Raw genomic sequence first — 115,343 nt, forward strand, 5'->3', positions numbered from 1 at the left:
CAACGCCTGGCCGTCTCACCAGGTCTCAAAGCGCCCCGACGTCTACGGGGCGATTCACCGACTGGCCGTGAAACCATCACTGCCAGCGTACAAGGAGGAAATTCATGACGCATATTCAGCGCCGGATGGTTGCACGCCGTGCCGTTTTTGGTCTCGCAGCGGGGGTATCGCTGACCCTGGCCCTGAGCGCGTGCGGGGGCGGCGGCGGTAATCCGCTCAAGGACCCGACCACGAGCGCCGCAGCGGGATCCGGCGGATCGGTGATCGTGGGCAGCGCGGACTTCCCGGAAAACGCCACCATTGCCGAGATTTATGCGGGTGCGTTGAATGCCGCGGGAGTCACGGCGACCACGAAGCTCAATATCGGTTCACGCGAAATTTACTACCCGGCCCTCAAGGATGGATCGATAGATATCATTCCGGACTATAGCGGTAATCTCTTGGTCAAAGTCGATCCGAGCAACACGGCAACGGATGCCGCCAGCATCGTCAAGGCGCTCAAATCCAAGCTGGACCCCGGCCTGAGCGTGCTGGACCCGGCGAAGGCCGAGGACAAGGACGCCATGGTGGTGACCAAGGTGACGGCGCAGAAATACAACCTCAAGTCGATCGACGATCTTGCCAAGGTCTGCGACAAGCTCACCCTTGGCGCGCCCCCTGAGTTCGCCGAGCGGTCCAATGGCTTGGCTGGACTGAAAGCCAAGTACAACTGTGTCCCAGCGAATTTCAAAAAACTCCCCAGCGGACCCGTGACGGTGAAGGCGTTGACCAGTGATGACGTCCAGGTTGCCGACATCTACACTACGACCCCTGACATTACCGATCAGGATCTTGTGGTGCTGGAGGACCCGAAGGGCAACTGGGCCGCGCAGCAGGTCATTCCGCTGGTGAAGACAGACAAGGTCAGCGACGCCGCCAAGACGGCATTGAACAAGGTCTCCAGCCTGCTCACCACCGATGACCTGATCTCGCTGAACCGCATGGTCAGCGGCGACCAAAAGTTGGATCCGAAGGCCGCAGCCGCAACCTGGCTCAAGGATAAGGGCATCACGAAGTAGCCCAGATCTATAAATAGCCTGGGCCGATAAGTTGCCCGGGCCGATAACTAGCCCGGACCCGATCGGTGGTCCCGGCACCCGGACCCTTCGGCTAGCCGAAAGCCGGGTGCAGGGGCCACTTTTCGTGGATTGGCCTCTGCGGCGCGCGCGAGGACGACGTCTGCGCCCGGGAGGATATGCAATATTTGGTAGATGGCAGAATTCAGGCAATCCAGCAAGCTTCGTAACGTCCTCTACGACATCCGCGGACCTGTTTTGGAACATGCGCAGAAAATGGAAGCCGAGGGTCACCGGATTCTTAAGCTGAACATCGGGAATCCGGCGCCGTTCGGATTTGAGGCACCGGATGCCATTTTGGTGGATATGATCCGTCACCTGCCGCACGCCCAGGGCTACAGTGACTCGCGGGGCATCTTTTCCGCGCGCACCGCCGTCGTGCAGTACTACCAGACGCGGGGCATCAGCACCATCGATGTCGACGACGTCTACCTCGGCAATGGGGTCAGCGAACTTATCACGCTCTCACTGATGGCGTTGCTGAACAACGGCGATGAAGTGCTGGTGCCGACGCCCGACTACCCGCTGTGGACAGCCTCCGTAAGCCTGGCGGGCGGCCGCCCCGTGCATTACCTGTGCGACGAAAACTCTGCCTGGTGGCCCAATCTGGCCGACCTGGAAGCCAAGATCACACCCCGCACCAAAGGGATTGTCATCATCAATCCAAATAACCCGACGGGTTCGGTTTACCCGCGGCACATCCTCTCCGGCATGGTGGACCTGGCTCGTAAACACGGTCTGGTGGTCTTCTCCGACGAGATCTACGAAAAGATCCTCTACGACGAGGCCGTGCACATTAATACCGCAACGATTACCGGCGACGACGTTCTGTGCATGACGTTCAGCGGTTTGTCGAAGGCCTACCGGATCTGCGGCTACCGCTCAGGCTGGCTGGCGATCTCCGGGCCCAAATCGATGGCTGCGGACTATTTGGAGGGAATAAATCTGCTGGCGAATATGCGCATGTGCGCCAATGTGCCCGGCCAGCATGCCATCCAGACTGCGTTAGGCGGACATCAGAGCATTACGGATCTGATTCTTCCCGGCGGACGGCTCAAAGAGCAGCGCGACCTCGCCTACCGGATGCTCAACGATATTCCGGGCGTCAGCGTCGAGCAGGCTCACGGCGCGTTGTATCTGTTCCCGCGGCTGGACCCGGAGGTGTATCCGATCAAAGACGACGAGAAGTTCGCTCTGGACCTGCTGACGGAGCAGAAAATTCTCATCTCCCACGGAACCGCCTTCAACTGGATCCGCCCGGATCACTTCCGCCTGGTCACTCTGCCCAATGTCACCGACCTGGAAGAGGCAGTTGGCCGGATCGGCGAATTCCTCAGCCATTACCGTCCCTGACGGGGGACTAGGCTGGACCAAACCGATGCGGCGGGGCAGCTGCGGCAGATTCAAGTGCAAAGGTGTGGACCAATGGCGAAGCGGCATAAGGCAACGAAGTCCGGTTTTGTGAAGGACCCTCTCAAGATGCTCAAGGCAGGGGCGGGTTTTGTGCTCGCTGACGCGCCGACCGATGCAGCACCCGGATTCACCGGCAAAAAGCGCGACGGACAATTGCTGTTGGCCGAGCGGACCAAGGCCCTTGGGGTTCTCCAGGAGCAGTTGTTCGCCCAGGGTCAGTACAGCGGTGTCAATTCGGTGCTGCTGATTCTGCAGGCGATGGATACCGCCGGCAAGGGAGGCATCGTTTCCCACGTGGTGGGATCCGTCGACCCGCAAGGTGTTCAGCTGAAGGCCTTCAAAACGCCGACGCCGGCCGAGAAGCGGCACGATTTTCTTTGGCGGATCGAAAAGGAAGCACCAAAGCCCGGGATGATCGGGGTCTTCGACCGTTCGCATTACGAGGACGTGCTGATTCATCGGGTCCATCACTGGGCCACGACTGATGAACTGGATCGGCGCTACAAAGCCATCAACGATTTTGAGTCGAAGCTGACAGACAGCGGCACCCACGTCATCAAAATCATGCTCAATATCACCCCGGAGATTCAAAAGGAACGTCTGGCCGCCCGCCTCCAGGATCCCACGAAGTACTGGAAGTACAGGGAGAGCGACCTGGCCGAACGAGCGTTTTGGCAGGAATACATGGACGCTTACCAGGTGGCAATCGAGCGGACCAGTACAACCCTTGCTCCATGGTTCGTCGTGCCCGCGGGGAAGAAGTGGTATGCCCGGTTAGCCGTGCAGGAGATCCTGCTGGCGACTCTTGCCGGCCTGAAACTGACCTGGCCGGATGGTGACTTCAACCTCGACGAGGAACGTCGAAAGGTCGCCGAGGCCTAGCTTTGGACTTCGCCGGACGTGCCTGACCCGGAAGCGTCGCGCGCAAGCCGGGCCTTGGCGCCCTCCAGCCACTCCTCGCACTTCTTTGCCAGCGCTTCACCGCGTTCCCATAATCCCAGCGACTCCTCGAGGCTGGCCCCGCCGGCCTCGAGCTGGCTGACCACGCTGACTAACTGCTCCCGTGCCTGTTCGTAGCTCAAGGCAGCTACGTCCGTGTTTAGCGCCGGTGCAGCCTGGCTGTTCGGGTTGGTGCTCATGCGGATCCGTTCTTGGATATCGACAGTGGGGGAGGGGACGGCGGGTCGTGGAGGCAGTGGGTTTAAGCCAGCGGGGTTAAGCGGGTAGAAGTGTTTCGGTGGGTAGGGGCATGGAAGCCGGTCCGGCAACCACTGCGGCGAACTCGCCCGCCGCCACGCGAATCCGCAGCGCAGCCTCATGGGAGACCTGATCCGGTGAACGGACAACGGTTCCGTCCGCTAACTGCACCACGGCGTAACCACGGTTCAGCGTCTTCTGCGGTGACAGCGCCGTCACCTGGGCCAACAGGTGCCTGATATTATCCGTGTGCCGGTCCAGGCCCGTGCCGATGGCGGACCTGGCGCGTGAGCGCAGGCGGGAGATGTCCTCGCCCCGAACCGTGACCATGCCGGCAGGATCGGCCAACACCGGGCGCGAATGCAGTTGGTGCAGCCGTTCCGTTTCCCGCTCGATCAATGAATGGATTCTTCGGTGCAGGTGCCCCCGCGCCTGTTGGACGCGGGCTCGTTCCTCAGCGACGTCCGGAACTATCCGTTTGGCGGCGTCGGTCGGGGTGGACGCTCGAAGATCAGCGACGTCATCCAGCAGCGGGTGATCCGCTTCGTGGCCTATCGCGCTGACCACCGGGGTTCGCGCCGCCGCCACGGCCCGGACCAGGCGTTCATGGCTGAAGGCGAGCAGGTCTTCGAGGGAACCGCCGCCACGGGCAATCACGATCACGTCCACGGCCGGGTTGGCGTCGAGTTCCGCCAGCGCGCCGGTGACCTGCGCAACGGCGTTGACACCCTGGACCGCTACCTCCCGGATCTCGAACTGGACGGCGGGCCAGCGAAGCGAGGTGTTACGCAGCACGTCCTTCATGGCATCCGAGTTGCGGCCGGTGATCAACCCGATGCAGTGCGGGAGCAACGGGAGCTTTGACTTCCTGTCCGCGTCGAAGAGGCCCTCGGCGGCCAAAGCATGACGCAGCTGCTCAATCCGGGCCAGGAGATCCCCGAGTCCGACCGGCCGAATATCGCGGCTTTGCATGGACAAGCGACCGGTCTTGAGCCAGAACTCGGGCTTCAGCTGGGCGACGACCCGGGCACCGCGCTCCAGCGGACGCTCCATGGCTGCCATGACCGAGCCCCACACGGTGACGCTGAGCGAAACCTCGGCGTCAATGTCCCGCAGAGTCACGTAACTGACATTGGCGCGACGATTAAGTTCAATGACCTGCCCTTCCACCCAGGCAGACGGCGCCCGCTCGATGTGCGCTTTGAGCTTTTCGGACAGCAAATGCAACGGCCAGGGGTTTTCGGCGGTCGTCTCACCCGCCGTCGCCGGGATGGACATCTGCGCCGGTAATGCGCCATTGGTACTGCCGCCGGATCCGGTACTGCCGCCGGATCCGGAACGGCCGCCGGAACCTGAGCCGGCGTCGTCGGCCCATCCGGTGTCGTCGCCGCCGGATTCTCCGCGAAGCCTGCCCGGAGCAGGGCTACCGCTGGGCGGAAAGGATATTTCAGCCACGGGACGTACCTCCAGATTCGGTCACAATTCCACTCTAACCACATCATGCATCAGCCCACGGACACCGGCGCCCTTTTAGCTCCGTTGCCAGCGGAGACCTCGCGGCCGGATACAGTGGTGCCCTGACCTGCGTGGCATGCCTTGGCGTTCCCTGGCGTGAACGACTACGCACCGACGGCTGAACTTAGGGGAGATTGATGCGCACTCTTGTCGCCGCCATCATGGTCTTACTGGCGTTGGTTTTGACTGCCGTGGCCGTCCCGGCCATTTGGGCTGACCGCCATGTTGTCCAGGAAGACGGATTCGTCGCAATGGCAGCCCCCTTGGGCTCGGATACCGCGTTCCAGCAGGCACTGGCGGATGCGACGGTGAAGACCGTGGCGTCGCAGTTGAAGCTCAATTCCGGTCTGCTGACCCTGGTCCAGCCCGGCATCGAGTCGGCCGCGAAGGCGCTCAGCTCCGACCCGGGCTATCCTGGCGCCTGGACCGAAACCCTGCGCCGCAGTCACCGGCTCACTGTTGCCGATACCCCCGGCTCGGCCGGGCAGGACCGATTGACCTTGGATATTGCGCCGCTGCTGACACTGCTCGAGACCAAGGTGGCGGCGGGCCTTGGCGTGACGGTGACGCCGCCTGACCAGGTTTTGATTGAGGTGGGCCAGCCCGCCCAACGTACGGCCATCGTCCAGTTGAGCACCTACACGCCCCTTGGCTATTGGCTGGCCGGCGGCGCGGTGCTTGCACTGCTGCTGGCCTTGGTGATCGCACGACGGCGAACGGGCACCCTGGTCTTGGCCGGGCTCGGTCTCGCTGTGGTTGCCGGTCTATGGAAGCTGGCCGTGGACCGCGTCAGCGCCACAGTGCTGACGAGTAACAGCGGTAACCCGATCGCGGAGCTCTTCAAGGCACAATTTGTCGCCGCTGCCACCAAGGACTTCGGGCAATGGATCGTGGTCGCGCTGGTGGTCGCCGTATTCCTGATGGTGGTCGGCGTCCTGGGGAGTGTGTTGCGCCGAGAGCATGGTTCCTCCAGAGGGTCTCGGACCAGCACGTAGACTGGCTTTATGACCAGCACTGCCGTTTCCTTCCCCATGCCTGCGGTACCGCGCCGGCGCCGAACGCCCGCCCAGGTCGCGGCTGCTGTGCCTGTTGCGGGACCGAAGAAAGTTCTGCTGGCCGCGCCTCGCGGCTACTGCGCCGGGGTCGACAGGGCCGTGATCGCGGTGGAAAAGGCGCTGGAACACTACGGACCCCCGGTCTACGTCCGTAAGCAAATTGTGCATAACGTACACGTGGTCAGTTCGCTGGAGGCAAAGGGCGCGGTTTTTGTCGAAGAGAATGAGGAAGTTCCCGAAGGCGCTCTCGTTGTCTTTTCGGCGCACGGGGTTTCGCCAGCCGTGGTGGCCTCCGCCGCGGACCGCGGACTGCGCACGATCGATGCAACATGTCCGCTGGTGACCAAGGTCCACCGCGAGGCCGTGCGGTTCGCCAAGGATGATTTCGACATCCTGCTGATCGGACATGAGGGCCACGAAGAGGTCGAAGGAACAGCCGGGGAGGCTCCCGACCACATCCAGATAGTCAATGGACCTCACGAAGTGGGATCTGTCACGGTCCGCGACCCCGAAAAGGTCATTTGGCTGTCCCAGACGACGCTCAGCGTGGACGAGACGATGGAAACTGTCCGGCTGCTCAAGGAACGCTTCCCCACGTTGCAGGACCCACCCAGCGATGACATCTGTTACGCAACCACGAACCGCCAGGTCGCCATCAAGAATATTTCCCCGCGCGCGGATCTCGTGCTTGTTGTCGGTTCGGCAAATTCCTCGAACTCGGTGCGCCTGGTGGAGGTAGCCCTTGAGTACGGGGCCAAGAAATCGTACCGGGTGGACTTCGCCAATGAAGTGGATGAAAGCTGGTTTGAGGGTGTTGCCACGGTCGGGGTCACCAGCGGCGCCTCGGTTCCGGAGATTCTGGTGCAGGATGTGCTGCGGCTGCTGGCTGATTACGGGTACGCAGACGTCGAGGAAATCGTCACCGCAGAAGAAGACCTGCTGTTCTCCTTACCCAAGGAACTGCGCGCCACGCTGAAGGCCGCCGGTGATACCACCCGCGGGCTGGGCGGCAGAGGCACCCGCCCTTCCAACTGACCCAGTTGGGTGCTGCGGGCTAGTTGCGTCCGGCCGGGGCGGCAAGCAGCTCGGGAGCGCTCACTGACCGCGGGGAAACCTCCACCGACGGCGGAGTGGCCAGCGTCTGAGGGTCCAGTGAGTTCAGTTTGCGGGCAGTGGGGAGAACCCGGGCTTCCAGCGTTCCGACCAGCGCGTTATAACGATCTACCGAGGACTTCAGCGACAAGCCAAGTTTGCCTACATTGTCTCCGAGAGTTCCGAGCCGGGTGTACAGCGCGCTGGAGAGCTCGAAAAGTTCCTTGGCGCTCTCGGTCAGCACATCCTGGCGCCAGCTGAAGGCAACGGCCTTGAGGATTGCCAGCAGGCTGACGGGGGAGGCCAGCACCACATTGCGGGCTATCGCATGATCCAGCAGCAGTGGATCCGCCAGCAGCGCCGCGGACAGAATGGATTCCGCCGGCACGAAACAGATCACCAGTTCCGGTGTATTGGTGCCGGATTCCCAATACTTCCTGCCTGCCAGAGCGTCGACATGGGCCTTGAGCGCCTTGGCATGGCGGAGCAGCAGCTCTTCGGCGGTACCCCCGGTTGGGGCGGAGCCCGGGGCGGGGGAGGCACCCGGGGGGGTGCTCTCATGCGCCTGCAAATATGAGGTCAGCGGTACCTTGGCATCCAGGACGATTTCCTTGTTGCCGGGCAGCCGCACCACCATGTCCGGCCGGCTGACTCCGTCCGCAGTGGCCGTATGCACCTGTTCGGTGAAATCCACGTGCGCGAGCATTCCGGCGGCCTCCACCACCCGACGCAGCTGCACCTCGCCCCACTTACCCCGCGCGCTGTTGGACCTGAGCGCCGAGGCCAGGGACGTCGTCGTCAGCAGCAGCTGTGCATCGGCGTCCTTGGCATCGCGCAGCTGCTGGGAGAGCTGGCTGTATTGTTCCACCCGGTCCCGCTCCAGCAATGCGACCTGGCGCTGCACCTCAGAGAGCTTTTCCGCCACCGGTCCCAGCGCATTGAGCACGGAAGCGTCCGTGGCCTGCCGCTCCCCGAGTGCACGGTTAGCCGTCCCGAGCAGCCGGCGTTCGGCGTCGGCTCCGGCCAGCTCGGCGGTCACTTGCCCCAGCCTGGTGCTGACGCCGTCGAAATCCTTTTCCGTCTCCGCCAGCCGCCGGCGGAAGTACACCGCCGCAAGCGCAGCCCCCACAATCAGGCCAATCAGCAACATCAATGACGTTAGTAAAACCACGAATCCATCCATCTGACTACCTTCCCATGCGGCACCGACATCATCCCTGACGCAACGTCCGGGGTGGCTCCCGCGGCGGACCTGCCAGCGCTGAGGACAGCGCCGGCCAGCGCCGGACCGTGCAGGACCGTGCAGGGACGGTAAGCTTTCATATCGTGGCTCTTACTATTGGCATTGTCGGACTGCCCAACGTCGGCAAATCAACCCTATTCAACGCACTGACGCGCAATAACGTGCTCGCGGCGAACTATCCGTTCGCTACGATCGAGCCCAACGTCGGCGTCGTCAGCCTTCCCGATCCACGGCTTGCCAAGCTCGCAGAGGTCTTCGGCTCCGCGCGCCTACTGCCGGCCACCGTCTCGTTCGTCGACATTGCCGGCATCGTCAAGGGCGCCTCCGAGGGCGAGGGACTGGGCAACAAGTTCCTGGCAAATATCCGCGAGGCGGAGGCAATCGCCCAGGTCATCCGGGTGTTTGATGACCCCGATGTGGTGCACGTGGACGGTAAAGTCGATCCACGTTCCGACATGGAAACCATCAACACCGAACTGATCCTGGCCGATCTGCAGACCATCGAAAAAGCCATCCCGCGTATCGAGAAGGCCGTGAAGCTCAAGCAGCGCGAGCCGGCAGAGCTGGCGGCGATTCAGAAGGCCCAATCCGTGCTGGAGCGCGGCGACACCATCTTTTCCTCCGTCGCCTCCGACAAGCTGGAGCCCGAATACCTCAGCGAGCTGAGCCTGCTGACGGCCAAGCCGTTCATTTACGTTTTCAATGTCGACGACGCCGTGCTGGGCAGCCCCGAACGCCAGCAGGAGCTGCGCAACCTCGTGGCGCCCGCGGACGCGATCTTCCTGGACGCCAAGCTGGAATCCGATCTGGTGGAACTGGATCCGGAAGAAGCACGCGAGATGCTGGAAATGAGCGGCCAGGAGGAATCCGGGCTGGACCAGTTGGCCCGGGTCGGCTTCCACACCCTGGGCCTGCAGACCTACCTGACCGCCGGGCCCAAGGAGACACGGGCCTGGACCATCCACCGGGGCGATACAGCTCCGCAGGCCGCCGGGGTGATCCACACGGACTTCCAGCGCGGCTTCATCAAGGCAGAGGTAGTCAGCTTCGACGATCTGATAGCGGCCGGCACGATGGCGGAGGCCAAGTCCCGCGGCAAGGTCCGGATTGAAGGCAAAGAGTATGTGATGGTCGACGGCGACGTGGTGGAGTTCCGGTTTAACGTTTAGGGATATTGACGGTTTTCGTTTTACTCCGGTCGCTTGATCGCATCTTTCGGCAGTAGGAACACCGAGCGGATCTGGCACGAGCAGTCGGGGTCCCGCCCCGACGGATCAATGAGATCGTCCATGGCAAGCGCGGCATCACCGCCGACACGGCCAGCCGGCTGGCGCGGTTTTTCGGAAACATCAGATGAGTTCTGGATGAACCTGCAGTCTAACTTACGAGCTGCGGCTCGAGCGTAGGGACAAGGTCGCCTTGATCACGCCGCTGAAGGTCGCGTAGCCGAGGGTATCGAGGTGCGTTTGATTGCTCGTGATAGACCGCAGCCGTTCGGGATGTCATGGAGGCCAATCCCGGTTATGGGCTGCGTTTGGGAAGCACGAAACCACCGCCGGCTGCAGCGGATGATGCGTTGACGGCCCTACCTCTTGGCGTCGATGCTGTGGGCTGTTGATTACTCTGTGACGGAATGTGGTGGTGTTTAGATTTGACGTGTAGGTGAATTCTGGTCTTCTGTTTTTTTTGGGGCAGGCAGGCATGCAATTCTGACTCGATAGGAAATGTTATGTAAGCGCCTGCATCTGCTGTGTAGCACGGTGCTACCATGGGAGCATGACTAGGACCAGCCAGCCGACCCGTCTTCCCGCAGACGTGTACGATTCTGCGCTTGCAGCCACGGTTGTCACATCCCGCACCGTGCCTCAGCAGATTGCGCATTGGGCCCGCATCGGACGCGAGCTGGAGATGTCGCCGGGGGTGAACCACCGTGCGATCACCCAGGTCCTCGCGGGCACGAGCTCATACGACTCGCTCGGAGAGCAGGAGCAGGCAATAGTCCGTGAGGAATGGGCCGACCGCATGGCTACGCTGCGAGGCGAACTGGACTACGCGGCGCAGTTCGCCGCCGCAGGCGAATCGTACTCAGAGGTCGACGAGAACGGCAACCTCCTCGTTCACCCGGCTCGCGGCTGATGCCGCTGCTGCATCTGCTCGCTGGACCCAACGGTGCCGGGAAGTCCAGCTACGTCCATGACGTCCTGAAGCCGACGACAGGCCTGCCGTTCATCAACGCCGACGAGATCGCCGCTTCGCTGTGGCCCGATGGCCAAACAGCGCATGCTTACGAGGCCGCGCAGATAGCCGAAGCGCGGCGTCGCGAGCGGATCGCCGACGGTGAGTCCTTCATTTCGGAAACGGTGTTCTCACACCCAAGCAAGGTTCAGCTTGTCTCAGACGCCGTGGACGCCGGATACCTTGTGTATCTGCATGTAGTCATCGTCACTGTCGAGCTCACCGTCCAGCGCGTCCTCGAGCGCGTTCGCCGCGGCGGCCATGAGGTGCCTGAGCAGAAGATCCGAGACCGCTACGCGCGTCTGTGGGTGCATGTCGGCGCGGCGATCGGAATTGCCGATATGACCGCGGTGCTCGACAACAGCAGCGCACGAGCGCCATTTCGTCCGTGCGCTTCGTTTGAGCACGGCGTGCTCATCGGTTCACCGAGCTGGCCGACGTGGACGCCGCGCGCGCTGCGGGAAGCTGAAGGCGGTGGCGATGACGGCCAACGCGACGGCGAGTAGACCGGCGATCGGGGAGGCGTTGCACAATTTGTAGCGTTTCCAAACGCAGGAACGGGCCGAGTTCAGACTTAACTCCCGGTTGAGGCGCGCGGAACGCTGTTCGCGCTCATCGAACGCATCAACGAGGACCACGACGCGTGTCTCCGGGAGCCGTTCACTGGCATCGGGAAACCTGAGCAGCTCAAGTACGGTGCGCAGGGCGCGTGGTCACGGCGAATCACCGACGAGCACCGGCTCGTGTACCTCGTCGGCGGCGACGACCTGGTGATCCTTCAGGCCCGATACCACTACTGACATTAGGCTGCAGGCCACAGCTAGACTGGGTGAAACCGGATGGAGACGTATGGATGCTGACGTAATCGTCATCGGAGCGGGCCTGGCGGGTCTGCAGTGCGCACGTCGTGCGCAGCGAAGCGGCCACAGTGTCCTGATCCTTGAGGCTGAGGACGCCGTTGGTGGTCGTGTTCGGACCGACCGAGTCGACGGATTCCTGTGCGACAGGGGTTTTCAGTTGCTGAACCCGGCGTACCCGGCGGTGCGCCAATGGATCGATGTGCCCGCGCTCGAGCTGCAGAAGTTCGGCGTGGGGGTGGTGGTCCGCAAGGGTCAGACCGCCACCACTCTTGCTCATCCGATCCGCCATCCGCGACATGCCCTCGCCACCTTGCGTAGTCAGCTCACCCCCGTCTCTGACGTCGTCGCCTTTGCCCGGTGGATGGTACCGGCCCTGCTGCGTCACTCCACAGCCTCCACGTCCGCACGCGATGAAATGCTAGCTGCCTCATTTGACGCGGCTGGGTTTACCGGTCGGCTCCGACGCGACGTGATCGATACTTTCCTGGCGGGGGTTCTTGCCGATACTTCCGGGGAAAGCTCCGCCAACTATGTACGTCAGCTGATGCGTTTCTTCGCGGCCGGTGCACCGGGGCTTCCACGCGCCGGAATGCAGGCACTGCCGGAACAAATGGCAGCGTCGCTCGTCAAGCCAGTGCGGCTGGGGACTGCGGCGCGGGACCTGCGGGAGACGGCCGACGGCGTCAAGGTCATGACGGATAACGGAACGATCCGGGCGCGCGTCGCCGTGGTCGCCGTCGGAGCTCAGAATGTGGCTGAACTGACAGGACTGCCTACTCCGGTCACCCGAGGGTTGACCACGTGGTGGTTCCGGGCCCCGGCTCGTCCGCGGTCAGGTCCTTTCCTCATGGTGGACGCCACACGACCCGGCGGCGGACCGGCCGGACCAATCTGGCACACGGCCGTGGTCTCCGAAGCTGCGCCTTCGTACGCTCCGGGTGGAGAAAACCTCGTCGAAGCGACGACCTTATTGGACCGTCCTGACGGCCTTGCAGGAGAAGCCGACGTGCGCCGGGACCTTGCACGTCTCTATCTGACCTCCACTGACGATTGGGAGGTGCTCGTCCACCACGTGGTACCGCACGCGCTCCCGGCTCAGCCACCGCCGCTTGAGGCCCCCGGTCCCAAGTGGATGGGCCGGAGGATACTTGTCGCAGGAGATCACCGGGCCAGCGGCTCCATCCAGGGCGCACTGCACTCCGGAGAGCAAGCCGCCCGGACTGTGGAGAGTGTTCTGGCCTCTTGAGAGAGGCGGCGCGCCCGGCCACCCTTTTTCTGATCGCACGGGTTGACCCGGAACGGGCGAGCTGGTTCCGGGAGGCTGTCGAGCTGTGGGGACGGGTCTGCCGGCGGGTGACTAGCGAAGGCGATTGCGCGCTTGCGGCGATGCGAAGACGGTTGTGACCCCGGGGGAGTACAGCACCGAGTCAGGCGCCCGATCAGCCAGCCCTGCCAATCCCGCAGCAGCCAGCAGCCCGTCGTTGAAGTAGAGAAGTTCAGCATGCCGGAGCGGCCATGGTTCATGATGATTACGGCAGTAAATGGTGTGACCGACGTGACTTTCGTGAAAACCCCAGCGTGCCGTCAAAAACGTCGAGATCGGGTCGGCCGCGATCGCAGCGTTCGCCACGCAGTCATCGCCGGGGCGCACGATGATGTGAGAGGCTGCATCGGGTTGACCGTGCCGCCTCGTGAGATACGCGACTTTGCCGTCACGTTTATCGAGTTTCATGGCCGCCCACTGATATTTCAGGCCAAATGCCGCCCGCGCAATAAGGACCGGGATGAAGTGCGAAGCCTCAAGACTGAGGAAGACAACTCCTCGATGGCCTTTCTCGTCAATGGAATAGAGACGAACATTGACTTCGGGAAAGTCACCGAGCCACGGGATACTTGGGCTGCCAAAGAAGGAACTCTTGGACATCTGAAACGCTATGATCCCCACCCACGCACTTGAGTCAATCACGTCGGGAGAGCAACCCGCGGGCATAAAAGGTTCAAGGGCTCTCGGGTCTATCCTCCAGTGCAGGAACGTCACTTCACTCCAACGTTGCCGCAGAATAGCGGCACTGCCCAGTGCCGGGGCCTGCGTGCCTGGGGCAACGGCGTTCATTGTGACGCCTGCTGAAAGCGTCGGAATGTATACGGCGGCAGGCTCCGGTTGATTTCCGGTGAGCAAAACTCCAAGTCCCGCACCACCCATCTGAGAAATAACGCGCATCTGCGTCCGCTTCACGGTACAGGCGCGGGAGTTCGTGAGGATGAACCGTGCGTTCGCCGTTTCATCAGTGTTATGGCCAGAATAGCAGTGCTGTCGAAGCTCCAGGTTGGCCGGGTTGGCCGTCCTTTTGGCTGAACGCCGCTAACCGTTCTTTTGCGCGTAGTAGCGGAAGGGTGATGCGGGATCGGGGAGTAATCCATGGTGCATAGGAAGGGCCCGATCTGCCGGATCCTTGGGAAACTCGTCATAGAATGTCGACAGTGACATGTACTTGTTGCCATCCTCGTAGTGCTCGGCTTCTGCCTCCCGAGAGGCCGCGTAGATGACAGCTCTGGGCGCCGCATAGTACAGCGCGCCCAAGCACATGGGACAAGGATGCGCGGTGATGTAAACATCGTATTCGCTGAGGTCGCGCAGTCCTTGTTCGGCGGCCAGGCGAAGCGCTTGAATTTCGGCGTGGGCCGTGACATCCCCTGTCTGCGCCACCTGGTTGGTCGCTTCAATGGCAACCTTTCCTTGGTGCACCAGGAGGCAGGCAAACGGCTTCCCGCCGGCGTCGACGTTCTCGTGTGCCAAATCCACTGAGCGCTGAACGAAGCGGCTTTCGGGGGTTACCGGCGAGTCTTCTGTGTCCATGGACACTCACCCTACCGGGACTATAGGCGAGGTGGAACAGACTGAGGTGCCCAAGTCAGGAGTACTTCAGCGCTGGACGTGGCGGCGGTGTGTCTGCTGGCAGGGTCTTTGGTGGAACGGACGGGAACTGCGGTGCGCGCGCTCCCGGAGTACCCTCCCGCTCCTGGCGAAACCGCTGTTCTGCGCACTCTCGGCCCCGTTGATGACAGGATGTACTTCATCTCGATAACGAGTTCCCAATGCAGGTTGTACCCGGCCGGCCGGCAGCAAGAACCCGGCCTAGGCTTGCACCGGCGCGGTGCCACAACACCTAAGGAGGAGAAATGCGTTTCGGACGTATTTCCAGAGCCGTGGGCGCGGCGGCAACAGCGGTGCTCATCCTGAGTGCTTGTACGGGCGCGCCGGGCAGCGTCAGCACCAGTTCCGGCACGTCCGGCGGGGCCGTCGGGGGTAGGGTGACACTGGCCGAGACGAATGGGTTCACCTCGTTCAACCCCAATGCCGGCACCGGCAGTGCGGACATCAATTCCAAAATTGCCTACGCCACGCACAGCGGGTTCAACTACGTCGACAACAAGCTTAACGTGGTCAAGAACGACAAATTCGGCAAATACGAGAAGGTCTCGGACAATCCGCTGACCATTAAATACACGATCAACGACGACGTTAAATGGTCCGACGGCGCACCGGTGGACGCCAACGATCTCATGCTCGCCTGGGCGGCCCAGTCGGCCTATTTCAATGACGCAGCCCTGGACAGCGGCGGGAAAGTGCTCAAAGGTACGCAGTATTTCGATTACGGCGGCGCGGCCCTTGGCAACGGCTCTGCGCTGGCCATGACGGACCTTCCGGAAATCGGCGACAACGGGCATTCCCTGACGCTGAAATACGCCAAGCCCTTCGCGGACTGGGAGATCGCGTTTGGTTCGCTGGTGGATATTCCGGCCCATGTTGTGGCCCAGAAGGCGGGCCTGAAAGATGCCGCCGCGCTCAGCGCCCTCTTTAAGGAGCTGCCCAAGGGCAACCCGGACGTCCCGGCAGCGCCGAATACGGACCTCGAGAAGATTGCCCAGTACTGGAATTCCGGCTTTGCTGCCAGCACCATGCCCACGGACACCTCGGTCTTTCTGTCCAACGGCCCGTATATCGTCACCAGCATGGTGCCCGGACAGTCGCTCACGCTAAGCCGCAACACGGACTATAAGTGGGGACCCACCGCGCAACTGGACGGTATCAACGTCCGTTTCATTGCCGATGCTTCCGCCCAGGTCACGGCCTTGAAGAACGGCGAAACTGACATTATTTCACCCCAGCCCACCGCCGACACTGCGGCAGCACTGCAGGCACTCTCCGGGCAGGGCATTGCTTTAGAGCAGTTCTCGAAGCTTTCCTACGATCACCTGGACCTGAGTTTTTCCGGCGTTTTTGCCGACCAGAATGTCCGCAAGGCGTTCTTAAAGACCATCCCGCGCCAGGACATAGTGCGCCAAACAGTCCAAAGGACGGATGCCAGTGCCCAGCCGCTGGAGTCCGAGGTCTTCCTGCCCGAGCAGCCGGGATACGACGACACGGTCAAGGACAATGGCTCGTCCGCGTTTGCCGGTGTGGACATTGAAGGAGCCAAGAGACTGCTTAACGGCGCGACGCCGACGGTGCGTGTCATGTACAGCAAAGCGAACACGAACCGTGCGGACGCGTTCACGCTGATTGCACAGTCGGCCTCCCTCGCGGGTTTTAAGGTCGTCGACGGCGGACTGGGCGCGGACTGGCCCCAGCACCTTGGTGACGGCAGCTACGATGCAGCAATCTTCGGCTGGAACAGTGTGGGAGTTGGCATCAGCCAGATTCCGCAGCTGTTCAGAACCGGCAGCGCCTCGAACTACAACAACTTCTCCGACTCGGAGGCGGACAAGCTGATGGACCAGTTGACCGTCATCGACAACAAGACCAAGCAGGAAGAGCTGCTCCGTGCGCTGGACAAGACCATTTGGGCCGCTGACTATGGTCTGCCCCTGTTCCAAACTCCCGGGGCCGTGGCGCACGATGCCGCCATCACCGGGGTGGAGCCGATGCCCGGCGAGACCGGCGTCTGGTGGAACTACTGGCAGTGGGCGCGAAAGTAGCGGTCGGTGTCAACAGTATCCTCGAGGAAATCAAAGGTTACATCTCGGTAACAAGATCAGCACAAGAGGCGTCTGCGTATCCTGCGGGATGTCATTGGGGTTTAGGCTCGTGTTTACGTGATGCTGGCCACATACCTGTGGTGAACGACCTCAGCACAAAAAAACTCCGGCACAAATCAATGCCGGAGTTCACTCGCACAGAAAATAGGAGGCGGAATGCGTTTTTCGCGTATTTCCAAAGCTCTCGGCGTTGCCGCAGTTGTAGCCATGGGCATAACAGCCTGCAGTGGCGGCGGTACCGGCAGCAGCAGCACCGGCGCCGGCTCGGGCAACACCAGCAAAGTTATCAACGCATATGGTGGAGAACCGCAGAACCCGTTGCTCCCGGCCAACACGAATGAGGTGTATGGCGGCCGTGTGATGGACATGATCTACTCCGGTCTGGTCAGTTACGACGCCTCCGGCAAGACGGTGAACGAGCTGGCGGATTCCATCAAAACCACCGATTCGCAGACCTACACCATCAAGCTGAAAACCGGTGAAAAGTTCAGCGACGGCTCGCCCGTTACGGCCAAGAACTTCGTGGATGCCTGGAACTTCGGTGCGCTGAGTACGAACGCCCAGCTGAACTCCTACTTCTTCGAGTCCATCGAGGGCTATGACGCGGTAAGCGCGATGGCTCCGGACAAGAAGACCGCAGCCCCTACGGCGCAGACGATGTCCGGTCTAAAGGTCGTCGATGACAGCACCTTCACGGTGAAGCTGACGCAGCCCGAATCGGACTTCCCGCTCCGTCTGGGCTACACCGCGTTCTACCCGCTGACCGAAGCAGCCATTGCCGATCCCAAGGCCTCCGGCGAGAAGCCGGTCAGCACCGGGCCGTACATGCTCAAGACCTGGACCCATAACTCTTCACTTGAGCTCGTGCCGAACCCGAACTACACCGGTCCGCGTAAGCCCAAGAACGCCGGTATCACGTTCAAGGTCTACACCACGGCAGATGCCGCGTATTCGGATCTTCAGTCCAACAACCTGGATGTTCTGGACGGCATTCCCGCGGCCAGCCTGAAGTCCTTCCAGCAGGATCTGGGCGACCGCAGCATCATCAAGCCCTACGCCGGCAATGCCACGCTGACCATCCCGAGCTACCTTCCCGCTTTCCAGGGCGAGGCGGGCAAACTCCGCCGCCAGGCGATCTCTAAGTCGATTGACCGCCAGCTGATCATTGACAAGATCTTCAATAAGACCAAGCAGATCGCCAAGGACTTCACCGCCCCTGTCATTGAGGGTTACTCCGACAGCATCCCGGGCGCCGACGTCCTGAAGTTCGATGCCACGGCCGCCAAGAAGCTGTGGGATCAGGCAAACGCCATCACCCCGTGGGATGACTCGACCTTTACGATCGCTTACAACGTTGACGGCGCCGGCAACAAGGAATACGTCGATGCGGCCACGAACGAGATCAAGAATGCACTGGGCATCAAGGCCGAGGGCAAGCCGTACGCGACCTTCAAGGAGCTGCGCAACGACGTGAACAAGAAGCAGCTGACCGGAGCTTCACGCGCCGGCTGGCAGGCAGACTACCCGTCGCTGTACAACTTCCTCGGGCCGCTGTACGGCACCGGAGCCGGTTCCAACGACGGAAGCTACTCGAACCCCGCCTTCGACGCGAAGCTGAAGGAGGGCCTGTCGGCCAAGAGCACGGACGAAGGCAATAAGATCTTCAACCAGGCTCAGGAGATCCTGTTCAAGGATCTGCCGGTTATCCCGCTGTGGTACCAGGAGCAGACGGGTGGCTGGAGCACCAACGTCACCGGTGTTGACTTCGGCTGGAATGGCGTTCCGCTGTACCAGAACATCACGGGCAAATAAATCTAGTCGTACACTGATGGGGCCCGGCCTTTTGGTCGGGCCCCATCGCATGGCTGAACAAGAAATCACTGCAAAGGTATCCATGTCACTCTTTGTCGTTTACTTCGATTCCACCAGGATCTCGTAATGCTACGGTTCATCCTCCGGCGGGTGCTTCAGGTAATCCCTGTCTTCGTCGGATCTACACTCCTTGTATATTTCCTGGTTTTTTCCATGGCAGGCAATCCAATCGATGCCTTGTCGGGGGGAAAACCCATTAGCCCGGCCGTGGTAGCCCAGCTCACAGCCCAGTATCATCTGGACCAGCCGTTCATTGTGCAATACGGCATCTTCATCAAAAATCTCTTCACTTTCAATCTGGGTACCAGCTTTTCCGGACGTCCCATAGCCGCCATCATCGGACAGGCCTTTCCGGTTACGGCGCGTTTGGCGATCATGGCTCTGGCCATTGAGGCCATTTTCGGTGTCACCGCCGGCGTGATTGCCGGCCTGCGCAAGGGCAAGCTTTTCGACGGCACCGTCCTCCTCGCCTCCTTGGTGGTTATCGCCATTCCGACCTTTGTGCTCGGCTTCCTGCTGCAGTTCGTCGTCGGGGTCAAGCTTGGCTGGGCCAAACCGACGGTCAGCTCCGGCGCTGACTGGGGGGACCTGATCCTTCCGGCCGTCGTTCTGGGTCTTGTCTCCTTCGCTTATGTCCTCCGCCTGACCCGGACCAGCATCCTGGAAAACATGAATGCTGACTACGTCCGTACCGCGACGGCGAAAGGCCTGTCGCGTCCACGGGTGATCATGGTCCATATTTTGCGGAACTCGCTCATTCCCGTCGTCACCTTCCTCGGTGCCGATCTTGGCGGCCTGATGGGCGGAGCCATCGTCACGGAGGGCATTTTCAACGTCCCCGGTGTCGGTAATACTTTGTATCGTGCAGTTCTCTCGGGCGAGGGTCCGATGGTCGTTTCGATCGTCAGTATTCTCGTGCTTGTGTTCGTGCTCGCCAACCTGCTGGTGGACCTGCTGTACGCCTGGCTAGACCCAAGGATTCGTTATGCCTGAAAATTCGCCTCTCAGAGATACCCAAAGTTTGCGCGCGTTGCCCAAAATGGAACATTTTGTTGCCGACATCGAGCAGACGCCGCTGCAGGCCACCGATTCGCTTAACGAACAGGCGGCGCCGCTGAGCATGTGGGCGGAGGCGTGGAAGAACCTGCGCCGGCAGCCGCTGTTCATAATTTCGGCGCTCCTGATTCTGCTGGCTCTGGTCGTGGCTTTCTTTCCGGGACTGTTTGTCCAGGTCTCGCCCACGCAGTGTGATCTGATCAACTCCAATGCCGGCCCGTCCGGTGGGCATCCGCTTGGCTTCACGCTCCAGGGCTGTGACGTTTATGCCCGCGTCATCCAAGGCACCCAGGCATCCCTTGCCGTTGGAGTCTTCTCCACGATCGGCGTCGTCATCATCGGCGGCATTTTGGGCGCCGTCGCAGGCTACTACGGCGGTTGGATCGATGCCGTTCTCGCGCGGCTGGCGGACATCTTCTTTGCCTTGCCTCTGATCCTTGGTGCAATCGTCATCAACTCCCTGCCGTACGTCCGCGAACACCGTAGCGTATGGACGGTGGTGGCCACGCTCGTGGTCCTGGGTTGGCCGCAGATTGCGCGCATCACTCGAGGTGCCGTCATCGAGGTCCGCAACGCTGATTTTGTGGTGGCCGCGAAGTCTTTGGGAGTTTCGCGGGTGAAGGCGTTAATCACGCACGTAATTCCAAACTCGCTCTCACCCGTCATTGTTATCGCGACGGTGTCGTTGGGTATCTTCATCGTGGCCGAGGCGACCATGTCCTTCTTGGGCATCGGTCTCCCGGGATCGGTGATGTCGTGGGGTAATGACATTGCCTCCGCGCAGACTTCCCTCCGGGATAACCCGACAACCCTGCTGTGGCCGGCACTGGCACTGTCGATTACCGTACTGAGCTTCATTATGCTCGGCGACGCCGTGCGTGATGCTCTTGATCCGAAGGCACGTAAACGATGAGCAAAGACCGAGTGCAGATCACCGAAGAAGCTACGTCCGAACCGCGTCCGCTGCTGGAGCTGCGGGACCTGGCCATCACGTTTGACACCTCCTCCGGAGAAGTCCCGGCGGTGCGCAATGCGAACCTGACCATCATGCCGGGTGAGACCGTGGCAATAGTGGGTGAGTCGGGGTCGGGAAAGTCGACGACGGCGCTGGCCGCCATCGGGCTGCTGCCCGAAAACGGCCGCGTCAGCGGCGGCAGGATTCTCTTTGACGGTGAGGACCTGACCAAGGCGGACAGCAAGCGCATCATTGAGCTGCGTGGACGCTCCATCGGGATGGTCCCGCAGGATCCGATGTCCAACCTGAATCCGGTCTGGAAGATCGGGTATCAGGTCAGGGAAACCCTTCGAGCGAACAATCTGGCGCGTAAGGATGTTGATGTGCAGGTGGCGGAGGTGCTGGCCGACGCCGGGCTGCCGGACGCGGCTCAGCGTGCCAAGCAGTATCCGCACGAATTTTCCGGCGGTATGCGCCAGCGGGCGCTCATCGCCATCGGACTGTCCTGCAGCCCCAGGCTGCTGATTGCGGACGAACCAACGTCCGCCTTGGATGTGACCGTCCAGCGCCAGATTCTGGACCACTTGGCAACCATGACAGCGGATCTGGGGACGGCCGTCCTGTTGATCACGCATGATCTCGGTCTGGCCGCAGAGCGCGCCGAGAAGGTTGTTGTCATGTACAAGGGACGGGTGGTGGAATCGGGGCCTGCGCTGGAGATCCTGCGCAACCCCCAGCACCCCTATACCCAGCGCCTGGTGGCTTCGGCACCGTCGCTGGCCTCGCAGCGGATTAAGTCGGCCAAATCGGCGGGCGTGAAATCCGCGGACATTCTGACGCCGGAGTCAGGGGCCACGAAGGCGAAGTCCGACGACGTCATTGAGGTCAAAAATCTGACCAAGGTGTACAAACTCCGGGGCGGGAAAGGTGCCGGCGCGGACTTCAAGGCCGTGGATGACGTCTCCTTCAACATCAAGCGCGGAACCACGCTGGCCGTGGTGGGAGAATCCGGTTCGGGTAAATCCACGGTTGCCAAAATGGTGCTGAACCTGGAGAAGCCCACCGGTGGAAACATTATCTTCGACGGCATTGACCTCACAGCGCTGGATAAAAAGGCGCTGTTCAACTTCCGTCGACGGGTGCAGCCGATCTTCCAGGATCCTTATGGCTCGCTGGATCCGATGTACAACATCTACCGGACCATCGAAGAACCGCTGCGGGTGCATGGCATCGGGGACAAGAAGAGCAGGGAAGCGAAGGTCCGCGAGTTGCTGGACCAGGTTGCCCTGCCCGCCTCGTCGATGCGGCGCTTCCCGAACGAGCTCTCCGGCGGTCAGCGCCAGCGTGTGGCGGTAGCCCGGGCCTTGGCGTTGGACCCGGAAATCGTCATCTGCGATGAGGCTGTCTCCGCGCTGGACGTTTTGGTGCAGGCGCAGATCCTAAACCTGCTGGCGGACCTGCAGGCGGAGTTGGGGCTGACCTACCTGTTCATCACCCATGACCTGGCCGTGGTCCGTCAGATTGCCGACCATGTCTGCGTGATGGAAAAGGGCAAAGTGGTGGAAGCCGGCACCACGGACCAGGTCTTCAATGCCCCGGCCGAGGCCTACACCCGCGCTCTGCTGGACGCGATCCCAGGGTCCCGGCTGGAACTGCGTCCCGAGGTGGCTTAGCCCCTCAGCGGTACATCCTTTTGGTCGGCAGTTGTGGTTCCTCGGACGTCCCTTGGAACCTCAGCTGCCGGCCAATTGGCGTTTAGGGGGCCGCAACGCCCAGGGCCGTGAGCCTGTGGACCAAGACATCGGAAAGGATCCGGTGGCCTGCTCCGGTGAGATGAACGCCGTCGGCCATCTTGTCCGTCAGTGAATAGGCGGTCAGCCAATCGCCGGCGGAAATGAAAGGAATGCTGTTTTTCTCGGCGAACGCCCGGAGCAAGGAATCCACTTGCGTGCGTCGGCCGCCACCATACTTCGGGCCCTTCGCGAGCGTGCCAATCATGACAAACCGCGCGGTCGGGTACGTTTGCCGCAGATCCTTCACCAGCCGCGACGCATTAGCCACGATCTGATCGTCCGTGGCACCGCGACCGGCATCATTACCTCCGCCCTCAATCACCACCAAGGGAGCCGGACCGTAGGGCACGTTCCAATTGCCCTTTTCCAACGCGTCCGGATAATTGCCGATCGGACCGTTCGCTGTAACAAAACCGGTGCCGCCGCGCCCGCAGAAGACGACGTTGTAGCCCAGTTTCGCCAGAGCCGTGTTCGTCCAGGTGTCCTTAGTGGACACTCCCGCCGCACCCTCGGACTGGGAGTCGCCAATCAGAACGGCAGTGCGCGCGATCGCGGCCACGACCCGTTCCTTCCGACCGGTCGCCGGATTCAGGTACAACGTGCCCGCCGGCAGGCCGGCAGGGCCCGTTGTTGGGCCCGCAGCGGTCGCCGGAACGTTGCTGGTCATCGACTGTCCGCTGGCTGATGGCCTGTGGGCCGCTCCCTGTATTCCAGCCGCTTGCACACCGGCTCCCGGAGCGGCCGCATGTGATGAAACAGGCGGAGAGGGAGCCAGAGCCGGGGCGCAGCCGGCGCAGAGCAACGAAAGGGCCACGAGAGGTATCGCCGTTTTATTTACTGCCCCGACGGCCCGGCCCACTGATCTGGCACTTCGTTGAGGGGCAGCCGCGGGTTCACCGCGCCGCAGGACGGTGGACGGAGCAAAATTTCCGCGCATTCTGACTCCATCATGTGCAAACATATCTATTAAGCGCTACTATCCGGCAAGGACGGGTAAAAATCCAACCGAGTCCGCAATGATGCGCGCGACTTTTTGTGCGGCGTTCTCCGGCACGCGTCCGGAACACAGCACGCGGGCCAAAAAAATGTCCCCGGGACCGGTAATTTAGGCCATCGATGGCCGAATCCAGTAGACTAACGTCATGTGCCCGTTTTGAGGGCCACCCGATGTCCGCGTTTAGTGCTGCGATGTCTGGGATTAATACCGTGACGGCCTACGGGTCTTCCACCGGGAACATACTGAAACGAGCCTTAGCGCATGTCTGAAACCACCGCCAAATTAGCCTCACGCAATGATCTGCGTAACGTCGCCATCGTGGCGCACGTTGACCATGGCAAAACGACCCTGGTCGACGCCATGCTGAAGCAGACCCATTCGTTTGCTGCCCACGGCAACGTGGCGGACCGTGTCATGGACTCCGGCGATCTGGAACGTGAAAAAGGCATTACGATTCTGGCCAAGAACACTACCGTTGCGTACAACGGACCGGCCTCCAACGGTGAAACCATCACCATCTCCGTCATTGACACTCCCGGCCACGCCGATTTTGGCGGCGAGGTTGAGCGCGGGCTTTCCATGGTTGACGGTGTCGTTCTGCTGGTCGACGCTTCCGAAGGTCCGCTGCCGCAGACCCGTTTTGTACTCCGCAAGGCGCTGGCCGCCAAACTCCCCGTCATCTTGCTGGTGAACAAGACGGACCGGCCCGACTCCCGCATCGACGAGGTCGTGCATGAGTCCATGGACCTGCTCCTGGGCCTGGCCTCAGACCTTGCTGATGAGGTTCCGGACCTGGACCTGGACGCCGTCCTGAACGTCCCGGTCGTTTACGCCGCAGCCAAAGTGGGCGCGGCTTCGCTGGACCAGCCGGAGAATGGCACGGTGCCGAACAACGACGATCTGGAGCCGCTGTTCAAAGCGATCATCGACCATATCCCTGCCCCGACGTACGACCCCGAGGGTGTCCTGCAGGCCCACGTGACCAACCTGGACGCCTCGCCGTTCCTGGGACGCCTGGCGCTGCTGCGCATTTTCAACGGCACCCTGCGCAAGGGCCAGACCGTGGCGTGGGCCCGTCATGACGGCGAGCTGAAAAACGTCAAAATCACCGAGCTGCTGGCCACCAAGGCCCTTGAGCGTGTCTCGGTCGAGTCGGCCGGCCCCGGTGAGATTGTCGCCGTCGCCGGTATAGAAGACATCACCATCGGTGAGACGCTGACGGACCCGGACAACCCGAAGCCGCTGCCGCTGATCAAGGTTGACGACCCGGCCATCTCGATGACTATCGGTATTAACACCTCCCCGCTGGCCGGCCGTGTCAAGGGCCACAAGGTCACTGCCCGGCAGGTCAAGGACCGCCTGGATAAGGAACTGATCGGTAACGTTTCCCTGCAGGTTCTGCCCACCGAGCGTCCCGATGCCTGGGAAGTCCAGGGCCGTGGCGAGCTGGCGCTTGCCATCCTGGTCGAGCAGATGCGCCGCGAAGGCTTCGAGCTGACCGTGGGCAAGCCGCAGGTGGTCACCCGGATCATCGACGGCAAGATCAACGAGCCGATGGACCACATGACCATCGACGTGCCCGAGGAATACCTCGGCAATGTCACCCAGCTGATGGCTGCCCGCAAGGGCCGCATGGTCAACATGGCCAACCACGGCACCGGCTGGGTCCGGATGGAATTCATTGTTCCCGCCCGCGGCCTGATCGGCTTCCGGACCCGCTTCCTGACGGATACCCGCGGCGCCGGAATTGCCGCGTCCATTGGTGAAGGTTACGAGCCGTGGCACGGCCCGATCGAGTACCGGACCAACGGCTCCATGATCGCGGACCGCTCCGGCGTGGTGACTCCATTCGCCATGATCAACCTGCAGGAGCGAGGCTCCTTCTTCGTCCAGCCCACCACCGAGGTGTACGAGGGCATGATCGTCGGCGAGAACTCCCGCGCCGACGACATGGACGTGAACATCACGAAGGAAAAGAAGCTCACCAACATGCGTGCGGCGTCGTCGGACACGTTTGAAAACCTGACCCCGCCGCGCAACCTGACGCTGGAGGAATCACTGGAATTCTCCCGGGAGGACGAGTGTGTTGAGGTCACGCCCGAGTCCATCCGGATCCGTAAGCTCATTCTGGACGCCAGCGAACGCGCCAAGGCGTACCGCAGCCGCGCCAAGGCATAGCAGCTTCCGCGCAGGCACCGCGCAACATTGCCGGAGCGTCGTCGGCCAGCCAGCGGCGGAAAGTCCGGCAAAATAGAGTCATGACCCCACAGCAGCCCGTCCCCGAACTTTCCAGGGGCGGGCTGCTGCCGTTAACGCAGGCGGCCGGCCACCGGTTGCTCTTCGTCCACGCCCACCCGGATGACGAAACACTGGTGACCGGGGCGACTATGGCGCTGTATGCTGCTGCCGGTGCCGACGTGGCGCTGCTGACCTGCACCCGCGGTGAACTCGGTGAAGTCATCCCGGTGGAACTGCAGTATTTAGAGGTCCACCAGCAGGGGAACGACGACGGCGGGAACGTCGGAGCCGGGCTGGCCGCAGTCCGGGAACTCGAGCTTGCGGCCGCGCTTGAAGAACTCGGCGTCCAGCAGCATTTCTGGCTCGGCCAGGGCCTTGCCAAGGCAGCACCCGGTCCGGATATGGTGTACCGCGACTCGGGCATGTCATGGGGTCCCGATGGCCGCGCCAGAGCAGCAGCCACCGTCCTTCCCGGCTCACTGTCCCGGGCTCCGCTGGAGGAAGCAGCCAGCCACGCGGCGCAGCTCATTCGCAGTCTGCGCCCGCACGCCATCATCACCTACGCGGCCGACGGCGGCTACGGGCACCCGGACCACATCCGCGCCCACGAACTGACGGTTCGGGCCGTGGAGCTGGCTGGAATGGAGGTACCGCCCTCGTTCTACACTATCGTCAGCGACCGGCCGGAACGGCCCCTGACGGAGGACGTCGCGCTGATTACCGTCCACGGTGACTTCGAGGCCAAACGTGCTGCCATGGCAGCCCACAGAACGCAGGTGTCCGTTCAGGGGGACCGCTATGCCCTGTCTGACGGCGTATGGAAAGACATCTCCGGAACGGAAACTTTTCAGGTGCTGCGCCAGTCTGCAGCGCCGGCTGGATTCCGTCCCCTCAGCTCCGAAAGCAGCAGCCACCCTCCGGTCCGGGACGAGCCTGCACAGGGTGGGCTGCTCCCGCCTGGTAAGCCAGCGCCTTCCCGGCGGCTCACCACCGCCGCAGCTACCGTCGGGCTGGGGGTGCTTGCCGGGCTGCTGGGTACCGCACTGCATGGGCATGCCTTTGCCGCGACCGGCCTGCTGCTTCCCTGGGGCTCCGCCTTGGCCCTGCTGCTGCTCCTTTGCCTTTCTCTCTTCATGGGTCTGTGGCGCCGATCGGCGTGGCTCAGTGCCGTCAGCGGATTCGTCGCCTACCTCGTCGCCGGGACTCTCTCTCTTCCCCGCGGCGACAACGCTCTGATCATCGGGAATGTGCAGGGGAACGTGTGGCTCTACGGTATCGCCGTCGTGACCCCGGTATCGGCCGTCATCTGCGCGTATCTCCTGCGCAGACAATCACGACGTCCCGAGACACGGCTTGACAGCTGAACGCCGGCTGCGGGAGTAGTTCCCAACGCAATGGTCGGATGGAAAGTCGCGACGAAGCTACTAAAGCTAGCGGGCTGGCGGCCGGCGTACCGGTGCCGGTGGAACGGACTTGGCCGCCTGGACATCCGCTAATGCAATGTGGACCTCGCCTGCTCGTGTCCCCACCGTGCAACGGTGGGCATCAATGGCAGTGAGGAAGCCTAAAGCATCCGTAAGGCCGCCGGGAATCCTGTACCGAACCACCACCCGAGTGCCGATCGGGAGATGCTTGAGGTTTTCCGCCGCAGTATCCACCAGTTCATAGTAGGTCTTCAATGTCTGGTGGATTGCCGGCGGTGGGGGATAATGGGAGAAACCCACTCACTCCCCGGGCATATGGCTTGCCCGGGCGCATTAAGTCTAAGGAAGGTCCGGACGTGACGTATGTAATTGCGCAGCCGTGCGTGGATGTCAAGGACAAGGCGTGCATTGAAGAATGCCCCGTCGACTGCATTTACGAAGGAGAGCGTTCGCTCTACATCCACCCGGATGAATGCGTGGACTGCGGTGCGTGTGAACCCGTCTGCCCGGTGGAGGCCATCTATTACGAGGATGACACACCGGAAGAGTGGGCGGAATACTACAAAGCAAACGTCGAGTTCTTCGATGAACTGGGCTCTCCGGGCGGTGCTGCGAAGATCGGCAATACGCACACGGACCACCCCATCATTTCGGTGCTCCCCCCGCAGAACCAGTGACGGGGCGGACTTTCGGGCTGGCGTTGCCCGAGTACCCGTGGGACGCCATGGCACCCTACCTCCGGACGGCTTCCGGACACCCTGACGGCGTCGTCAATCTTTCGATCGGTACTCCGGTCGATCCGACGCCATCGGTGATTAGACGGGCGCTGGCCGATGCCGCCGACGCTCCCGGTTATCCAACTACGCACGGCACGCACGCGTTGCGGCGGGCGATCGTGGCCTGGTTTGAGCGCCGCCGTGGCGTTCCGGGGCTGAGCCCGGCCGATGTCATGCCCACGGTGGGATCAAAGGAATTGGTGGCGTGGCTGCCGTTGCTGCTGGGACTGGGCGAGGGCGACGTGGTGGTGCGACCCTCTGTTGCCTACCCAACCTACGATATTGGTGCGACACTGGCCGGGGCTGCGTCGGTGGCAGCGGATTCACTGGATGACCTGGACGCCGCCACCCGGGCGCGGGTACGGCTGGTGTGGGTCAATTCCCCGGCTAATCCAACCGGCATGGTCCGGACAGCGGCTGAGCTGAAAGCCTTGGTGGACCAGGCCCGGGGACTGGGTGCCGTGGTGGCTTCGGACGAATGCTACGCAGAGCTCGGTTGGGGACCGTGGGATCCGCAGCGGGGCGGGGATCCGGTGCCCAGTGTGCTGGATCCGCGGGTCTGTGGAAGCTCCACGGCGAATCTGCTGGCCGTCTATTCGCTCAGCAAACAGTCCAACGTTGCCGGCTACCGTGCTGCGTTTGTGGCCGGAGATTCGGCCATAATGACGAATTTGATCAACAGCCGCAAGCATGCGGGAATGATTGTGCCGTATCCCGTTCAGGAAGCGATGCGGGTTGCCTTGGGGGAGGACGGCCACGTGCAAGCGCAGAAGGACCTCTACCGCAACCGTCGCGACATCCTGATTCCGGCGCTGCAGGCCTTCGGTCTGCACATCCATCACTCCGAGGCCGGCCTGTACCTGTGGTGCACCGCGGGCGAAGATACCTGGCTGACGATTGGCCGGTTGGCCGAACTCGGAATCGTCGCCGGCCCCGGTGTGTTCTATGGGGAAGCCGGGAACGGGTTCATCCGGGTCGCGCTCACCGGCTCGGATGAACGCATCGGGGCTGCTGCGGCGAGGTTGCATTCATCAGCTCATTAGTTTGTGAACCCGTCGTGCCCGGATAACCTGCGCGTGCGTGACGGTACTCTCGTTTTGGGCCATCCGTCGCCGTTGCCGGTCCTCAGGATTAGTCCTCAGGACCCACAGCGAGGTAGTTTCTTAACTGACCGCGGTAGTTTCTTCTTGACTGCGCGGGCAACCAGCAGCCACATCAATAAGGCCCCTGATGCTCCTAATGCTGCCAACGGGGCTGGGCTACCTCATGAAGGGGACTCCATGACTGAATCGACGGGCGCATCCCTGCGCTACGACGGCGGAGAGCTTGCGCTGCCGCGGATTGCTGCCGCACAGGGCAACGACGGATTTGACGTTTCCAAGCTCCTGACGGCCACCGGTGCTGTCACTTATGACCCGGGTTTCATGAATACCGCGGCGACCACGTCCGCCATCACTTACATCGACGGCGACAAAGGAATTCTGCGCTACCGCGGCTACCCCATCGAAGAGCTGGCGGCGCATTCGAACTTCCTGGAGGTTTCCTACCTCTTGATTTACGGCAACCTGCCCACGCCGGCGGAGTATGCCACCTTTGACCAGCGCATCCGCCGGCACACGCTGCTGCACGAGGACCTCAAGGGCTTCTTTGGCGGGTTCCCGCGCGACGCGCACCCGATGCCGGTGCTCTCCTCGGCGGTCTCGGCGCTCTCCACGTTCTACCAGGATTCACTGGATCCTTTCGATGACGAGCAGGTGGAACTTTCCACCTACCGGCTGCTGGCAAAGATGCCGGTCATTGCCGCCTACGCCCTGAAAAAGTCACTCGGGCAGCCGATGCTGTACCCGGACAACTCCATGAGCATGGTGGAAAACTTCCTGCGGCTGAGCTTTGGCCTGCCGGCGGAGCCCTATGACCTGGACCCGACGGTGGTGAAGGCACTGGACCTGCTGCTGATTTTGCACGCGGACCACGAGCAAAACTGCTCCACATCCACGGTCCGTTTGGTCGGCAGTTCCAATGCAAACATGTTTGCCTCGGTCTCCGCAGGGATCAACGCACTGTTCGGGCCGCTGCACGGCGGTGCCAATGAGGCCGTGCTCAATATGCTCCGCCAGATCCAGGCCAGCGGCGAACCGGTGGAGAAGTTCGTGGAGCGCGTGAAGAACAAGGAAGCCGGCGTGAAGCTGATGGGCTTCGGGCACCGGGTTTACAAGAACTACGATCCGCGCGCCAAAATTGTCAAGGAAACGGCCCACGAGATCCTCGCGAAGCTGGGCGGCAATGACGAACTGCTGGACATTGCCATGCGGTTGGAGGAAGTTGCCCTCACGGATGAGTACTTTATTTCCCGCAAGCTGTATCCCAACGTGGACTTCTACACGGGTCTGATTTACAAGGCCATGGGCTTCCCGGAGAAGATGTTCACGGTGCTGTTTGCCATTGGCCGGCTGCCGGGCTGGATTGCGCAGTGGCGGGAAATGATGAAGGATCCGCAGACCAAGATCGGCCGGCCGCGCCAGCTGTACACCGGCGAAGCGGAGCGCATGTACCCCTCGCGCTAGTTGGTCAGGAATGAGTACGACGGCGGCGGGTCACCTTCCCCAGGAAGGTGGCCCGCCGTCGTCGTCCGTTTTTCGAGACCGCTGCAGTCCCTCCTGCCGCCCCTCGTCAGGGCATCTGCGGCAGGCTCGACGATCAGGGGGCGGCGTAGCCGGTGGGGTTGTTCTTCTGCCAGCGCCAGTGGTCCTGGCACATCTGATCGAGCCTCTTATTTGTGGACCAACCCAGATCCGCCAAGGCAGCGGACGGGTCGGCCCAGAAGGCGGGAAGATCACCGGGCCTGCGTGCGGCTACTTCATACGGCAGGGCATGGCCCACGGCCCGCTCGAACGCGTGCAGGACGTCAAAGACCGACGAGCCGATCCCGGAGCCAAGGTTCCAGCGGTACACCCCGGGCTGCTGCGCCACATAATTGACCGCGGCAACGTGGCCCTCGGCAAGATCCATCACATGGATATAGTCCCGAAGGCAGGTTCCATCCGGGGTGTCATAGTCGCCGCCGAAGACCATGAGCTTTTCACGCCGGCCGACGGCAACCTGGGCAATGAAGGGCACCAAATTATTCGGAATGCCCAACGGGTCCTCGCCAATCAGCCCCGAATCGTGCGCCCCGACGGGGTTGAAGTACCGCAGCAGGGCGATGTGCCAGCGGCTGTCAGCGGCCCCGATGTCGCTGAGAACATCCTCGATCTGCTCCTTGGTGCGGCCGTACGGGTTATTGGCGCCGATCTCCATCTTCTCGACATACGGCACGGCGTTGTTCTCGCCGTAGACCGTGGCCGAGGAGCTGAAAACCATGGTCCGCACACCGTAGTCGTCCATCACGCGGAGCAGGTTCAGGGTGCCGGCAACGTTGTTGTGGTAGTACTTCAGCGGCTGGCTGACCGATTCCCCAACGGCTTTCAAACCGGCAAAATGGACGACAGCATCAATCCGGCTTTCCGAGCCGGCCTCGCCGCTGTTGAGGGCAAAGACCGTCCGCAAAGCGGCTTCATCGAGCAGGTCCACGGCGTGGAAGGCGGCGGCCTTGCCGGTGATGTGCTGCACCCGGCGGAGCGATTCCTCACTGGAGTTCACCAGGTTGTCCACCACGAGCACATCGTGGCCTGCCTCCAAAAGGCTGAGAACTGTGTGTGAGCCGATGTAACCGGTCCCGCCGGTAACCAGAACTTTCATCCCCCCAGCCTACCGGCCCGCGAATCGTGGGTCGGTCGTGCCAAGTAATTTGGTCTGTGTGTGCTAAAAAAGAGTATGCCCAAAATTGTGGATCCGCTGGTCCGTCGCGAAGAGGTGGCGGAAGCGCTCTTCCGTGTTGTCGCGGCGTCCGGCCTGGAGGCCGCGTCATTGCGTACCGTTGCCGCCGAGGCTGGACTGGCGGTGGGATCCGTGCGGCATTACTTTCAGGACCAGCCCGAGCTGATGATCTTTGCGTTCCGCACTGTCTCGTCGCGGATTCGCGGGCGGGTGGAAAAGCGCGTGGCGGCGTTGGAAGCGGTGCGGGAGGACGACGGCGGCGCCGGACGGGGCAACAAAGGACAGGGCAGCAACAGGCAGGGCAGCAAGGGGCAGGGCAGCGCATGGCCGGCTGCATCGTGTGCGGATGTCCTGATGGAGCTCCTGCCGGTGGATTCCGAACGCCGGGTGGAATCGAGCGTGCTGCTTTCCTTCGTCACGGCGGCCAGAACCAACAGTGCGCTCCGCGGCGAGGCCGACGGTGGCTACCGGCGAACGGCGATATTGTTGGGCCGGATCATCACGGTGCTGCTCGCCGCTCCTGACGCACGGGTGGAGCTCGAGCCCGTACTGGAGGCCGAGCGGCTGTTGGCGTTGATTGACGGACTGTGCCTGCACATGCTGCTGCAGCCGGGCTGGAGCACCGAGGATCTTAGCCGTGCCGTGCTTGAGACCCATTTAGCCTCGCTGAAGAGCAGCTGAGGAGAGTATTCTAGGTTCTGTTGTGGAGGCACAGGGCGGAGGGCAGCAGATGCATCACACCGGTGGCCCGGGCTGGCGCATCACCATGGACACCTCATCGGCGCTCATGGTGGCTCTCCATCTGCGGGACATGGCCGCGTTGGCCGGGGCGGGGAATCCTGCTCTGTGCGCTACTGAGCCGCCGGCGCGCACCGCGGATCCGCACCAGTTGACCGCCGGGGTAGGCGGCACGGCTTCGCTCCGCCGGGAATGGGAGCAATGGTGGGAATTACTGTTGCGGAGCCACCCGGCCAGCCACCCCGAGCTCCTGCCGCCGGAATTCCAGGCCTTCAGCGGATCTCCGGCCCTGCAACGCCTTCTGCAGGCACATTTCGGCACCGCGCTGAGCTGGGCCCGGGAGCGGCACAGTGAGTACGCCCTGCTCACGGCTGACCGGGAAGCGATGGGAAAGACAGGCATCCTGGCGCAGCTCGTGCAGGACCGGGAGATGGAGTTGGGCCGGAACGCCCGCGATTTCACGCTGACTATTATCGAATTGCCGCTGGCCGAGCCACGGGCGTGGTTCTTGGAGCCGGACCGGTTGTTGATGAGTTCGCAGCTTTTGGAAGACCAGCTCAATTTCCGCAGCTATGTTCAGCCCGTGGTTGAACTGCTGGTCTGAGAAAATTTCGAGGTGACCGGCCGGCTACTGGCCGGGGACGCTTACGGTGATCCGGACCTGGTCCGCTGGCGCGTCGGAAACTTGCCAGCCCTTGTTCACTCCGCCGTCGACATCCGCTCTGATCCAGCTCTTACCGTCGAAGGCGACGCCGGTGATCTGCAGCGACGCGGCATTTGCCACGGCCCATTGCGCAAAGCTCCAGCCGGCTGTGCCCGTGGCGCTAATGGTCAGAGTGTTGGTCTCGCTGGAGGACTGGACCGGTCCATAGACGAGCTGCAGCCCGCTGAGCACGGCCGCCGGATCGCCGGACCCGCTGACCGGATTCAAAGTGCAGTCCAAGGCGGCGGGGGAGAGTCCTGTCAGTGCTGAGGCGAACGCACGGCCCTGTGGCTCCCGCTGGGCATAGGCCTCCGGGTAGGCAGAACGCTGTACCTTCTGCGCGGCCTCGGTAATAGGCAGCGTTTCATACCCGCTGACCGTGACGAGCACATTGAAGAAAGCATTCGTGGAGTAGACCGGATCGAGTATTTCCTCCGCGGTGCCCCAATCCTGCGAGGGACGTTGCTGGAAAAGTCCGAGCGAATCCATATCCCCGTGCGTGATGTTGCGCAGCTTGGATTCCTGCAGGGCCACCGCAAGTCCGATTGAAGCGGCGCGCGCCGGAAGGCCCCGGCGGACGGAGATGGCAGCGATCAGGGCAGCGTTCTGAGTTTGGTCTACCGCGAGCGGGTAAGTAACGCCGGCCGAGGATGCCGTGCAGCCTACTGAAAGCGGCGCAGGCCCGGGTTTGAAGTAGCCGACGGCCCAGAGACCGGCAGCCACGACCAGCACAATGACCACGCCGATCGACAGAAGCCAGATCAGGGCGGCCCGGAGACGGGGTGGGGTCATAGTCGAAACTCGATCAGTTTAACGCCTGTGGACTGCGTCAGTTGGCGTGCAGGGCCGCGTTGAGTTCCACGTTCTGCCCGTGGCGAGGCAGGACCTCGACCTCGCCGGTCCCGGAGTTCCGGCGGAACAACAGATTTGCGACGCCGGACAGTTCGGCTGCCTTGACGACACGGGAGGTTTCCCCGCCGTCGCCGTTGCCGGCGTCGTCCTGCGGCCGCACCACGCGGACCCGGGTGCCGGCAGTAACATACAGCCCGGCCTCGACGACGGAGTCGTCACCGATGCTGATGCCCACGCCGGAGTTGGCACCCAAAAGGACGCGCTCTCCGAGAGTGATTTTCGCCTTGCCACCGCCGGAAAGGGTGCCCATGATGGAAGCGCCGCCGCCGACGTCGGTGCCGTTGCCCACAACTACCCCGGCGGAGATCCGGCCCTCCACCATGGATTCGCCCCGCGTACCGGCGTTGAAATTCACAAAGCCTTCGTGCATGACGGTGGTTCCCTCAGCCAGGTATGCGCCGAGCCTGACCCGGTCTGCGTCCGCAACCCGGACGCCGGAGGGCACGACGTAGTCCAGCATCCGGGGAAATTTATCCAAGCCGTAAACCGTCACGGGGCCGCGCCGACGCAGCTTGGCCCTGGTCAGTTCAAAGCCCTCGGGCGCTGTGGGGCCAAAGTTGGTCCAGACGACATTGGGAAGTTTGCCGAAAATACCGTCCAGATTCAGGCTGTTCGGTTCCGCAAGCCGGTGCGAGAGCAGATGCAGGCGCAGGTAGGCGTCGGCCGTATCCGCCGGGGCCTGGTCCAGGTCGATTTGCACAAAGACCACCTTCTGGCCAACGCCGCGATCCGCGTCGTTGCCGAGCTCCGCGAGAGCGCTCAGCTCGGGATCCGCCTCCGGCGCGTCACCAAGGGATCCGACGGCGAACCCCAGCGCCGGCGACGGGAACCAGACGTCCAGAACGGTTCCGCTGTCCGTGACGGTGGCCAGGCCGAAGCCGTGGGCGGTTCGTTCCGAGCGGGCATGCTGCTGCGGGACAGGGGGCATCGCGGGTGCGGTCTCAGTCATAAGTGAAGTTTACCGGTTGACCGTTCGTTGAGCCGACTGCAACCCGGCTCATGACCTCCGAGCCGTGGTTCCCTTCCCACGAAAGGACAAATCGTTGGGGAAAAGCTGCCCGAGACGGCCGTGAAACGGACGGGTGCTGCGTAGTCTGTAGCGGACAATGCTGCGGCGGAGGGTGGTTAGGCTGGGTTCATGACCTATGCATTGGACTTGCGGCAGGATATTGCCCGGTTGACCGCTGACCTGATCGACATCCAGAGCGTTTCCGGCGGCGAAGGTCCGCTGGCCGACGCGGTGGAAGCCGCACTGCGCGTGCTGCCGCACCTGGAGGTGCTGCGCAACGGCGACTCCATCATGGCGCGGACCCGGCTGGGACGGGCCGAGCGCGTGATTCTGGCCGGTCATCTGGATACGGTGCCGCTGCCGACTGTGGCAGGCTCGCGCGGCACCGTCCCGTCGAGTTGGTCCGGAGCGCCCGACGGCGGCGTGCCGGACGGTAAGGCGACTGCCCTCGGGCGCACCGAAGGTGTCCCTGATGACAACGCGTTGCTCTTCGGCCGTGGGACCACGGATATGAAGGGTGGGGTGGCCGTCCAGCTCGCCCTTGCGGCGGCCGTGACGGAACCTGCCAGGGATGTGACCTTTGTTTTTTACGATCACGAAGAGGTGGAGGCGTCCAAGAGCGGTCTCGGCCGGTTGATCCGGGACCACCCGGAGTGGTTTAGTGCAGATTTCGGCATCCTGCTGGAACCGACCAACGGCACTGTGGAGGGCGGCTGCAACGGCACCATCCGCTTCGAGGCCCGCACGCGGGGGAAGGCGGCGCATTCGGCCCGCGCATGGATGGGGGAAAATGCCATCCATGCCGCGGCCGAGATTCTGGCACGTTTGCGGGATTACCGGCCGCAAACGGTGATGGTGGATGGATTGGCGTACCGGGAAAGCCTTAACGCCGTCCGGATCAAGGGCGGTACGGCCGGAAACGTCATCCCGGACGCGTGCGTGGTGGAGATCAATTACCGGTTTGCCCCGGACAAGACCCCCGACCAGGCCGAGGCCGTGGTACGCGCGGTACTGGACGGATTCGACGTCGTGCGTACGGATGCTGCCGCCGGAGCCCGCCCGGGGCTTAACCATCCGGCCGCTGCCGGCTTTGTCGCCGCCGTCGGCGCTGAGCCCAAACCCAAGTACGGCTGGACGGACGTCGCCCGGCTCAGCGAGTTGGGCATTCCGGCGGTGAACTTTGGGCCGGGGGATCCGCTGCTGGCGCACAGCGATGACGAACACGTACGCGCCGGCGACATCAGGACCTGCCTGTTGGCTTTGGCCGGCTGGCTTTCCTAGCCGGTCTTAGCTGCCGGCGGAGAGACCAACGCCGGAGTCTACGTCCAGGTTCATGGGTGCGGCAGTCTTGAGCGATTTCGGCCCGCGGCGCAGGCGCCATTCCAGCCACCTGGCGACCCCTGAAAGCAGCAGGCACAGCACAATATAGGTGGCGCCGGCGACCATCAGAGCCGGCAGGACGGGAGACCCATACTGGGCCTGGGTGCCGAAGTAATTTGCCTGGAACAGGATTTCATTGAACGTGATGATGAAGCCCAGCGCGGTGTCCTTGAGGATGACCACCAGCTGGGCGATAATGACCGGCAGCATGGCGCGCACGGCCTGGGGCAGCAGGATCAGCCGCTGCACCTTGCCCTTGGAGAGCCCAATGGCAAAGCCGGCTTCCTTCTGTCCCTTGGGCAGCGACTCAATTCCGGCACGGAAGATCTCTGCGAGCACGGATCCGTTGTAGGCAATGAGGGCGACGACGACGGCGGTGAAGGGGGTGATTCCGTGAACGCCCAGCGGGGGGAGCCCGTAGTAGAGGATCATCATCATGATCAGCACGGGAATGGCGCGCAGCAGTTCGGTCACCCAGTAGCACGGCAGGCTGATCCAGCGGTAGTCGGAGAGTCGCCCAAAGGCGAGAATGATGCCGAAGAGCAGGCTGCCGACGGCGGCGGCGGCGAAGGCACTGAGTGTGATCCCGATACTGGACACGATGGTCTTTTGGACCAGCGGAAAGGTGAAAATTTTCCATTTCGCCGCGGTGAACTGTCCGCTTTGGGTAAAACGCACGATGATGAAACCGATTATGGCCAGCACCACCAGCACGGTGATGACGCTCAGGACCACATTGCGGGAGCGGGCGCGGGGCCCGGGGGCGTCAAAAAGAATCGAGGTCATCGTGCAACCCTCCACTTGTTCTCGAAATAGCGCTGCAACGGGGACAGGACGCCGATGACCAGGATGACAAAAATGAGGGCTACCCAGAGCAGCCCGGTGAGAGCCGGGTAGCCGCGTTCACTCAGATTCGCCCTGATGGCGCCGGCCTCCAAGACGGAAAAGCCCGCCGCAACGGTGGTGTTTTTCAACAGGGCGATGAAAACGTTAAACAGCGGCGGAATGACGGAGCGAAATGCCTGCGGAAGGATCACCAGCGTCAGAGACTGCATAAACGGCAGGCCAATCGCTCGGGCCGCCTCCGCCTGGCCGACGGGGACCGTGTTGATGCCGGAGCGGATCGCCTCCGCCACGTACGTGGCCGTGTAGAGGGAAAGCCCGATAGTGGCCGCCGTAATGAAATTGACCGGCACCAAGCCAAGCTTGGGATAGCCCAGGGCAAAGAACGCCAGGATCACCGTCAGCGGCATATTGCGGACGGTGTTGACGTACAGTGTTCCCGTGCCGCGCATGGCGGGAACGGGGGAGACCCGCATCGCCGCAACCACGGTGCCCAGGATTAAGGCAAAAAAAGCCGAGACAACGAAAAGTATCCCGGTGTTCTTAAACCCCGTCGTGAACAGCTCGAGGTTGTCGGTAAGTGTGTTCACAATGCCCTGTCTTCTTCAATTCCGTCCGGTACTGGTGGAACCGGTGGTCCCGGCCGCTGCCTGCGGCCGGGACCACCGGTTATCAATCAGGAATTTAGTACTGGTCGACCTTGGGCTGATCCACCTTGGTCCCGGACTTGCCGAGCGTGTCGTTGTAGATCTTCGTCCAAGTGGCCGAGCCATCGGTGAACATCTTGTTGATGAATGTTCGCAGCGCGGTGTCGCCCTTGGGCAGGCCAACACCATACTTTTCAGTCGTGAAGGGCTCGCCGACAACCTTGAAGGCATCCGGTTCCTGGGCGGCGTAACCGATCAGAATGGCCTGGTCGGTGGTGACCGCGTCAACCTGACCGCCCCGGAGTGCTTCGATGCACTTGGAGTAGGTATCAAATTCCGTGGTCTTTGTATCAGGGAAGTTTGTCTTGATGTTTTGGATCGGAGTTGAACCGGTAGCCGAGCAAACGTTCTTACCCGCGAGATCCTTCTCACTCTTGATGGTCGTGTTGTCCTTCTTCACCAGCAGGCCCTGGCCCGTGACGAAGTACGGCCCAGCGAAGTCGATCAGCTGCTTGCGCTTGTCTGTGATCGAGTACGTACCGACGTAGTAGTCGATGTCGCCGTTGGTGATGGCCGATTCACGGCTGGCCGAGGGGATCGGCTTGAACTCGATTTTGTCCTTGGCTACGCCCAACGATGCCGCGATCCACTCGGCGATCTGAATGTCGAACCCGGTGTATTCCCCGGTGGCGGCATCCTTGAACCCGAGCCCGGGCTGATCCTGCTTGACGCCGATCCGGACAGTGCCGCTGGACTTGATCTTGTCGAAGGTCGGGCTGCCGGTGAGGCTGACGTCCTTGGCGACGGTAAAGGAAGGGCCGGATCCGGCGTCGGCTCCCGGGCCACTGGCGCCCCCGCCGCCGGAGCCGCCGCCGCAGGCGGTCAGCGCCAATGCTGCCGCCGCGATAACGGCTGCGGCACCCAGCCGCTTTTTGGCAAAGAATGCCTTCATGATTTTCCTTTCGTTGTTCGGCCGCAACTGCGGCCTGGATGCGAGTTCATTGCTGCCGCCATGCGGTTGGACGCATGCGGAAAAATGCTCAGCGGCTGGATCAGGACCGGTGCACTGCTGCCGGGACTCAAAGCCGGCACCCGGCTTCGGCGCTTTGCATCGGGTTGCGTTAGTGCGTGAGGATCTTGGAGAGGAAGTCTTTGGCACGCTCACTCTTGGGATGGGTGAAGAATTCCTCCGGCTGGCTGTCTTCGACGATCTGGCCGTCGGCCATGAAGACAACCCTGTCCGCGGCCTTCCGGGCAAAGCCCATTTCATGAGTGACAACGATCATTGTCATCCCGTCCTTGGCCAGGCCGATCATGACGTCGAGGACTTCGTTGATCATTTCCGGATCCAGCGCGGACGTCGGCTCGTCAAAGAGCATGACCTTGGGCTTCATCGCCAGCGCCCGCGCGATCGCGACACGCTGCTGCTGCCCACCGGAAAGCTGGGCGGGCAGCTTCTGCGCCTGATGTCCGACACCGACACGTTTCAGCAGTTCCATCGCCTGCCCATCCGCTTCCGCTTTCGCCAGGCCCTTGACCTTGATTGGGCCGAGCGTCACGTTTTCCAGGATGGTCTTGTGCGCGAAGAGGTTAAAAGACTGGAAAACCATGCCGACGTCGGCACGCAGCCGGGCCAGTTCCTTGCCCTCGGCGGGAAGTTTCTTGCCGTCGATCCGGATTTCGCCGTCGTCGATGGTCTCCAGGCGGTTGATCGCCCGGCACAGCGTTGACTTACCGGAACCCGACGGGCCGATGACGACAACGACTTCGCCCTTCTTGACCTGCAGATTGATGTTCTGCAAAACGTGCAACGAACCGTAGTGCTTATTAACGGCGGTCAGTTCCACGAGCGCAGGCGCAGCAGCTTCACTTGTCATAAGGAGAATCTACCTAATCTTCTCAGCCGGTTGGAGGTTTGTGGGTGTACGGGCTTTGATCGTAACTCGAAAGAGACCTAAACCACGGCAACGGGCCGTACCGATGGTGGCATAGCCTTAGGGAATGAGCGCACCAACCGAATCAAACCGCCACAGATCCCCACGCCGCAAAGGCCCCGTCGAGCTCCGCCGTGACCAGGCACAGGGTTCCACGGCAGATGCCCGTCTGCTGGATTCACGCAATGGCGGGGACTTCACGCACACAGATCCATGGCGGGTGATGCGAATCCAAAGCGAATTCGTCGAGGGATTCGGTGCACTGGCGAACGTTGGCCCGGCGGTGAGCGTGTTCGGATCGGCGCGCACGAAGCCAGGAAGCATCCACTATGAGATGGGCGTCGAAGTGGGCCGCAGACTGGCCGAAGCCGGAATCGGCGTGATTACCGGAGGCGGTCCCGGTTCGATGGAAGCTGCCAACAGGGGCGCCTGCGAGGCAGGTGGGCTGTCGGTGGGCCTTGGAATCGAGCTCCCTTTCGAACAGGGGATGAATGAGTGGGTGGATCTGGGCATCAACTTCCGCTATTTTTTCGCCCGGAAAACCATGTTCGTCAAATATGCACAGGGCTTCATCGTCCTTCCCGGCGGCCTGGGGACGCTGGATGAGCTTTTCGAAGCCATGGTGCTGGTGCAGACGCAGAAAGTCACCTCGTTTCCCATTGTCCTGATCGGCAAAGAGTTCTGGGGCCCGCTGCTGGAGTGGATTTCCAGCAGGTTGGTGGCCGATGGACTAGTGTCGTCGAAAGATTTGAACATCGTCGCGTTGGCGGACTCCGCTGAGGAAGCCGTGGACATGATGCTGGCCGGCGGCGTGACCGGCCGGCATTAGGGCGCCATCTGCGGCGCCTGAAGGACAGCCAGGATTCAGCGGGATCTGGCACCATGGGTCAGTGACTTATTTCCTGATCTTTCTGGCCCTTGTGGTGGCCGGGGCCGTGGCCTTATACGTCGTGGGGCTGGCCAAGCCTGCCGCCAGAGACTCGGCCGCCGGTGGCCGTGCCGCGTTCGAGGACGGGTTCACCACGCCCGTGGCCAATTTGCCGCCCGTGCTGCTGCCGGAAATCCCGCAGCCCGAAGATGTGGACCGGCTGCGGTTCTCCCTGGGTCTGCGTGGCTACCGGATGGACCAGGTCGACGACGTCCTGGACCGGTTGCGGGACCAGCTGGCAGCCAAGGACGCGCGGATCGCCGAGCTGGAAGCACAGCCCCCTGTGGGCAGCGCACCGTGAGCGCCCTGATTGTCGGAACGGACGGTAAGGCACGCTGCGGGTGGGCCGGCATGAGTTCCGATTCGGACTACGAGCGCTACCACGATCAGGAGTGGGGCCGTCCGGTCACTGGCGAGCGCGATTTGTTCGAGCGGCTCAGCCTGGAAGCGTTCCAGTCAGGCTTGAGCTGGATCACCATATTGCGTAAACGCGAGGCATTCCGGAGCGCCTTCAGCGACTTTGAGCCCGCTGCCGTGGCGGCATTCGATGAAGCTGACGTCCAGCGCCTGCTCAGTGATGCCGCGATCGTCCGCAACGGCGCCAAGATTAGGGCCACCATTTCCAACGCGCAAGCCGTGGAGAACCTCCAGGACGGCGAAACGCTCACCAGCATCGTGTATTCATTTGCTCCGATGGGTGCATCGACTGCTGGGCCAGGTGCAGACGTGCCATCGTCCACCGTGGAATCCGCTGCCCTGGCTGTCGCTCTGAAGAAACGCGGCTTCCGGTTTGTGGGCCCGACTACGGCCTATGCGATGATGCAGGCAATAGGGTTGGTCAATGACCATCTGGTGGGTTGCTGGGTCCGTGGAGATGCCTGACCCCGAAACCTCCAGGCCCGAAACCTCCAGGCCCGAAACCTCCAGGCCGGAAACCTTCAGGCCGGAAACCCCGGGCGGTAAAACTCCGGGCCCGGGCAGCGCCGTGACGTTCAACGATCTCCTGTGGAAACGCCTGGCCCGTGGAACAGACGCGGCCCGGCGCTGGCCATGGTGGATCCGCATTGCTGTGATTTACTTGGCGGCGAGGTTCGTCTCGTACTGCATTTTCGAAGCCGTCTCACTGCATCAAGGGATCAGTCCCTGGGGCGGCGCGCAGCCGGATTATCTGCATTTTATCGGGATCTGGGACAGCACTTGGTACAGAGACGTCTTTGACAACGGCTATCCGAGTGTCATTCCACGGGATGCCGCTGGCGTAGCGCGGGAAAATCCGTGGGCGTTTTACCCTCTGTATCCTTTTTTGGTCCGTGGGCTGGGCGCCGTCACCTCCCTGGGCTGGCTGGTGCTGGCTCCGGCGGTCTCGCTGGCGGCCGGCTTGGCCGCCTCCCTGCTGATCTACCGGCTCTTTAGCCGCTTTGCCTCAACTTCGACGGCGACGTGGGGCACCGTCTTCTTCGTCACGTTCCCCGTTTCTCCCGTCCTGCAGGTGCCCTACGCCGAATCCCTGAGCCTGCTGCTCTTGGCCGCGGCGCTCTACCTGCTGGTCCGGCAGCGGTATCTGTGGGCGATGCCGGTCGTCGTCCTGATGTGCCTGAGCCGCCCGGCAGGCGTTCCGTTTGCCGCCGTCGTCGGTGCGCATCTTCTGTTCCGGTTTCTGCGTCGAAGAACCGTCCAGATCCGGACCACTGAGCTGCTCAGCGGCATGGCGCTGCTGTTCGTTAGCGCGCTGGCTGCATTTGCATGGCCGTTGATCGCCTGGGCCGCGACGGGTCAACTCTCGGCCTACACTGACACTGAGACTGCGTGGCGCGGGACTGGGCTACAGCTTTTCTCGCCATGGTTCGCCACCGGACGGCAGCTGTTTGGCCCGGTGCTGGGGCCAGTGGCGCCCGTGGTTCTGGTGCTGCTGTTCGCGTTGTACATAGGCTCACGCGGCGTGCGGAACATCGGCAGCGATCTGCAGCTGTGGTGCATCGCGTACTTCGGGTACATTCTGGCGGTCCTGCAGCCGCAGACGAGCACCTTCCGAATGCTGCTGCCGTTCTTTCCGCTGGCCCTTGCGGCCGCCTTCGTTTCGGATTCGCGGGCTTACCGCGGCACTGTTGTGGTCCTGTTCATCCTGCTGCAGATTGTCTGGGTCGCCTGGCTGTGGTCTTGGGCCGAGCTGCCTGGCGGGGGAGACTATCCGCCGTAGGGCCGCGCTCCAGACGGCGGGAGCTGGCGCCGTCGGCTGGTGCTGCGATTAGCCCCCGGCCCATTTCTGCAGGATAATGGTGTGAGCGAACCAACAGGGCAGCCGAAGATTGCCCCGGGTGCACGGCCCTACTGAGGGCTGTGCGGCCGACGTTACCTCGCGGTCGGGGGGATCTGCCAAGAGACCAGCGTCCGCATACTGTGAAGGGAAATTCCTTATGGCGGCGATGAAACCCAGAACCGGCGACGGTCCGATGGAAGTTACTAAAGAAGGACGCAGCCTGATTATGCGAGTTCCACTGGAAGGCGGCGGACGTCTGGTAGTAGAACTCAAGGTGGCGGAGGCAGTCAACCTTAAGGAATGCCTGATCGGCGCAACGGAGTAATCGCTAGGCGGCCGGCCCTGCGCTGGGGATTAGTACTTTCAATAGTGTTGATCCATCCGGAACTCCCAATCCGGTGCAGGCGTCCCAGCCAGGACCGGCAGTATAAGCCCCGTTGTTTCCGCTGGTGATATCCCGAAAACCGGCCGGAACGGCACCCTGGCCGGTTTTTCCGTAGAGGGCTGGCTGCAGGAGACCTAACCCGTGTCCGGCTGCCTGCGCCAGCCGGGCGATCAGGGCCGCCCACAATGGTGCCACGGCGCTGGTGCCGCCGATCACCATATCCTGACCGTCCACTCGGACCCGGTATCCCGTCTGCGGATCTGCGACCGCGGAGACATCCGGGACTCCGCGTCCGCTCTTCCCTGCCGGAGTCGGAACACCTACGCGGGCCTGCCATGGTGGGAGGGCGAAAGCTGTGCTGACCCCACCGCCAGTGGCTCCGCCGGAAGCTCCGTTGTTCCAGACTGTTTCGGATTTGACGGCACCGGTTGCCGGGGCTGCGTCCAAGCGGGTCCCGCCGCAGGCCAGAGCGTGCGGGCTGGAAGCGGGGAAGTCCACGTGTGCCTTCTTGTCCGTCGCGCGGTCGGTGCTGCCGTCATCGCCCGCCGCTGCCGTCACGCTCACACCCAGAATCGCCGCATCCTGCATTGCTTGATCCATAGCATTGCGCGCCTGTCCAGTCCAGGCGTCTTCGCTTTGTCCCCAGCTGATGCTGATGGCTGCCGGAGCAGGAACGGCGTGGGCCGCGGTGCTGACTGCGTCCAGGAACCCGGCATCCGTATTGGGCGCAAAATAGACAATAATCTGCGCTCCGGGCGCCAGCGCGCCAGCGACTTCGATGTCCAAAAGTACTTCCCCATCCGCGCCCGAAGGGTCCTGCCCCGGGCGGTTGTCCGCTCCATCGACTCCGACCGCGTGGACCACGGGGGCAGTGATGCCGAGGCCCCCGAAATACGTATCCAGATCGCTTTGCTGGTAGCCGCCACCGAGTTCGATGATGGCGATTCTCTGGCCGGACCCGTCGTAGCCGGTGGGGAACTTATAAACGCGGCCCAGATCCAGCGGCGTGTACGAGACCGACTGCGCAGCAGCCGGCACTAGCCGAAAACGCGTACGGGACTGCGGCCTGTCGTCGAGCCCGAGCACCGCTGTTATTACGCCGTCCAGATTGGCCGGGACGCTCAGCGAGCCGGTGCGGCGGCGCTGCGTTCCGCCTTTGCCGGGGCCCTCCGCCGCGTCACTTTGCTTCAGCTGGGTGCCGAATATGCGGTTCATGACTCCTGCGCTGGCCCTGACTCTCACACGCCGGGAGGCGGCATCGCTGTCAAGCACGGTAACCCCCAGCGAGCTGAGCGTTGAGGTCACGAGGTCAAGATCCTCCGGCGCCGCGCCGAAGGCGTCCGCGAGTTCCTGGGAATTCCGCGGTGTGGCGAACGCGTCTTGGCCTGGCTCGGCCCTGCGCCGCAGGATGACCGTAGCGTCCACTTGAACGGAGGGATGCAGGGGTTGTGCCGCGGGAGCCACCCCCGTGACCTCGGCCCGGTGGCTCCCGGGAAGCTCGCGCAGATCCAGCGGTTGGGCGCTGCCTGCTGGTTGGGTGGGATCTGCCGGCTGTGTAGCGTCCGTCGGCTGCGTGGGGTTGTCCTGATGATCCGGCTGTGACGTATTCATGTACCCGGTCTACCACCGGGAACGGACAAGGAGAAGAGGCGCCCCGATTCGGGGGTACCCTTTCGTGCCCGTGAGGACTGGTCAACCCCGCGAAGACGCAGTTGATTAGCCCCCCTTCGTGGGGCCGCCCCGTCGTCATAGTTCTTCACGGTCCCGCAGTACCTGCTTTGTGGGGCGGCCCCGCCGTCGCGGTGACGGAGCCTAGCGCTTGACGGCGAGCAGCAGTCCGTCGCCGGTAGGCAGCAGGGCACTCATCAGCCGGTCGTCCTCGCGGACAGTTTTCCCCACTTGGCGCAGGACCACGGTTCCAGCGTCGCGGATGGCAGGATCAGATACCCGGTCCTTATCCAGCGCGTCATTGACGATCAGCAGGCCGCCGGGCTTCAGCAACCGGATGGCCTGTTCGACGTACCCGGGGTAGGAGGGCTTGTCTGCGTCGATGAAGACCAGATCGTAGGCGGAATCCGTCAAGCGCGGCAACACATCCGCCGCCCGCCCGGAGATGGTGCGCGTCCGGTTGGCAGGAGATCCGGATTCGACGAAGGCCTCACGCGCGGCCTTGAGGTGGTCGACGTCGACGTCGATGGTGGTCAGAACGGACTGTCGACTCAGCCCCCGGAGCAGGCAGACGCCAGAGACGCCCGCCCCCGTCCCGATTTCCACGGCGGTCTGAGCCTTGGACGCTGCAGCCAGCACGGTGAGGGCCGAACCGACGCCGGGGCTGACCGGAAAAATTCCTAGCTCATGGGAACGCTCACGGGCGCGCAATAAAACATCGTCCTCGGTCGGCAGGCCTTCGGTATAGGACCAGCTGGTGGACTTGTCGGCACTCATGATTCTAAGTTTCCTACTCTGTTGCACGGATTGCTTCCAAGCCTACTGCCTGGCGGAATGCTGCCCTGTTACGCACTGGGTAAGCCTGTCAGTGTGTATTCAGTTTGATTTGACATACTTAAGACCCATCGAATATTACCGGCAGACGTGACACAGCAGCGGACCATCCGGCAGGGGAGCGGCAACGAATAGCCATAAAGACGCCGTCAATGACGGAGTCCTGACCGGACTGACAGCTCCGGCGGCACGTTTTAGCTCAACTGTGCCGACCCCGCCAAGCGGGGAAGGCCAAGGACAGAAAGGAGCGGCCATGACTGCAACAGCAGCGGCTGCGGTAAACGGACCGGTCCGCTCGACGTCCACGTCCGGTTCTTCAGGCAGGACCCCCGACGGCGGAACGGTAGAGCAGCAGGTGAATTTTGAGCCCGCGGGTGATCCCGCATGGGTGGCACCTTCCTGGGAGGAAGTGGTCACCAATCATTCCGCCAAGGTCTTCCGCCTGGCCTACCGGCTGACCGGAAACAGATACGACGCCGAGGACCTCACCCAGGAGGTCTTTGTCCGCGTTTTCCGTTCACTGGCAAACTTCAAGCCGGGGACGCTGGACGGCTGGCTGCACCGGATCACCACTAATCTTTTCCTGGACCAGGCACGCCGCAAGAGCCGGATCCGTTTCGATGCGCTGGGCGAAGACGCCGAGACTCGGCTGCCTGGCAGGGACCCCGGGCCGGAGCGTCTCTTCGAATACAACAATCTGGACATCGATGTGCAGGCCGCGCTGGAGGCGCTGCCGCCGGACTTCCGCGCCGCCGTCGTGCTCTGTGACCTGGAAGGTCTTTCCTACGATGAGGTCGCCGCTGCGCTGGGAATAAAGCTCGGCACGGTGCGATCGCGCATTCACCGCGGGAGGACCATGCTGCGCGAGTCGCTGGCCCACCGTGCGCCCGCCGGCACGTCCGGTGGGCAGGCGGATTCCGCTCGGAAAACCGCCAAGCCAAGGCTAAAGCTGCCGCGCATTGCCGGCATCCACTAGCCGTCGCTAACCCGTGGCGGGGATTATGCGGCGCTAAGTCGCTGCAATTGAGCCGGAGAGGGTAATCTTCCTAAGGTGTTTGGAATCAATACTCCGGAGCTGATCATCATTGCCATTGTGGCAGTCCTGGTGATTGGCCCCCAGCGGCTGCCCGAATACGTTGAAAAGCTCAAAAACCTGATCCGCGAGGTTCGTCGGATGGCGGCCGGCGCCCGGGAAACCATCAAGGACGAGGCCGGTCTCGATCTTGATGAGATCGACTGGAAAAAGCTCGATCCACGCCAGTACGATCCCCGCCGGATCATCCGCGATGCACTGATGGACGACGACGAAACCCCGGTCAAGCCGGTCAGTGCAGTGGGCCCCGCGGCGGCTGCAGTGGGCGCGGCAGTACCGGAGAGTCTGTCTCTGGAAAAAAACGGTGACTCCACACTCATGTGGGGCGGTCCGGGGAGTGCTGGCGCCGCCAACGGTAGGGTTCTGGACCGGCTGGCTGTCGGAGAACAGGCTCCTTTCGACGTCGAAGCCACCTAAAGCCCGAGTGTGAAGCCCGAAGCGAGCTGACGCTAGCCGGGCCTGACGTCGAGTTTGAGCCCGGCGAGCCCGCGCGGGCGCAGCGCCAACCGGTCTGCAATCCCCTGCAGAGCCGTTGCGCTGGCCGCCTCCGGAGAGGCCAGTACTATGGGCGAACCGCTGTCGCCGCCCTCCCGCAGGGCAATTTCCAGCGGGATCTGGCCCAGCAGCGGGACCGGCGCGTTCATGGTCTGGCTCAGCCTTTCGGCCAGGAGTGCGCCGCCGCCGGAGCCGAACAGGTCCATGGTGCTTCCGTCCGGCAACATCAGAAATGACATATTTTCGATTACTCCCGCGACTTTCTGACCGGTCTGCAGCGCGATGGCACCGGCACGTTCTGCCACCTCCGCCGCCGCTGCCTGGGGAGTGGTGACCACCAAAATCTCCGCCTTCGGCAGCAACTGGGCGACGGAAATCGCCACGTCGCCCGTTCCGGGGGGCAAATCCAGGAACAGCGCGTCCAGATCCCCGAAGTAGACGTCGGTCAGGAACTGCTCCAGCGCCCGGTGCAGCATCGGTCCCCGCCAGGCGACGGGCTGGTTACCGGTGATAAACATGCCGATGGAGATGACCTTGACGCCGTAGGCCACCGGTGGCAGGATCATTTCGTCCACGCGGGTAGGACTCTGGGTAACGCCGTTCGACGTCAATCCCATCAGACCGGGTACGGAAAAGCCGTAGATGTCGGCGTCCACAATGCCCACCCGAAGGCCCTTGGCCGCCATGGCACAGGCCAGATTCACCGTGACACTTGACTTCCCAACGCCGCCCTTGCCGCTGGCCACCGCGTAGACACGGGTGAGGGAGCCGGGGTCGTTAAAGACAATGCCGCGGGTTGCGCCGGCTCCCTGGAGTTGTTCTTTCAGCGCCTGACGTTGCGCCACAGTCATCACGATGAGCTCCACTTCGACCCCGGTCACGCCGTGGACGCCGGCAAGCGCGCGGGCAGCATTGGTACGAATGGTGTCCCGCATCGGGCAGCCCGCGATGGTGAGCAGGACGACGGCGTGTACCCGGCCGTCATCGTCGATGGTGACCTCTTTGACCATGCCCAACTCGGTGATCGGGCGCCGCAACTCGGGATCGATCACCGACGCCAAGGCGGCCTTCAGCGCGGCAGCCGATGGCAGAACCCCGCTTCCAGACGCCGTCAATCCTTCGGTTTCCGGCATACTAGTTTCCCGATCTGGACCGCGCGCCGGCATTCCTGCCCGCCGGGACGCGCGGAAGGGAGGTGGTTTTCGGGGAGCCCTTACTGTCCCGGGAACTTTCCCGGACCGGCTGGGCATCGGCGTCCGCCTCGTTATCTTGGGCCGTGAGCAGCTCCTCCAGCAGCGACCGCAGCTCTGAGCGGACAAAATCGCGGGTTGCTACTTCGCGCAGCGAGATCCGCAGCGCGGCCACTTCGCGAGTGAGGTATTCCGTGTCGGCGAGGTTGCGCTCGTCCCGGGCACGGTCCTGCTCGATCGTCACCCGGTCCCGGTCGTCCTGCCGGTTCTGCGCCAGCAAAATCAAAGGTGCGGCGTACGAAGCCTGTGTGGAGAAGAACAGGTTCAGCAGGATAAAAGGGTACGGATCCCATTGGAAGCCGAACAGCCCGATCACGTTGAAGGCGATCCAGACAATGACAAAAATCGTCATGTAGAGCAGGAAATTTGCCGTGCCCATGTATCGGGCGAAGCGTTCGGCAAAGCGGCCGAACGTGTCAGGATCGGACGCGAAATTAGGCAGCATCCGGGAGCGCAGCTCGCGGGGGGTGTCCAGACCGCCGAGCTTGGTAGGGTGCTTCTCAGCCAAAGCGGCCTCCTAGTTTTCTGATCGGGGCGCCGTCATCGTGGGTTCGCCAGTCGTCCGGGAGCAGATGGTCCAAGAGGTCGTCAACAGTCACCGCCCCCACCAAACGGCCGGCCTTATTAACCACCGGCAGCGAGTTGAGGTTGTAGGAGGCCATGATATGGCTTACCTCGCTGACACTGGCGTGGTCCGAAACCGGCTCCAGCATGGTGTCTACAATGCTTCCCAGCTGTTCTGGCGGGGCGCTGCGCAGCAGCTGCTGGATATGCACCACACCCAGGAATCGACCTGTCGGTGTCTCCAGCGGGGGCCGGCAAATGAAAATAGCGGAGGCGAGCGCGGGGGAGAGTTCCTCGCTGCGCACATGCGCCAGCGCCTCGGCCACCGTCGCCTCCGGCGGGAGGATCACCGGTACCGGCGTCATCAGACCGCCGGCCGTGTCGTCGTCGTACTGCAGCAGCCTGCGGACGTCGTCGGCGTCGTCGGGATTCATCAACGCCAGCAGTTGTTCCGCCTTCGCGGGCGCCAGATCCGCCAGCAGGTCAGCGGCGTCGTCCGGGTCCATTTCCTCCAGCACGTCCGCCGCGCGCTCATTGTCCAGGGCGGAGAGCAGCTGAACCTGGTCTTCCTCGGGGAGCTCCTGCAGCACATCGGCCAGGCGCTCATCCTGGAGCTCGCTGGCAACCTCGATGCGCCGCTTGTCCGACATTTCCTGCAGCGCGTCGGCGAAGTCCGCGGGCTTGAGGTCCTCATGCGTGGCAACAAACTGCCCGGCACCTTGCGGCTCGGTGTTCTCACCCTGATTCGCATCCGACCAGTCGATCAGCATGGTGTGCCCGCGGCGCAGACCCCGCAGCCGCGAGGTGGAGGATCCGCGGCGCACGAACAGCTGGCAGATCAGCCAGTCCCCGTTGCGCTGCTCTTCGAGGGCAATGTCCTCTACCACCGCGTCCCCGCTGCCATCGGTCAGTGTCACCTTGCGGTCAAAGAGCTCACCGACCACCAGCATTTCGGCGCCGCGCTGGTCAAAGCGGCGCAGGTTGACCAGCCCGGTGCAGATGATCTGCGTCTGCTCCATGGACGTCACACGGGTCATCGGCACAAAAACCCGCTTCTTGCCGGGAACCTCGACGACGATGCCGACGGCGTGCGGTGCGCCGGTGACGCCGCGGGCAAGCACGACAACGTCACGTAGTCGCCCCAGCCGGTCACCCAGCGGGTCGAAAACGTCGAGTCCGAGAAGGCGCGCAACAAAGACGCGCGAGGGATTGGTGCTCACTAGTACAGGCTACGTCGCGGGCCGCCGAATGCGGGAATTCCGGGCCGGATGTGGCCTTTGTTTCGGCCCCGAGGGCCTCCCGGCGGCGACGGGCGGGTCGGCGGCGGGGCGGGCGCGGGTTCACTGCCAGCGATATCCCTGCGCACCGTCAGCATCATGGGAGACAATGAAGTATGGCAAACCTTTTTGGACGCACCCGCGGCGTGGACTCAGCTCGTGCTGTTCCCGCCGGAGACACCGTAGGCTCTTACACCTCCTACCTTGATGCCCAGAAGGCAGTGGACTACCTCGCGGACCAGAAATTCCCCGTTCAGCAGGTCTCGATTGTCGGCAATGATTTGAAAATGGTGGAACGGGTCACCGGTAAGCTCAGCTATCCCCGCGTAGCGCTCTCCGGGGCTTTGACCGGTGCCTGGTTCGGACTGTTCGTTGGCGTACTGCTCTCCTTCTTCGGCCCCAGCTCGGCCGGCGGCGGGGTCTCTTTGATGACTTCGATCCTGATGGGCGCCGCGTTCTGGATGCTGTTCGGTATTGCCAGCTATGCAACACAGCGCGGGAAGCGGGACTTCACCTCGACCAGCCAGGTCCTGGCCTCCAGTTATGACGTTATTGTGGCCCCAGATGTTTCCTCCGACGCGCGCCGGCTGTTGTCCCAGCTGCCGATGAGCAAAGGCGCGGCGCATCCGGTCCAGGCAGCCCGGACGTATCAGCCGCCGGCTGCGCCCAACCAGCCGGGGCAGAACTACCCCGTTCAGAACTACCCCGGCCAGAATCAGCCGGCGCCGACTCCGCCGGACCGGCCGAATGGCTGGACCGATCCTTATGGCGCGTCCGGTGAAACGGGCCAGAGCGCACCCGGCAACTCCCACGGCGTCCCCGTTGACGAGGCGCCGGTAGAAGGGGCTGTCGTGCCCCCCTCCGGCAAAACTCCCGGCACCTACTCCGACCTGCCCGACGGCCGCCCGCAGTATGGCATCCGTCTGCCGCAGAACGCGCAGGACCAGCCGGCGGTGGAGGTCCCGCCCGTTCCGCAGCAGCAGCCGGCGGACGTTCCTGCCGAAGATTCCCGGCAGCCCGCGCCGCCTGCCGACAGGTAGCCGGTCAGCGCGAAACAGGGGCGTTCCCCCGAGGCCGGTTATGGCCCAAGACGACGGCGGCCCGCACCGAAAAGGTGCGGGCCGCCGTCGTCGTCGTGGCTCGGATGGGATGCGTGGCTTTGCCGAAACGTCAGTTGCCGGCTGCTGCTTCGGCACCGTAGATGCCGGCCATCCAGGATTCAACCTCGTCCGGGGTGCGGGGCAACGCCTCGCTCAGGTTAACCGGACCACTAGCGGTGATCAGGATGTCGTCCTCGATCCGGACGCCGATGCCGCGGTATTCGGCACCAATTCCCAGATCTTCTTCCTTGAAGTACAGTCCCGGTTCGATGGTGAAAATCATCCCCTCGGTGATGACGCCGTCCAGGTACAGGTCCCGCTTGGCCTGCGCGCAGTCGTGCACGTCCAGGCCAAGGTGATGGCTGGTGCCGTGCGGCATCCAGCGACGGTGGTGCTGGCCTTCATCAGAGAGGGCGACTTCGGCGGAAACCGGCAACAACCCCCACTCTTGGAGCCGTGCAGCGAGGACCTCCATGGCCGCGTTGTGGACATCGCGGAACTTCCGGCCTGGGACGGCGACGGCGAAGGCGGCATCGGCAGCGTCCAGCACGGCCTGGTAGACCTTGCGTTGGATTTCGGTGTATTTGCCGTTCACGGGAACGGTGCGCGTGACGTCTGCGGTGTAGAGTGACTCAGCCTCGACTCCTGCGTCGACCAGGATCAGCTCGCCTGCCTTGACCGCGCCGGTGTTCCGGGTCCAGTGCAGGATGGTGGCGTTGTTGCCGGCCGCGGCAATGGTGTCGTAACCGAGTTCGTTACCCTCCTCACGGGCCCGGGCAAAAAACGCACCCTCCACGACACGTTCCCCGCGGGCATGGGTGATGGCGCGCGGAAGGGCCTTGATGATTTCCTCAAAGCCGGCAACGGTCGCTGCGACCGCAAGCTCCATCTGGCGCACTTCCCAGTCGTCCTTGATCAGCCGCAGCTCGGAAAGCGCCTCGGTGAGCTTGTCGTCGAGGGCGTCGAGGGCGCTCAGATCCAGCTGCTCGGGATCTTTGGCCGTGTTGTATCGGGCGGTGTCAACAAGGGCGTCAATGTTCTCATCAACCTTGCGGACCAGGCGGATGGAGACTCCGCCGACGGAAGGCTCCCCAACGTTCTTGGTGACAGCGATCTCCAATTCATCAAGGTGAGCCGTGGCCAGTCCCAATCGAGCGGTGAATTCCTCCAGCGTAGGCCGCGGGCCGATCCAGAATTCCCCCGAGCGGGCGTCGGCATAGAACTGCGTGGTGTCCCGGCCGGCCAGCGGGCGGAAGTACAGCGTCGCGTGATGGTTGCCGCCGTCATCGCCGGTGCCAACATCTGCCGGCTCCATGACCAGGACGGCGTCCGGTTCGTGATCCACGCCCAGACCCGTCAGGTGGGCGAACCCCGAATGCGGGCGGAAGCGGTAATCGGTGTCATTGGAGCGGACCTTCAATGGGCCCGCAGGAATAATCAAGCGCTCGCCCGGGAACTGCACAGACACGGCACGACGGCGGCGGCCGGCATGGTCTGCGACCTCCGCACGCTCCGGCAGGGTGAGCGGGGACGGCGCCCAGTTGCTGGCCATGAAAGCGCGGAAGGCCTCCGATTGAGGCTTCTGCGACCGGTTGTTCACGCGGTCCTCAAGGGGCTGTTGTGCGGATGCGGACTCTGGGGTGCTCTGCTGGGACTCATTCACCCCTTAAGTCTCTCACCGCGCCCCGACATGGGGCCACCGGCGGCAAGAAGCGGTTACCGGCGGCCCAGCCATGCGCGGGCGCACGCATCCGGGAGCGGCCGGACGTAGGCTGTGAGGGTGAGGATCGATCTGCATACCCATTCCAATGTTTCGGACGGAACCCAGCCGCCGGCCGTTTTGCTGGCCGCGGCTAGAGACGCGGCCCTGGATGTGCTGGCGTTAACCGACCATGATTCCACCGCAGGCTGGGCGGAAGCTGCCGCGGCAGCACGAGAGCTTGGGGTAGTGCTGGTCCCCGGCATGGAAGTGTCCTGCCGTACGGCCGAGGGTATCAGCGTTCATTTGCTCTCCTACCTGCATGATCCGGCCGATCCCGGTCTACTCGAGGAAATCACCAAGGCCAAGGATGCCCGCCTTTCCCGCGCGACCCGGCTCGTGGAGCGGCTGGCCGAGGATTACCCGCTGAACTGGGATGACGTCACGCAGCATATTGCTCCCGGCGCAACAGTTGGACGGCCACATATTGCCGACGCCCTGGTGGCCGCCGGAATTGTGGAAGACAGGGCTGAGGCCTTTGGAACCATGCTCTCCTCCCATTCGCGGTACTACGTGTCGCATTATGCGCCGGACCCGATACTGGCGGTTGAGCTGGTGCGGGCGGCCGGGGGAGTGCCGGTTTTTGCCCATCCAGTCGCCTCGGCCCGGGGACGTGTGGTTTCGGACCAGACGTTCGAGGACATGATTGACGCCGGACTGCTGGGCGTTGAGGTGGATCACCGGGATAATCCGGAGGAGGGCCGTGTACGGCTACGGGCCCTGGCGGCGCGGCACGGTTTGCTGATGACCGGTTCGTCGGATTACCACGGTGCCGGGAAGCCTAATTTGCTGGGGGAAAACCTCACGGCGCCGGAGGTGCTGAGGCGGATTGAGGAGCTGGCCAGCGGCACACCGGTGATTCGCCCTTAGCCGGAATTGGTATTTCGGACTGGTCGTGTCCCGGGATCAGACGGCGATCACGCGGACCAGGTCTTCGAGGCCCGCGAAGTCCTCGGCGTTACGGGTATACAGATCGTGACCTTTTGCGTATGCGGTTGCCAGCGCGCCGACCTCCTCACGGGAGATGATGAAGTTTCCCCCGTGGCAGCCGCGAGCTCAGCTCAATGACGCCGCTGGCCAACACACCGAAGTGTGCGGGCCAGCACCGATGTCTCATTGGGTTTTGTGCTACTCAGTGGCCTGCGTTTCGGCGCCTGCCACGACCTCGCCGTTGCGCCGTCGCGTCCGGCTGCGGTTGCGTCGGGGGCGCGCCGGCTGGGCCAAGCCGTCCGCGTCGTTGCCTGCCGTCGTGGTGTCGGTTTCGGTGGTGCCGGGGGCTTCGGTGGACGGCCGACGGCGGCTTCGTTCCGCGCCGCTGCCTGCCGAACCAGCGCGCGCACGGCTGCGTTGGCCCTCGCCGCCGGACGTGCGGTCACTGTCCGTGGAACGCGCGCCGGAAGTGCGCCCGCCGGATCGGCCATCGGCGTCGGACTTCCTGCCGGCTTCACGTCCGGTTGTGCGGCCGGCATCCCGCCCGCCGGAACGGCCAGTCTGCGGTGCTGCAGTGCGTTTGCCCGTCTCGCCCAAATCCTCGAGGACCTCGGCATCGATTCCGGCGTGCGTGCGCTGGTTCCGCGGCAGCCGTCCCTTGGTACCCTCGGGGATATCCAGGTCTTCGTAGAGGTGCGGCGAGGAGGAATACGTCTCCACCGGCTCCGGAACGTTCAGGCCCAGCGCCTTGTTAATCAGGGCCCAGCGCGGCATGTCATCCCAGTCCACAAAGGTCACCGCGGTGCCCTTATTGCCGGCCCGGCCGGTGCGGCCCACCCGGTGCAGATAGATCTTTTCGTCCTCGACGCATTGGTAATTGATCACGTGCGTGACGTCGTCAACGTCAATGCCGCGGGCGGCAACGTCGGTGGCCACGAGCACATCGACCTTGTTGTTGCGGAAGGCACGCAGCGCCTGCTCGCGCGCTCCCTGGCCCAGGTCCCCATGGATGGCGGCGGCGGCAAAACCGCGGTCAATGAGCTCATCGGAGACCTTGGCCGCAGTGCGCTTGGTCTTGGTGAAGATGATGGTCCGGCCGCGTCCACGGGCCTGTAGGATGCGCGAGACAACTTCGGCCTTGTCCATGCTGTGCGCCCGGTAAACCAGCTGGCGGATGTCGCGCTTGGTCAGGCCCTCGTCATCCGGGTCGGCGGCGCGGATGTGGGTTGGCTGCGTCATGTACCGCCGGGCCATGGCAACGACGGCGCCGGGCATGGTGGCGGAGAACAGTAGCGTCTGGCGGACTGCAGGCGTGCCGGCGATCAGCGTTTCGACGTCGGGCAGGAAACCCAGGTCCAGCATTTCGTCCGCCTCGTCCAGCACGACGATTTTGACGCTTTTGAGGTTCAGGTGTTTTTGCTTATACAAATCAATCAGGCGTCCGGGAGTGCCGACCACTACCTCGACGCCCTTTTGCAGGGATTCTATCTGTGGCTCGTAAGCGCGGCCACCGTAGATGGTGACGATCCGCGCACCCCGCTGCCGGGACGCCGTTGCCAGATCGTTGGCCACCTGGACGGCCAGTTCGCGGGTCGGCACAATCACCATGGCCTGCGGGGCGCCCGGCGTGGTGAGCTTGTCGTACCCCGGGTCCTTGGGAGCCACAACGCGCTGCAGCGCCGGAATGCCAAAGCCAAGGGTCTTACCGGTTCCGGTTTTTGCCTGGCCGATAATGTCGTGGCCGGCCAGTGCGATCGGCAGCGTCATGGACTGGATCGGGAAAGGGTGGGTAATGCCGGCTGCGGTGAGCGAGGCAACGATGTCCTCGCGGACATTGAAGTCGGCGAAAGTCTGCGCCACTTCCTGGTGCGGTTCCGCCGTGGTGGTCAGTGTTGCTTCAACAGTGAGCTCGTCGTCGCTGTTATCGGCGTGCAGTCGGGTTTCGCCGCCGGTGTTCGTGGTGTCAGTTTCCAAGTATTTTTACCGCTCAATTCGTCTATTCAGGTGCCGCTAACCAAGGCTTCGACGCCGGCCCGGAAGGGGTCGAACGGAGCCAGAGGCGGCACGTCCAGCGGAAGCCGATCGCGGGCTAACAACTGCTTGCCGGCTGCCACTGCAGTTTTCCTGCGCAGCGCGCTGACATCTTAAGATCGCGTAGGGGCGGGCTTGAGAGAACTTTCGAAAAGGAAACAATCAACGACCGGGCATCCATGTCTACAGTCCAAGTCTAACCGGTCACCCGGTGTTTCACCGTGCTTTGGGCCGATTCGCGCCCGCTCTGACACCTCGGACGGTCCTCAAAGGGTCCTCAGCGGTTCCTCACAAGGTCGTGAAGAGAACGGTCCGGGTCGCAATGTCCGCCTGCAGCAGCCGCACACGGACGTTCGTGCCGGGCTCCAGCGCACCCGCGCAATACGCCGAAACGGCAGGATCCTTGAGCTGGATGATGCTCTTGGGACTGGCAGGTGCATTACCGTTACCGTTGCTCTTGGGACCGCTGATGACGACGGCGTCAAACTCGGCGCCGACATGAGCGCTCAGTACGGCAGCCTCAACGGTGTCAATGGCGGCCCTGTCCACCTTGTTGGCCAGCTGATCCGATGCCATCATGATCGACGGCAGCTGAGCTAAAGCATCGCGGGCCCATTGCGGAACGGATTCACCGGCGCACAAGGCGGCGCAGATCGCCAGCACAAACCGGTCCACCAGACGGCGCAGCGGCGCGGTGGTATGCGCGTACGGCGCGGCAACGGCGGCCTGGACGCTGTGCGGCGGCAGCTCGCCGTCGAAGGGGGTGTAGCCAGCTCCGCGAAACAGCGACGTGGCCGCGTGCATTAGTGCGAGTTGCTGGGGATCGGAGGTATCCAAGGAGCGCAGATAATCGCCATAAGGTATGTCCACGGGCCACGGTTTGGCCAGTACCACGGTCTGCCGCCGGTACCGGTCCACCGACGCCGCATCCGGCTCAGGCATGGTGCGCAGGATGCCGACCCTGCCTTCGAGCATCAGCGCCGCAGCGGCCATCCCGGTCAGCAGGGAGATCTGCGCGTTCCAGTCCTCTACCGGCAGCGCCGGCCGGAACACTAGCCGGTACCGGTCGCCGTCGAACTCCACCTCTTGCCGGGGAACATTTAGGCTTGCCCCGCCGCGCTTGTGCTCCAGGGCAATGCGCTTGAGCCCGATCTCCTTGAGCAGGCACAGCGTTTGGGCGACGGCGCCATCGGTCTCGTTCGCCAGTTCCGGGCTGGAGTCGCCGTCGATCATGGCCTGTGCCTGAGCGTAGTCGAGCCTTGCCACGCTCCGGATCGCCGCGCGCCGCACCGTCGTCGAGATTTCTTCCCCGGCGGCGTCCAGGGCAATCTGCCATACAAACGCGGACCGGAGGCGGCCCGGCAGCAGGCTGGCCGCATCCTCGCTCATGCGCGCGGGATGAAGCGGTACACGGCCGTCGGGCGTGTACACCGTCTGCCCGCGGTGCCTGGTTTCCGAATCCAGGGCACCCGCCGGTGGGACGAAGGACGGGACATCCGCGATGGCATAGTGCACAAGGTAGGTCGGTGCAGGGCCGTCTGCCGTGTTCCGGCTGTCTGCCGCGTCCGGCACCGGATCCGGGCCGGCGAACGGCTCCAGAAACATCGCCTGGTCCAGGTCCATTGAGCCCGGCGGATCGATGCTAAGAAATGGCTGGGCCGTCAGATCGAGTTCGGGGAGCCGATGGGCGGCAATGGCGGCGCTCACCTCTGCCAATACCTCCTCGCTGAACCCTTGGGGAAGCTTGAATTCCGTCTTCAGGTTCGCCAGCGCCAGGGCAAGTTCCTGTTGGGCGGCACTGGAGTGCACATCAATGTGAGAGTAAGGCACCCGCTAAGCCTAGCGGCGAGGGCCCCGCCCCGCGGCTTTTTGGCGGGGTGGGTAGGGCGACGGCGCTAGCCCGAAGGCCCCGCCCGGCGGCTTTTGGCGGGGTGGGATCCCCCGTTCCACCGGTAGCGTACCGGACCCGTTACCCTAGGTTCTATGAGTATTCCGCCGGGTGAGTCCGCCCCGAACGTCTCCGTCGGTGAGCTGAATGCACGCTATGACAAGTTCGTCGTAGACCTCTTAGGCGTCATCGCTTACGGAGAACTTTCCGCCTTTGAGCGCTTGTCCTCCGACGCCCGGTATTCACCCACTCTGCATGACCGGGCCGCTCTGGGCCGGATGGCCGTGACAGAGTTCGAGCATTTTGAGGTGGTCCGGGGCCGGTTGGCTGAGATGAACATGGACGTAGAGCTCGCGATCCGCCCGTTCCAACCATCAATTGACGCTTTCCATGACCGCACCCGGCCCGCGGACTGGTACGAATCGCTCATGAAGGCATACGTTGTCGACGCCATTTCCGAGGACTTCTACCGCGCCATCAGTGAATTTTTGGACCCACGCACACGCGAAATCATCAAGGCGGTCCAGACCAATGAGGAGTCCGGTAGGCTGCTGCAGGAGCGGCTGAAGAAAATGCTGGCCGACGACCCCCGGCTGGCCTCCCGGCTGGCTTTGTGGGGCAGACGATTGGTCGCGGAGGTGCTGACCCAGGCACGGCAAGTGGGGACGGAACACACCTTCCTGCGTGGCTTAATGGCCGACGACGACGTTCCAGCCGCGCGCGACGAGGTCAGTACGCTGATGGCGCAGCTGACCAAGAACCACTCCCGGCGGATGAGTCTGTTGGGCCTGACTGCCTGACTGCCTGTCTGCCTGACTGCCTGCCTGACTGCCTGTCTGCCTGTCTGCCTGTCTGCCTGTCTGCCTGACTGTCGTGGGCCGAGGAGCATCTCAGGCCATGCCAGGCGGCGCCGGCGGGAGAGTCTATCGAGCGAAAGGCGGCAGAGCCAGATGGCGGTAGTCCGCGAGTTTTTTCGGCTGGGTCCGGCCCGGGACGACCACTATCCGGCGCTACGTTGCGCGATCGGAGTGGCCGTGCCGCTGCTGGTACTGCTGTTCCTGGGGCGTTCGGACCTTGCCATTTACGCCGTGTTCGGTGCCTTCACCGGGATCTTCGGCAGGGGTGAAAGCTACCGGCTCCGGATGGCGCACCAGCTGCAGGCCGGCCTGCTGATCCTGACGGCTGTAACGCTGGGCTCGCTCAATTCCCTGGCCGGGGCGGCGCCGTGGTGGATCATCTCAACGACTGCGGCGGTAGGGGCAGTTGGTGCGGTGGCCGCTGAGCGTCTCCGGCTGGGACCGGTAGGCCCATTCTTCTTCATCTTTCCCTTCGCGGCCACCTCCTACATACCCTTGACCGTCCCGCTCTCAGTCCCGCTGCTGACGACGGCGCTGCCCGTGGTGCTGGCCGTTGTCGTCGGGATTTCCGGTTGGTTCATCCGTCGGGCATTGGGCAAACCATCACGGCCGAGGCCGGCTACGGCGAGCCGGTCGGTCAACTCGCCCGCGGTCAGGCTGCAGGCGATGCGGTATGCGCTGGCCATCGCGGCAGCAGGCGCCCTGGCGACGATCACCGGGGTAGGGCACAGCTACTGGGCAATGGTGAGCGCGGCCGTGCCTCTGATGGGACCTGACATGGCCAAGCGGGTGATCCGAGGAGTGCACCGGATTCTTGGCACGCTGGCCGGACTAGGGGTGCTCTGGCTGGTATTGCTGCTGGCGCTGACGCCATGGCAAGTGGTGCTGCTGGTGGTGGTTCTGCAGTTCCTGGCGGAAGTATTCGTCGCCCGGCACTACGGGCTGGCCCTGCTGTTCATCACGCCGCTGGCACTGCTGATGACGGAACTGGCGCACCCGGGCAATGTGGGTCTTTTGATGCTGGAGCGGGCCGTGGAAACCGGCATCGGCGCGGCGGTGGGCATCGCCGTCGCCCTTCTGTTGCGGGACCGGAATCGGCCGCGCGGCATGCCGCGCACCGCCCGCCGGCTCCCATAGTGGCCACCGCGGCCCCCGATGCCCGGAGCTGCGAAATATGCCGGGCCTGCTGACGGTTAGCACTTAGGAGCCCACCGAATTCGGCGCGTATCCCAACGAAAGGTCCACACCTGATGACTGTTCCCCTCTCCATCCTCGACCTGGCCCACATTGGCCGAGGCGAAGCCGCCGAAAGTTTTAAAGCCAGCGTGGCACTGGCGCAGCGCGCGGAGGAGTGGGGCTACCGACGGATCTGGTATGCAGAACACCACAACATGCCCACCATCGCCTCCTCGGCCACCAGCGTTCTGATTGCCCATGTTGCTGCGAATACAACGAAGATCAGACTGGGCGCCGGCGGGATCATGCTGCCGAACCATGCGCCGCTGACCATTGCCGAGCAGTTTGGAACACTGGAAACCCTGCACCCGGGGCGCATTGACCTTGGTCTGGGCAGGGCGCCGGGAAGTGATCAGAAGACCATGCGTGCCTTGCGCCGGGACCCGATGTCCTCGGACACGTTCCCGCAGGACGTTATGGAGCTGCAGGGATATCTCACCGGCAACACGCGGATCCCGGGCATTAACGCGATCCCCGGCCAGGGCACCAATGTGCCGCTGTATATTTTGGGATCTTCGTTGTTTGGCGCCAAGCTCGCCGCAGCGCTGGGACTACCGTATTCGTTTGCCTCGCACTTCGCGCCCAGTGCCCTTGAGGATGCGGTGAAGATTTACCGGCGAGAGTTCCAGCCTTCAGAGCAACTCGCCGAGCCGTATGTCATCGCCGGTGTCAATGTGATCGCAGCCGATACCGAGGAGGACGCACAGCGGCAGTTCCTGGCCGCCAAGCGCAACAGAATTTCCCAGATGGTAGGCCAGGGCCAAACCTTCACGGACGCTGAAGCGGACCTGCTGCTGGAATCCCCGGCGGGCCATCAGGTGCTGCAGATGGCCAGGTATTCCGCTGTCGGGACGGCCGCCCAGGTGAAGGAGTACCTGGATGACTTCACCGCAGTAGCTCAGGCTGATGAGCTTATTGTGGCTACCCAGGCGAGCAGTGTGGACAGCTGGCTGCGGTCCTACCAGCTGTTGGCCGAGGTTGCCGGACTTGTGCCGGGAAAATGACCTCTGCCCGTGAGATGACGGCCGCCCGTGAAATAGGCGGCTGCGGCGCGCGTCGTTGTGCCGGAGGGGCGTTATTCGGGCTAGGCCGGCGCCATGCTACTGTCACGTCGGTAGGACGGATCCGGCGGCAGCAGTAAAAGGGCGGGAAATTGATCGGTTCATCGGCAGCGCTCTGGGGAACGCAACTACTGTCCCTTTCTTTCGCTTTGTTGTTATCCACCGCGATCGGCTTCGAGCGGCAGCTGAAGAGCAAGTCCGCGGGAATGCGCACCCACGCGCTGGTCGGCACCGGCGCGGCGCTTTTTATGGTGGTCAGTAAATTTGGCTTTGACGACGTTTTGGTCAAGGACCTGGTCCGATTGGATCCCTCCCGGGTCGCGGCGCAGATCGTCTCCGGCATCGGCTTCATTGGGGCCGGTCTGGTGTTTGTCCGCCGGAACAAAGTGCGCGGATTGACGACGGCGGCGTCCATCTGGCTGACCGCCGGTGTTGGTACCGCCGCGGGAGCCGGCCTGATCATCCCCGCCGTCTTTGTGACGTTGGCGCACTTTTTGGTGGTGTTTCTCTACCCGTTCATCGTCAGCCGCACCCGGCTCGGAAACCTGAACGAGCACACCATCCACGTCCGCTATCTCGATGGGATCGGGGCGTTGCGGGTGATCATGCTGACCTGCACCGAACTTGGTTTTGCGATCATGGGATTCACCACCCGCGCCAGCGAGGACGGGACTTTGTACCGGGTGCTGGGGAACATTCCACCGGACGACGGCGGCGGGACGGACATAGCGGAAGTCACCGTCGAGGTGGAGCTGGAAATCAGCGGCACCACGCCTATTAGCGTGTTGACCCATCGGCTGGGTTCAGTAGCCGGGGTGCGTGGGCTGTCCATCGACGACGACGCCGAATAGCGTCAGGTGCGTGGCCTGCGCAGGAATCTGCGCGCCGGCTCCTCGACGTAGTTGTAGAGCAGGAACGTCGATAGACCGATAGCGGCCAGTGTCGAGGCGGCCAGGACGTTTTGCATGTTTGTGCCAGCCGGAGTGAGTACCTCAACGATGAGCCAGTGGTAAAGGTAAATGAAAAGCATGTGCACCAGATACAGGCTGTAGGACGCGCGGCCGCCGGCCAGCAGCCAGGGGTGGCTCAAGAAGGCCTGCACCCGGCCGCGGGCCACGCTGAGAAGCGCTAAGAGGGCGGGAAAGAGCAGAACGACCAGCCGCCCAAATCCTCGCGACGGGCCCAGGACCAGCACACCGGTAATCAGCACAACAATGAGGATGGCGGCGGGACCGGCGCGCGAGGAGTTGAAATGGATCCGTCCCCGGTTGCGGACCGCCAGAAGTGCGAAGGCACCGGCGGTAAAACAGCAGAATATTTGCACCAGCCAGCTGTACGGGTAGGGATGGACAGTGTCCAGGAGCTGGCCCGGTCCGAGCAAAGAAACCGGGAGCAGTACCAGCACCGACGCGGTCATGGCTGCCAACGGATGCAGTTGGCGCAGCCGGTAGAACCCCAACGCGGTCACCGGAAAGGCCAAATACGCCAACCATTCCGCGCTGACAGTCCAGCCCGGCCCAAACCAGCTGGCGCCGTCGGTGAACGGCTGAAACCACAGGTGAATCATCAGCAGCTGCTTGATCAGTCCCCAGGCGGAGATATCAGGGGACCGCGCCTGCAGGGACCAGGCCAGCACCGAATGCTGTGTTGTGCCGAGCAGGAACCACAGACCCACTAGACCGATCAGCAAAGCGAACGCCGGCCACATCCGGGCAAACCGGGCCCAGACAAAGTCACGGTAGCCAGCCACGCTCAGCTTGGGCCCGAGGCGCTCCAGATACGTGTACGAGATGATGAACCCGCTGAGCACGAAAAACACGTCCACACCGAGGTCGCCACTGACTATGAGCGGATGGAACGCCGTAAAAACGGGTTTAAGGAACGTATTACTCAGGAGCTGGAGGTGGAACAGTACCACCCAGACGGCGGCAATTAGCCGCAATGAGGTTAAAGCTCCGATCTGCGGTTCTGCACCTGCCAGGCTTGTCTGCCGCGCAGGGCGTGCCTGTTTTGCCGCTGGTGGCCGGGGGAGGGTGATCTGGGCGAGCATTGACTCCACGCTACGTTACTGGTCCGCAGGGCGGCTGAGCGAAAGCTGGGAGTTGCGTGAACGGCCCTGCGGCGCCGGCAGGGCACAGCAACTGTGAACCCGGCTCTAGATATCCGGTATGGCTCCCGCTGAACGGTACTTTCCCGCTGAACGGTACATTCCCGCTGAACGATATTAGGCGGCGCTGAAAGCCGCCTCGCCAAGAGCGGCGCGCAGGGCCTGCGCGGCCGCCGTCGGATCCGTAGCCTCGGTAATGGCGCGTACGACGACGACGCGGTCAGCCCCCGCGGCGACGACCTGTTCGATGTTGCCGAGGTCAATGCCGCCAATCGCGAACCAGGGAATCCGCGTTTTCAGCGAGGCGGCGTACCGCACCATTTCCAGCCCGACGGCGGCGCGGCCGGGCTTGGTGGGCGTGGCCCAGACCGGGCCGACGCAAAAGTAGTCCACGGCGCTGCCGGCTTCCGCGCGGGCCTGCGCGCCGTCGTCACCCGTCCAGCCCCCCGGGCCCGCCTGCACGCCGGCTGCGGCACTGGCCTGTTCCGGCGTGTGGCTGGAAAGACCAACCGCCGTGCTGTGCGGCAGGAGTGTCCTGGCATCAGCCACCGGCAGGTCCTGCTGACCGATATGAAAGACCGGCGCACCGGATAATGCGGCGATGTCCGCGCGGTCGTTAACGGCCCAGAGCCTGCCGTATTCGGCAGCAACGTCGCGTAACACAGCCAGCAATTCCAACTCCTCGGCGGCCTGCAGGGTCTTATCCCGCAGCTGGATGATGTCCACACCGCCGGCGTACGCTGCTCGCACAAAATCCGCAAAATCTCCTTGCTCCGCGCGGGCATTGGTGCACAGGTACAGTCTCGCGTCGGTGACGGAGGGCTGCGTGGCAGGGGCCGGATCCGACGCGGTTAAGGGATTGGAATAAAGACTCGTCATGTCTCATAGACTAGTTCAGTACCGCGGGAGCCGGAGAAGCCGGCTGAGAGGGCACCTGGCGTCACGCCGTGTGCCGACCGAATTGTTCCGCTGGGCTTGGTCCCAGCGGACGGAACCTGATCCGGGTCATGCCGGCGTAGGGAAGGAAAGCACGCGAGTGGACACTGAACGACTGGTCACTGAACGGCTAGTCACTGAACGGCTGGGCGAGGAACGTCTGGGCGAGGAACGTCTGGGCGAGGAACGTCGCGCCGAAGAACAGTGCATCGAAAAACAGTGCATCGAAACGGACGTCGCCGTGATCGGTGGTGGAATCGTTGGACTGGGCATCGCGTGGGAGGTTCAGCGGTCCGGCCGGTCTGTGACGGTTATTGATCCCGGTCCCGCCACAGGAGCGACCTTTGCTGCGGCAGGGATGCTGGCACCGGTCAGCGAGCTGCACTATCAGGAAGAGGAGTTGCTGGGGCTCACACTTGCCTCGGCCGCACTGTGGCCCGATTTTGTGGCGCCGCTGATTGCCGCCGGACATGTGGACACCGGGTTCCGGACGACGGCGACGCTGGTGGTGGGCGCCGACGCCGGCGATAGGCAGGCGCTGGCGGATCTGCGGCAGGTGCAGCTTTCGCACGGCCTGGACGTGGAGCAGGTGAGTATCCGGACAGCCAGGGTGGAGGAACCGTTGCTGGGCCCGCAGCTTTCCTGCGTATACAGAATTGCACAGGACCACCAGGTGGATCCCCGCGCGGTGGCGACGGCGCTGAGGGTGCAGCTGAACATCGTAGCCGGAGCGGGCGGCCGGCTGCGGGAAGAGCAGACGTCGATCCGCCGGATGGCGACCGGATTGCTGCACGAAGACCCGGATAATCCATCCTCCCAAGTGAACGGGGTGCAGCTCGATGACGGGCGGACGGTGACCGCCGGGGAGGTGGTGGTGGCCAACGGGCTCGGTGCATCAGCGCTGGCGGGGCTTCCGACTGGACTGAATTTACCGCTGCGCCCGGTATACGGCGATATCCTCCGGCTTCGCGTCCCGGAACATCTGCGACCGTTGCTCACTGCCACAGTTCGCGGGCTGGTCCGGGGCGTGCCGGTATACATCGTCCCGCGCAACGACGGCACCGTGGTGATTGGGGCAACCCAGCGCGAGGATGATCCCGGCGGGCCAGGCGGCGGAAGTCCTGGCAGTGCAGGTCCGGGGCGGGTTTCGGCCGGCGGCGTGTATTCGCTCCTGCGCGATGCCCAGACCCTGGTGCCGGCCGTTGCCGAGTTGGAACTGCTGGAGACCACCGCGCGCGCCCGGCCCGGAACGCCGGACAATGCGCCGCTGCTGGGCCGGGTTGCCGGAGTTGACGGGGACGTTGCGGGGCTCATTATTGCCACCGGATTTTTCCGGCATGGAGTACTCCTCACACCCATCGCGGCGCAGATCTGCCGGCAGCTGATGGACGGTATCACCGCACAGGACTGGACGGGTTTTCGGCCCGGCAGGTTTTCGGACAAGGAGAAAAAATGATTCAGATCCGGCTCAACGGTCAGCAGCACCAGGCTCCGGCCGGCCAACAGGTGGCTGACCTGGTGACTTTGCTGACAGGCAGGGCTATCGACGCGGCAGGGCGAGCGTGCGACGGCGGACGGCTGGGTGTTGCTGTTGCCCTCAACGCAGCCATTGTTCCGCGCAGCAGCTGGTCCGCCACCGAGCTGGCGGATAACGACGAGGTGGAAATCGTGACGGCTGTCCAGGGCGGATAGCGGTATGGGTGCGGCCTTCCTTGGCTGCTCGAGGACAGATCCGGTCAGGAACGCAGCGTCACGGACGCCATTAGAAGCGAAGGAAATATGAAGTAATGAACACGACACTGAAAACCACGAGTAGTGCAGGCGCATTGATGCCGGCGCCCGCTCCGGACTCCCTGGTCATTGACGGCGTGGCGCTAGGCTCCCGGCTGATCATGGGAACCGGCGGAGCGCCGAGCCTGAACGGACTTGGTGCGGCGCTGTTGGCCTCCGGAACGGAGCTGACCACTGTGGCCATGCGGCGCCACAGTGTGGCGGCCCCGGCGGGCACCTCGCTCTTTGATCTGCTGCTGCAGCAGCAGATCCGAGTGCTTCCCAATACCGCCGGGTGCTTCACCGCGCGGGAAGCCGTGATGACGGCGGAACTGGCCCGAGAGGCACTGGAAACGGACTGGGTGAAGCTGGAAGTCATTGCGGACGAGCACACCCTGCTGCCGGACGCCGTCGAACTCGTTGATGCGACCGAGCAATTAGTGAGTCGGGGATTCAAGGTCTTCGCGTATACGAACGATGATCCGGTGCTGGCGCTGCGGCTGGAAGGCCTGGGAGCAGCAGCAGTTATGCCGCTCGGATCACCGATCGGTACGGGGCTGGGCATCCTGAATCCACACAACATCGCGTTAATAGTCTCCCGAGCCGGCATCCCGGTGGTCCTGGACGCCGGCATTGGAACGGCCTCCGACGCCGCGCTGGCCATGGAGCTGGGCTGCGATGCCGTTTTGCTCGCGACGGCGGTCACCCGGGCGCAGGATCCGGTACGGATGGCCGAAGCTTTTAAACATGCAGTGATCGGCGGTAGGCTGGCGGCGCAGGCTGGTCGAATTCCCAAACGCGACCATGCCTTGGCATCCTCAGCGTTGGAGGGCCGGCCGGACCTGTAGCGGCTTCGTTCGGGCACGGCGGCCGAGCAGGCCAGTTGGCAGCGGGGCGACTAGCGGCTGCGGAGAATGGCCGTCAGTCGGGCGGTGTCCCGTGCTGTCCGGCTGCGTCCGAGCAGCAGCGAAGCGGCCATCGAGAAGACTATTGCGGCAACCATCGAAGCGATCCACGGGACCCAGGTGAGGCCCGGCTGATAGCTCAGCCCCGCGGCGACCGTAATGATCCAGGTCAGCAGGGCGGCCAGCACCGCGATGCCGGCCGGCAGCAACTCGCCGTACGCGTGGTGGTGTTTTTTGTCGGTCCCCCAGACGATCGCGCCAACCATACCGGACATCAAAGCGATAATCACCAGATCAACCATTTGCGCGGTCTTCCTGCTCGGCGGCCGGGTCAGAGGGCGCCGAAGCCGACGCGGCGTGATTCCTCGGCGCCGATTTCGACGTAGCCCAGAACGTTCGCCGGCACCAGGACGACCCGGCCTTTTTCGTCCGTGAGGCGAAGCTCGATGCCCTTGGCGATGGCTTCGGTCACCTTGGCAGCGACCTCATCGAGGGTCTGTGTGGATTCCAGCACAATTTCACGGCCGACGTTCTGAATTCCGATTTTAATTTCCACCGCGGTGTCTCCTTAATATGCCGCCATATTGGCGTAGCACTGAATTGAAACCAAACCCACCGGGTTCAGCTGGTACGAACTGGCTAGGGATCAGTCTAGGGCGTATGGCCTAGGGTTCCTTGGGGAACCGGCTGATTCCGCGCCAAGCTAAACGGTAGATCAGCTCACTGGCCACATCCAGGTCCAGACTCCCGTCCGTCTCCAGCCAGTAGCGGGCGCTGACCTGCGCCATTCCTGCCAGCGCGCGTCCCAGCAGGGTCGCTTCAATATGCGGGAGTTTGGTGTCCTCTGAAATGACGCAGGCAATGGCATCGGCGTAGGCGGCGTTGAAGGCCTCCAGCCGGGCAGCGACCTCGGGATCGTTGACCAGGTCGGATTCGAAGACCAGCCGATACGCTTGGTCATCCTTGGCGATGAACTCAAAGTAGGCCCGCATGGTGGCCTGAACGCGAAGCTTGTTGTCCGTCGTCGAGCCCAAGGCTGTGATGAGGCGGCTGGTGAGCTCAGCCAGATGAGCGTCCAACAGTGCCAGATACAACTCGCGTTTGCTCGGGAAATGCTGGTACAGCACCGGTTTACTGACCCGTGCTGTTTCCGCGATCTCATCCATGGCGGTGCCGTGGTAGCCGTTGGCGACAAAGACTTCCTGGGCCGCGGCCAAGAGCTGGGCGCGGCGTTCATCGCGGGGCAACCGGGGCAGCCGCGGGCGGACCGGCGTTTGCGGAGTTCGGGATTCCTGGGTCATGCCGTGGCGCCTCTCATCTCGCACGCCCCACCGGAGCGTAACCCTCACTTTACCGGCCGGTAATATGACTGAGTACACCTCCCGGGCATAGATTAAGGCTATGTCGCCATCATTGCGGGCCGGTACCGCGCAGCATGACCACGATTTCCCGGCACTTCCCCCGTTGGTTGATCCCGGGCCGGAGCTGACCCGAACGGAGATTGAACGCTATTCGCGGCACCTGATTATCCCGGAGATTGGCGTTGAGGGGCAGCGTCGGCTGAAGAACGCCCGGGTGCTGGTGATCGGAGCGGGCGGGTTGGGTTCCCCGGCGCTGCTATACCTGGCTGCCGCCGGAGTCGGAACCATTGGCATCGTGGACGACGACGACGTGGACCTAAGTAATCTGCAGCGGCAGGTAATCCATTCGGTGCCGGACGTGGGACGGAGCAAACTCGAATCCGCCCGGGATTCGATTGCCGCGCTGAACCCGCTGGTGACCGTGGTGCTGCATCCGGTGCGGCTGGATTCCACCAATGCGTTGGAGATCTTTGCCGACTATGACCTGATTCTGGACGGCGCGGATAACTTTGCCACCCGGTATCTGGTCAATGATGCGGCGGCGCTGCAGGGAAAGCCCTACGTGTGGGGTTCGATTTTGCGTTTTGACGGTCAGGTCAGCGTGTTCTGGGAGGAATTCGGTCCCAGCTACCGGGATTTGTACCCCGAACCGCCGGCCGCAGGAACCGTACCGTCCTGCGCGGAAGGCGGTGTGTTCGGCATGCTCTGTGCCGCCGTCGGCTCGATGATGGTGATCGAAGCCGTGAAGCTGATTACCGGCGTTGGGCGGACCTTATTGGGCAGGCTGCTGATATTTGACGCGCTCGGCTCCAGCTGGCGGGAGATCGGCATCTCCAAGGATCCGGAAGGCTCGCCGGTGACGCAGCTGCTGGACTATGCCGATTTCTGCGGCGTGCAGGGGCCGGATTCCGACGCCACCACTGCTGACAGTTCCGCGGATACGATTTCCGCGACGGTGCTGGCCGCCCGGCTGGCCGCACGGGAGCGGGGTGCAGACAGCTTCGAGCTGATCGATGTCCGCGAGCCCGGCGAGTTCGGGATTGTGCGGATCCCGGGCTCCGTTCTGGTGCCGCTCGGCGGGATTCAGACCGGCACCGCCCTCTCCGGGATCCCGCGGGATGTGCCGCTGGTACTGCACTGTAAATCCGGCGCCCGCTCGGCCCAGGCACTGGCGAGCCTGCGGGCTGCCGGGTATGCCGACGTCGTCCATCTCGACGGCGGCATTCTGACATGGGTGCGTGAGGTGGAACCCGACAAACCCATTTACTGACACCCCACAGGCAGGAGCAAACCCGACAGGAGGAGAGATGGACAACGTGGCAGACGAATTCACCGCTCAACATAAGATCAACTCGGGCTTCGGTCCCGCGTCAACGGCGTCCGACGTGCTGCGGGGGATTGACCTGGCGGGAACCGTGGCCATGGTGACGGGCGGCTATTCGGGGCTCGGCCTGGAAACAACCAAGGCCCTCGCGGCGGCCGGGGCCTCGGTGCTGGTACCGGCCCGACGTCCTGAACACGCCCGCGAGGTTCTGGCGGCAGCCGGCCTCGCCGCTGACCGCGTGAGCGTCGATGCCCTGGATTTGGCGGATCAACAGAGCGTCAAGGAATTCAGTGCCCGCTTCCTCGACTCCGGGCACGGGCTGGACGTCCTGATCAACAATGCGGCGATCATGGCCAGCCCCGAGGCCCGGGTTGGCCCCGGGTGGGAGTCTCAGTTCGCCACTAATCATTTGGGTCACTACGCCCTGACCAACCTGTTGTGGCCGGCCCTGAGTGCCGGAACCGGGGCACGCGTCGTCGCGCTCGCGTCCACCGGACACAAGCTTTCCGGCATCCGGTTCGATGATCCTCAGTTCAGCACGGGCTACGACAAATGGCAGGCCTACGGTCAGGCGAAGACAGCAGACAGCCTCTTTGCCGTGCAGCTGGACCGGCTGGGACGCGACCGCGGCGTGCGGGCCTTCGCGGTGCATCCGGGCGCAATCATGACCGAGCTGCAGCGGCACCTGCCGGCGGCGGAAATGATGGCCGCGGGATGGATCGATGACCAGGGCAATGTCGATCCGCGGTTCAAGTCCCCGGCACAGGGCGCCGCTACTTCCGTTTGGGCCGCGACGGCACCACAGCTGGCGGGGCTGGGCGGGGTTTACTGCGAGGACTGCGACATCGCCGAACCAACGGACACCGCTTCGCCGACCGCCCGGATGGCCGGAGTAGATGCCCACGCCGTGGACCGGGACGCGGCGGCCCGACTCTGGGATCTTTCCGCGGAGCTCACCGGCATCAACGCCTTCGCCTAGGTGCCGCCTTCGATGGATGGGTGGACGGGGAACCTCCTCCGCGCCACGGTCCAGGGCCCGCCGGTGGAACCGCCGCTGCAGGTCTTAATCCTGATCCTGGCGGCCGCCGTGTCGCTGGCGGTGCCCGGTGTCCTATGGCGGCACTTTGGGATTTACGTCACCGTGGTCCACGAACTAGGGCACGCCTTCGCCGCCTTGCTGACCGGGCAGCGGCTGACCGGTATCCGGATTCAACGCGACCAATCCGGGACAACGCACAGCGTGGCCCGTGGCCGATGGCCCGCGGTGTGGTCCGGGTTCTGGGGCTATCCGGCCCCCGCGGTAGTGGGAGCGGCCATGGTGCTCTCAGCCCGCACCGGCTGGCAAAGCGCCGCGCTGCTGATCGGCGGGGCTCTCATAGTGCTGGCGCTGCTCTTTGTCCGTAACGCCTTCGGCGCAGTATCGGTGCTGTTCTGTGCCGGGGTGGCAGTGACGCTGCTGTATCTGGCCGACGCGCAGGTCCAGGGCTACGTACTCCTGGTACTGGGCACGGCACTGTTGGTGGGTGCCGCGCTGGCGTGGTTTACGGTGCTGAGCGTCCATGTCTCGCACCGGGACCGGCTGGCGACCTCGGATGCGTACCTGCTCTACCGGCGGACCGGAATACCGTCCGTGGTCTGGCTGCTGTTGATGGGCGCGGTGATCGCGGGGTCGGGGTGGGCCGCCGTCGGGGCCGCGCTCCCGGCTGGAACCGGCTAACGTCGATTCAGGCCGTCTCAGCGGCAGGATCCACGGGGCAATGCGCCGGTACGATGGCCACTGGCTCTTCGACCGTAATGCCGTACAGGGCTTCGAGGCCAGCAAGATAGCTGTCCTGCTCGCCGGCCGCCGCGAGCTCACGTGCCCTGACCGTAGGGATGTGCAGTAGAGACTTGACCATCCGACGCATCGCGAATTCGACCTCTTCCGCCGCGGCGGTGCAGCCGTGTTGGGCCCGCACACGGGCAATTTCGGTGTCGAGCACGCTCATCGTGTGCCGGCGCAAAGCCACGATTGCGCCGTCGACCGAGCGCGCCTTGTGCTGTTCTTCAAAACTGTGGGCCGCTTTTGCCACAATGTCCGCCGCCTGGTTCATCGATTCTGTCTGCTCCGCGGGTGCGGCCAGCCGGACGGATTCCAGCGTCAGCAGTTCCACCTCGTCCAGCTCGGCAACAGCGGGATCAAAATCACGCGTCAAAGCCAGGTCAAGAATGACCAGCGGCTGCGGTGAGGCGCGGCGGAGACCGGCAATGTCAGCGGCCTGGACGCGGTTTTCGGAGCCGCTGCAGCCGATCAGGATATCCGCCGCCGCGACGGCGCTCTCAAGGCTTTCACGGCTCAGTGCGGTGCCGCCCCGGGTCGCCACGAACGTCTGGGCCCGGCCGGATGCGGAGAAGACCGAGATGTCAGTACAGCCGCGCCCTGTCAGCTGTGCCATCGTGGTGCCGGCATAGGCTCCGGTTCCGAAAATGACCACCCGGGAGTCCGTGAAATCAGCACCTGTAGCTGCCGGGCCGCCGCGCAGTTCGGCTGCCAGATCCAGCGCAACGGAAACAATGGATAGGCCCCTGCTGCCTAGCGCGGTTCGGGCGCCAACATCTTTGGCCGTCTTGGATGCGGCCTGGAACAGCCGCACCAGGGCCGGGCTCGCGGTGGAATCCCGCTGCGCGCCGGTCAGAGCGCGCCTAACCTGGCCGGCAATTTCGCGTTCCCCGACGACGGCGGAATCGAGTCCGGCGCTGACGGCAAAAAGGTGCCGGCTGACGGCTGGTCCGCGGCGCGTTTCGAAGGCCCGGGAGACAATATGTTCGGTCAGCCCGCTGCTCTCGCTGATCCGTGAGATGACGGCGGCACGTGCCGCCTCGACGTCGTCTTCCGTCCTTGCTTCCGCATAGATCTCGTAGCGGTTACACGTTGCCAACGCCACCGCGCCAAGGATTTCCTGCTGGCGTCCGAGCACGGAAAGCGGGACCTCGGAGGCGCCGGCGCTCAGGCGGGCGACTGTCTCGAGATCTATTTCGGCGTGCGACGCCACGAGAGAGAAAAGGACCACAACACCTCTATAGTACCGACTTCGCACCCGCGTAGAACAAGCGAGGGTAGCCAAACCTGGCGTCCGCCGGGGTGATATTCGTTACCACTGGCCGCCTACAGCTGCGGCGGTTATCCAATTAGGCAGAACTTGGGCAGAATCAGAACCATGACACTTAGCTCCAGGCACCCCCTGATGGATGGCCGCACCGGCGATTCGCCGTTGATCACCGCTTACCGCGGCGGGAAACCGTCACGACGGCCGGTCTGGTTCATGCGCCAGGCGGGGCGCTCGCTGCCGGAATACCGCGAGCTGCGCAAGGGCGTGGCGATGCTGGATTCGTGCCTGGACCCGCAGCTGGCCTCGGAAATCACGCTGCAGCCCGTCCGCCGGCACGATGTGGACGCCGGCATTTTTTTCTCCGACATTGTCATCCCGCTCAAACTGGCCGGGGTAGGGGTGGACATTGTCCCCGGGGTAGGCCCGGTGCTGGACACGCCAATCCGCACGGCCGCTGACGTGGCAGCCCTTCCCACGCTGACCGACGAGGCGCTGGAGCCGATCCGCGAAGCCGTCCGGCTCACCGTTGACCAGCTGGGGAAGACACCCTTGGTCGGGTTCGCCGGCGCGCCGTTCACACTAGCGGCCTACATGGTGGAAGGGAAGCCATCGCGTGATCATTTGGGCCCACGCACCATGATGCACGCCGATCCGCTGGCCTGGCGGGCGCTGACCCAGTGGGCGGCGGATGCTTCCGGGATGTTCCTGCGTGCGCAATTGGAAGCCGGGGCCAGCGCCGGTCAGCTGTTCGATTCCTGGGCCGGATCGTTGGGTTTGGCGGACTACACCCGGTATGTGGCTCCCGCATCAGCACGGGCACTTGACCATGTGCGCGGTCTTGGTGCGCCGCTGGTCCACTTTGGTACCGGCACGTCGGAACTGCTGGGCGCTATGCACGACGTCGGCGTGGACGTCATGGGGGTCGATTACCGGCTGCCGCTGGATGAGGCGAACCGGAGGCTGGGCGGAGCCGTGCCACTGCAGGGGAACATCGATCCTGCGCTGCTGTCCGCACCGTGGGAGGTCCTCGAAGCCCATGTGCGTGCGGTGATCGCGGCAGGGGAGGCCGCGCCCGGACACGTGCTCAATTTGGGTCACGGGGTGCCGCCGGAAACCGATCCTGATGTCCTCACCCGGATGGTGGAACTGATCCACTCAATTCAGCCCTCATGATGGACAGCCCGATGCACAGTGCTGCTGCGCCGCGCGGACGGCGGCAGCGGCGTGCCGTCGTCGTCGGTGGCGGAATCTCCGGACTCGTGGCTGCCCGGGACCTGGTTCACGCCGGCTACCGGGTCACGGTGCTGGAGGCGTCGGGCGTTTTCGGCGGCTGCGTCGGTTCGCACATGGTGGCCGGCCTCTCGCTGGACAGCGGGGCGGAATCATTTGCCACGCGTTCGACGGCGGTCGCAGACCTGGTCACGGAGCTGGGTTTGGGGGCCCTCATCAGATCGCCGGACCCGTCCGGTGCCTGGGTTCAGCTGCCGACGGGAGCGCTGCCGCTGCCACGGACCGGGGTGTTGGGCATTCCGGCTGACCCCTGGGCGCCGGAAGTGCGCAGGGCGCTGGGGTTCGCCGGTTCGCTGCGGGCTGCGCTCGATGCGTCCCTACCGGCGTCGGTAGGGACGAGTGCGCAGGTGTGCAGCGTCGCGGACCTGGTCCGGGCGCGGATGGGCGCTCGTGTCCTGGAGCGTTTGGTGGCGCCTGTGGTCGCCGGAGTCCATTCGGCGGATCCGGAAGTTCTGGACGTTGACATGGTGGCGCCGGGGCTGCGCGAAGGCATTCTGAAACACGGTTCCTTGGCGGCCGCAGTGGCGGCGCAACGGGGTGCCGCCCGGCCGGGTGGTGCGCAGCCGGGCGGGGCACAGCCGCGCAGTGGCCCGCAGGGTGACGTCGAGCCGGGCGGTGCACAGCCGGGTATGGCAAAGGCCGGGGCGGCGGTGGGCGGCCTGGCCGGGGGGATGTTCATGCTCGTCGGGGCGCTGGCAGAAGATCTGCGGAAGGCGGGCGTTGAGATGCACACGGGGCACCCGGCGACCGGGCTTTCACGCACGGCTTCGTCCGGTGCAGGCACTGAATGGACGGTAACCGCGGGGAAGTGGTCCGCGCGGGCAGAAGTTCTGGTGGTGGCCACGAATGGTCCGGCGGCGGTGCAACTGCTGGCCCCTGTGATCCCGGAGCTTGCCGGTCATGCCCCGGCGGCCGGGCCCGACGTTCGGCTGGTGACCCTCGTGGTGGATTTGCCCGGTCTGGATGTGAAACCCCGCGGTACCGGCATTCTGGTGGCGCCGCAGACCGCCGGGATCATGGCCAAAGCGCTGACACATGCGAGTGCGAAATGGGCCTGGCTGGCCGAGAAAGCCGGGGCCGGGAGGCACATCCTCAGGCTCTCCTACGGCAGGGCAGGAGACGGTGCAGGCAGGGCCGGAGACGGTGCAGGTCGATCCCCGCAACTTTCCGCAGCGGACGATGACCTGCTGACCGCTGCCCTCGCGGACGCTTCGACCCTGCTGGATCAGCCGATCACTGCGGATGTTCTGCTGGATTGGGACGTCGTGCGGTGGCCCGGTTCGCTGCCGTTTGCCGCGGTGGGACACCGGAAAGAAATGGCAAAGGTCCGCGACATTGCCCGCCAGCAGCCCGGACTGCTCCTGCTGGGTGGTTGGCTGGCCGGAAATGGTCTCGCCGCCGTGGTGGCGGATGCCCGTGCGGAAGTGGCGGGTGCACTCACGGCTGAGCAGACGGACCATACCGAAAAAAGCCTGTGAGTTTCGTGACTTCTACCACCGGTAGAGGCTTTCGGTTTCAACTTTTGCGCCCGGAGGGGCAAACTTGTAACCATGAGCCACACTTCTGCGGAATCTGTCACTAAAACTTCTCAGACATCCACTTCCCTGGCACCCTCAGCAGAGCCGTCCCCTTCGGCGGCGACGCCATCTTCGGCTCCCTTCACGCTCTGGACGGTTTTTAAGCGCGCCGGCCTCCCGAGTGCGGGCAGTGAACAACGGGTCGCAGCCTTTGAGGAACTTGTCGCCGGGTTCGCCGGGCAGAACATCACCCTTCGCGGCGCCTACGATGTTTCCGCCATGCGCTCGGACGCAGACGTCATGTTGTGGCTGATCGGTCCAACAGCTGACGGCCTGCAACGCGCGGTGCGGGATATCCGCCGCAGCGATCTGTTCACCGGGACTGAGATTGCCTGGTCGGCGATGGGTGTGCACCGCGAGGCCGAGTTCGCCAAAAACCATGCGCCGTCATACATGTCCAAGACCGAGCCCAAGGGCTGGGTCTGCGTGTACCCGTTCGTTCGCTCCTACGAGTGGTACATCCTCCCGCCCGAAGAGCGCGGCACCATGCTCAGGGACCATGGCCTGCTGGGCCGGGATTTCCCGGGCGTGTTGTCCAACACCGTTTCATCGTTCGCACTCGGTGACTGGGAATGGATTTTGGGCCTGGAGGCCGACGACGTGCTGGACCTGGTGGACCTGATGCGCCACTTGCGCTCTACCGAAGCCCGCCTGCACGTCCGGGAAGAAATCCCGTTCTACACCGGCCGCCGGATCAGTGCGGCAGAAATCTCGGAGGTTTTGCGATGACAGATTCTGCAGCGACGGTTTTGAACCCCGTCACCGAGGCCGGCCGGATGGCACCGCGCCGCTATGACGGCATCCTGCTCGCGTCCTTCGGCGGACCCGAGGGCCAGGACGACGTCATTCCGTTCCTGCGCAATGTCACGCGCGGACGCGGCATCCCGGATGAGCGGCTGGAAGAGGTCAGCCACCACTACCGCGCCAACGGCGGCATCAGCCCGATCAACGCTCAGAACCGCGCGTTGAAGGCCGATCTGGAAGCGGAACTGAGTGCCCGCGGAATATCACTGCCGGTGCTGTGGGGCAACCGAAATTGGGCGCCCTACATCCCGCAGACCCTGCAGAGCGCGTATGACGACGGGCACCGGCGGCTGCTGATGATCACCACCAGCGCATATTCGTGCTACTCCAGCTGCCGCCAGTACCGAGAAGATATCGGAATGGCGCTGACCGACACCGGGCTCGACGGCAAGCTGGCCGTGGACAAGGTACGGCAGTATTTTGACCACCCCGGCTTTGTGGAACCGTTCATTGAAGGTACCGCGGAAGGTCTCACCAAGGTCCGCGCCGAACTCGCCGCCGCCGGGACGGCCGAGGCGCCGGTGCACGTCCTGTTTGCCACGCACTCGATTCCGATGCGCGACGCGGAAGCTGCCGGAAGGTCCGACGGCGAGCCCCGCGACTTTGCCGAGGGCTCGGCCTACGTTGCCCAGCACCTGGCCAACGGTGCTGCGGTGATGGCGCAGGTCGATGCGCTCAGTGCGGATGCCGCCGGAACCGCCGTCGCGACGCCATGGTCACTGGTGTACCAGTCGCGCTCCGGCGCGCCGCATGTTCCGTGGCTGGAACCGGATATCAACGATGCGCTGGAGGAACTCTCCGGCCAAGGCGTCAAGGGCGTAGTGATTGTGCCGCTGGGCTTCGTCACGGACCATATGGAGGTGCTCTGGGACCTGGACACCGAAGCGCGGGAAACCTGCGAAAAGCTGGGGCTGGTCTTTGACCGGGTACCGACGCCGGGAACACACCGGAAATTCATCACCGGACTGGCGGATCTGATCTGTGAGCGGACGGCGGACAACAACATTGCGGACCGCCCCGCAATGACGGACCTGGGCCCGTGGTACGACGTGTGCCGCCCCGGCTGTTGTGCCAACTTCCGCGGTGCCAAGCCTGCCATTGCAGGAGCGGACAGCACCGTTGGACGGTAGCCGGGTGGACACGGTAAAAGTAGGCACCCGGGCCAGTAAGCTGGCGCTGACCCAGACGCAGCAGACCGCTGACAGGCTCGCCGCCGTCGGAGGTTTCACCGTCGAGCTGGTACACGTTAAGACGGACGGTGACGTCCTGACCGGACCGCTGTCGCAGATGGGCGGCACCGGGGTTTTTGTGACCGCACTGCGCGACGCACTGCTGACCGGACGCTGCGACCTCGCGGTGCATTCGCTCAAGGACCTGCCGACAGGCCCCGCGGAAGGGCTCAAACTGGCGGCAATACCCGTTCGTGAAGATGCACGGGACGCTCTGTGCGCCCGCGCCGGACTGAGGTTCGATGACCTTCCCGCAGGCGCGAAGGTGGGGACGGGCTCGCCGCGCCGTGCGGCCCAGCTGCGCGCCGCGCGGCCGGATCTACAGATCGTCGATATCCGCGGCAACGTCGATACCAGACTGGGTCGGGTCGCAGGTCTGCCTGGTAACGCTGACGTACCATTTCTGGAGGGAAAAGCGGGCGACCTGGACGCTGTGGTACTGGCGGCAGCCGGGCTCGGACGAATTGACCGGCTGGATGTGGTCAGCGAGTTCTTCGGCCCGGAGATCATGCTCCCGGCCGCGGGGCAGGGCGCGCTGGCCGTGGAGTGCCGCAGGGCCGATGCCCCCGGAAGTTTTGGTCCGGTGACTGGAACCGCCAGCGGTGTGCCCGGAGAGTTGGCGCGGGCATTGGCCGCGCTGGACGATCGCGACACCAGGCTCGCCGTCACTGCCGAACGGGCCCTGTTGGAGCGCCTTGAGGCCGGCTGCAGTGCTCCGGTCGGTGCCCTCGCGCTCCGGAAGGGCAGCATGTTGTATTTGGACGCGGTGGTCTGTGCCGTGGACGGCACCGCATCGGTGCGCCGCAAAAAGGCAACCGACGGCCTGACCGAAGTCGGTGCCACACTGCTCGGTATTGATCTGGCCGAGGAACTGTTGGCCCACGGCGCCGGGGATCTAGCCGACCTGGCCGGCAGCGGGAAATGATTCCGAGGGATCAGGCACCGCGGTCAAACGTGTCGGGCGACTCCGCTCTGGGCGGACTCCGGGTCGCCATCACGCGCAGTCCCGACCGGGCGGACGCCCTGGTTCGGGCACTGCAGCAACACGGTGCCAGCCCGTACCTGGTGCCGCTGATCGACTTCGAGCTTGCCGGGGACCAAAAGGCCTTCTCCGAACGGCTGGAAGCGCTCGCGGCCGGGAAATACGACTGGCTGGTGGTCAGCAGTATCAGCACGATTCGCGCACTCAAGCAGTGGTGCGCCGCGCACGCCACGACCCTGGCCGAACTGGTTCCGGACGGAACGCGGATCGCAACCATCGGTCCGTCCTCGCGCCGCGTGCTCGAGGCCGAGGGCCTGGCTGTGGAGCTCGCGCCGGAGGATAACCAGTCCGCAGCAGGGTTGGTCGACCTCTGGCCGCCGGGTGCGGCGCGGGTGCTGTTGCCGCATTCAAACCTCGCAGAGCCGTCGCTGGCTGAAGGCTTGTCCCGAGCCGGGGCAACGGTTGACGCTGTCACCGCCTATGTCACGGTTGACTATCCCGCCCATCCCGAGCTGCGGCTAACCGCGGTGCTGGCTTCCGGTGACCCTGGTGCCCACGGCGGATCTGCTGCCAGTGACGGCCCGGGCAGCAGTACACGCGTTCCGGAGCTGACGCCGGCGCAGGCGAAGACGCTGATCGGCGCCGGCGGACTTGACGCCGTCGTCGCCGCGTCCGGCAGCGCCGCCCGCAGCATCGCCCGCCAGTTGGCCCCATTGCCCAAAGGTTGCCTGCTGATTGCCATTGGCAGGCCCACTCATGACGAGGCCATTCGGCTGGGTCTGAGCGTCGCCGCTACGGCCCAAAAAGCCACTCCGGCCGGCATCGTGGAAGCACTCAGCTGTGCCGTTCCGGGCCGGATGGCGAGCATGCCTGCAGTGCCCGCTATTACTGCCTATCCCGTCGATTTATAGGAGTCCTGATGAGTTTCCCGCAGCACCGTCCGCGCCGCTTGCGCGCCACCAACGCACTGCGCCGCCTGACCTCCGAAAACCGGCTGGCACCCACCGAGTTGATCCTGCCGGCCTTCATCCGCGAGGGGCTGAGCGAGCCGGTGCCGATCAGCTCCATGCCAGGAGTCGTCCAGCACAGCACCGAGTCGCTCAAACGCGCGGCGGTTCAGGCGGTGGAACGCGGGGTGGGCGGCATCATGCTCTTCGGCGTCCCCGCTACGCGTGACGCCACCGGCTCCGGTTCACTGGACCCGGAAGGTGTGCTGAACAAGGCCATCCGCGATGTCCGGGCCGAGGTGGGGGACGAGCTGGTGGTGATGAGCGATCTGTGCCTGGACGAATTTACCGATCACGGCCACTGCGGAGTGCTCAACGCTTCCGGCGGGGTGGATAACGACGCGACGCTGGAAATATATGCGGACATGGCCGTGGCACAGGCGAGGGCCGGTGCCCAGGTGCTGGCGCCGTCGGGCATGATGGACGGTCAGGTGGGGGTGATCCGGCAGGCCCTGGACTCCGCCGGATTCCAGGAACGGTCCGTGCTTGCCTACGCGGCGAAGTATGCGTCCGCGTTCTACGGCCCCTTCCGGGAAGCCGTTGACTCCCAGCTGGCCGGCGACCGACGGACCTACCAGATGGATCCGGGTAACCGGCGCGAGGCGCTGCTGGAGGTGCAGCTGGATCTGGCCGAAGGGGCGGACATGGTGATGGTAAAGCCTGCCATGAGCTACCTGGATATCCTTGCCGACGTGGCTGCGATGTCCCCGGTTCCGGTGTCCGCCTATCAGGTCTCCGGCGAATACGCGATGATCGAAGCCGCGGCCGCGAACGGCTGGATCGACAGACGCCGTGCCATTGAAGAATCCGTGCTCAGCATTAAGCGGGCCGGGGCTTCCATGGTCCTGACCTACTGGGCCGCCGAACTGGCCGACTGGCTGAAAAACCCTTAAGCCCATCTGGGCTGGAAGAATGGACGTATGAGCAGCACAGACATCTCAGCACAACTCTTTGACCGGGCCAAGGCCCTGATGCCCGGCGGGGTGAATTCCCCGGTGCGCGCCTTCGGCTCCGTGGGTGGAACGCCGCGGTTCATGGTTTCAGCCAAGGGCGCGTACCTAACCGACGCGGACGGCCGGGACTATGTGGACCTGGTCTGTTCCTGGGGTCCGGCACTGTTGGGGCATGCCCACCCGGACGTACTCGCTGCGGTGCATGCCGCCGTCGACCGCGGCCTCAGTTTTGGCGCATCGACGCCGGACGAGGCCGAACTGGCCTCGCTGGTGCAGCAGCGGGTGCCCGCCGTGGAACGTCTGCGCATGGTGTCCACCGGCACCGAAGCGACAATGACGGCCGTCCGGCTGGCCCGCGGCTTCACCGGCCGGAACCTGATCATTAAGTTTGCCGGCTGCTATCACGGGCACCTTGATTCGCTGCTCGCGGCCGCCGGCTCAGGTCTGGCAACCCTGGCGCTGCCCGGCTCGGCAGGGGTGACGGCAGCCACCGCCGCCGAAACCCTGGTGCTGCCGTACAACGATCTGGGTGCGGTCGAGGAAGCCTTCGCCCGGCACGGCCACAGCATCGCCGCGGTGATCACCGAAGCCGCACCGGCGAACATGGGCGTGGTAACCCCGGGGGAAGGCTTTAACGCCGGACTGTCGCGGATCACCGCCGAACATGGTGCGCTGCTGATACTCGACGAGGTGCTGACCGGATTCCGCACCGGGCCAGCCGGCTATTGGGGCCTCACCGCCAGCCCGGCCGATGCATTTTCTGCTGCCGCGTGGACGCCGGACCTGTTCACCTTTGGCAAGGTTATTGGCGGCGGGCTCCCGACGGCGGCACTGGGCGGCCGCGCGGACGTGATGGACTATCTGGCGCCGCTGGGCCCGGTCTACCAGGCCGGGACGCTGTCCGGGAATCCAGTGGCGATGGCTGCCGGGGTTGCCACCCTGAGGGCAGCGACGGCGGATGTTTACAACACCGTGGACGCCCGTTCGCTGCAGCTCTCGGCAGCGCTGTCGCAGGCGCTGGCCACGGCCGGGGTGGACCACTCCATCCAGCGCGCCGGCAGCCTGTTTTCCGTCGCCTTCGGGACCTCCGAACGCGGCGTACATAACTACGAGGATGCGCAGGGCCAGGAGTCCTTCCGCTATGCGCCGTTCTTCCACGCGATGCTTGATGCCGGGGTGTACCTGCCCCCGTCGGTCTTTGAGGCCTGGTTCCTGTCCGCAGCGCACGACGACGACGCCATGAACCGGATCATCGACGCTCTCCCGGGTGCCGCGAGGGCTGCCGCAGCAGCCTAGTGCGTATGCGGGCCAGGCACATCCGGTGCCGATGCCGCTGAAATGGACCGATGCCGTGGAAATTTCCACGGCATCGGTCCATTTGTCTGGCATCAGGCCGTCCCCGGGCGGGGTGTGAACCGATTCCCGGACTATAGAACGTCGGAGAGGAACCTCTTGAGGCGATCAGTCTCCGGCGCGGTAAAGAGCTGGTCCGGGGACCCCGTCTCCACCACAACGCCGGCGTCCATGAACGTCACGGTGTCCGAGACGTTGCGGCAGAACCCCATCTCGTGGGTTACCACCACCATGGTCATTCCCGACTGGGCCAGATCCGCCATCAGCGCGAGCACGCCCTTGACCAGCTCGGGGTCCAGAGCCGAGGTCGCCTCGTCAAAGAACATCACCTCGGGTTTCATGGCCAGCGCCCGGGCAATCGCCACACGCTGCATCTGTCCGCCGGAGAGGTCTGCCGGGCGGGCCTCGGCCTTGTGCCTGAGTCCCACCAGATCCAGCTGCTCAAGGGCCTCGGCACGCGCCTGGTCCTTGGGCATCCTGCGGAGCTTGTGCAGCGCGAGCGAGACGTTCTCCACCACGGTCTTGTGTGGGAAAAGGTTGAACTGCTGGAACACCATGCCGATGCGCCGGCGCAGCTCGTCCGGGTTGTCCTGCAGGACCGAGCGGCCGTCCAGCAGTATGTCACCCTGGTCCGGTTCGATCAGCCGGTTCATCACGCGCAGCAGCGTGGACTTGCCCGAGCCCGAAGGGCCGATCACGGAAGCAGTGGTGCCCTGCGGAACGTGCAGGTCAATTCCTCGCAGGACATGGTTGTGCCCGAAGGACAGGTGCAGGTTCTTGCCGGTCAGGGTGCCGGAGGTCAATACGGTCATGGTCTAAACGCCCTTTCCGACGGCGGCGGCAACGTCATCCGGCTCTTTTTTGGCGGGCTTGCCGATGCGCAGTCGGTTGTCGATGAAGTTGACCAGATGTGTGAGCGGTATGGTCAGGATCAGGTAAAGGACGCCGGCGGCCACCAGCGGAGAGAGGTTGCCCGAGTTGGACATTGCGTCGTTGCCGATCCGGAAGATTTCCCGCTGGCTGGCCAGCAGGCCAAGCACGTAGATCAGGGACGAGTCCTTAATCAGCGAGATCAGTTGGTTTACCAGCGCCGGCAGCACTCTTCGGATACCTTGCGGGATCACGACCAGGAACATGGCCGAGCCGTAGCTGAAACCAAGGGCCCGGGCCGCTTCCAACTGCCCCGTGTGAACGCTTTGAATGCCCGACCGGAAAATCTCACCGATGTAGGCGCCGGCCATCAACGTAAGGGCCAGGATACCCAACGGAAACGGGCTGGTGCTGCCGGTCAGCATCCGGAACGACGGCCCCAGGCCAATGCCGATCACCAGGATGACCAGGATGGCAGGCAGACCGCGCAGGATGTCCGTGTAAACGCGGGCTATCCAGCGGGCCACCCCGTTGCGGGAAATGCCCATCACAGCCAGGATCAGGCCGAGGATGCATCCCAGGACGCCGGAGATGATGGCGAGGATGAGGGTGTTGGGCAACCCGACTGTGAGCATCTGGGGAATGACTTCCCCCATCGCCTTCCAGTCAAAAAACGTCTTGAGGAATTGCTGGAATGCATCCATATGCTAGCCCTTCGGGAAGACGACAGCCTTGGAGCCGGGCTTCCAGTCGGTCGGGATGGCCCGCTCCGGGTACCAATGCTTGGACAGACTGCTCCATGTGCCGTCGGCGACGACGGCGTCAAGGCCAGAGTTCAGGGCATCAATCAGCGGCTGGTTCTTCGAATTGACCGCGTAGGCAACAAAGTTCTGCGTGTTGATAATGGATTCAACGATCGCGGTGCCGTCGCCGTCCTTGACCTGCCCGGACGCCTGCTGTGACGGGGCCACCCAGGCATCAATCTGGCCGGTCTTCAGGTTCGCATACACAGTGTTGTAGTCGGTGAAACGGACGGGTTCGATCTTCAGGGTGTTGGTGACGTAATCGTCCTGCACGGAGCCCTGCACCACGCCAACACGAGTGTCGTTCGTCAGGTCCTTGAAGCCCTTGACGGCAGCGCTCGTCTTGGCGACAACGGCCATGTAGCCGAAGTCGTAGCCGTTCGAAAAGCCAACGTTCTGGCGGCGCTTGTCGGTGGTCGAAATGGACGACGATCCAACGTCGAACGTCTTGTTCTGTACCTGGGCCAGCAGGCCGGCGAAATCGGTGGACTTGAACTCCACCTTCAGCTGCAGCTTGGCGGCGACGGCACGCAGCAGTTCGTTGTCGAAGCCCGTGAACTTGCCGTCCTTGTCGATAAAGATGTTCGGCGGGGCGTCGGAGAGCGTGCCAACGGTGATGGTTCCGGGAACGATCAGGCCCAGCTTGGACTTATCGATCGCGTCCACGGCGGTGACATCCTTGGTGGTGTACTTGTCCAGGGACTGCTGATCGCTGCCGGCCAGGGCATCCGTGGGCGAGGCTCCGCTGCCGGCGCTGCCGGCACTGCCGCCGCAGGCGGAAAGTGAGATGGTCAACGCGATGGCGACCGGAACGGCGGAGAGCCACTTGAAGGCTTTGAATTTCATGGGGGCATTCACTTTCATAGACAATTTGGCCGCAGCGATGCGCACGCTGTTTACGACTGGAGGTGGCCAAAGCTGCGCCTGGCGGCACGACGGCAGGGCCCGGCTGGCCGAACTAAAGTATGTCACTGGGCCCGGGATATCGTGGCACACAAACTTTGCACGCTTTTTGGAGCAATAGACCGAACAGAATTCGGCACGGGCGCAATAACGCCCTGCTGCGGGCTGTTCGGGCGCGACCGTTCAAAATCACCGCGGCATCTTCAGGCGGTCCGGCGACCGCCCTGTACATGTGTGAGATATGTCCTACCGGACCGCAGGTAGTTCCCGTCGGGGCCTAGATGAGGACGGGCCAGTGCCCCTCGATAACGGCAGCGGGGTCTTTGCGGCGCAGATAGTCCTGAAAATCCGCCGCCTGCGCCGCGGCCCAGCCTATCTGCGAGGCGTGCAGGGCCGCGGCCTCGAGCTGCAGCTCGGGGAACTGCGCCGCCAGGGCATCGGCGAGTCGGATCGTGGCGAGGGCGTCGGCGGCCGAGGTATGCGCATCCTCAAGGCCGACGCCGTATTCCTTGCACAATGCCCCCAGCGTCCGCCTCCCCTTGCGGTATTTATGCACCTGCTTGTTGCAGATATAGGGGTCAATCACGGGCAAGGCATTGAGCGGCAGCACCCCGTACCGGAAGGATTCGCGGGCCAGCACGGTGAAGTCATAACAGGCGTTGAACGCGATCACGGGGATGCCGCTGGCAAACAGGCCGGCCAGCACCTGTGACACCTCAGCAGCGGCCCGTTCGGCCGGAAGTCCGTGACGCCGCGCCCGTTCCGTCGTCACACCGTGAATTGCCGTTACCTCATTGGGAATCTTGATGCCGGGATCGGCAAGCCACTCGTGTTCGGCAGTTACGGTCCCGCCGTCGTCGACCACGACAATCGATGCGGTGACCAGCCGTGCCTCCCGCGGGTCCCGGCCCGTGGTCTCGACGTCGAACGCTGCCCGTGGACGTGTATGCCAACTGTTCATAAATCCACCGTACGGGGTGCCACCGACACGATCCGGCGGAACCCGCCGTCCGTCCGGGTTCTGCGCCGTGCCACGGCTTAGCCACCAGCAGATACGCGGATGCCGGACCGCGCGCCATTAGGCTGGTGGATATGCGTGCTCAGTACATAGATGCGGTGCTGGAAGTGGTGGACCTCATCCCGGTCGGCGCCGTGCTTGCCTATGGCGACATTGCGGTTCTGCTCAATGACGGCGGTCCCCGGCAAGTAGGTGCGGTGATGTCCCGCTACGGCAGCGCCGTTGCATGGTGGCGGGTGATCAGGGCCGGCGGACAGCCGCCGGCCTGCCATGATGCACGCGCCCTGAAACACTACCGCCAGGAGGGGACCGCGCTTCGTCCGGCCAGGACACCCGGCGACCAGGAGACCTGGCGGGTGGACATCGCTGCCGCTCGCTGGCAGCCGACGGACCAGGAATTTGTTCTCCTGGACCGTATCCGGGACGGCTTGACCGCCCGCACGGCGGCGGCCGCTGATACGCCCGGCGCCACAATGTCAGCACCTCATGATGGAGTGGTTTCATGACGCAGACATCGATTCTCGAACTGGTCCGCCCCGACGCCGCGCACCGGAGCGCTGCCGGGAGCGAGCCCGTGCTCAGCCCGGACCAGGATGCCGTGGTCCGGCTTGGAACGGGCAGCGGGCCGGTGCTGATCTGGGGTGCCCCGGGGACGGGGAAATCCACCGTTCTGGTGGAAGCAGCAGTAAAAAGGATTGAGGACGACGGCGTCGATCCGGCGGGCGTGCTGCTGCTGGGTCCATCGCGGCTGGCGGCTGCGCGGCTGCGGGACGGGCTCAGCGCCCGGCTGGACCGGAGCCTGAGTACGTCCCCGGCCCGTACCTGGGCCTCCTATGCTTTTGATGTGCTGCGCCGTGCCAAGGTAGAAGGCCGGTTGCCGCACTTGGAGCGCGCGCCGAAGCTGCTCAGCGGTCCGGAGCAGGACCTGATCATCAAGGAGCTCCTCGACGGCCATCGCCTGGGGTTGGGCACCGCCCCGACATGGCCCGAGGATTTGCGTGAGGCGCTGGGAACCCGCGGCTTCCGGCAGGAAGTCCGGCAGCTCTTTGACCGCGTTATTGAATATGGCCTGACGCCGGCCGATCTCGCCGGGCTGGGTCAGGAGAACGCGCGGCCGGACTGGATAGCGGCCTCCGTGCTCTATGGGGAGTACCGCGACGTAGTGGACTGGGGTAAGTCAGGTTCCTTTGACCCCGCCGGCATTATTACCGCCGTGATTGGACTCTTCGAAGCGGATGCGGAGTACCTTGACAGGGAACGGAACCGCCTGCAGCTGATCCTGGTCGATGATATCCAGGAAGCGAACCAAGCGGTGCATCGCCTGCTGGCACTGCTGGGCCGCGGCAAGGATGTCCTCATCACCGCTTGCCCGGACACCGTGGTGCAGGGGTTCCGCGGTGCCCGTCCGGACCTCGCGGGGCAGGTCCGCGAGCGCCTGGCCGGCAGCGGTTCTGTCGCTGAGGCCGTCCTGAGCACCTCGCATCGGCTGTGCCCGGAACTCGCACAGGGGTGGGGCCGGGTTGCGGAGCGGATTTCGCAAAGCAAGGGCGGCCATAAGGCGCGGGTCCTGGAAGCGACGCCTGTTATCGCGGCAGACCAGGAGGACGCCGCAGTCACGGCGCACCCCGGGGGAGCAGCCGTGCGGGCGGCATTGACCGCCCATCTGGTGGCATCCGAGGTCCACGAGCTCCGATTGATTGCCGAGCGGATTCTCGACGCGCAGCACCACGAAGGCCGGCGGCTGGCGGACATTGCGGTGATTGTCCGCACCGGCACGCAGCTGGCCCAGCTGCAGCGGTACTTGGGCGGCCAGGGGATTGATGTCAAGGTGCCCGTTGCGGAAAATGCAGTCCGCGACGAGGCCGCCGTGCAGCCTCTTCTGGACGCGTTTCGCGTGGTGCTCGACCCCGATTTGCTCGATGCCGAGCTCGCCGTTTCCCTGTTGACCTCGCGGCTGGGGCGATCGACGTCGATCAACCTGCGGCGGCTTCGGCAGGCGCTGCGCCGTCAAGAGCGCAGCGGCGGCGGCGGGAAGGCCAGTGACGCCCTGCTCGTGGAGGCCTTGCTGGATCCGGGCGCGTTCTCGCAGTTGGGCTGGGACGGGAAGAACGCCGAGAGAATGTCAAGGATGCTGGCCGCCGGGCGCAAAGCTGCTGCGGATCCTGGGGCAAATGCCGAAACGGTCCTTTGGGCGCTGTGGGACGAGGCAGGCTGCTCCGACTACTGGGCGGCCCAGGCGATTGCCGGTGGTCCGGCAGGAATACGTGCGGACCGCGATCTGGATGCGATCATGGCGCTCTTCCAGACGGCGGAACGCTATGTTGATCAGCTGCCCGGCTCAAGTCCGCGGCAGTTCCTGGAATATCTGCTGAACCAGGAACTGCCGATGGACACCCTTGCGGCACGTGCCCAGCGCAGCGATGCCGTGGAAATTCTGACGCCGGCCAGCGCCGCGGGACGGGAATGGCCTGTGGTGATTGTTGCGGGTCTGCAGGAAGGAATCTGGCCGGACACCCGGCTACGCGGTGAGTTGCTCGGCAGCCAACTGCTGGTGGATGTCTTGGAACGCGGACCGGCAGCGGCGCGGCAACTCGGCCCTGCCACGCGCCTGCGGGAGATCCGTTATGACGAATTACGCAGCTTTTCCACTGCGATTTCGCGTGCCAGCGAACGATTAATCTGCACCGCCGCCTCGTCCCCGGACCTGCAGCCCTCGCAGTTCCTGGACCTAGTTGCGCCCTGGGAAGCTCCTCCGGCCGGTCCGGAACCGGCCAACCCGCTGCAGGGCCGGCCGGTGGAACAGGTCCGCCGGCCCATGACCTTGCGTTCGCTGGTGGCGGAATTGCGCCAGGAATCGGAGGCCGGAGCGCCCGCAACAGTGCTGCCGGCAGCGGTTCCAGCTGTTGCGGGGCAGACTGGATCGGCGCGGGCCCAACCGGCAGCGGAAGCTGCACGCATGCTCGCGGTCCTCGCTGCAGCTGGTGCACCGGGAGCGGCACCGGATGCCTGGTGGGGGCTGGCTCCGTTGAGCTCAAGGGCCCCTATCGTTCCACCGGATGAAACGGTGAAGGTTTCCCCGTCGAAGGTCGAAGCCGTCCTGAAGTCGCCGCTCAATTGGTTCGTTCAGGCGGCCGGGGGAGAGGCGGCGACTGACTTCGCGCGCAGTTTGGGCACCTTGGTGCATTCAATTGCCCAGGAACACCCGGACGCTGCAGGGCACGAATACCTTGCTGAGCTGCAGCGCCGATGGCCGGCGTTGGGGATGAAGGAAAATTGGGAAGGGAAACTGGATTTCAAGCGTGCGGAGGAAATGGTCCGCAAGCTCGCGCAGTATGTGGTGCAGATGCGAACCGAAGGCCGCAGCCTGCTCGCTGTGGAAAAGGATTTCAGTGTGGACCTTTGCGCTGCCGCTGATGAAGCGCACCTCCCCGGAGGGGCGGGGCCCGAAACGGAGGTTCACCGCGCCATTACCCTCCGTGGGCAGGTGGACCGGCTGGAAATCGATGCGGAGGGAAACCTCGTCATCATCGACCTGAAAACCGGACGGCGGAAGCCCAAGGCCGCCGAACTCGCTGAGCACCCTCAGCTGGGCGCCTATCAGGCAGCCGTGGCGGCTGGCGCTTTCGCAGGCCTGGCGGGTGTCAGCAGCGCAACCCGGACCGGTGGAGCGCGACTGGCCCAACTGGGAGACGGGACCAAGGGACTGAACGTTCAGGAGCAGGAAGCCCTGAATCCACGGGACGACTGGGCGACGCCGCTTGTCCGCAAAGCCGCCGGATTGATGTCCGGCGCTACCTTCGAGGCCGTCCATGATCCCGGAAGCGGCAGCATGAACGGGAGCTGTCCGGTCCCGCAAATCTGTCCGCTGTGCAGCGCAGGAAAGCAGATCACCGAATGAGTATTGATGTCACGGACAAGCCAGTCCACGATCGGCAAACGCACGTCTCGCCCTATGAACTCGCCGGGCTGCTCGGGGCGTTTCCGCCCACCGAAGAGCAGGCCAGGATCATCTCCTCGCCGCTGGAGCCGCTGCTGGTGATTGCCGGTGCTGGTTCGGGAAAGACCACGACGATGGCGGACAGAGTGGTGTGGCTGGTGGCCAACGGCTACGTCCTGCCGGAGGAAATTCTGGGCGTCACCTTCACCCGAAAGGCGGCGGGAGAGCTCGCCGGGAGGATCCGCCGCCAGCTGGCGAAGCTGACAGCACTGGCACGATCAGGAAAGGGCGCCCTTGCGCTCGGTTCGGTCGCTGCCGAGGCGTTGGAACCCAAAGTCAGCACTTACCATTCCTACGCCAGCGGCATCGTCACCGATTACGGCCTGCGCCTGGGGATCGAGCGGGACGCTGTGGTCTTGGGAGGTGCGGAGTCCTGGCAGTTGGCCAGTCACGTCGTGGAAGCCTATGACGGCGGGTACGAGCATTTCTCCGCGGCCAAGTCGACGCTGGTCAAGGCCGTGCTGGATCTGGCCGGGGAATGTTCCGAGCATCTGCAGGATCCGCTTCATGTGCGCGCCACCGTGGAGGCGTTGGCGGAGCAGCTTGCGGCCCTGCCGTACTTGGAAGGCAAGGTTCGTGCCTCCACTAAAGGGGCGGCAGATTTGGTCGATGTGCTACGGACCAGAGGCAGCGTGGCGGAGATGGTCGTCCGCTACACGGTGGCCAAGCGCAACCGCAACGCCCTCGATTACGGAGATCTGGTGGCACTTGCGGCGCAGATTGCTGATCAGGTGCCGCAGGCAGCTGAACTGGAGCGCCAACGCTACAAAGTGGTGTTGCTCGACGAGTTCCAGGACACATCCCATGCGCAGCTGCAGCTCTTTGCCAAGCTCTTCGGCGACGGCCACCCCGTAACGGCAGTGGGCGATCCGCATCAGTCGATCTACGGCTTCCGTGGCGCATCGGCCGGGCAGCTATTCCGATTCCCCGAGATCTTCCGCACCAGCACCGGAGGCTTCGCTGCTACGGCGGAACTGACAACTGCCTGGCGGAATTCCATCAACATCCTCAATGCCGCCAATGTCATGTCCGGCGAGCTGAACGCGGTTCAGCGTCGGAAGTCAGCCCAACGCCGGAACGCCGGGCCCGCAGTGACCGTCTCACCCTTGCGGCAGAAGGACGATGCCGCGGCCGGCACGGTGCTGCTGGCACGTTACGCCACCGTGGTGGATGAGGCGGACGCCGTGGCCGCCAGCATTTTGTCGCAAAAGGACTTCCGTGCCGAACGGGACGCAGGAGCTGGCCGGCGGCTGGTGTCGTCGGCTTTGGAGCCGACGACGGTCGGAATTCTGTGCCGCCGTCGCGCGCAGTTCCTGGCGCTGCAAAGTGCCCTTGAAGCACGCGGCATTCCCTATGAGATAGTCGGCTTGGGCGGACTATTGGAGACGCCGGAAATAGTTGATCTGGTCGCTACCCTACGGGTGCTTGCTGATCCAGGGCGCTCGGATTCACTGATGCGGCTGCTTACCGGTGCACGCTGGCGGGTCGGGCCATTGGATCTGATGGCTCTGGCGGACTGGTCGAGGTACTTGGCCAGGCAGCGCGAATATGCGGCGGACGTCCGGGAGGAGCCTGACGCGGACGCCGCGGCATCCGGCCTTGTGACTGACCGGTCGGGGGAACACGTTCCGCGCCCGGCCGCGGACACTGCTGTTGAACTCGACCTGGTGGATGGTTCCAGCCTGGTCGAGGGCCTGGACCAGCTTAAACGGGATTATTGGCCGGCCGGGCTCGTCCGCACGCTGACGCCAGCGGGATTGGAGCGACTGCTGGCCCTGCGGGACGAGCTTCGGTATCTGCGCAGCTTTGTCGGTGATGACCTGACAAGCCTGCTCGGCGAAGTTGAGCGGACCATGCTGTTGGATATCGAACTGGCTGCCAAACCGAATTCCAACATTCACCACGCCCGGCGGAATCTTGACGCGTTTGCGGACGCCGCCGCGGACTTCATGCAGACCGCTGATCGAGTGGATTTGCTGGCTTTTCTCGGTTGGCTGGAAACGGCTGAATCGGAGGAGAATGGCCTGGAAATGACCCAGCCGGAGGTGAACCCGGACGCGGTGCAGCTTCTGACAGTGCACGCCTCCAAGGGGCTGGAGTGGGACGTAGTCTATGTCCCGGGACTTAACGAGGGTGCGTTCCCCAGCGGCCGGGTGAACCGTTGGTCTCAAGGTGCTGCCTCGCTGCCGTGGCCATTGCGCGGCGACAGCGAGGACCTGCCGGAATGGGACCTGTCGATGCCTGACCAGAAGGGCTGGCTGGACACTGAGAAACTCTACGCGGAGGACGTCAAAGCCCATGGCGAAGAAGAAGAGCGGCGGCTGGCCTATGTAGCGTTCACCCGTGCAAAAAATTTCCTCATGTGCTCCTCCACGGCCTGGAGCGCCGGGCGGGCAAAACCGACGGCTGCCTCGATTTTTTTGACCGAGTTGTTGCCGCTGACCGAGCTGACCCCCCGGCAGGCAGTCCTGGGCGATTGGTTTCCAGAAGGTGAACCGGGCGAAGGAAACCCGCTCACAGCCGGAATTGAAAGCGCGCAGTGGCCCTATGATCCGCTGGAAGGACCTCGGATCACCGGCCGGCAGGTATCCGGGCAGAAGAAAACCGGACGCCGTAATGCGGTGGAAGCTTCGGCACGCGCGGTTTACGCCGAATTGGCCCGGCTCGCGCAACGGGGACAGAATCAGTCTCCTGCTTCGATAGCGGCAGACGCTGATTTCCTGTCGCTGAATCCCCGCTGGGGAAAGGAAACGTCGCTCCTGCTGGCGCAGCGAGGTCTGCAGTCCCGTACGGCACCGGTTCAAATGCCGGCCCATATTTCCGCCTCCCTGCTGGTCGACCTCGGAGACGATCCGGCCGCAGTGACGCGCAACCTTCGCCGGCCCGTGCCCCGTAAACCCGGAATGGCCGCCCGGAAAGGGACGGCCTTCCACGCATGGGTGGAGGAATATTTTGGCACGTCCGGTCAGCTGGACCTCGACGAAGTCCCGGGTGCGGACAGCTACGTCGATGAAGCTTACGGGTTGGAGCTGATGCAGGCGACGTTCCGGGCTTCGCACTGGGCCCAGCGGACGCCGGAAATGCTGGAAGTACCCGTAGAGACTCGTGTCGGAGATGTTGTAGTCCGGGGCAGAATCGACGCTGTGTTCCGCGACGCGGACGGCGCCTGGGATCTGATCGACTGGAAAACCGGCCGCGTGCCGTCCGCGGCGGCGCTGAGCGTCCGATCAGTGCAGCTCGCCGTCTATCGGCTGGCCTGGTCCCGACTCAAGGGGGTTGAGCTACGGGACGTCCGGGCCGCGTTCTACTTTGTGGGACAGGACAAACTGATCCGTCCGCATAATCTGGCGGGCGAAGTCGAGCTGGAACGCATCGTCAGCTCGGCTTACTCAGCTGGCGCGTCCGGTGCGGTCGAGGAACCGGGCACTGTGGATCGGCGGGACGCGTCAGCGTGAGTGCAGTGGAATAACCTTCATCGTGGCGGTACGGGTATCGTCAGCGGCCGCCGCGGCCGCTGGATCCACTGCATGGGGAACGCCAGCGGCGGCGGCGGCAGCTGCGGCAGTTTCCTGAGCAGCAGTCCCGGGCCCGGCCGTCTCCCGGGCTGCGGCTACCTTCGGCCCGCTGAAGCCCTGGTTGGCGCCGCCACCGGCTGCAGCGGTGACCTCGGCTGTGCCTTCGGTGGCGGCTGTGCCTTCGGCAGGCACCGTAATTTCGGCAGGCACTGTGACATCGGTGGCCGCGCTGCCGGTGGTTGTAGCACGGGGGCCACTCGTGCCCGCGTCATTTATGGTACCCACCGTGACCTTGTTGCTCGCCTCCGCGCTGCTGCTGACTTCCACAGTGATTTCAGCTACGGGAGCAGCGGGCCCCACGGCGCGCGAGCCGGTTCCGGCAACACCCGAGGCAGTCCCTGCGACGCCCGCAGCAGTCCCGGCCTTAGCTGCCGAAGCGGTCGCGTGGATTTCCGGCTCTGTACTGATCGGCTGGCCACCAAATGTTGCAATGTCGTTCTCCAGCGTCCGCAGCATGTCCTCTGCCTCGGCCACCATCCGTTGGTCATTGGCGGCTACTCCCTTGACCAGCCACTGCGCCAAGGCAAATTCGGCCGAGAGTGCTGCACGGCGCAGCAAGTGGCGATCCGTGATGTCTTTGCGCGCGGCAGCGTAGGATTCCTGGACAGCATCCACGAACGGCTGGTTATTAATGGCCACCAGCCAGGCAAAGTCGTCGGCGGGATCGCAGACCTTCAAATCGGTCCAGCCGGTAACGGCCATTACTCGGCGTCCCTCAATAAGAACGTTGTCTTCGTGCAGGTCACCATGCACCACGCACGGGCTGAACCGCCAGAGCGCTACGTCTTCCAGAGCGTGTTCCCATCGACGCAGCAGTGCGGGGGGAATTTTACCGGTCGTTGCGGCCTGATCCAGCTCGTTCAGCCGACGCTGACGGAATTCGTTGGCGGTATAGCTGGGCAGGTCCGCCCCGTCCACCAGGCCCGGAGGCAGGTCGTGGATCGCGGCCATCGCGGCGCCGATTTCCTTCGCCAAAACAGCCCCGCCTGCGGCTAACTCTTCCACTGACTGCGCTACGCCGGACAAGTGGGAATAGACAAAGGTCGTCAAGTCGCCGCGGCGTACGGTGCCGGCCACTGTCGGCAGCAGGAACGGAAGCTCGGCGCGCACGCCCGGGGGAAACGCCCGCAGTACCAGCAGCTCCGTCTCGAGCCGGGCGCTGGCTTCCGGATGGCGTGGCGACCGGACACGCCAGCGTTTGCGGTCCCCGTCCAGCAGCACCGCAGAATCAAAATCCGCCGCGTCGTCCGGTTCCGGGGCACAGGCGACAGGGGATAGACCGGGCACGGCTGCAGTCGCTACCGCGGCCAATTCGATGGGTGTCATTCGTCTCACCCCTCCACCGTAAGGCGGCCAGCTGTGAAGAGGGGCGTTTCAGCGCGGCGAGTCGCGCGAACCGTTATGCATCCCACATCCACCGGATCGGCAACTTCCGGGAAACCGCAGGGCTGTGCGGCGGGATGCAGCCGGTGCGAAGGTGCGCCTGCGGAATGTGCAATGTCGGTCTGACTGCGTACGGTAGATAGATGATCCAAACCGAACCGCTGCCGTGGACCGAAGCCGTCTTGGACCGGGGCTGCGAGCGCCGGTCGGCTCCCGGTTTTCTCGAGGGCCTGCGGGCCTCGGGTGAGAGTCGATGCATGATCCTTGTCGATGGCAAAACCCTTATCCACTCGGACAAAATAGTATTTGTGGATGCCCGCCGGCTCCCGACGGATGGGCTGGCGGTCTATTTAGGGCGGGCGACGGCGGCGGCCGCCAGGGTGTTTGGCGTGGAGCCCGCGCAGGTGCAGCGACCAGGCCCCGCTTCGGTGTCGACGGGGCTGTCGCCGGAGGACGATGTGCTGCTGGTTGTCCTGCCGGCGGAAGCTGCGGCAGCGCTGCTCAGCATGGCGCCGGCCGGTACGCGTCTGGCGGGATACCGCGAAGCTGCCCTTAGCCTGCCCGCAGCGGACGCGGGTATCTTCATCGAGGCGAGCGCCATAGCCAACTGGCACCGAACCCACAAACATTGCCCGCTCTGTGGTGCAATCACCCGCGCCGAGGCTGCCGGCTGGGTCCGGCGCTGTCCGCAGGATAATTCGGAGCACTACCCGCGCACGGATCCGGCCATAATTGTCGCCGTTGTCGGCCCGGATGAGCGCATCCTGCTCGGCGGTGGATCCAAATGGGAAGCCAATCGCTATTCAACATTGGCCGGATTTGTTGAACCCGGTGAATCGCTGGAGCAGGCCGTAGTGCGTGAGATCGGCGAGGAGGTCGGGGTGCGGTTGCATTCGCCGAGTTACTTAGGTTCACAGTCGTGGCCCTTTCCGGCTTCGCTCATGCTCGGCTACCTGGCCCGTACGGACGACACGGAGGCCGTTCCGGACGGTGTGGAGATCACGCGGGCGCGCTGGTTCAGCCGCGACGAACTTCAGCAGGCGGTCAGCCGCGGGGAGGTCGTGATCTCAGCACGGACGTCAATTGCCCGCGCCCTGATTGAGCACTGGTACGGCGGCAGGATTCTTGAAGCCGGGGAGGTGGCTGAATGACTGAAGAACTGGCGCCGGTTCTCGATGAGCGGACGCTGGAGGAACGGATTCTGGCCGGTCTCGACGACGAGCAGCGAACCGTCGCGACGACGCTGACGGGACCGGTGTGTGTACTCGCCGGAGCCGGCACTGGAAAGACCAGGGCTATTACCCACCGGATCGCCTATGGGGTGCACAGCGGTGTCTACAACCCGCAACGCCTGCTGGCTGTCACATTTACGGCACGAGCAGCCGCTCAAATGCGCGCCCGGTTACGAGATCTTGGCGTAGGCAGTGTCCAGGCGAGGACCTTCCATGCGGCCGCTCTGCGCCAACTTCAGTTTTTCTGGCCGCAGGCCGTAGGTGGTGTTATTCCCGGACTGCTCGACCACAAGGCGCAGCTGATCGCAGAGGCGGCTCGTCGGCTGCGGCTCGCGTCAGACCGCGCTTCGATCCGGGACCTTGCCGCCGAAATTGAGTGGGCTAAGGTCTCTATGCTGACGCCGGAAACGTATCTGACGCATGCGCAGGATCGGGGGGAGCCTGGCGGGCTGGACCGGACCGCCGTCGGCCGCCTCTTCCAGGCGTACGAGGACGTCAAAACGGACCGAAACGTCATTGATTTCGAGGACGTGCTGCTGATTACCGTGGGAATCCTGCAGGAGGATCCGCGGGTAGCGGCTACGGTGCGGGAGCAGTACCGCCATTTTGTAGTGGACGAGTACCAGGACGTTTCCCCGCTGCAGCAACGCATGCTGGATCTCTGGCTCGGTGGCAGGGAGGACCTTTGCGTGGTCGGAGATGCCAGCCAGACCATCTATTCCTTCACCGGAGCCACCTCGCGGCACCTCCTTGACTTCCCCGCGCGGTACCCCAAGGCTCAGTTGGTAAAGCTGGTCAAGGATTACCGCTCCACGCCGCAGGTCGTGCAACTGGCGAATTCACTGCTGGCCGCACGCCGCAGCGCCGGTCCCGCGGCGGACGCCGGCTGGTCCGCGCCCCTGCACCTGGTGGCGCAGCGGGCAGCCGGTCCGGTGCCCGAGTTCGTCGAGTGCAGCGATGATGAAGCGGAAGCAGCGGCGGTGGCAGTGCGGATCAAGGCCCTGGTCCGCAACGGCACGCCTGCGAGTGAGATCGCTGTCCTCTTCCGCACTAACGGCCAGTCGCAGGCCTATGAGCAGGCGCTGGCGTCCCTCGGTGTTGGCTATCAATTGCGCGGCGGCGAGCGGTTCTTCGCCCGCAAGGAGGTCCGGGATGGCATCCTGCAACTGCGGGCGGCCTCACGCGCCACCGCTGGGGAGCCGGTGGGCCAGCTGGTCAGGGATGTATTGGCCACCCTGGGGTACACCGACGATCCGCCACAATCAGGGGGTGCCGTGCGCGAACGATGGGAATCCCTGGCCGCGCTGGTGGCACTGTCCGATGAGCTGGTGGCAAGCAGAGGTTCGGCGGAGGGCGGGTTTAGCCTGGCTGACTTCGTGCTGGAACTGCAGGAACGATCCGTCGCCCAGCACGCTCCGACGGTGCAGGGCGTGACCCTTGCGTCCTTGCATTCAGCCAAGGGGCTGGAATGGGATGCAGTGTTCCTGGTCGGTCTCAGTGAAGGGCTAATGCCGATCTCCTTTGCGGATACAGCTGAGAGTGTTGATGAAGAACGTCGTCTTCTCTATGTGGGCATCACGCGTGCCCGCGAGTTTTTGGGCCTGTCCTGGTCGACTGCCCGGACGCCGGGCGGTCGGGCCAATCGCAAGCCATCCCGTTTCCTCGACGGGCTCAGACCTAATTCGGCTCGCAGTCCTGGAAGCTCGGGGACGGGCTCCGCACCCAACCCGACACGTAAAACCCGTAAGGAGGCCGCGCCGTCCACTTGTAGGGTCTGCGGGAAGATGCTCTCCTCCGGGGCCGAGCGCAAGGTGGGCCGGTGTGGCGATTGCCCGCCCAGCTACGAGGAAGCGACGTTTGACGCGCTTCGCCAGTGGCGGCTGCAGGAGTCCAAACGGGCCGAGGTTCCGGCCTTTGTCGTCTTCACCGACGCCACTCTCGTGGCGATCGCGGAAGCCAGGCCGCAGTCCACGGCGGAGCTCTCCGGGTTGCCCGGCGTTGGTCCAGCCAAACTGGAACGCTACGGCGAGGCCGTCCTTGAAATCCTCACGATGGACTCCGCCAGCTGAACGCCACAGCCCTGGACGTAGAGATGCAGCTCAGTGAGCTTCCAGTCCTGCAGGGTCCGCGCTCTGAAACTGTCGCTGAAATTGACATCCGCAGTCCGGATGGCGTGCGTACCGGCGGTGCAGCCAGTTACCGTCGGATGCCCGGAAGGTGAGAACGGCGGACCAGCTTGCCGGCCGGTTGACGCCGTCGAGAAACAGCAGCGCCTGGCGTGCGGCTGAGCCCGCGACGCAAAGGGCCATGGAGCTCTCCTCCGGCGGCGCCTGCCTGTCTCGCCCCGGGTTGCCCAACTCGGCGCAGAGCCGCGGCCACTGCGCATCAGCCTCGGCGCGGTATCGTTCCACGCATTCGCCGCAGGCCGTTTCACCGGGGATGACCAACGGCCCGATGGTGGCGTCTTGTTCGCGCTGCAGGACCACAAGATGCGGGTGGTCACGGCGCATCAGCTGGGCCGAACCTTTTGGATCGACGGCGTCCCGCCCGGTGTAAATCACCAGATCCAACGTTTGAGAGTCAGCCCCGTCATCGGGCATTTGCCGGACCACATGGGACTGGCAGGCTGGGTCGAGGCTGTTCAGGTGCCGGCGAAGGGCCGCGGCGCGATTCATGCCGATGTCCGTCATTTTGAAGGCGCCGGGCCCGACGTCGGCCGCCAGCACCGCCCTGCCGTCCTCCAACAGCAAAGTGCCGATACCGGCAGAGACAAGGACCTGCGCCAGCGCAGCGCCGGTAAGGCCCAAGCCAACCAGCCGCAGCACGCAACGTCTGCGGGCTGCCACGAGGTCCTGTGCCGGAACACGGTAGAGGGCTGCTGCCAAGGCCGCGTCTCCTGCCTACCGTTCGCCCCGGTATCCCGGCAGCGCCAGCGGTGTGGCATCGTCGAACAACACGGACGAGAGCGAACGGATGATTTCCTCCGCTCGGGTCCGGTCCAGAGCTGCCAGGGCCGCGGTCTCGGGCGTTGCCGCGGTGCCTGTACCGCGGCGCAGTAGGGCGACAAATGTCAGATCCGCTGCGGTGAGCCCTTCCAGGATAAAGCCGCCGGGTCCCATGCCGACCTGCAAGGTCTGCGCGTCCCTGGCAGCCACTCTCAGGCCTGGATTGATCTTCATGATGTACCTCGGAGTTCTTGCTGCACGTTCTTCATCGATCGGTAGCTCGATGCTGGCACAATCATCCGGTCCCGGTGACGTTATCCACAGCTGGCAGCTGTACACAGCCCCGCCGGCCGGATGGCAGGTTGTCCAAGGGTGGTTGTAACGTGCAAGTATGCATTCCGATCGAACCCCCACTGCCCAGCTCACAGCCGGTGGCGCGCCCGTTCTCGTCCGCCGGTCAGCGCGGCGCCGCCGCACAGTGGCCGCATTTTGGGAAGGCGGAACGGCCGTGGTGGCAATTCCGGCTCACTTCAGCGTCGCGCAGGAACGTCTTTGGGTCGCCAAGATGGTCGGAAAACTGGAGACCAAGGGCTACGGTCCGGCAGGCGGCGCGGGCAGGAGTACGGAAAAGCGCCGCGGCAGCGTCGACGCAGAATTGATGACCCGGGCTGCTGCACTTTCGTCGCGCTATTTGGCCGGAAAAGCGGTGCCGGTAACGGTTCGATGGGTGAAAAATCAGCATGCGCGCTGGGGCTCGGCAACTCCCGCGCAGAGGTCCATCCGGCTTTCCGACAAGCTCCAAGGAATGCCCGACTGGGTGGTGGACTACGTGTTGTTGCACGAGCTTTCGCACCTGCTCGTGGCCTCCCATGGGCCGGAGTTTTGGGAGCTGCTGCGCGGCTACCCGCAGCTGGAGCGGGCCAAGGCTTTCTTGGAGGGAGTCAGCTATGCGACGTCCCGCGGGTTGCAGGGCGGCGACGGTTGCGGGCCGGACGAACCAGACCCGCAGCCAGCCTCTCACCGGCAGCCCGCCGTGAGTAATGCAAAGTTGCTCAGCTAGGTGCGCCGGAGCCGTCCTGGCCCTTGTCCGTTGCGCCGGACTCGCCGTCGTCCTTCTGATCAGCCTGCGCCGCAGCTTCCGGACTTTGCTCAAAATCGCCCTTCAGGAGCTTTTCCAGCGCCGCATCCACATCGGAATCCGAGGCATCCAACAGTTTGCGTCGGTCGCCAAAGCCGGACGGATCGTCCAAGTCATCGGCAGTGGGCAGCAGATCCGGATGCTGCCAGATCGCATCCCGGCCCGCTATCCCGCGCTGTTGCTTCAAGGCAGCCCACAGGGTGGCGGCTTCCCGGAGGCGGCGCGGTCGCAGTTCAAGTCCTACCAGGGCTCCAAAAGCATGCTCGGCGGGGCCGCCGGTGGCCCTCCGGCGCCGTACCGTCTCCCGCAAGGCCGCAGCCGAGGGCAGATTATGCGCAGCTTCAAAACTGAGTTCATCTACCCAGCCCTCCACCAGCGCCAACGCGGTTTCCAGCTTGGCCAGCGCAGCGTCCTGCTCCGGGGTGCGCTGCGGCATGAAGACGCCCTCGGAGAGAGCAGCCTGGATGGCCTCCGGATTGCTGGGATCCAGACCCCGGGCAAGTTCCTCCATCCGGGACATGTCAATATGAATGCCGCGGGCGTAGGATTCGATGGCGCCCAGGAGATGGCCGCGCAGCCACGGAACCTGAACGAAGAGCCGGGCATGGGCCGCCTCCCGTACAGCCAGGAACAACCGGACATCCTGCTCGGGCAAATCCAGTCCCTCCCCGAAGACAGCGATATTGGCCGGCAACAGGGCCATCTGCAGATCGGCCAGCGGGACGCCGATATCCGTGGAGCTGACCACTTCGCGGGCCAACGCCCCAACCGCCTGCCCTAGTTGCATGCCGAAGAGTGCGCCGCCCATGTTCTGCAGCATGGACGAAGCCCCACCCATCATTGCTTTCATTTCTTCCGGCAACTGCTCGCTGAGCGTATTTGACAGGGCAAAGGCAATACTGTTCGCCACCGGCTCGGTGAGCCGCTTCCACGTCCCCAGCGTCTCTTCTACCCACTCCGCACGGGACCATGCCCGGCCGATCAAACCGGTACTGGGCAGATCCGTAACCGGATCCAACCACAACTCCGCCAGACGCAGGGCCTCGTCCACTTCCCGCGATTGCGCCGCAGTGATGGACGGATCCCCGCCGGCCACGGCCTGCCGGGCGTTGTCGTGTGCCAGCTCCCAGTTCACCGGCTCATCGCTCTGATTGCTCATCATGGCCTGGACCTGGGCAAACAGCGCAGACAGGGCCTTGGGATCATCCGGAAAGCCCGCAGCCTTCGCAAGCGCCGCCGGATCGAACCCTTCCATGCCCTGGCCACCCATCAGGTTGGCCAGCATTTCCGAGAGTGGATCTTTGGGTGTTTCATCATCGTTATTTGCTGGGGTCGATGTCATGTGTGGCCGTTCCTAGGAGGGCTAACTTCTTACCCTCACGTTACCGCCGCCTGCGCTTTCTTGTCTGCCCGGCGGCGGCCCGTTCGCTACCGGCCAACCGGCCGCAGACGGCAAATCCGTTCCCCGTTCGCTGCCGGCATAGCGGCCCGTGCCAATGGCAGTCAAACCGTTACCGGCGAACCTCCGCCGGAGCACGTAGGCTAGGGGTTTGGACTCGCTGGCGGGTCCAGCGTCGCCGGTGTTGGCGGAGCGGTCCGAAGACAACGTGGTCAGGCAGACAGATCTGTGCATGGTTGCCAAAGAATGAAACAGGTGTGGACAGCGGGGATGGGTAACAGGTACGGGCAGCATCGGGCGCAGGAGAGGTATAAGTTGTGAGCGATCCGAACACGGGGGGACCCCTGGAGGGGGCACCCGCCGGCGGGCGTGCCTCTGCCTGGACTTCCTGGACGAAGCCGCCCGCACCCCAGCGGCCCCGCGATGGGCGCTTCATCACCATGCTCGTCTCGGGTGTACTGGCGGCGGCATTGTGTATCGTGGCCCTGACGCTGCCCGTGCCGTATGTGATCGAATCCCCAGGCCCCACTTTCAACACGTTGGGCAAGGACGGCTCCAGACCCGTCATCCAAGTCAGCGGCCATCCAACATATCCTGCCACCGGGCAGCTGGACCTGGTGACTGTTTACGTCAGCGGCGGCCCCGGCACCAGCGTCAATATCGTTGAGGCGTACCGGGCCTGGCTGGACAGCAGCCGTTCGGTGATTCCCGAAGAACTGGTGTACGCACCGGGGACCAGTCAACAGGATGTGAACAGCCAGAACGCCGTCGCCATGACGACATCGCAGGAGGATGCAACTGCGGCTGCCTTGACGCAGTTGAAGATTTCTTACCAGACCACGCTTGCGGTTGCAGCGATTCCGCAGCAGTCCGCTTCTGCAGGCCAGCTGGAGCCCGGTGACGTCCTGGTGTCAGTCAACGGAGCGCCGGTTACGACTTTGCAGGTCATCCAGGACGCATTAGCTGCCAGCAACGGTATGGCCGTCAGTGTTCAGGTGCGGCGCGGCTCCGAAACGCTGACCAAGAGCATCACGCCGCAGAAAGGCGCCGGCGGCAAGTACCTGCTCGGAATTGCCCTGCAGTACAAGTTCAGTTTCCCCTTCGACGTCAATATTGCACTCAATAACGTCGGTGGTCCCAGCGCCGGAATGATGTTCGCGCTGGGGATTATCGACACCCTGACGCCGGGGGATCTCACCGGCGGCAAACACTTTGCCGGGACAGGAACGATCGAACCGGGCGGCACGGTCGGTGCGATAGGCGGGATCGTGCAGAAAATGATTGGTGCACGGCACAGCGGCGCCACCGTCTTTTTGGCTCCGGCCGCTAACTGCGACGAGGTGGCCGGCCATGTCCCGGCCGGTCTGCAGGTGGTCAAGGTTCAAACCCTGCAACAGGCTTACGACGCGCTCACACACATCGCCGCCGGCAAGGACAGCTCCGCACTCCCGGCCTGTCAGGCCGGGTGAGAGCGGCTATGATCTCTAATCTTCATTCCACACTGACATCAGCACTCCCATCACCAGCTAAGCAGAGGTAAGCGTGACTTCCCGTCCTGCCAGTCCCAACAGACCCACCAACTCCCGACGCCGGCGAGGGCCGCTGTTGCCAACCCTGATTGTGGTGGCCGTACTGGTCATTGCCTTCGTCTTCTTCGCCAACGTCTACACGGATGTCCTCTGGTACTCCCAGCTGGGATTCTTGGAGGTCTTTTGGCGTGAGAACGCCTCCAGAGTACTGATATTCCTGGCCGCTTTCCTGATCATGGGCGGCGGAATCTACGCCTCCGTGCGCGTCGCATACCGGGCACGCCCCATCTACGCACCGGACAGCCAGACCCAGGACACGTTGAATCACTATCAGGCGCAGCTGGAACCGGTCCGTCGCCTGGTGATGATCGGTGTGCCGGCGGTGTTCGGCCTGTTTGCCGGTACCGCGGCCGCAGGGCAGTGGCAGAAGGTCCTGCTGTTTCTCTATCAGGTTCCCTTTGGCCAAAAAGATCCGCAGTTCGGACTCGATCTGAGCTTTTTCATCAACACCCTGCCGTTCCTGGGGTTTGTCGTCGGTTTCCTGATCAGCGTCGTGATCATCTCGGCCATCGCCGGAATCCTGACCCACTACCTCTATGGCGCTATCCGGCTGCAGGAACGTGGCCTTTTCACCAGCCGGGCTGCGCAGATTCAGCTCGCCGTGCTGGCCGCGGCCTTCCTGATCCTGCTGGCCGTCAACTTCTGGCTGGATCGGTACTCGACGCTGCAGGACAACAGCGGCCTGCGCTCCGGCGCCCTGTACACGGATGTCAACGCCGTCATTCCCACCAAAACAATCCTTGCCGTCGCCGCGGTCATCGTTGGCGTGTTGTTTATCGTGGCCGCCGTGATCGGCCGCTGGCGCCTGCCGGTCATCGGTACGGCCATGCTGATCATTACCGCCATCCTGGCCGGGGGCATTTACCCCTGGGCAGTGCAGCAATTCCAGGTCAAGCCCTCGGAGGCTGCGCTGGAGAGCCCGTACATTGGGAAAAACATCAATTCGACGAGGTCTGCTTACGGGCTCGATAACGTGGAGGTCACGCCGTATAACGCAACGACAGACGCCACACCGGGCGCGCTGCGGCAGGACGCGGAGACCGCGGCCAATATCCGGCTGCTGGACCCGAACCTGATCTCCACTACTTTTGGTCAGTTGGAGCAGTATCGTCCGTACTACAAATTCCCCAGTACGTTGAACGTGGACCGATATAACATCGACGGCAAGGTTCAGGATACGGTTATTGCCGTCCGTGAGCTCAATCCCAACGGGATCAGTCCGGATCAGCAGACCTGGTACAACACACACCTCGTCTACACACACGGTTACGGCATCGTGGCGGCCTATGGAAACACCGCCACCGCGGACGGAAAACCGGTGTTCATGCAGTCCGGTGTTCCGTCCGTCGGCAAGCTGGGCACGGATACGAGCTACCAGCCGCGCATCTATTTTGGTCAGTTCTCCCCGGACTACTCCATCGTGGGTGCGCCGGAGGGTGCCCCGCACGTGGAACTGGACCGCCCGCAGGGTTCAGGGACCAGCGGTGAAGCGTCGACCACTTTCTCCGGAAACGCCGGCCCTAACGTCGGGAACTGGCTCAACAGGCTCTCTTACGCCATCAAGTTCCAGTCCTCCGATCTGCTGCTGACCAACGGAGTCAACGACAAGTCGCAGATCCTTTACGACCGCTCTCCCGAGCAGCGGGTCGCCAAGGTGGCACCGTACCTGACCATCGACGGCAATCCGTATCCGGCCCTCGTCGATGGCCGTGTCAAGTGGATCGTGGACGGCTACACGACCAGCGCAGCATACCCCTATTCCCAACAACAGCAGCTCGAATCCGCCACCACGGACTCGCTGACGTCCAAGACAGGGTCCGGCGCGCTGCCCAATAGCTCCATTAACTACATCCGGAACTCGGTCAAAGCAACGGTGGATGCCTATGACGGTTCGGTGTCGTTGTACGCGTGGGATGCTCAGGACCCGATCCTGAAGGCGTGGCAAAAAGCCTTCCCGACGACGGTAAAGCCGTTCTCCGAAATGTCCGGTGACCTGATGAGCCACGTGCGCTATCCGGAGGACCTTTTCAAGGTCCAGCGCGAGCTGCTGAACCGTTATCACGTGACGGACCCGGGTGAGTTCTACAAAAACACCCAGGCGTGGAGCATCCCGAATGATCCGACGGCCTCGGCCGACGTCAAGCAGCCGCCGTACTACCTCTCACTGCAGATGCCGGGACAGGAGAAGACCGCTTTCTCCTTGACGACGTCGTTCATTCCGCAGTCGGTGAAGGGAACGGATTCGCGGAACGTGCTGTACGGCTTCATGGCGGCCGACGCCGATGCGGGGAACCAGAAAGGGGTGAAGGCGTCCGGCTACGGCAAGCTCAGGCTGCTGGAGCTTCCGGTGGACACGCAGGTGCCCGGCCCCGGCCAGGTGCAGAATACGTTCAATTCCGATCCGACGGTGTCTACGCAGCTGAACCTGCTGAAGCAGGGTCAGTCGAGTGTCCTCAACGGCAATCTGCTCACCCTCCCGGTGGGCGGCGGGCTGCTCTACGTCCAGCCGGTCTATGTTAAATCCACCGGTGAAACGTCGTACCCCACGCTGCAGCGCGTGCTGGTGGCCTTCGGGAACAAGATCGGTTATGCGGCAACGCTGAACGAAGCCCTCGATCAGCTCTTTGGCGGCAGTTCGGGGGCAGTGGCCGGGGACAAGCAAAAGCCAGGCGGGGCGACGACGACGCCGGGCACGGGCGGCACCGGTGCCAGCGGAACCCCGAACCCGACGGCCCAGGCTGCACTGACACAGGCGTTGCAGGATGCCAACCAGGCCATCCAGGACGGGCAGGCTGCGCTGGCCAAGGGCGACTTCGCTGCCTATGGGGCGGCGCAGACCAAGCTCAATGCTGCGATTGCTGCGGCGCTGGCAGCTGAGGGGAATTTGACGGGAGCCGGTGCGGGTGCGCCGGCCGCTGGCTCTGCCGGCACCTCGACGGCCTCGCCGTCGTCGTCTGGTACCTCGACGGCATCGCCGTCGTCGTCCGCCAAGCCGACCAAGTAGCCCGGCAGGCTCCGGGGCGGTTCCACTGGGAATGCGCCCCGGAACCTCGGGCGGCGCCACGCAGCTCACGGCCCACTGATGTGCTCTCAGATTAGGTCCTGCGGGAGGACCTAAGGTAGAGTGAAGATCACGACGCGGGGTGGAGCAGTTCGGTAGCTCGCTGGGCTCATAACCCAGAGGTCACAGGTTCAAATCCTGTCCCCGCAACCACAAAGAGACCCTGACCGGTGGAAAATCCGGTCAGGGTCTCTTGCGTTAATGCCACTGTTCTCTCAGCGTCCGGACCGGACCGTGCCGCGGGCACAGATGCGGGGCTCTGCCCGCAACCAGGCAAGCGCCATTTGCCGATCCGCATTGGAAGCGGTCTTCGGGCCGGAGGAAAGCGGGTATAGTTGATCACGCGACGCGGGGTGGAGCAGTTCGGTAGCTCGCTGGGCTCATAACCCAGAGGTCACAGGTTCAAATCCTGTCCCCGCAACCATGACAAGGCGCTGACCGGTGTAGACACGGGTCAGCGCCTTGTATTTTGCCCGCCAGCGGCCGCGGGCCCCGACAAGCAGCGAATACCACCAACGTGTCATCAGTCCCGTACTAGGGCCGGCGAACATCAACGTAAACGGTCGTAGTATCACCGGAGCGTATTAGCTGCCCGACCTTGAAGCCGGCTTTGGTGGCTTGCCCCAAGGAGATCGATAAGACGCCTTCCCAGTCACCGGTCTCGGCGTAGGAGAGTAGGCCTGGAAGTCCGGTTGAAACCGGGGGATTTGGCCTGTTGGGAAGCGTCGACTGGCCTTCCCCGTCATGAGCGGAGGCCCTAAACGACAGATGCAGGTAAGCTCCCCCGTCAAGGTCAACCTTGTCACCGGACGCATCGTGGAAAACCTCCGGGACATAGTGGGCGTGCAGTTCCGGGCCATTTTGGAAGTCGAGGGAAATTCGGTCGAAGTTGCCTTCGGGATGGCCGGCAACTCTGATGTTCGTCAAAGACGAACCTGTGTTAGCAGCACCGGTAGCCGGCAGGGTGGCATCGGCGGTCGACCAGGCCTCGGGGCCAGGGGTGGGAGCAGGCGGTGCGCCGCTGCTTGCCGGTGCGCTCGGCTTGGGAGAAGGCACCGGGGTGGTCGTGGGGGCTGGTGTGGGGGCTGGTGTGGGCGTGCAGCCGCTTAAGGCGACTCCCACTACAAAAGCAGCGACGGCAGTTCGGTTTCGTGGACGCGACATGATTGTCTCCCTACAGGGGCGCAAGCTTGATGGTCGGTGCGATGGCCGCGAAGACAATGCAGAGGAGGCCCGCGCTGAAGGCTGTCGGCTGGGCCATTCCTGTCTGCAGACCCTGGCATCCCCCGGGGCGCGCACCGACCCGGACGGCTGTCTGTTGGGCGGGAATGGCTGCGGAAGTACGGCAAAATTCGGGGCGCCAGTGGACATGCCGGGATCCTACTCTTGGCGCACTCACCGCGCCATAGGTAGATCTGCAGACGGCGCCCACCAGAGGTCAGCAGACAACTTCTCCACGGCGGCTAAAAGCCCGCAAGGGCGTGCGGAATGTAGTGCTCTTCCAGTGCGGAGAGCTCCTCGGCAGTGAGGGTGATGTCTAAGGAAGCGATCGCGTCGTCCAGATGGCCAAGCTTCGTGGCCCCGACAATCGGCGCACTGACGCAGGGATTAGCGCAGACCCATGCCAGCGCGACTTGCGCGCGGGGAACTTCGCGGGCCTGGGCCACGGCGGCCACGGCCATGGAGACCTTCCGGTCAGCGTCTTCGGCCTGCCGGTAGAGGGTCTGGCCAAACACATCCAGGCCTGCGCGTGTTGTCTCTTGGTCCCAGTCCCGAGTCAGCTTGCCCCGGGCCAGCGGACTCCAGGGCAACACCGCGATCTTTTCTTCCCGGCAGAGCGGATACATTTCGCGCTCTTCCTCACGGTTGATCAGATTATAGTGATCCTGCATGCTGACGAAGCGGGCCCACCCATTGGCCTGTTGGGCATGCAGTGCCTTGGAAAACTGCCAGGCGTACATCGACGACGCACCAAGATAGCGAACCTTGCCGGCGCGGACGACATCGTCCAGGGCTTCCAGCGTTTCCTCCAGCGGGGTCAGCGGATCCCAGCGGTGGATTTGATACAGATCGATGTAGTCGGTGCCAAGCCGGCGAAGGCTCTCATCTATCTGCCACAGAATGTGCTTGCGGGACAGGCCCGCCCCGTTCGGTCCTTCGGTCATTCTGCCGTGGACTTTGGTGGCAAGGACGAGTTCTTCGCGACGGCCAAAGTCCGCCAGTGCGCGTCCGGTGATTTCCTCGCTGGAGCCGTCGGAGTAAACATTGGCCGTATCGAAGAAATTGATGCCATGCTCGATGGCCCGACGGAAGAACGGCCGGGATTCTTCCTCGGACAGGGTCCAGCCGTGGTTGCCGCGGTGCGGCTCCCCGTAGCTCATGCAGCCCAGAGCCAAAGCAGAGACATCGGTGCCGGTATTTCCAAGTTTGACGTATTTCATCTGCTTCTTCCTGGCCGTTTTGAATCCGTACCAGTGATAGTAGTCCCGTGGCGCCGTCCGCTGCTGGCGCCGTCCGCGCGCCTGCTGCGGCAGCGGCCCGCGTGCCTGCTGCCGCAGCGGCCCGCGCGCCTCCTGCCGCCGCAGCCATCCCGCAGGCTGGGGGCACCTGGCCAAACAATGCAGAAGGATTGCATAAGCTGGTCTAATGACTGCAACACTCGTGGCCAAGGACCTTTCCGGCGGCCACGCACACCGGACGCTGTTCGCCGATCTGAATCTGACCGTCGCGCCGGGGGATGTGGTGGGTGTTGTAGGTGCTAACGGCGCCGGCAAATCGACGCTGCTGCGCCTGCTTGCCGGCGTGGACGAACCGCTGGCAGGGACGGTCAGCCGCGCGCCGTCGGACGCGTTCATCGGTTGGCTGCCGCAGGAACACGAGCGCCTTGCCGGCGAGACGGTGGCCGGCTACATTGCCCGCCGTACGGGCGCCGCCGAAGCCACTGCCCGGATGGAGGCCGCGGCTCAAGCGCTGGCGTCAGGGACAAAGGCAGCCGACGACGACTATGCCGCCGCGCTGGATCATTGGTTGGCGTGCGGGGCGGCGGATCTCGAGGAAAGAATCCCCGCGATGCTCGCGGAACTGGAGTTGGGGACGGGGGCGGCCGCGCAGATGACGTCGCTCTCCGGCGGTCAAGCCGCCCGGGCTGCGCTGGCAGCGCTGCTGCTGAGCCGGTTCGACATTGTGCTTCTGGACGAACCTACCAACGATCTGGATCTGGCGGGCCTGCAGCGGCTGGAATCCTTTGTCCAGGGGCTGCGTGGCGGGGTCGTCCTGGTCTCGCATGACCGCGAATTTCTGGCCCGCTGCATTTCCGCCGTGGTGGAACTGGATCTGGCGCAAAACCAGGTCTCTGTGTATGACGGCGGATACGACGCCTATCTGCAGGAGCGCGCCACCGCACGCAGGCAGGCCCGCGAGGCTTACGACGAGTTTGCGGACAAGAAGTCCGATCTGGTGGCGCGTGCCCGGACGCAGCGGGAATGGAGCTCGCAGGGGGTGCGCAATGCGATGAAGAAGGCGCCGGATAATGACAAGATCAGGCGCCGGGCCAGTACCGAGTCCTCCGAAAAGCAGGCGCAGAAGGTCCGCCAGATGGAGTCACGGATTGCGCGGCTGGCCGAGGTGGCGGAGCCACGAAAGGAGTGGGAGCTTCAGTTTAGTATCGGCGCCGCGCCGCGCTCCAGCTCGGTAGTGGCAACGCTGAACCAGGCTACGCTCCAGCATGGCGCATTCACTTTGGGCCCGGTATCACTGCAGGTCAACGCGGGGGAGCGGATCGGGATCACCGGTCCCAACGGAGCGGGGAAATCGACGCTGTTGCGGCTCCTGCTCGGATACCAGGCGCCCGACGGCGGCACGGCAGCGTTGGGCGCAAACGTCGCCGTGGGCGAGATTGACCAGGTCCGCGGCCAGCTGGCAGGGACGGACGCACTCGGGGCTGCCTGCGAGGCCCGGCTCCCGGAACTGAGCAGCTCTGAGGTCCGCACGTTGCTGGCGAAATTCGGCCTGAAAGCGGATCAGGCAAGGGCTGCGGTCGGCAGCCTCTCACCGGGGGAGCGCACGCGGGCCGCGCTGGCACTCTTGCAGGCCAAGGGCGTGAATCTGCTGGTACTGGATGAGCCCACCAACCACCTGGACTTGCCGGCCATTGAGCAGCTCGAGGAAGCGCTGGAAAGTTACGACGGCGCCCTGCTGCTGGTTTCGCATGATCGCCGCCTGCTGGCGAAGGTCCGGTTGGATACCCGTTGGGACGTCGGGGACGGTCAGGTCACAATCCGCTAAAGGATCTTAGCCGCCCTATCCCGTGGTCTGGAGGGGGGTGGGCTGGGTTGAAGCTCTGACTGCCATTGTGGTCAGCGTACGGCCGCAGTATGGTGGTTACGCGAGTTGGAGGCGGTTGCCATGCAGCCTGGCGGTTTTGCACGGTGGATCATGATTTTGTCGGCGGCGGCGATGGCCGCATCGACCCCGGCGACGGCCTCGACGGCGGCGGCTACCCCGGCGCAGGCGCCAGCCGCCGACGCACAACTGTGCGTCTCATCGGTGCTCTCGCAGATGACGCTGGAACAGCAGGTGGGCCAGCTGTTCGTGATGGGCGTCAGCGGCACCGCGCCGACCCAGCTCCAACTGGACACCATCACGACGCAGCATCTAGGCGGCGTGGTACTGATCGGTCACACGGCGGCTGGGCTGACCGCTACCCGGCAGTTAACCGACGCCCTGCAGGCGAAGGCTACCAGCACCGCCGGCGTCGCGCTGTGGGTATCAGCGGACCAGGAGGGTGGCTACGTCCAGGTGCTGAACGGTCCCGGTGTATCCGCTATACCGACCGCCCTCTCGCAGGGCGGCATGGCGCCGGCGGATCTGCGCTCGGCGGCCACCTCGTGGGGCGCGCAACTGCTCTCGGCTGGTGTAAACCTCAACCTCGCACCGGTGCTGGATACCGTACCGGCCAGCCTGGGCACCGGCAATATCCCCATCGGTTATTACGACCGCGAGTATGGCTACGACCCCGGGGCGGTAACCGCGCACGGTACCGCGTTCGCGGCCGGCATGACCAATGCCCGGGTGCAGACCACCGGCAAGCACTTCCCCGGCCTGGGCCGGGTGGTCGACAACACGGACACCACCTTCGGAGTTACCGACGATGTGACCACGCGCGGGGACTCCTACCTGCAGCCGTTTGCCGCTGCGGTGGCACAGGGCCTGCCGGTGGTGATGATTTCGGAAGCCCGCTACAGCCGGATCGACGGCCTGCGGGCAGTGTTCTCTGCGACGGTGATGCAGACGATGCTGCGCGGGGACCTCGGTTTCTCAGGTGTCATCATGTCCGACAGCTTGGACGCCGCCGCGGTCAGCGACCTTACCCCGGCCCAGCGCGCCATCGGGTTCCTCGCCGCTGGCGGCACGGTGGTGCTGGACGGCTCGTCGGCTGACATCCCGCTGATGGTCAGCGCTGTGCTGGCGCAGAGCCGTCAGGATCCGGGGTTTGCCGCACAGCTGCAGGCCGACGCTAAGACGGTGCTGGAAACCAAGTACCAGGCCGGCTTGGTCTCCTGCCCGGATGCCGCCAACCCGATCGCGCAGCACTACGCGGCGCTCGGCGGTGCCGCCTCAGTGCTGGGCCTGCCGGTCGGGCCCGAATATCCGGTGGCGGGCGGACGCGGGCGCAACTATCAGCGCGGCTCGATCCTATGGTCGGCACGCACCGGCGCTTTCGAGGTCCACGGAGCCATCGGCGGCCACTATTGGGCGCTGGACGGGCCGGCCGGTTTCCTCGGCTTCCCGGTGACCGACGAGACCGCGACACCTGACGGGGTGGGCCGGCACAACAACTTCGACGGCGGCACAGGCGGGTCGATCTATTGGACGCCCGCCACCGGCGCCTGGTCGGTGCATGGCGGAATCCTCGCGCACTGGGGGGCGCTGGGCTGGGAACGCGGCCCAATTGGATATCCGGTGAGCGACGAGACCGGCTCCCCTGACGGGGTAGGCCGGTACAACAACTTCGACGGCGGCATTGGCGGGTCGATCTATTGGACGCCTGCCACCGGAGCATGGTCTGTACAGGGTGCGATCCGTGCGCACTGGGGGGCGCTGGGCTGGGAACGCGGCGTGTTGGGATATCCGGTCAGCGACGAGACCGGTTCTCCGGACGGAGTGGGACGGTACAACAACTTCAGCGGCGTCGGCGGGAGTGCGTCCATCTACTGGACGCCGTTGACCGGACCGCATGACGTGCTCGGAGCGATTAGGGCGCGGTGGGGCTCATTGGGCTGGGAGCGCGGTGCGCTGGGTTACCCCGTGACCGACGAGTATGACATCACCGGTGGCCGGCGCAGTGACTTCCAACATGGCTCGATCATCTGGGACAGGGCCAGCAATACCACCATCGTCATTTATGCGTAGCCGGGCCAGGCGGATCTACGCTGAACCAGGCAAGAGGGCGGGACGGATACGACTGGACCGCGGAATCTAATTGCTGCCGGGTACGCGGCCCCACAATCGGTGCGGGGATCACGGAATCAGCCCCAGCCCATAGTGCTGTGCAGCGGGGATCACCTCAAGTTTCACGTCCGCGCCGCAGGCCGCCTTGGTCAAACCACCGGCCCACAATGTCTTCCATCCAGCCGCGATAAACTTTAAGGCCCGAACGGCCCAACTGGGCAGATTGCATGCCGCCAGTCTGCTCTCAACGCGTCTAGGCTGGGTAGAGGGTAGGGGAACATACCGCTGCCGGTGGGACGAGACTGGAGAGGCAACATATGTCTAATGAGCTGAATGCTAAAGTCGCCGAGCTGACCCTCAATAACGGCGTAACCATTCCGCAGTTGGGGTTCGGTGTTTTTCAGGTACCCCCGGAGGACACCCGGAAAATTGTCCAGGATGCGCTGGAAGCCGGCTACCGCCACATCGATACGGCCGCTGCCTACGGCAATGAGGCGGGAGTCGGCGAGGCCATTGCAGCCTCCGGGATTCCGCGCGAGGAGCTGTTCATCACCACCAAGCTCCGCAATGGCGAACAGGGGAATGCCGCTGCCGCCTTTGAGAACAGCAGGAAGGCGCTGGGCCTGGATTTTGTGGATCTTTATCTGATCCATTGGCCGGTGCCGTCGCAGAACCAATTTGTTGGCGCCTGGACCGCCATGGAGAAGCTTTACGCGAAGGGGGAGATCCGAGCAATCGGAGTCTCCAACTTCAGGGTCGAGGATTTGGACACCCTGCTGGCCGGCGGGAATACGACGCCGGCGGTCAATCAGATCGAGTTGCATCCCACGTTCCAGCAAACGCACGTCGCGGCGGCCAGCAGGTCCCACGGCATTGCGGTGGAGGCGTACAGCCCGCTGGGCCAGGGCAATGACCTCTCCGCCGATACGGTACGGCAGCTAGCGGACAAATACGCGGCCACCCCTGCGCAGATAGTGCTGGCCTGGCACCTGGGCTGCGGGAACATTGTCATTCCGAAATCCGCGGATTCGAACCGGATGCGCGAAAACCTGGCTGCAGCATCGCTGACGCTTTCCACCGAGGAGCTTGCCGCCGTCGGTTCGCTGGAATCGGGGCAGCGCATCGGGGCTGACCCGGCGACGGCGGCGTTCAGCCAAATGTAGGCCACTGCAGGCGATTTGGCCCGGGAACCTGTCGATCCGACAAAGCGGACAGGCAGGGTCCCGGACCGAGGCCCGTCGACGTGGCTAGGAGGCTGGGAACGTCGCGTGCTCCTCATGCGCCCGGCTGACCAACCGGCGGATCTGTTCTACATCCTTCGCCCGATCGCGGTGCTTGAGCGGCATATAGCGGATTTCCTCCTCAGCGGCCGTCATTAAGGCGTAAACCCGCTCGCGCTCGCTGCGGTCCGCTGTGTAGGACAGATCCAGATACTCAGTGGCGTGGTGACGGATCCCGGATACTGCCGCCTGGGCCTTGCCTGCCGGGCTCAGCAGGGAGGCGATCACGGTCACGGCCAGCACGCCCATTATGACAGTCAACGACGCGCCGGTACTGATTTCGACCACCGGCACGGGGTCGCCCCCATTGATAAAGAAGAGGTTGTTCTCATGCAAAGCATGCAGCACCAGCTTGACGCCGATGAAGGCCAGGATGGCAGCTAGGCCAAAGGAAAGGTAGATCAGACGGTCAAGGAGGCCGTCGATCAGGAAGTACAGCTGGCGCAGCCCCATCAGCGAGAACGCTGTTGCTGTGAAGACGACGTAGACATTTTGCGTCAGCCCGAAGATGGCGGGGATGGAGTCCAAGGCGAACAGCAAATCCGTTCCGCCGATCGCGACCATCACCAGCAGCATCGGGGTCAGGACGCGTCTGCCGTTTTCCTGCGTGAATAGCTTATCTCCGTCGAAGTTCTCGGAGGTGTGGAAGAAGCGCCGGGCGAGCCTGATGATGAAATTGTCCGCGCTGCCTTCGTCCTCCTTCTCGGGCCTGAGCAGGTTGCCGGCGGTGACCAGCAGGATCAGCCCGAAGATGTAGAAGACCCAGGCGAACGAATTGATCAGTGCCGCGCCGAGGAAAATGAATCCGGTCCGGGCGATCAAGGAAAAAATAATCCCGAAGAGCAGAACTTTTTGCTGATCTTCACGCGGTACGCGGAAGCTCGCTATCAGGATCAGGAAAACGAACAGGTTATCGACGGAAAGGGCTTTTTCCGTGACGTAGCCGGCAAAGTACTCAGTCCCCATCTCCGCCCCGCCGAAAGCCCACAGCAGTATGCCGAACAGCAGTGCCATCCCGACGTAAATGCCGGACCATAGGGCTGCTTCTTTGAGTTTGGGAACATGAGCTTTGCGGATGTGAAAGAAATAGTCGAACGCCAGAAGTCCGAGAATGAGGACGAGGGTAAGACCCCAGATAAGGGGAGAGACAGTCATGACGGCTGCTTTCGTAGGGTGGTGAGGACAGGTGAAATCACCATAAGTCTCTCCAATCAGCTCAAAGCTGACAGCTGCACCCGGCAGAGCGTCATTGCCCTACGTGTTGACGTATGCAGCGTAACGGATACTCCCCTACGTACTTTCAACCCTATCGCATTGTCCCGCCGGTCCCAACCGGAGGGCGGCTGCGGCTCCCGGGGCGCCCGAAGAGCCGAAGCCGCAGGTCAAGCGCCCTAGAGGTTGTCGAACTCCGCCTCGTCCAGCTGTGTCCCTGCTGCGGCAGCATCCTTGGACAGACCCGGCCCCGCAGGGAGGGCGGCAGGAGGTGCCACGGGGCCGGACTTGAGGGCAGCGAGGCGGGCCTCAATTTCTGCTTGTTCGCCC

101 protein-coding genes, 2 tRNA genes and 2 pseudogenes (2 of these 105 only partly in view) are annotated in these 115,343 nt (G+C 63.8%); 65 read left to right on the top strand and 40 right to left on the bottom strand.

Annotation, left to right across the window (positions count from 1 at the left end; translation table 11 throughout):
* From OS914_RS00595 to OS914_RS00610, 4 genes are all read left to right on the top strand, one after another.
* A protein-coding gene (locus OS914_RS00595) for an ABC transporter permease (RefSeq protein ID WP_267544344.1) crosses the window boundary here: on the top strand, positions 1-108 show its 3' portion. Its footprint begins 594 nt before the window's first position; only the last 108 of its 702 coding nucleotides appear in the window; its start codon lies beyond the left edge, outside the window; the stop codon is at positions 106-108.
* Positions 105-1,058, top strand: coding sequence for an ABC transporter substrate-binding protein (locus OS914_RS00600; protein ID WP_267544118.1), 954 nt, complete (start codon positions 105-107; stop codon positions 1,056-1,058). Before OS914_RS00595 ends, OS914_RS00600 begins: the two co-directional genes overlap by 4 nt.
* Positions 1,059-1,250: 192 nt before the next feature.
* On the top strand, positions 1,251-2,468 hold the full coding sequence (locus OS914_RS00605) for a pyridoxal phosphate-dependent aminotransferase (RefSeq protein WP_267544119.1): 1,218 nt from the start codon (positions 1,251-1,253) through the stop codon (positions 2,466-2,468).
* A gap of 72 nt (positions 2,469-2,540) precedes the next feature.
* Positions 2,541-3,410: a PPK2 family polyphosphate kinase gene (locus tag OS914_RS00610; protein ID WP_267544120.1), complete on the top strand. Its 870-nt coding sequence runs from the start codon at positions 2,541-2,543 to the stop codon at positions 3,408-3,410.
* On the opposite strand, the gene OS914_RS00615 is transcribed toward OS914_RS00610, so the two are convergent.
* Both OS914_RS00615 and xseA read right to left on the bottom strand, forming a co-directional pair.
* Positions 3,407-3,667, bottom strand: coding sequence for an exodeoxyribonuclease VII small subunit (locus OS914_RS00615; RefSeq protein ID WP_267544121.1), 261 nt, complete (start codon positions 3,665-3,667; stop codon positions 3,407-3,409). The genes OS914_RS00610 and OS914_RS00615 overlap by 4 nt on opposite strands.
* Before the next feature lie 76 nt (positions 3,668-3,743).
* Positions 3,744-5,003 carry an exodeoxyribonuclease VII large subunit gene (gene xseA, locus OS914_RS00620; RefSeq protein WP_267544345.1) on the bottom strand — a complete coding sequence of 420 codons (1,260 nt, stop codon included), beginning with the start codon at positions 5,001-5,003 and terminating at the stop codon, positions 3,744-3,746.
* A 374-nt stretch (positions 5,004-5,377) separates the two neighbouring features.
* Between xseA and OS914_RS00625 the strand changes: the two genes are divergently transcribed.
* Both OS914_RS00625 and OS914_RS00630 read left to right on the top strand, forming a co-directional pair.
* Positions 5,378-6,235, top strand: coding sequence for a hypothetical protein (locus OS914_RS00625; RefSeq protein WP_267544122.1), 858 nt, complete (start codon positions 5,378-5,380; stop codon positions 6,233-6,235).
* 9 nt (positions 6,236-6,244) lie between these two features.
* On the top strand, positions 6,245-7,330 hold the full coding sequence (locus OS914_RS00630; protein ID WP_267544123.1) for a 4-hydroxy-3-methylbut-2-enyl diphosphate reductase: 1,086 nt from the start codon (positions 6,245-6,247) through the stop codon (positions 7,328-7,330).
* Between the two features lie 19 nt (positions 7,331-7,349).
* Here OS914_RS00630 and OS914_RS00635 read toward each other — a convergent pair whose 3' ends face one another.
* A complete protein-coding gene (locus OS914_RS00635) occupies positions 7,350-8,570 on the bottom strand; it encodes a DNA recombination protein RmuC (protein ID WP_267544124.1) in 1,221 nt (406 codons plus the stop codon).
* A 143-nt stretch (positions 8,571-8,713) separates the two neighbouring features.
* Between OS914_RS00635 and ychF the strand changes: the two genes are divergently transcribed.
* The 6 genes and pseudogenes from ychF (at position 8,714) to OS914_RS00665 (ending at position 12,971) form a co-directional block, all read left to right on the top strand.
* On the top strand, positions 8,714-9,799 hold the full coding sequence (gene ychF / locus OS914_RS00640) for a redox-regulated ATPase YchF (RefSeq protein WP_267544125.1): 1,086 nt from the start codon (positions 8,714-8,716) through the stop codon (positions 9,797-9,799).
* 71 nt (positions 9,800-9,870) lie between these two features.
* Positions 9,871-10,076 (top strand): annotated as a pseudogene (locus OS914_RS00645) (HigA family addiction module antitoxin).
* Between the two features lie 330 nt (positions 10,077-10,406).
* A complete protein-coding gene (locus OS914_RS00650; protein ID WP_267544126.1) occupies positions 10,407-10,766 on the top strand; it encodes a TA system antitoxin ParD family protein in 360 nt (119 codons plus the stop codon).
* Positions 10,766-11,371, top strand: a complete 606-nt coding sequence (locus OS914_RS00655; RefSeq protein ID WP_267544127.1) for an ATPase — start codon at positions 10,766-10,768, stop codon at positions 11,369-11,371. The genes OS914_RS00650 and OS914_RS00655 overlap by 1 nt, the downstream gene beginning before the upstream one ends.
* A 105-nt stretch (positions 11,372-11,476) precedes the next feature.
* A pseudogene (locus OS914_RS00660) lies at positions 11,477-11,665 on the top strand (Txe/YoeB family addiction module toxin); the annotation flags it as partial.
* A gap of 49 nt (positions 11,666-11,714) precedes the next feature.
* Positions 11,715-12,971 carry a flavin monoamine oxidase family protein gene (locus OS914_RS00665; RefSeq protein ID WP_267544128.1) on the top strand — a complete coding sequence of 419 codons (1,257 nt, stop codon included), beginning with the start codon at positions 11,715-11,717 and terminating at the stop codon, positions 12,969-12,971.
* A 111-nt stretch (positions 12,972-13,082) separates the two neighbouring features.
* Here the strand turns inward: OS914_RS00665 and OS914_RS00670 are convergent, their stop codons facing one another.
* Together OS914_RS00670 and OS914_RS00675 are read right to left on the bottom strand one after the other, a co-directional pair.
* A complete protein-coding gene (locus OS914_RS00670; RefSeq protein ID WP_267544129.1) occupies positions 13,083-13,838 on the bottom strand; it encodes a YqjF family protein in 756 nt (251 codons plus the stop codon).
* 249 nt (positions 13,839-14,087) lie between these two features.
* Complete coding sequence (locus OS914_RS00675) at positions 14,088-14,582, bottom strand: nucleoside deaminase (RefSeq protein WP_267544130.1); 495 nt, start codon at positions 14,580-14,582, stop codon at positions 14,088-14,090.
* A 323-nt stretch (positions 14,583-14,905) separates the two neighbouring features.
* Here OS914_RS00675 and OS914_RS00680 point away from each other — a divergent pair, with 323 nt between their 5' ends.
* From OS914_RS00680 to OS914_RS00700, 5 genes are all read left to right on the top strand, one after another.
* The gene (locus OS914_RS00680) at positions 14,906-16,705 is read left to right on the top strand and encodes an ABC transporter family substrate-binding protein (RefSeq protein WP_267544131.1); all 1,800 of its coding nucleotides are present in this window, start codon (positions 14,906-14,908) and stop codon (positions 16,703-16,705) included.
* Positions 16,706-16,921: 216 nt separating this feature from the next.
* Complete coding sequence (locus OS914_RS00685; RefSeq protein WP_267544132.1) at positions 16,922-18,577, top strand: peptide ABC transporter substrate-binding protein; 1,656 nt, start codon at positions 16,922-16,924, stop codon at positions 18,575-18,577.
* A gap of 126 nt (positions 18,578-18,703) precedes the next feature.
* On the top strand, positions 18,704-19,630 hold the full coding sequence (locus OS914_RS00690) for an ABC transporter permease (RefSeq protein ID WP_267544133.1): 927 nt from the start codon (positions 18,704-18,706) through the stop codon (positions 19,628-19,630).
* The gene (locus tag OS914_RS00695; protein WP_267544134.1) at positions 19,623-20,606 is read left to right on the top strand and encodes an ABC transporter permease; all 984 of its coding nucleotides are present in this window, start codon (positions 19,623-19,625) and stop codon (positions 20,604-20,606) included. Before OS914_RS00690 ends, OS914_RS00695 begins: the two co-directional genes overlap by 8 nt.
* Positions 20,603-22,321 (top strand): ABC transporter ATP-binding protein, encoded by a 1,719-nt coding sequence (locus OS914_RS00700; RefSeq protein ID WP_267544135.1) that lies wholly within the window; start codon positions 20,603-20,605, stop codon positions 22,319-22,321. Before OS914_RS00695 ends, OS914_RS00700 begins: the two co-directional genes overlap by 4 nt.
* A gap of 82 nt (positions 22,322-22,403) precedes the next feature.
* On the opposite strand, the gene OS914_RS00705 is transcribed toward OS914_RS00700, so the two are convergent.
* Positions 22,404-23,108, bottom strand: coding sequence for an SGNH/GDSL hydrolase family protein (locus tag OS914_RS00705; RefSeq protein ID WP_267544136.1), 705 nt, complete (start codon positions 23,106-23,108; stop codon positions 22,404-22,406).
* A gap of 591 nt (positions 23,109-23,699) precedes the next feature.
* Here OS914_RS00705 and typA point away from each other — a divergent pair.
* Complete coding sequence (gene typA, locus OS914_RS00710; protein ID WP_267544137.1) at positions 23,700-25,616, top strand: translational GTPase TypA; 1,917 nt, start codon at positions 23,700-23,702, stop codon at positions 25,614-25,616.
* Between the two features lie 80 nt (positions 25,617-25,696).
* Positions 25,697-27,040 carry a PIG-L family deacetylase gene (locus OS914_RS00715; protein WP_267544138.1) on the top strand — a complete coding sequence of 448 codons (1,344 nt, stop codon included), beginning with the start codon at positions 25,697-25,699 and terminating at the stop codon, positions 27,038-27,040.
* 66 nt (positions 27,041-27,106) lie between these two features.
* On the opposite strand, the gene OS914_RS00720 is transcribed toward OS914_RS00715, so the two are convergent.
* Entirely contained in the window at positions 27,107-27,355 is a 249-nt protein-coding gene (locus tag OS914_RS00720; RefSeq protein ID WP_267544139.1) for a putative acetyltransferase, read from the bottom strand.
* Positions 27,356-27,456: 101 nt separating this feature from the next.
* On the opposite strand from OS914_RS00720, the gene fdxA reads away from it, so the two are divergent.
* From fdxA to OS914_RS00735, 3 genes are all read left to right on the top strand, one after another.
* Complete coding sequence (gene fdxA / locus OS914_RS00725; protein WP_267544140.1) at positions 27,457-27,777, top strand: ferredoxin; 321 nt, start codon at positions 27,457-27,459, stop codon at positions 27,775-27,777.
* Positions 27,774-28,919, top strand: a complete 1,146-nt coding sequence (gene dapC, locus OS914_RS00730) for a succinyldiaminopimelate transaminase (RefSeq protein WP_267544141.1) — start codon at positions 27,774-27,776, stop codon at positions 28,917-28,919. Before fdxA ends, dapC begins: the two co-directional genes overlap by 4 nt.
* Before the next feature lie 237 nt (positions 28,920-29,156).
* Complete coding sequence (locus OS914_RS00735; protein ID WP_267544142.1) at positions 29,157-30,440, top strand: citrate synthase; 1,284 nt, start codon at positions 29,157-29,159, stop codon at positions 30,438-30,440.
* 133 nt (positions 30,441-30,573) lie between these two features.
* Here OS914_RS00735 and galE read toward each other — a convergent pair whose 3' ends face one another.
* On the bottom strand, positions 30,574-31,614 hold the full coding sequence (gene galE, locus OS914_RS00740) for a UDP-glucose 4-epimerase GalE (RefSeq protein WP_267544143.1): 1,041 nt from the start codon (positions 31,612-31,614) through the stop codon (positions 30,574-30,576).
* A 75-nt stretch (positions 31,615-31,689) separates the two neighbouring features.
* On the opposite strand from galE, the gene OS914_RS00745 reads away from it, so the two are divergent.
* Positions 31,690-32,373, top strand: a complete 684-nt coding sequence (locus OS914_RS00745; protein WP_267544144.1) for a TetR/AcrR family transcriptional regulator — start codon at positions 31,690-31,692, stop codon at positions 32,371-32,373.
* 49 nt (positions 32,374-32,422) lie between these two features.
* Positions 32,423-33,034, top strand: coding sequence for a hypothetical protein (locus OS914_RS00750; RefSeq protein WP_267544145.1), 612 nt, complete (start codon positions 32,423-32,425; stop codon positions 33,032-33,034).
* A gap of 24 nt (positions 33,035-33,058) precedes the next feature.
* On the opposite strand, the gene OS914_RS00755 is transcribed toward OS914_RS00750, so the two are convergent.
* Both OS914_RS00755 and dapD read right to left on the bottom strand, forming a co-directional pair.
* Positions 33,059-33,925, bottom strand: a complete 867-nt coding sequence (locus OS914_RS00755) for a hypothetical protein (RefSeq protein WP_267544146.1) — start codon at positions 33,923-33,925, stop codon at positions 33,059-33,061.
* A 37-nt stretch (positions 33,926-33,962) separates the two neighbouring features.
* A complete protein-coding gene (gene dapD / locus OS914_RS00760; protein ID WP_267544147.1) occupies positions 33,963-34,994 on the bottom strand; it encodes a 2,3,4,5-tetrahydropyridine-2,6-dicarboxylate N-succinyltransferase in 1,032 nt (343 codons plus the stop codon).
* A gap of 189 nt (positions 34,995-35,183) precedes the next feature.
* Between dapD and dapE the strand changes: the two genes are divergently transcribed.
* A complete protein-coding gene (gene dapE, locus OS914_RS00765; RefSeq protein ID WP_267544148.1) occupies positions 35,184-36,335 on the top strand; it encodes a succinyl-diaminopimelate desuccinylase in 1,152 nt (383 codons plus the stop codon).
* Positions 36,336-36,341: 6 nt separating this feature from the next.
* On the opposite strand, the gene OS914_RS00770 is transcribed toward dapE, so the two are convergent.
* From OS914_RS00770 to OS914_RS00785, 4 genes are all read right to left on the bottom strand, one after another.
* The gene (locus OS914_RS00770) at positions 36,342-37,220 is read right to left on the bottom strand and encodes an amino acid ABC transporter permease (RefSeq protein WP_267544149.1); all 879 of its coding nucleotides are present in this window, start codon (positions 37,218-37,220) and stop codon (positions 36,342-36,344) included.
* Positions 37,217-37,867 carry an amino acid ABC transporter permease gene (locus tag OS914_RS00775; RefSeq protein ID WP_267544150.1) on the bottom strand — a complete coding sequence of 217 codons (651 nt, stop codon included), beginning with the start codon at positions 37,865-37,867 and terminating at the stop codon, positions 37,217-37,219. Before OS914_RS00775 ends, OS914_RS00770 begins: the two co-directional genes overlap by 4 nt.
* A gap of 94 nt (positions 37,868-37,961) precedes the next feature.
* A complete protein-coding gene (locus tag OS914_RS00780; RefSeq protein WP_267544151.1) occupies positions 37,962-38,876 on the bottom strand; it encodes a glutamate ABC transporter substrate-binding protein in 915 nt (304 codons plus the stop codon).
* A gap of 169 nt (positions 38,877-39,045) precedes the next feature.
* Positions 39,046-39,801, bottom strand: coding sequence for an amino acid ABC transporter ATP-binding protein (locus OS914_RS00785; RefSeq protein WP_267544152.1), 756 nt, complete (start codon positions 39,799-39,801; stop codon positions 39,046-39,048).
* 124 nt (positions 39,802-39,925) lie between these two features.
* Here OS914_RS00785 and OS914_RS00790 point away from each other — a divergent pair, with 124 nt between their 5' ends.
* The 5 genes from OS914_RS00790 to OS914_RS00810 all read left to right on the top strand — a co-directional run bounded on the left by OS914_RS00790 (position 39,926) and on the right by OS914_RS00810 (position 43,368).
* The gene (locus OS914_RS00790; RefSeq protein ID WP_267544153.1) at positions 39,926-40,687 is read left to right on the top strand and encodes an LOG family protein; all 762 of its coding nucleotides are present in this window, start codon (positions 39,926-39,928) and stop codon (positions 40,685-40,687) included.
* Positions 40,688-40,748: 61 nt separating this feature from the next.
* Positions 40,749-41,087, top strand: coding sequence for a DivIVA domain-containing protein (locus tag OS914_RS00795; RefSeq protein ID WP_267544154.1), 339 nt, complete (start codon positions 40,749-40,751; stop codon positions 41,085-41,087).
* The gene (locus tag OS914_RS00800) at positions 41,084-41,668 is read left to right on the top strand and encodes a DNA-3-methyladenine glycosylase I (protein ID WP_267544155.1); all 585 of its coding nucleotides are present in this window, start codon (positions 41,084-41,086) and stop codon (positions 41,666-41,668) included. Before OS914_RS00795 ends, OS914_RS00800 begins: the two co-directional genes overlap by 4 nt.
* Positions 41,628-42,983: a hypothetical protein gene (locus OS914_RS00805; protein WP_267544156.1), complete on the top strand. Its 1,356-nt coding sequence runs from the start codon at positions 41,628-41,630 to the stop codon at positions 42,981-42,983. The genes OS914_RS00800 and OS914_RS00805 overlap by 41 nt, the downstream gene beginning before the upstream one ends.
* Positions 42,984-43,200: 217 nt before the next feature.
* Complete coding sequence (locus OS914_RS00810) at positions 43,201-43,368, top strand: DUF3117 domain-containing protein (RefSeq protein ID WP_267544157.1); 168 nt, start codon at positions 43,201-43,203, stop codon at positions 43,366-43,368.
* 3 nt (positions 43,369-43,371) lie between these two features.
* On the opposite strand, the gene OS914_RS00815 is transcribed toward OS914_RS00810, so the two are convergent.
* Together OS914_RS00815 and OS914_RS00820 are read right to left on the bottom strand one after the other, a co-directional pair.
* Complete coding sequence (locus OS914_RS00815) at positions 43,372-45,039, bottom strand: S53 family peptidase (RefSeq protein ID WP_267544158.1); 1,668 nt, start codon at positions 45,037-45,039, stop codon at positions 43,372-43,374.
* Positions 45,040-45,240: 201 nt separating this feature from the next.
* Positions 45,241-45,873: an O-methyltransferase gene (locus OS914_RS00820; protein ID WP_267544159.1), complete on the bottom strand. Its 633-nt coding sequence runs from the start codon at positions 45,871-45,873 to the stop codon at positions 45,241-45,243.
* Between the two features lie 310 nt (positions 45,874-46,183).
* Here OS914_RS00820 and sigE point away from each other — a divergent pair, with 310 nt between their 5' ends.
* Both sigE and OS914_RS00830 read left to right on the top strand, forming a co-directional pair.
* Entirely contained in the window at positions 46,184-46,906 is a 723-nt protein-coding gene (sigE, locus tag OS914_RS00825; RefSeq protein WP_267544160.1) for an RNA polymerase sigma factor SigE, read from the top strand.
* Positions 46,907-46,981: 75 nt separating this feature from the next.
* Positions 46,982-47,440: a twin-arginine translocase TatA/TatE family subunit gene (locus OS914_RS00830; protein ID WP_267544161.1), complete on the top strand. Its 459-nt coding sequence runs from the start codon at positions 46,982-46,984 to the stop codon at positions 47,438-47,440.
* 32 nt (positions 47,441-47,472) lie between these two features.
* Here OS914_RS00830 and OS914_RS00835 read toward each other — a convergent pair whose 3' ends face one another.
* The 3 genes from OS914_RS00835 to OS914_RS00845 are packed head-to-tail and all read right to left on the bottom strand — an operon-like array spanning position 47,473 to position 50,552.
* Positions 47,473-48,651 (bottom strand): Mrp/NBP35 family ATP-binding protein, encoded by a 1,179-nt coding sequence (locus OS914_RS00835; protein WP_267544162.1) that lies wholly within the window; start codon positions 48,649-48,651, stop codon positions 47,473-47,475.
* A 1-nt stretch (position 48,652) separates the two neighbouring features.
* On the bottom strand, positions 48,653-49,276 hold the full coding sequence (locus OS914_RS00840) for a DUF1003 domain-containing protein (RefSeq protein WP_267544163.1): 624 nt from the start codon (positions 49,274-49,276) through the stop codon (positions 48,653-48,655).
* A complete protein-coding gene (locus OS914_RS00845) occupies positions 49,269-50,552 on the bottom strand; it encodes a magnesium transporter MgtE N-terminal domain-containing protein (protein ID WP_267544164.1) in 1,284 nt (427 codons plus the stop codon). Before OS914_RS00845 ends, OS914_RS00840 begins: the two co-directional genes overlap by 8 nt.
* A gap of 173 nt (positions 50,553-50,725) precedes the next feature.
* Between OS914_RS00845 and OS914_RS00850 the strand changes: the two genes are divergently transcribed.
* Complete coding sequence (locus OS914_RS00850) at positions 50,726-51,649, top strand: YflT domain-containing protein (RefSeq protein ID WP_267544165.1); 924 nt, start codon at positions 50,726-50,728, stop codon at positions 51,647-51,649.
* Positions 51,650-51,779: 130 nt separating this feature from the next.
* Here OS914_RS00850 and OS914_RS00855 read toward each other — a convergent pair whose 3' ends face one another.
* Positions 51,780-53,372 carry an aminopeptidase P family protein gene (locus tag OS914_RS00855; protein WP_267544166.1) on the bottom strand — a complete coding sequence of 531 codons (1,593 nt, stop codon included), beginning with the start codon at positions 53,370-53,372 and terminating at the stop codon, positions 51,780-51,782.
* A gap of 117 nt (positions 53,373-53,489) precedes the next feature.
* Here OS914_RS00855 and OS914_RS00860 point away from each other — a divergent pair, with 117 nt between their 5' ends.
* Positions 53,490-54,338, top strand: a complete 849-nt coding sequence (locus tag OS914_RS00860; protein WP_267544167.1) for a PHP domain-containing protein — start codon at positions 53,490-53,492, stop codon at positions 54,336-54,338.
* 258 nt (positions 54,339-54,596) lie between these two features.
* Here OS914_RS00860 and OS914_RS00865 read toward each other — a convergent pair whose 3' ends face one another.
* On the bottom strand, positions 54,597-56,288 hold the full coding sequence (locus tag OS914_RS00865; RefSeq protein ID WP_420713835.1) for a DEAD/DEAH box helicase: 1,692 nt from the start codon (positions 56,286-56,288) through the stop codon (positions 54,597-54,599).
* Between the two features lie 429 nt (positions 56,289-56,717).
* Positions 56,718-58,259 carry an RNB domain-containing ribonuclease gene (locus OS914_RS00870; protein ID WP_267544168.1) on the bottom strand — a complete coding sequence of 514 codons (1,542 nt, stop codon included), beginning with the start codon at positions 58,257-58,259 and terminating at the stop codon, positions 56,718-56,720.
* A gap of 153 nt (positions 58,260-58,412) precedes the next feature.
* Between OS914_RS00870 and OS914_RS00875 the strand changes: the two genes are divergently transcribed.
* The 4 genes from OS914_RS00875 to OS914_RS00890 all read left to right on the top strand — a co-directional run bounded on the left by OS914_RS00875 (position 58,413) and on the right by OS914_RS00890 (position 62,322).
* A complete protein-coding gene (locus OS914_RS00875) occupies positions 58,413-59,117 on the top strand; it encodes a ferritin-like fold-containing protein (RefSeq protein WP_267544169.1) in 705 nt (234 codons plus the stop codon).
* A 150-nt stretch (positions 59,118-59,267) separates the two neighbouring features.
* Positions 59,268-60,311 (top strand): FUSC family protein, encoded by a 1,044-nt coding sequence (locus OS914_RS00880; RefSeq protein WP_267544170.1) that lies wholly within the window; start codon positions 59,268-59,270, stop codon positions 60,309-60,311.
* Between the two features lie 113 nt (positions 60,312-60,424).
* Positions 60,425-61,414: an LLM class flavin-dependent oxidoreductase gene (locus OS914_RS00885; RefSeq protein WP_267544171.1), complete on the top strand. Its 990-nt coding sequence runs from the start codon at positions 60,425-60,427 to the stop codon at positions 61,412-61,414.
* Between the two features lie 149 nt (positions 61,415-61,563).
* On the top strand, positions 61,564-62,322 hold the full coding sequence (locus OS914_RS00890; RefSeq protein ID WP_267544172.1) for an MgtC/SapB family protein: 759 nt from the start codon (positions 61,564-61,566) through the stop codon (positions 62,320-62,322).
* 2 nt (positions 62,323-62,324) lie between these two features.
* Here OS914_RS00890 and OS914_RS00895 read toward each other — a convergent pair whose 3' ends face one another.
* Both OS914_RS00895 and thiE read right to left on the bottom strand, forming a co-directional pair.
* Positions 62,325-63,521, bottom strand: coding sequence for an acyltransferase family protein (locus OS914_RS00895; RefSeq protein WP_267544173.1), 1,197 nt, complete (start codon positions 63,519-63,521; stop codon positions 62,325-62,327).
* A 174-nt stretch (positions 63,522-63,695) separates the two neighbouring features.
* Positions 63,696-64,457, bottom strand: a complete 762-nt coding sequence (thiE, locus tag OS914_RS00900; RefSeq protein ID WP_267544174.1) for a thiamine phosphate synthase — start codon at positions 64,455-64,457, stop codon at positions 63,696-63,698.
* Positions 64,458-64,722: 265 nt separating this feature from the next.
* On the opposite strand from thiE, the gene thiO reads away from it, so the two are divergent.
* The 3 genes from thiO (at position 64,723) to OS914_RS00915 (ending at position 67,132) form a co-directional block, all read left to right on the top strand.
* Complete coding sequence (thiO, locus tag OS914_RS00905; RefSeq protein WP_267544348.1) at positions 64,723-65,970, top strand: glycine oxidase ThiO; 1,248 nt, start codon at positions 64,723-64,725, stop codon at positions 65,968-65,970.
* Positions 65,967-66,206, top strand: a complete 240-nt coding sequence (gene thiS / locus OS914_RS00910) for a sulfur carrier protein ThiS (protein ID WP_267544175.1) — start codon at positions 65,967-65,969, stop codon at positions 66,204-66,206. Before thiO ends, thiS begins: the two co-directional genes overlap by 4 nt.
* A 137-nt stretch (positions 66,207-66,343) precedes the next feature.
* Positions 66,344-67,132 (top strand): thiazole synthase, encoded by a 789-nt coding sequence (locus tag OS914_RS00915; RefSeq protein WP_267544349.1) that lies wholly within the window; start codon positions 66,344-66,346, stop codon positions 67,130-67,132.
* Between the two features lie 50 nt (positions 67,133-67,182).
* Here OS914_RS00915 and OS914_RS00920 read toward each other — a convergent pair whose 3' ends face one another.
* From OS914_RS00920 to OS914_RS00930, 3 genes are all read right to left on the bottom strand, one after another.
* Positions 67,183-67,491, bottom strand: coding sequence for a hypothetical protein (locus tag OS914_RS00920; RefSeq protein WP_267544176.1), 309 nt, complete (start codon positions 67,489-67,491; stop codon positions 67,183-67,185).
* A gap of 29 nt (positions 67,492-67,520) precedes the next feature.
* Positions 67,521-67,745: a DUF3107 domain-containing protein gene (locus tag OS914_RS00925; RefSeq protein WP_267544177.1), complete on the bottom strand. Its 225-nt coding sequence runs from the start codon at positions 67,743-67,745 to the stop codon at positions 67,521-67,523.
* Between the two features lie 109 nt (positions 67,746-67,854).
* Positions 67,855-68,490 carry a TetR/AcrR family transcriptional regulator gene (locus OS914_RS00930; RefSeq protein ID WP_267544178.1) on the bottom strand — a complete coding sequence of 212 codons (636 nt, stop codon included), beginning with the start codon at positions 68,488-68,490 and terminating at the stop codon, positions 67,855-67,857.
* A 100-nt stretch (positions 68,491-68,590) separates the two neighbouring features.
* Between OS914_RS00930 and moeB the strand changes: the two genes are divergently transcribed.
* From moeB to OS914_RS00945, 3 genes are read left to right on the top strand one after another with little or no spacing between them, the layout of a single operon-like run.
* Positions 68,591-69,820 (top strand): molybdopterin-synthase adenylyltransferase MoeB, encoded by a 1,230-nt coding sequence (moeB, locus tag OS914_RS00935; protein ID WP_267544179.1) that lies wholly within the window; start codon positions 68,591-68,593, stop codon positions 69,818-69,820.
* 37 nt (positions 69,821-69,857) lie between these two features.
* Complete coding sequence (locus OS914_RS00940; protein WP_267544180.1) at positions 69,858-70,853, top strand: SDR family NAD(P)-dependent oxidoreductase; 996 nt, start codon at positions 69,858-69,860, stop codon at positions 70,851-70,853.
* Between the two features lie 12 nt (positions 70,854-70,865).
* The gene (locus OS914_RS00945) at positions 70,866-71,591 is read left to right on the top strand and encodes a M50 family metallopeptidase (protein ID WP_267544181.1); all 726 of its coding nucleotides are present in this window, start codon (positions 70,866-70,868) and stop codon (positions 71,589-71,591) included.
* Between the two features lie 7 nt (positions 71,592-71,598).
* Here OS914_RS00945 and OS914_RS00950 read toward each other — a convergent pair whose 3' ends face one another.
* Positions 71,599-72,924 carry a glutamyl-tRNA reductase gene (locus OS914_RS00950; RefSeq protein WP_267544182.1) on the bottom strand — a complete coding sequence of 442 codons (1,326 nt, stop codon included), beginning with the start codon at positions 72,922-72,924 and terminating at the stop codon, positions 71,599-71,601.
* Between the two features lie 147 nt (positions 72,925-73,071).
* Here OS914_RS00950 and hemE point away from each other — a divergent pair, with 147 nt between their 5' ends.
* The 8 genes from hemE (at position 73,072) to hemL (ending at position 82,101) form a co-directional block, all read left to right on the top strand.
* Positions 73,072-74,136 (top strand): uroporphyrinogen decarboxylase, encoded by a 1,065-nt coding sequence (gene hemE / locus OS914_RS00955; protein ID WP_267544183.1) that lies wholly within the window; start codon positions 73,072-73,074, stop codon positions 74,134-74,136.
* Positions 74,133-75,731: a protoporphyrinogen oxidase gene (gene hemG, locus OS914_RS00960; RefSeq protein WP_267544184.1), complete on the top strand. Its 1,599-nt coding sequence runs from the start codon at positions 74,133-74,135 to the stop codon at positions 75,729-75,731. Before hemE ends, hemG begins: the two co-directional genes overlap by 4 nt.
* Before the next feature lie 72 nt (positions 75,732-75,803).
* Complete coding sequence (hemQ, locus tag OS914_RS00965; RefSeq protein ID WP_267544185.1) at positions 75,804-76,559, top strand: hydrogen peroxide-dependent heme synthase; 756 nt, start codon at positions 75,804-75,806, stop codon at positions 76,557-76,559.
* Positions 76,556-77,764, top strand: coding sequence for a ferrochelatase (locus tag OS914_RS00970; protein ID WP_267544186.1), 1,209 nt, complete (start codon positions 76,556-76,558; stop codon positions 77,762-77,764). The genes hemQ and OS914_RS00970 overlap by 4 nt, the downstream gene beginning before the upstream one ends.
* A gap of 4 nt (positions 77,765-77,768) precedes the next feature.
* The gene (gene hemC, locus OS914_RS00975; RefSeq protein ID WP_267544187.1) at positions 77,769-78,788 is read left to right on the top strand and encodes a hydroxymethylbilane synthase; all 1,020 of its coding nucleotides are present in this window, start codon (positions 77,769-77,771) and stop codon (positions 78,786-78,788) included.
* A 29-nt stretch (positions 78,789-78,817) separates the two neighbouring features.
* Positions 78,818-79,756: a uroporphyrinogen-III synthase gene (locus tag OS914_RS00980; protein ID WP_267544188.1), complete on the top strand. Its 939-nt coding sequence runs from the start codon at positions 78,818-78,820 to the stop codon at positions 79,754-79,756.
* 8 nt (positions 79,757-79,764) lie between these two features.
* Positions 79,765-80,745, top strand: a complete 981-nt coding sequence (hemB, locus tag OS914_RS00985; RefSeq protein ID WP_267544189.1) for a porphobilinogen synthase — start codon at positions 79,765-79,767, stop codon at positions 80,743-80,745.
* Positions 80,746-80,772: 27 nt separating this feature from the next.
* On the top strand, positions 80,773-82,101 hold the full coding sequence (hemL, locus tag OS914_RS00990) for a glutamate-1-semialdehyde 2,1-aminomutase (RefSeq protein WP_267544190.1): 1,329 nt from the start codon (positions 80,773-80,775) through the stop codon (positions 82,099-82,101).
* Positions 82,102-82,232: 131 nt separating this feature from the next.
* Here hemL and OS914_RS00995 read toward each other — a convergent pair whose 3' ends face one another.
* The 4 genes from OS914_RS00995 to OS914_RS01010 form a co-directional block, all read right to left on the bottom strand.
* Entirely contained in the window at positions 82,233-82,970 is a 738-nt protein-coding gene (locus tag OS914_RS00995) for an amino acid ABC transporter ATP-binding protein (RefSeq protein WP_267544191.1), read from the bottom strand.
* Positions 82,971-82,973: 3 nt separating this feature from the next.
* Positions 82,974-83,732, bottom strand: coding sequence for an amino acid ABC transporter permease (locus tag OS914_RS01000; protein WP_267544192.1), 759 nt, complete (start codon positions 83,730-83,732; stop codon positions 82,974-82,976).
* Between the two features lie 3 nt (positions 83,733-83,735).
* Positions 83,736-84,677 carry an ABC transporter substrate-binding protein gene (locus OS914_RS01005; RefSeq protein WP_267544193.1) on the bottom strand — a complete coding sequence of 314 codons (942 nt, stop codon included), beginning with the start codon at positions 84,675-84,677 and terminating at the stop codon, positions 83,736-83,738.
* A 334-nt stretch (positions 84,678-85,011) separates the two neighbouring features.
* Positions 85,012-85,695, bottom strand: a complete 684-nt coding sequence (locus tag OS914_RS01010) for a 3'-5' exonuclease (protein WP_267544194.1) — start codon at positions 85,693-85,695, stop codon at positions 85,012-85,014.
* Positions 85,696-85,826: 131 nt separating this feature from the next.
* On the opposite strand from OS914_RS01010, the gene OS914_RS01015 reads away from it, so the two are divergent.
* From OS914_RS01015 to OS914_RS01025, 3 genes are read left to right on the top strand one after another with little or no spacing between them, the layout of a single operon-like run.
* The gene (locus tag OS914_RS01015) at positions 85,827-86,258 is read left to right on the top strand and encodes an MGMT family protein (protein WP_267544195.1); all 432 of its coding nucleotides are present in this window, start codon (positions 85,827-85,829) and stop codon (positions 86,256-86,258) included.
* Entirely contained in the window at positions 86,255-89,650 is a 3,396-nt protein-coding gene (locus OS914_RS01020; protein ID WP_267544196.1) for an ATP-dependent helicase, read from the top strand. Before OS914_RS01015 ends, OS914_RS01020 begins: the two co-directional genes overlap by 4 nt.
* Entirely contained in the window at positions 89,647-93,204 is a 3,558-nt protein-coding gene (locus tag OS914_RS01025) for an ATP-dependent helicase (RefSeq protein ID WP_267544197.1), read from the top strand. The genes OS914_RS01020 and OS914_RS01025 overlap by 4 nt, the downstream gene beginning before the upstream one ends.
* On the opposite strand, the gene OS914_RS01030 is transcribed toward OS914_RS01025, so the two are convergent.
* The gene (locus OS914_RS01030) at positions 93,196-94,650 is read right to left on the bottom strand and encodes a macrolide 2'-phosphotransferase (RefSeq protein WP_267544198.1); all 1,455 of its coding nucleotides are present in this window, start codon (positions 94,648-94,650) and stop codon (positions 93,196-93,198) included. The genes OS914_RS01025 and OS914_RS01030 overlap by 9 nt on opposite strands.
* Positions 94,651-94,850: 200 nt before the next feature.
* Here OS914_RS01030 and nudC point away from each other — a divergent pair, with 200 nt between their 5' ends.
* Both nudC and OS914_RS01040 read left to right on the top strand, forming a co-directional pair.
* Complete coding sequence (gene nudC, locus OS914_RS01035) at positions 94,851-95,858, top strand: NAD(+) diphosphatase (protein ID WP_267544199.1); 1,008 nt, start codon at positions 94,851-94,853, stop codon at positions 95,856-95,858.
* Positions 95,855-98,008 carry an ATP-dependent DNA helicase UvrD2 gene (locus OS914_RS01040; protein ID WP_267544200.1) on the top strand — a complete coding sequence of 718 codons (2,154 nt, stop codon included), beginning with the start codon at positions 95,855-95,857 and terminating at the stop codon, positions 98,006-98,008. The genes nudC and OS914_RS01040 overlap by 4 nt, the downstream gene beginning before the upstream one ends.
* A gap of 30 nt (positions 98,009-98,038) precedes the next feature.
* Here OS914_RS01040 and OS914_RS01045 read toward each other — a convergent pair whose 3' ends face one another.
* Together OS914_RS01045 and OS914_RS01050 are read right to left on the bottom strand one after the other, a co-directional pair.
* On the bottom strand, positions 98,039-98,824 hold the full coding sequence (locus OS914_RS01045; RefSeq protein ID WP_267544201.1) for a ThiF family adenylyltransferase: 786 nt from the start codon (positions 98,822-98,824) through the stop codon (positions 98,039-98,041).
* Between the two features lie 15 nt (positions 98,825-98,839).
* Complete coding sequence (locus tag OS914_RS01050) at positions 98,840-99,118, bottom strand: hypothetical protein (protein ID WP_267544202.1); 279 nt, start codon at positions 99,116-99,118, stop codon at positions 98,840-98,842.
* A gap of 157 nt (positions 99,119-99,275) precedes the next feature.
* Here OS914_RS01050 and OS914_RS01055 point away from each other — a divergent pair, with 157 nt between their 5' ends.
* Positions 99,276-99,944 carry a M48 metallopeptidase family protein gene (locus tag OS914_RS01055; RefSeq protein WP_267544203.1) on the top strand — a complete coding sequence of 223 codons (669 nt, stop codon included), beginning with the start codon at positions 99,276-99,278 and terminating at the stop codon, positions 99,942-99,944.
* On the opposite strand, the gene OS914_RS01060 is transcribed toward OS914_RS01055, so the two are convergent.
* A complete protein-coding gene (locus OS914_RS01060) occupies positions 99,937-101,364 on the bottom strand; it encodes a zinc-dependent metalloprotease (RefSeq protein ID WP_267544204.1) in 1,428 nt (475 codons plus the stop codon). The genes OS914_RS01055 and OS914_RS01060 overlap by 8 nt on opposite strands.
* A 374-nt stretch (positions 101,365-101,738) precedes the next feature.
* Between OS914_RS01060 and OS914_RS01065 the strand changes: the two genes are divergently transcribed.
* The 4 genes from OS914_RS01065 (at position 101,739) to OS914_RS01080 (ending at position 106,495) form a co-directional block, all read left to right on the top strand.
* Positions 101,739-102,890, top strand: a complete 1,152-nt coding sequence (locus OS914_RS01065; RefSeq protein WP_267544205.1) for a YlbL family protein — start codon at positions 101,739-101,741, stop codon at positions 102,888-102,890.
* A 133-nt stretch (positions 102,891-103,023) separates the two neighbouring features.
* A complete protein-coding gene (locus OS914_RS01070) occupies positions 103,024-106,014 on the top strand; it encodes a UPF0182 family membrane protein (protein WP_420713836.1) in 2,991 nt (996 codons plus the stop codon).
* Between the two features lie 133 nt (positions 106,015-106,147).
* Positions 106,148-106,224: transfer RNA gene (locus tag OS914_RS01075), tRNA-Met, on the top strand.
* Between the two features lie 194 nt (positions 106,225-106,418).
* Positions 106,419-106,495: transfer RNA gene (locus OS914_RS01080), tRNA-Met, on the top strand.
* 110 nt (positions 106,496-106,605) lie between these two features.
* Here the strand turns inward: OS914_RS01080 and OS914_RS01085 are convergent.
* Both OS914_RS01085 and OS914_RS01090 read right to left on the bottom strand, forming a co-directional pair.
* Complete coding sequence (locus OS914_RS01085; RefSeq protein ID WP_267544207.1) at positions 106,606-106,998, bottom strand: AMIN-like domain-containing (lipo)protein; 393 nt, start codon at positions 106,996-106,998, stop codon at positions 106,606-106,608.
* Positions 106,999-107,534: 536 nt separating this feature from the next.
* A complete protein-coding gene (locus OS914_RS01090; protein WP_267544208.1) occupies positions 107,535-108,512 on the bottom strand; it encodes an aldo/keto reductase in 978 nt (325 codons plus the stop codon).
* Positions 108,513-108,717: 205 nt separating this feature from the next.
* Here OS914_RS01090 and OS914_RS01095 point away from each other — a divergent pair, with 205 nt between their 5' ends.
* From OS914_RS01095 to OS914_RS01105, 3 genes are all read left to right on the top strand, one after another.
* The gene (locus OS914_RS01095) at positions 108,718-110,355 is read left to right on the top strand and encodes an ABC-F family ATP-binding cassette domain-containing protein (protein WP_267544209.1); all 1,638 of its coding nucleotides are present in this window, start codon (positions 108,718-108,720) and stop codon (positions 110,353-110,355) included.
* A 120-nt stretch (positions 110,356-110,475) separates the two neighbouring features.
* On the top strand, positions 110,476-112,482 hold the full coding sequence (locus tag OS914_RS01100) for a glycoside hydrolase family 3 N-terminal domain-containing protein (protein ID WP_267544210.1): 2,007 nt from the start codon (positions 110,476-110,478) through the stop codon (positions 112,480-112,482).
* 356 nt (positions 112,483-112,838) lie between these two features.
* Positions 112,839-113,684 (top strand): aldo/keto reductase, encoded by an 846-nt coding sequence (locus OS914_RS01105; protein ID WP_267544211.1) that lies wholly within the window; start codon positions 112,839-112,841, stop codon positions 113,682-113,684.
* An 84-nt stretch (positions 113,685-113,768) separates the two neighbouring features.
* Here the strand turns inward: OS914_RS01105 and OS914_RS01110 are convergent, their stop codons facing one another.
* Both OS914_RS01110 and OS914_RS01115 read right to left on the bottom strand, forming a co-directional pair.
* On the bottom strand, positions 113,769-114,956 hold the full coding sequence (locus OS914_RS01110; protein WP_267544212.1) for a TerC family protein: 1,188 nt from the start codon (positions 114,954-114,956) through the stop codon (positions 113,769-113,771).
* Between the two features lie 236 nt (positions 114,957-115,192).
* Positions 115,193-115,343: the final stretch of a PspA/IM30 family protein gene (locus OS914_RS01115; protein WP_267544213.1), read on the bottom strand. The gene runs 659 nt beyond the window's last position; only the last 151 of its 810 coding nucleotides appear in the window; its start codon lies beyond the right edge, outside the window; it ends in the stop codon at positions 115,193-115,195.

The organism is Arthrobacter endolithicus (assembly GCF_026627425.1).
Lineage (GTDB): Bacteria > Actinomycetota > Actinomycetes > Actinomycetales > Micrococcaceae > Arthrobacter_M.

Excerpts from the sequence above, each read along its gene's own strand:
- OS914_RS00715 (WP_267544138.1), top strand. The coding sequence starts at position 25,697 with ATGACCCCACAGCAGCCCGTCCCCGAACTTTCCAGGGGCGGGCTGCTG.
- OS914_RS00780 (WP_267544151.1), bottom strand. The coding sequence starts at position 38,876 with ATGAAGGCATTCTTTGCCAAAAAGCGGCTGGGTGCCGCAGCCGTTATC.
- OS914_RS01060 (WP_267544204.1), bottom strand. The coding sequence starts at position 101,364 with ATGACATCGACCCCAGCAAATAACGATGATGAAACACCCAAAGATCCA.
- OS914_RS01055 (WP_267544203.1), top strand. The coding sequence starts at position 99,276 with ATGCATTCCGATCGAACCCCCACTGCCCAGCTCACAGCCGGTGGCGCG.
- OS914_RS01040 (WP_267544200.1), top strand. The coding sequence starts at position 95,855 with ATGACTGAAGAACTGGCGCCGGTTCTCGATGAGCGGACGCTGGAGGAA.
- OS914_RS00920 (WP_267544176.1), bottom strand. The coding sequence starts at position 67,491 with ATGGTTGATCTGGTGATTATCGCTTTGATGTCCGGTATGGTTGGCGCG.
- OS914_RS01090 (WP_267544208.1), bottom strand. The coding sequence starts at position 108,512 with ATGAAATACGTCAAACTTGGAAATACCGGCACCGATGTCTCTGCTTTG.
- galE (WP_267544143.1), bottom strand. The coding sequence starts at position 31,614 with ATGAAAGTTCTGGTTACCGGCGGGACCGGTTACATCGGCTCACACACA.
- OS914_RS00885 (WP_267544171.1), top strand. The coding sequence starts at position 60,425 with ATGACTGTTCCCCTCTCCATCCTCGACCTGGCCCACATTGGCCGAGGC.
- OS914_RS00750 (WP_267544145.1), top strand. The coding sequence starts at position 32,423 with ATGCATCACACCGGTGGCCCGGGCTGGCGCATCACCATGGACACCTCA.
- OS914_RS00615 (WP_267544121.1), bottom strand. The coding sequence starts at position 3,667 with ATGAGCACCAACCCGAACAGCCAGGCTGCACCGGCGCTAAACACGGAC.
- OS914_RS01005 (WP_267544193.1), bottom strand. The coding sequence starts at position 84,677 with ATGAAATTCAAAGCCTTCAAGTGGCTCTCCGCCGTTCCGGTCGCCATC.
- OS914_RS01025 (WP_267544197.1), top strand. The coding sequence starts at position 89,647 with ATGAGTATTGATGTCACGGACAAGCCAGTCCACGATCGGCAAACGCAC.
- OS914_RS00820 (WP_267544159.1), bottom strand. The coding sequence starts at position 45,873 with ATGAGTGCCGACAAGTCCACCAGCTGGTCCTATACCGAAGGCCTGCCG.
- OS914_RS00835 (WP_267544162.1), bottom strand. The coding sequence starts at position 48,651 with ATGCCGGAAACCGAAGGATTGACGGCGTCTGGAAGCGGGGTTCTGCCA.
- OS914_RS00785 (WP_267544152.1), bottom strand. The coding sequence starts at position 39,801 with ATGACAAGTGAAGCTGCTGCGCCTGCGCTCGTGGAACTGACCGCCGTT.
- hemE (WP_267544183.1), top strand. The coding sequence starts at position 73,072 with ATGACACTTAGCTCCAGGCACCCCCTGATGGATGGCCGCACCGGCGAT.
- OS914_RS00915 (WP_267544349.1), top strand. The coding sequence starts at position 66,344 with ATGCCGGCGCCCGCTCCGGACTCCCTGGTCATTGACGGCGTGGCGCTA.
- hemG (WP_267544184.1), top strand. The coding sequence starts at position 74,133 with ATGATGGACAGCCCGATGCACAGTGCTGCTGCGCCGCGCGGACGGCGG.
- OS914_RS00685 (WP_267544132.1), top strand. The coding sequence starts at position 16,922 with ATGCGTTTTTCGCGTATTTCCAAAGCTCTCGGCGTTGCCGCAGTTGTA.
- OS914_RS01010 (WP_267544194.1), bottom strand. The coding sequence starts at position 85,695 with ATGAACAGTTGGCATACACGTCCACGGGCAGCGTTCGACGTCGAGACC.
- OS914_RS01000 (WP_267544192.1), bottom strand. The coding sequence starts at position 83,732 with ATGGATGCATTCCAGCAATTCCTCAAGACGTTTTTTGACTGGAAGGCG.
- OS914_RS00805 (WP_267544156.1), top strand. The coding sequence starts at position 41,628 with ATGACCATCTGGTGGGTTGCTGGGTCCGTGGAGATGCCTGACCCCGAA.
- OS914_RS00700 (WP_267544135.1), top strand. The coding sequence starts at position 20,603 with ATGAGCAAAGACCGAGTGCAGATCACCGAAGAAGCTACGTCCGAACCG.
- OS914_RS00630 (WP_267544123.1), top strand. The coding sequence starts at position 6,245 with ATGACCAGCACTGCCGTTTCCTTCCCCATGCCTGCGGTACCGCGCCGG.
- OS914_RS00680 (WP_267544131.1), top strand. The coding sequence starts at position 14,906 with ATGCGTTTCGGACGTATTTCCAGAGCCGTGGGCGCGGCGGCAACAGCG.
- moeB (WP_267544179.1), top strand. The coding sequence starts at position 68,591 with ATGTCGCCATCATTGCGGGCCGGTACCGCGCAGCATGACCACGATTTC.
- OS914_RS00635 (WP_267544124.1), bottom strand. The coding sequence starts at position 8,570 with ATGGATGGATTCGTGGTTTTACTAACGTCATTGATGTTGCTGATTGGC.
- OS914_RS01015 (WP_267544195.1), top strand. The coding sequence starts at position 85,827 with ATGCGTGCTCAGTACATAGATGCGGTGCTGGAAGTGGTGGACCTCATC.
- typA (WP_267544137.1), top strand. The coding sequence starts at position 23,700 with ATGTCTGAAACCACCGCCAAATTAGCCTCACGCAATGATCTGCGTAAC.
- OS914_RS01110 (WP_267544212.1), bottom strand. The coding sequence starts at position 114,956 with ATGACTGTCTCTCCCCTTATCTGGGGTCTTACCCTCGTCCTCATTCTC.
- OS914_RS00735 (WP_267544142.1), top strand. The coding sequence starts at position 29,157 with ATGACTGAATCGACGGGCGCATCCCTGCGCTACGACGGCGGAGAGCTT.
- OS914_RS00695 (WP_267544134.1), top strand. The coding sequence starts at position 19,623 with ATGCCTGAAAATTCGCCTCTCAGAGATACCCAAAGTTTGCGCGCGTTG.
- OS914_RS00850 (WP_267544165.1), top strand. The coding sequence starts at position 50,726 with ATGGCAAACCTTTTTGGACGCACCCGCGGCGTGGACTCAGCTCGTGCT.
- OS914_RS00875 (WP_267544169.1), top strand. The coding sequence starts at position 58,413 with ATGAGTATTCCGCCGGGTGAGTCCGCCCCGAACGTCTCCGTCGGTGAG.
- OS914_RS01100 (WP_267544210.1), top strand. The coding sequence starts at position 110,476 with ATGCAGCCTGGCGGTTTTGCACGGTGGATCATGATTTTGTCGGCGGCG.
- OS914_RS00880 (WP_267544170.1), top strand. The coding sequence starts at position 59,268 with ATGGCGGTAGTCCGCGAGTTTTTTCGGCTGGGTCCGGCCCGGGACGAC.
- OS914_RS00705 (WP_267544136.1), bottom strand. The coding sequence starts at position 23,108 with ATGACCAGCAACGTTCCGGCGACCGCTGCGGGCCCAACAACGGGCCCT.
- hemL (WP_267544190.1), top strand. The coding sequence starts at position 80,773 with ATGAGCAGCACAGACATCTCAGCACAACTCTTTGACCGGGCCAAGGCC.
- thiE (WP_267544174.1), bottom strand. The coding sequence starts at position 64,457 with ATGACGAGTCTTTATTCCAATCCCTTAACCGCGTCGGATCCGGCCCCT.
- OS914_RS00665 (WP_267544128.1), top strand. The coding sequence starts at position 11,715 with ATGGATGCTGACGTAATCGTCATCGGAGCGGGCCTGGCGGGTCTGCAG.
- nudC (WP_267544199.1), top strand. The coding sequence starts at position 94,851 with ATGATCCAAACCGAACCGCTGCCGTGGACCGAAGCCGTCTTGGACCGG.
- OS914_RS00600 (WP_267544118.1), top strand. The coding sequence starts at position 105 with ATGACGCATATTCAGCGCCGGATGGTTGCACGCCGTGCCGTTTTTGGT.
- hemQ (WP_267544185.1), top strand. The coding sequence starts at position 75,804 with ATGAGCCACACTTCTGCGGAATCTGTCACTAAAACTTCTCAGACATCC.
- OS914_RS00755 (WP_267544146.1), bottom strand. The coding sequence starts at position 33,925 with ATGACCCCACCCCGTCTCCGGGCCGCCCTGATCTGGCTTCTGTCGATC.
- OS914_RS00650 (WP_267544126.1), top strand. The coding sequence starts at position 10,407 with ATGACTAGGACCAGCCAGCCGACCCGTCTTCCCGCAGACGTGTACGAT.
- OS914_RS00790 (WP_267544153.1), top strand. The coding sequence starts at position 39,926 with ATGAGCGCACCAACCGAATCAAACCGCCACAGATCCCCACGCCGCAAA.
- OS914_RS00670 (WP_267544129.1), bottom strand. The coding sequence starts at position 13,838 with ATGAACGCCGTTGCCCCAGGCACGCAGGCCCCGGCACTGGGCAGTGCC.
- OS914_RS01095 (WP_267544209.1), top strand. The coding sequence starts at position 108,718 with ATGACTGCAACACTCGTGGCCAAGGACCTTTCCGGCGGCCACGCACAC.
- OS914_RS00930 (WP_267544178.1), bottom strand. The coding sequence starts at position 68,490 with ATGACCCAGGAATCCCGAACTCCGCAAACGCCGGTCCGCCCGCGGCTG.
- sigE (WP_267544160.1), top strand. The coding sequence starts at position 46,184 with ATGACTGCAACAGCAGCGGCTGCGGTAAACGGACCGGTCCGCTCGACG.
- OS914_RS00745 (WP_267544144.1), top strand. The coding sequence starts at position 31,690 with ATGCCCAAAATTGTGGATCCGCTGGTCCGTCGCGAAGAGGTGGCGGAA.
- OS914_RS00610 (WP_267544120.1), top strand. The coding sequence starts at position 2,541 with ATGGCGAAGCGGCATAAGGCAACGAAGTCCGGTTTTGTGAAGGACCCT.
- xseA (WP_267544345.1), bottom strand. The coding sequence starts at position 5,003 with ATGTCCATCCCGGCGACGGCGGGTGAGACGACCGCCGAAAACCCCTGG.
- hemB (WP_267544189.1), top strand. The coding sequence starts at position 79,765 with ATGAGTTTCCCGCAGCACCGTCCGCGCCGCTTGCGCGCCACCAACGCA.
- OS914_RS00625 (WP_267544122.1), top strand. The coding sequence starts at position 5,378 with ATGCGCACTCTTGTCGCCGCCATCATGGTCTTACTGGCGTTGGTTTTG.
- OS914_RS00995 (WP_267544191.1), bottom strand. The coding sequence starts at position 82,970 with ATGACCGTATTGACCTCCGGCACCCTGACCGGCAAGAACCTGCACCTG.
- OS914_RS01050 (WP_267544202.1), bottom strand. The coding sequence starts at position 99,118 with ATGAAGATCAATCCAGGCCTGAGAGTGGCTGCCAGGGACGCGCAGACC.
- OS914_RS00895 (WP_267544173.1), bottom strand. The coding sequence starts at position 63,521 with ATGCTCGCCCAGATCACCCTCCCCCGGCCACCAGCGGCAAAACAGGCA.
- OS914_RS00655 (WP_267544127.1), top strand. The coding sequence starts at position 10,766 with ATGCCGCTGCTGCATCTGCTCGCTGGACCCAACGGTGCCGGGAAGTCC.
- OS914_RS01020 (WP_267544196.1), top strand. The coding sequence starts at position 86,255 with ATGACGCAGACATCGATTCTCGAACTGGTCCGCCCCGACGCCGCGCAC.
- dapD (WP_267544147.1), bottom strand. The coding sequence starts at position 34,994 with ATGACTGAGACCGCACCCGCGATGCCCCCTGTCCCGCAGCAGCATGCC.
- dapE (WP_267544148.1), top strand. The coding sequence starts at position 35,184 with ATGACCTATGCATTGGACTTGCGGCAGGATATTGCCCGGTTGACCGCT.
- OS914_RS00945 (WP_267544181.1), top strand. The coding sequence starts at position 70,866 with ATGGATGGGTGGACGGGGAACCTCCTCCGCGCCACGGTCCAGGGCCCG.
- OS914_RS00690 (WP_267544133.1), top strand. The coding sequence starts at position 18,704 with ATGCTACGGTTCATCCTCCGGCGGGTGCTTCAGGTAATCCCTGTCTTC.
- OS914_RS00770 (WP_267544149.1), bottom strand. The coding sequence starts at position 37,220 with ATGACCTCGATTCTTTTTGACGCCCCCGGGCCCCGCGCCCGCTCCCGC.
- OS914_RS01105 (WP_267544211.1), top strand. The coding sequence starts at position 112,839 with ATGTCTAATGAGCTGAATGCTAAAGTCGCCGAGCTGACCCTCAATAAC.
- OS914_RS00940 (WP_267544180.1), top strand. The coding sequence starts at position 69,858 with ATGGACAACGTGGCAGACGAATTCACCGCTCAACATAAGATCAACTCG.
- OS914_RS00970 (WP_267544186.1), top strand. The coding sequence starts at position 76,556 with ATGACAGATTCTGCAGCGACGGTTTTGAACCCCGTCACCGAGGCCGGC.
- OS914_RS00815 (WP_267544158.1), bottom strand. The coding sequence starts at position 45,039 with ATGAATACGTCACAGCCGGATCATCAGGACAACCCCACGCAGCCGACG.
- thiS (WP_267544175.1), top strand. The coding sequence starts at position 65,967 with ATGATTCAGATCCGGCTCAACGGTCAGCAGCACCAGGCTCCGGCCGGC.
- OS914_RS00605 (WP_267544119.1), top strand. The coding sequence starts at position 1,251 with ATGGCAGAATTCAGGCAATCCAGCAAGCTTCGTAACGTCCTCTACGAC.
- OS914_RS00810 (WP_267544157.1), top strand. The coding sequence starts at position 43,201 with ATGGCGGCGATGAAACCCAGAACCGGCGACGGTCCGATGGAAGTTACT.
- OS914_RS01030 (WP_267544198.1), bottom strand. The coding sequence starts at position 94,650 with ATGACACCCATCGAATTGGCCGCGGTAGCGACTGCAGCCGTGCCCGGT.
- OS914_RS00675 (WP_267544130.1), bottom strand. The coding sequence starts at position 14,582 with ATGGACACAGAAGACTCGCCGGTAACCCCCGAAAGCCGCTTCGTTCAG.